This is a genomic window from Streptomyces sp. NPDC107538, from assembly GCF_055657445.1.
Genome location: NZ_JBVKAY010000017.1, coordinates 1 through 113,720 on the forward strand (window position 1 = coordinate 1; position 113,720 = coordinate 113,720).

Consider the following 113,720-nt stretch of genomic DNA (forward strand, 5'->3'; position numbering starts at 1 on the left):
AGTTCCCCGCGCCCCTTAAGGGCCTACGGCCCTTTCGGGCCGAAAAAGCACGGGGCGCAGCCCCTGCTTTTTCAGGGGCGCGGGGAACTGCGCGAGCAACCACACACCACCCGCACCCGCCGACGAGACCCGCACCCCCGAGCTATAAGGCGCCCCGGTCAACCCTTGACCGCACCGGTCAGCATCCCCTTCTTGAAGTGTTTCTGGACGAAGGGGGAGAGGACGGCGACCGGCAGCAGGGCCATGACCATGACCGCCATCTGAACGGCCAGCGGCGAGAGCTGACCCGTGTTGATCTGGGCGGAGAGACCGACCGGACGTTCCTGTTTCTGGACGAGCTGGATCATGACGTTCTGCAGCGGCATCATGTCCTGGTCGGTGAGATAGATGGACGCGTTGAACCACGCGCTCCAGTAACCCACCGCGTAGAAGAGGGCGATGACCGCGAGGACCGCCCTCGACAGCGGCATCACGATCTGCCACAGGATGCGCCAGTCACCGGCCCCGTCGATCCGCGCGCTGTCGACGAGCTCCGGTGAGATGCCCATGAAGAACGAGCGCAGGACCAGGATGTTGAAGACGCTCACCGCGCTCGGCAGGATCAGCGCGAGATAGGTGTCGGTGAGACCGAGGGCCTGCACCAGCAGATAGGTGGGGATGAGGCCCGCGCCGAAGAACATCGTGGCGAGCAGGGTCATCAGGATCCAGCGGTGCCCGAGCGAGCCGATGCGGGAGAGGCCGTAGGCGCACAGCACCGACACGGTCATGCTGAACAGGGTGCCCACCACCGTCACCCCGACGCTGACCAGCGCGGCCGTCTGGACCTGGCCGCCGCTGAGGAGCTCCTTGTAGGCGATGAAGGTGATGCCCTTGGGGATGACGACCAGGCCACCCGCCGCGTCGATGGTCTTCTTCGTCTGGAGGCTGGTGACGATGACGATCCACAGGGGGAAGAGGATCGCGAAGCAGGCGAAGCCGAGGGCGATGCCCTTGCCCGCGAGGCCCGCCTTGGCCGGTTCCTCCTCCCAGACCGGGCGGGGCGGCGCGGCCCAGCGGCTCGGCTTTGCCGCCGCCGGCTCGTCGACCGGCTTGGCCGTGTTGTCGAGGAGTGCGCTCATTTCTTGTACACCCCCTGCTCGCCCATGAGATGGGCGACCTTGTTGGCGGTCAGGACCAGGGCGAGGCCGACCACGCCCTTGACGAGTCCCGCGGCGGCGGCGTAGCTGAAGTCCTGGTTGCGGATGCCGTTCCACCAGACGTAGGTGTCGAGGACGTCGGAGGCGTCGACGCCCACCGCCTGCCGTTGGAGCAGCAGTTGTTCGAAGCCGACGGTCAGGGCGTCGCCGACGCGCAGCACCAGCAGCAGGGCGATCACCGGGCGCAGGGCGGGCAGGGTGATGTGCCACATGCGCCGCCAGCGTCCGGCGCCGTCCATCGCGGCGGCCTCGTACAGGTCGTGGGAGACGGAGGAGAGCGCGGCGAGGAAGACGATGATGCCCCAGCCGGCGTCCTTCCAGATCATCTCGATCGTGACCAGGTACTTGAAGATCTCCGGGTTGGTCATCAGGTCGAAGCCGTCGTAGCCGTGCTGGCGGAGGGTCTGCGCGATGACGCCCGCCCCGCCGAAGATCTGCATGAACACGGTGACGACGAGCACCCAGGAGAAGAAGTGCGGGAGGTACATGATCGCCTGGGCGACCGCCCGGATCCGGGGCCGGACGATGCTGTTGATCAGCAGCGCCAGCAGGATCGGGATGGGGAAGAACAGGACGAGCTGGAGGAAGAACAGCACGAAGGTGTTCTGCACCGCGTGCCAGAAGGCCGAGTCCGCGAAGATCCGCTCGAACTGTTCGACGCCGACCCAGGGGCTCTGGAAGATGGCGACGAAGCCGTTCTCGCTGAGGTAGGGGTCGTAGTCCTGGAAGGCGACCACATTGCCGAGGATCGGTATGTAGTTGAAGACCAGGATCAGCAGGACCGCCGGCAGCGTCATCAGGATCAGCGTGCGGTCGCGCCGGAATCTGAGGCGGAGGCTCAGCCTGCCCGCGCGTTCCGCCGCGCGCTTCTCCGCGCGCCCGCCCTTGGATCCGCCGCCCCCGCGCCCGGTCCCGGTGGCGTCGTCGGACGCTCCCGGGGTCCCTTCGGGGGTCTTCGCCTCGGCCCTGGACCGGGGCACCGTGCTGTGGGACACGGCCTTCTCCTCGCCTCGGCCCCGGGTCAGTTCGCCGAGCCGGTGTCGTCGAGCAGCTTCTTGTACCAGTCGCGCAGACCGTCGCCGCCCTTGCTCTTCCAGTCGGACACCGCCTGCTGGACATCGCTGATCTTCTTGCGGCCCCGCACGACGTCGTCCTCCAACTGCTCGAAGTTGTCGGCGAGGTTGGCCCAGCGGTTCGGCTCGGTGACGGTCAGCCCGAAGAAGGAGGACTTCTTGGTGAAGGCGCCCATCCGCTGCTGCCACTCGACCATGCCCTTGGTGACCTCGGGGAAGTCGGGGTAGGCGACGTACGCGGCGGGGTTGCCGGTGTAGTCGTAGGCGCCGTTGACCTCGTTGACGCCCTGCGTGGTCTTGACCGGCAGACCCTTCTTGATGTCGTAGTCCGTGCCCTCGACGCCGTAGGCGGTGAGCATGAACTCCTTGGTGCCGTAGGGCGCGGCGCAGTAGTTGCAGAGGGCGAGGAAGTCCTTGATCTGCTGGGCGGACGCCTTCTTGCTGACGAAGGTGAAGATGTTGGCGGGCTGGACCGCCCACAAGGTGGGGTCGCCGCCGTCGGCGCCGAAGATGTCGAACGCGGCCATGTCGAAGTCGGAGTTCTGGGTGGCCTGTTCGGAGACCGAGCCCCACCATGCGGAGATGTTCCCGTTGAAGACCAGGGACTGACCGGCCGTGAACCGGTTCCGCGCGTCGCCGCCCGCCTTCCCGGAGACGGCGTCCGGGTGGACCACGTCGGCGGCGTAGAGCTTGCGCGTCCACTCCAGCGCTTCGAGGTACTCGTCGGTCTCGACGCGGTTGATCAGCTTGCCGTCGACGAGGTTCCACCAGAGCGCCTTGTCGCTGGCCCCGAGGACGCCGAAGAAGTTCCACGCCGACCACTTCATGTCGTCGCAGGCCCAGACCTTCGACTTGGCGTCGGTGGCCTCCTTCGCCCAGGACAGGAACTCGTCGGGGCTCGTCGGGACGCTGTAGCCCTTCTTCTCGAAGATGTCCCGGCGGTACATGGGCGCGATGTCCGTGACGTACGAGGCGGGCATCGGGATCGCGCGCAGCTGGCCGCCGAAGATGCCGCGCTGCCAGGCCTCGCTGGGGACGGCCGCGAGGTTCGGGTACTCCTTGACCTTGTCGCCGGAGAGGTACGGGCCGAGGTCGGCGAACTTGGCGTTGATGGCGCTCGGTATCTTGCCCATCAGGTTCCAGCCGGGGACGACCACCACGTCCGGGATGTCGCTGGAGGCGAGGACCGCGCCGAGCTTCTGGTCGTAGGTGACGCCGTCCTGGTTCTGCCAGGTCACCTTGACGCCGCTGGCCTCGTTCATCGCCGTGTAATAGGGGTTGTCGCCCTTCGGCGGGGTGCCCCAGAACGGTGCCATGACCTTGAGCGCGCCGCCGCTGCCGAGCTTCTTCGGGACCGACGTCTTCAGATCGGCCGTGGCGATGGCCTTGCTGAAGCCGGCCGCCGAGCCGTTCTTCGACGGGAGGTCGGGCGCCACGACGGTCGACGCGACGAACGTCGGAAGGATCTTCTGCGCGTCCTTGCCCGACGTCGCACCCTCCTTGCGGCCTTCCTGCGAGCCGCCGCAGGCGGACAGCAGCGGCACACCCCCCGCCACTACGGCGGCGGCGACCGCCGTGGAGGCGAGGAAGCTTCTCCGGCTGGGCGCGGCGGAGGTGGCGGAGTTCGGCGTCATTGCGTCAACCCTTCATGGCGCACACCAGGACACCCGGCGGTGGCCGTCGGCTGCGGTGTCTTGAGTGGAACTGGCTGTGCTGAAGCGAGGGAACTGCCGACCGGCGGAGGGAGGTGAGCACGCGAAGCGTTTCCCTCCACAGTCGAAGCGCTTCGATGTTGCTGCGAGGTTAAGTGAACGACCGGGGGTGCACAAGGGTCGATTCGCAGATTCCTCGGAGGTGTGAGCGACGCGTGGATGACCGGAACGCCCCCTTCCCACCTTCGATATCCCGGCCTGTATGACGGTGAGGAAACGGATCTGTTGCGCCTTGGTCTCTTGACACCCACCCCACGGTCGAATGAGCATCGAAGCGCTTCGAAAGCGCCTCGCCGCTCCACCGCAAAGGGATGCCCAACGTGACCGCACAGACGACGCCCACGCCGCCTTTCCGCGATCCGCAGCTGCCGCTCGCGAAGCGCATCGACGATCTGCTCCAGCGGCTCACCGCGGACGAGAGGATCGCGTTCCTGCACCAGTTCGCGCCCGCCGTGGACCGTCTCGGGGTGGCCGCCTTCCGCACCGGCCAGGAGGCCCTGCACGGGGTGGCCTGGATGGGCCCGGCGACGGTGTTCCCGCAGGCCGTCGGCCTCGGCGCCACCTGGAACGAGGACCTCGTCCGCCGCGTCGGCGAGGCCGTCTCCGCCGAGACCCGCGTGATGCGCGCCCGCGACGACCGCGTGGGCCTCAACGTCTGGTCCCCCACCGTCAATCTGCTGCGCCACCCCCTGTGGGGCCGCAACGAGGAGGGCTACTCGGAGGATCCGAGGCTGACCTCGGCGATCGCGACCGCGTACACCCGCGGCCTGCGCGGCGACCATCCGACGTACTGGCGCACCGCCCCCGTCCTCAAGCACTGGCTGGCGCACAACAACGAGACCGACCGCTCCACCACCTCCTCCTCGGTCCGCCCGCGCGTGCTGCACGAGTACGACCTGCGCGCCTTCCGCGCGACCGTCGAGGCGGGCGCGGTCGCCGGGGTGATGCCCGCGTACAACCTGGTCAACGGCCGCCCCAACCACGTCTCGCCCTACCTGGCCGACCAGCTGCGCACCTGGACCGACGAACCGCTGCTGGTCTGCTCGGACGCGGGCGCGCCGTCGAACCTGGTCGACTCCGAGCACTACTTCGACACCCACGAGGAGGCCACCGCCGCCTCGCTGCGCGCCGGCGTCGACAGCTTCACCGACCACGGCACGGAGAGTTCGACGATGATCGGACGAATCCGCGGCGCCCTGGAGCGGGGCCTGCTGACCGCCGACGACATCGACACCGCCGTCCGCCGCCAGCTCTCCGTCCGCTTCCGCCTCGGCGAGTTCGACCCCGCCACCGACCCGTACGCCGACCTGAAGGACTTCGACACCCCGGCCCACCGCACCCTCGCCCGGGAGGCCGCCGAACAGGCGATCGTCCTGCTGAAGAACGAGAACGATGTGCTGCCGCTCGCCGCGGACACCCGGATCGCCGTCGTCGGGCTGCTCGCCGACGAGTGCAAGCTCGACTGGTACAGCGGCACCCTGCTCCACCGCTCGACCCCGCTCGAAGGCCTGTACGACCGCTTCGGCGCCGAGCGCGTGACGTTCGCGGAGGGCGTGGACCGCGTACGCCTGCGGGCGCGGTCCACCGGCGCGCATCTGTCCGTACCGGAGGCGCCCGAGGCCGCCGACGAGACGCGCGGCGCGGAGGGCGCGCTCGACCCGGCGCTCCTGGCGGGCCGCACCGACCTGCCGCCGCTCACCACGGACGCGACCGGCACCGAACTGGCCCTCGTCGACTGGGGCGAGGGCGTGCTCACGCTCCGCGCGCCGGACGGCCGCTATCTCTCGGTCGCCGACGACGGACGCCTGCGCGCGTCGGCCGACCAGCCGGGCGGCTGGGTCGTCCAGGAGACGTTCCGCCTGGAGCCCTCCGGATCGCACGGGAACGGTCACCTCCTCAAGCACACAGGGACAGGCCGGTACGTCACTGTCGGCGCCGACGGAGTAAAGGTTGCCGACGGCAATCCGGAAATCTTCGACCTGGTCGTGACCGAACGAGGCGAGACCTCCGTCACCCGGGCCGCCGCCGAGGCCGACGTGGTCCTCGTGGTCGCGGGCAACGACCCGCACATCAACGGCCGCGAGACCGAGGACCGCGCCTCACTCGCGCTCCCCGCCCATCAGGAACGCCTGCTGCGCGCGGCCCGCGCCGCCAACCCGAACACCGTCCTCGTCCTGGTCTCGGCCTACCCGTACGCGGTCGACCTCGCCGACCTGCCCACCGCCCTGTGGACCGCGCACGGCGGCCAGGCCGCGGGCACCGCCCTGGCCCGGGTCCTCGCCGGCGACGTCTCCCCCGCCGGGCGCCTCCCGCAGACCTGGTACGCCGCCGACGCGGACCTCCCCGACCTCCTCGACTACGACGTGATCGGCGCCCGTCAGACCTACCTCTACTTCGAGGGCGCCCCGCTCTTCCCGTTCGGCCACGGCCTGTCGTACACGGAGTTCGCGTACGAAAACCTGGTCGCTCTTGTGGGTGACGACGGGCTGACCGTCTCCTTCACCCTCACCAACACGGGCGCGGTGACCGCCGACGAGGTCGCCCAGCTCTACGTCCGCGCCGAAAACCCCTCGGTCCCGCGCCCGCGCCGCGAGCTGCTCGGCCACCGCCGCGTCACCCTCGCCCCCGGCGCCTCGACGGAACTGTCGTTCGAACTCCCCCTCTCCGACCTGGAGTTCTGGGACGTGGCCCACGGCACCTGGCACCTGGAGCCCGGCGCGTACGAACTCCTCGTCGGCGCGTCGAGCGAGGACATCCGCCTCCGTACGACCGTCACGGTCGAGGGCGCCCCGGTCGCCCCGCGCCCGGTGGTCACCCACGGCCTGGCCGCGGCGGACTTCGACGAGCAGCGCGGCACGGAGATCGTCGACCGTACGAGGGTGACGGGCGACGCGGTGACCCCGGCGGGCGACGGCCCCGGTGAACTGCTCTTCCAGAACTGCGACTTCGGCGCGGGCGTCACCGAGGTCGAGGTGGCGGTGTCCGGGCAGGGCTCTGTCGAATTCTCCCTGGTCGGCGGCCCGGTGCTGGCGATCCTGACGCTCGACACCCCCACCGCGGACCCGTACACCTACACGACCCTGCGCACCGCCGTCCCGGCCGCCGGCGTCCACGACGTCCACCTCGGACTGCGCGGCCCGCTGCGGCTGGCGCACGTCGGCTTCTCCGGTTGAGGGTCCGGAGACAGGCCGGCACACACAGAAGGGGCCCGGCACCGGAAGGCATCGGTGCCGGGCCCCTTCATCCCGGGATCTGCCCCGAGACTACATGAAAATGATTGTCACAAGCTAGGGGTGGAGCGAGACTGTTTCGCTCGCGCGTGCGGGGGTGCCTCAGAGCTGCAGCCCGGTCAGCACCATCACCCGCTCATAGGTGTAGTCGTCCATCGCGAAGCGCACGCCCTCACGGCCGACCCCGGACTGCTTGGCGCCGCCGTACGGCATCTGGTCGGCGCGGTAGGACGGGACGTCGCCGATGATCACGCCGCCGACCTCCAGGGCGCGGTGGGCGCGGAAGGCGGTCTGCAGGTCGTGAGTGAAGACGCCCGCCTGGAGGCCGTACTTGGAGTCGTTGACGGCGGCGAAGGCCTCGGCCTCCCCCTCCACCTTCCGCACGGTGAGGACGGGCCCGAAGACCTCCTCGCAGGAGAGGGTCACCTCGGCGGGTACGTCGGCGAGGACGGTCGGCGCGTACGAGGCGCCGTCGCGCTTGCCGCCGGCGAGGAGGGCGGCCCCGGCGTCGACCGCCTCCTGGACCCACGTCTCGACACGCTTGGCGGCGTCCTCGCTGACCAGCGGCCCCACATCGGTGGCCCCGTCGGACGGGTCGCCGGTCACCTGGGCCTCGACCGCGGCGACGATGCGCGGCAGCAGCCGGTCGTACACGGAGGCGTCCGCGATCACCCGCTGGACGGAGATGCAGGACTGGCCACCCTGGTAGTTGGAGAAGGTCGCGATCCGGGTCGCGGCCCAGTCGAGGTCCTCGTCGCTCGCGTAGTCGGCGAGCACGACCGCCGCGCCGTTGCCGCCCAGCTCCAGCGTGCAGTGCTTGCGCGGCGCCGAGTCCATGATCGCGTAGCCGACCTTCTCGGAGCCGGTGAACGAGATCACGGGCAGCCGCTCGTCCTGGACGAGGGCGGGCATGCGGTCGTTGGCGACGGGGAGGATGCTCCAGGACCCGGCGGGGAGTGCGGCGGCCGCGTCCGCGAGCAGCTCTCCGATGATCAGACCGGAGAGGGGCGTGGCCGGGGCGGGCTTCAGGATGATCGGCACACCGGCCGCGATCGCCGGGGCGATCTTGTGGGCGCAGAGGTTGAGCGGGAAGTTGAAGGGCGCGATCCCGAGGACGACGCCCTTGGGGAAGCGTCGGGTGAGGGCGAGCCGCCCCTGTCCGCCCAGGTCGGTGTCGAGCCGCTGTGCCTCGCCGCCGTTGAACCGCCGGGCCTCCTCGGCCGCGAACCGGAACACGGAGACCGCGCGGCCGACCTCGCCGCGGGCCCACTTGATCGGCTTGCCGTTCTCGGCGGAGATCAGCTGGGCGATCTCCTCGGTCCGCTCGACGAGACTCCGGCTGACGTGGTCCAGGGCGGCGGCCCGCACATGCGCCGACGTCGCCGCGAACTCGTCCCGCACGGCGTACGCGGCGGCCACGGCCTCCTCGACCTGCTCGTCCGTCGGCACGCTCACCCTGCCGACCAGGCGGCCGTCCCAGGGCGAGTTCACATCGAACGTGGTCTCACCGGTGGCCTGGCGGCCGGCGAGCCAGAAGGCGTGGGTGGCGGTCATAGTCGATCCCGGCCCTTCGGTGGGTGGCACATGTGGTCTTCCGGCTCCACGGTAGGGCCGGGGCGGCGGGGGGTCGTTTGTCCGGCGCGTATGAGTGGGGGTGGGGGTTGCGCCGGAATGGTGGGGTGGGGGTCGCGTCAGCGGGGTGCGGGTGCGTCGTGGTTGCTCGCGCAGTTCCCCGCGCCCCTGAAGGGCCGCAGGCCCTTACGGGCCTGTGGCCCTTTCGGGCCGAAAAGCAGGGGCGCAGCCCCGCCTTTTCAGGGGCGCGGGGAACTGCGCGAGGAGCCCCACCGAACCCGCACTCACCCACCCACCCCAACCACCCCGCCCCTGACCCCACCCACCTCAACCACGCGGCGGGGGCGAGACCCCCGCCCTACTCCCCCGCCGCAGCCGTGGCCTTCAACGCCAGCCACAACTCCATCCGCACATCGGGATCATCCAGCGACCGCCCGAGAATCTCCTCCACCCGCCGCATCCGGTACCGCAACGTATGCCGGTGAACCCCCAGATCCGCCGCCGCCGCATCCCACTGCCCATGCCGCGACAACCACGCCCGCAGCGACGCCACAAGGTCCCCCCGCCCCGTCGCGTCATGCTCACGAAGCGGCCTCAGCAGACTGTCCGCGAACGCCCGCACCGCGTCGTCCCCGAGCAACGGCAGCACCGACCCGGCCGCCAGCTCCTCGTGCTCCACCAGACACCGCCCCCGCCGCCGGGCCACGGACAACGCCTGCTCGGCCTGCTTGTACGCCGCGGCCGCCGCGATCGGCCCGGCGGGCGCGGACAGCCCGACGACGAGTTCCTCCTCCTCGACGGCGACGGAATCCGAGGCCATGGCCACCGCGTCCCGCCCGACCGCCCGGGTCGTCTCCAGCCCCAGCGCGAACTCCCCGCACGCGGCCACCACCGCACCCCCGTCCACGGCGAGCACGACCAGCCGCTCCCCGTCGGGCACGACGAGCACCGCCTCCCCGGCCCGCGCGGCAGCCGCCTCCACCACCTCGACGAGCTGCCCGAGCAGATCCCCGTCCGCGTCGACACCGACCGCCGCCCGCCCGGCCTCCACCGCCGCCCCCTGCACAGCACGCGAGCCACTCGCACCCCCGGCGGCCACCCCCTCCACAGCCCCTACGGCCCCCACGGCCCCCTCCACCCGGGCCCGCGCCGCCGACGCCGAGGCCGACTCCGCGAGGATCACCCGGAACGGGGCGTCCAGCAGCTCCCCGTACAGATCCTGGGCGACGGCCCGCGCGTGGTCGCACTCCCCGGCCAGCAGCATCCGCAGCACCGCCGCACCGATCCGCTGCTCGGCGGCGTGCAACGAGCGCGACCGTTCCGTCGTGAGGGTCAGCAGGGCGATCGCGGAGTGGACGGCGTACCGCTCGGCCGTGCCCAGGGCCGCCGCCGTGCCGACGGCGAGCGCGGCGCGCGCCCGGCGCCCGGTGCCGAGGGAGTGCAGTTCGACGCGGTCCTCGCCGCCGACGACCGCGCTGGCCGGCGCGGGCCGGTCCCGCAGCCGTTCGACGTCGCCGGTGAGCCGCCCGGCCCGCCGCTCCGCCCACTCGGGCGCCACCGCGACGACCGCGCCGGAGGCGTCGTACAGGGCGGCCCATCCGTCGACCTGCCCGGCGAGCGCGCCGAGCAGCCCCTCGGGGCCGTCGGTCAACGCCTGCTTGGTGAGTTCCCGCTGCGCCGCGAAACCCGCCGTCACGGCCCGGTACTGCTCCGCGGCGATGGCGGCCGACACCGCCTTGCTGATGGCGAGGAAGGGCGTACGCCGGGGCACCTCCAGCAGCGGCAGCCCCTCCCCCTCGGCCGCCGCGACGAGCGCCTCGGGGATGTCCTCGTAGTGCACCCCGACGGCGAAGCCGAGCCCGACCACCCCGGCCCCCGCCAGCCGCCGCACATAGCGCCGCATCGCCTCCGGGTCCTCCGCGTCCAGCTTCAGCGCGGTGATCAGCAGCAGCTCCCCGCCCTCCATGTACGGCACCGGGTCGGCCAGCTCACTGGCGTGCGCCCAGCGCACCGGCACATCCAGGCGGTCCCCGCCCGCCCGCACGGTCAGCTTGAGCGCGGAGTGATGGACGAGCGAGGCGAGCGTCGGGGGCATGGGACCTTCAGGTCGACGGGGGCGTGGGCTTTTGGCCGCCGCGTATGAACAGCCTGTCCCGATTCTGCCTCACCGTACGATCACAAGCCCCACACGCCATCACCCGAATGGCTCAAACCGACCGGTGCCCCCGCTCAACCCCGCAGGTCCACCAGCAGCGGCGGCGCGTGCTCGCCCCGTACGTTCGTCAGCGACAGGACCGCGTGCCCCGGCGGCACACCGTGCGCCAGTTCGGAGGCGGACCACCGCTCCCGTTCCACCTGCCGTACGGTCACGGCCCGCGCGGTGGGCGCGTGGCCGGTGATCATCCGGCGCAGCGCGTGCCACGCCTTGCCGGCCGGGGAGTCGGCGATGATCTGCCGGTCGGTGACGTCCCGCGCCTCGGTCCACTCCTTGCCCCACACCTCGGCGAAGTCCTGCCCGTCCCACGGCGTGAGCCCGGACAGCGCCATCCGGCAGCCGGTGGCCCCGAGCAGCGGGCCGCGCAACGGCCGGGGCACGTCGTCGAGGGTGCGCAGGGTGAGGACCGTGCCCGCGTTGGCGGACCGCAGCCGCTGGATGCCGCGGACGGCCTCCGGGGTGACGACCCCGGTCGCGTCGTCCAGCACGAGACAGGCGAACAGCGACCGGTCCTCCCGTACGGCGACGCTCGCGGTGAACTGCGCCAGCACCAGCCGCGCCAGGATGCGCGAGGCGTCGGCGTGGCCGCGTTCGGGGAGGTCGATCCGGACCCGTACGGGGTGGTCGAGGGCCTTGAGGGAGAAGGGCCGGGACTGGCCGGATGTGTCGAAGAACCCGGCGAACGCGGGCCGGTCGAGCAGGGCGATCCGGTCGGCCAGCACGGAGCCGACGTCCCCGGGGTGCCCGAGCTGGCGTTCCCGCGCGTCCAGCTCCCGCAGAAGCGACTCCTGTCCGGCGTCCTGGAGAGTCTTGCGCAGCTCGCCCAGCGGGCCGGGGGAGCCGTCCAGCAGCTGCCGCAGCTGCGGCACCGACGGGAACCGCCCGTGCACCGCCCGGAACGGTCCCAGCAGCTGGGCCAGCACCGTGGTGGAACGCCGGCTGTCGCCGCCGGGGTGCGGGTCGGCGAGATCACCGACGAGCGCCTCCGCGAGCACGGCCGCGGCCTCGTCGGGGTCCGTGGTGCCGCCGTACAGATCGAGGTCGTACACGGACTCGGGGTTCCCGATGCGTACGACGACGTCGTACGCATCGGCCGGTCCGAGGCCCGCGCCCGCCGCGCCCACGACCACCACCGCGGCCCGTCCGGCGAGCGCGTGCAGACACAACGACTCGGCGACCGGCCACACCACGCTCCCGGTCTTGCCGGATCCGGCGGGGCCGACGGCCAGCAGGGACGTGCCGAGCAGTTCGGGGCCCAGCGCGAGGCCCGCGCCCCGGTAGGCGTACGGGTTGCGCGGGTCGTCGACGGTGCCGCCCAGGCGGACCTGCCCGGTGACCATGTCGTGCCTGGCGAGCCGGGTCGGCAGGTCCCGCTCCCCGGAGGGATGCAGACACGCGGCCGCCCCGTCCTTCAGCACCGCCCCGGTGAACGTCGCCAGACTGTGCCGCCCGCTCCGCACGCCCTGCCACGCCCGCATGATCCGCGCATGGTCCACATCCCGCATCAGCCCGGCCCCGGCCTCGGCCACCAGCCGCTCCGCGGCCTCCCGCGCCCCGGCCTCCCGGAGCTGGTTCCACTGGGCGGGGTCGTCCTGGGGAGCGGGAGCCTGCTCCAACGGTTTGGCGCGGAAGCGCGGAGCCACGAAACGACGCCACACCTCGCTCCAGCGGCCGAGCCGGGCCACCGCGGCAAGGATGATCAGGGCGACGAGCAGTTCGTAACCCCGGTACAGGATGAAAGTGCCGACCTGGCCTCCCTCCCCGGAACCTCCCTGCCAGGAGTCGGGAGCGATCAGATCGAGCGGGATCCACCACCAGTAGCCGAGATAGCCGTTCTGGAGCAGGGACCAGACGAGCCAGCCCACCAGGAACGCGATGAGGGCCCCGCCCAGCAACTGCCGTTTCGGGATCTCGTCGGGTTCCTCGTCGGGACGGGGTGTGTGCCCGAAACGCCACACGCCGGGTGCGGCGTCCGGCCGCGGTGCCCGCAGCCAGGCGAGGAAGGAAGACCCGTCAGGCATCGGGGGAACGCCTGGTGCGCGCGGGGGCCGAGGGGGCGCCGAAGGCATCTCCGGCGACCCCGTCGGGCGCGGCACAGGATTCGCATGCGTGCCCCGCGCGTCCCGCGTCCCGTCGCTGTTCATCGCGCCTGCCCCCTGACCAGCCGTTCCGTCCACCATCAGCGAGCCAATCTAACGCCCCCGCAAGGGGAGTTCACCGCTTACGCGGCCGGGCGGCCCGGGAACCGGCCCGCCCGTGACCCACCGGACACCCACGAGCCACCGATTCACCTCCGGCAACGCGCCATGTCCACCAAGGACAACACGCGCCGTCAACACCGCCCACATGGAGCATGCCCACCCACCGGTCGCCGCCCTAGCCTGCGAGAAAAGAAGACAAGCGTCCGCCAGACCCGTCCGAACCAGACCCGTCCGAACCAGACCCGTCCGTACGTGACCCGTCCGCAGGACCCCGTCCGCAAGACCCCAGGAGCCCCACATGAGCGCACTTCCTCAGGAGCGCCGCGTCGTCACCGCCATCCCCGGACCGAAGTCCCAGGAGCTGCAGGCTCGTCGTGTCGCCGCGGTCGCGGCGGGCGTGGGGTCGGTGCTGCCGGTGTTCACCGCGCGCGCGGGCGGCGGCATCGTCGAGGACGTCGACGGCAACCGGCTGATCGACTTCGGCTCGGGCATCGCCGTCACCAGCGTCGGCGCCAGCGCCGAGGCCGTCGTCCGCCGGGCCACCGCCCAGCTCCAGGACTTCACGCACACCTGTTTCATGGTCACGCCGTACGAGGGTTATGTCGCGGTCGCCGAGGCCCTCGCCGAGCTGACCCCCGGCGACCACGCCAAGAAGTCCGCGCTGTTCAACTCCGGCGCCGAGGCCGTCGAGAACGCTGTGAAGATCGCCCGCTCCTACACCAAGCGGCAGGCCGTCGTCGTGTTCGACCACGGCTACCACGGGCGCACCAACCTCACGATGGCGCTGACGGCCAAGAACATGCCGTACAAGCACGGCTTCGGGCCGTTCGCGCCCGAGGTGTACCGCGTCCCGGTGGCGTACGGCTACCGCTGGCCGACCGGCCCGGAGAACGCCGGCCCCGAGGCCGCCGCGCAGGCGATCGACCAGATCGCCAAGCAGGTCGGCGCGGAGAACGTGGCCGCGATCGTCATCGAGCCGGTGCTCGGCGAGGGCGGTTTCATCGAGCCCGCCAAGGGCTTCCTGCCCGCGATCGCGAAGTTCGCCGCCGACAACGGCATCGTCTTCGTCGCCGACGAGATCCAGTCCGGCTTCTGCCGCACCGGCCAGTGGTTCGCGTGCGAGGACGAGGGCATCGTCCCGGACCTGATCACCACCGCCAAGGGCATCGCCGGCGGTCTGCCGCTCGCCGCCGTCACGGGGCGCGCGGAGATCATGGACGCCGCGCACGCGGGCGGCCTCGGCGGCACCTACGGCGGCAACCCCGTCGCCTGCGCGGGCGCCCTCGGCTCGATCGAGACGATGAAGGAGCTGGACCTCAACGCCAGGGCGAAGAGCATCGAGGCCGTCATGAAGGCCCGCCTCACCGCCATGGCCGAGAAGTTCGACGTCATCGGCGACATCCGCGGCCGCGGCGCCATGATCGCCATCGAGCTGGTCAAGGACCGTACGACGAAGGAGCCGAACCCGGAGGCGACCGCCGCGCTGGCGAAGGCCTGCCACCAGGAGGGGCTGCTGGTCCTGACCTGTGGCACCTACGGCAACGTGCTGCGCTTCCTGCCGCCGCTGGTGATCGGCGAGGACCTCCTGACCGAGGGCCTCGACATCATCGAGCAGGCGTTCGCCGGCATCTGACGCGCTTCCGAACGCCTCCGACACGCGTGCGAGTGCCCTGTTCCGCAGGGATTCCGCAGGGATTCCGCGGCGGCACCGCAGGGCCCTCGCATACGGAATCCCTCATCCGCCTCCGACGTCCCACGCTTCCCGGAACCGGAACCCGAACCGGCGTCCGGCCCGGATTCCGGTCCCTGTGGACAACCGTCGGAGGCCGTGAAGAAGGTGTGCAAGGTGCATGACGGGTCCCGATTCCGCCTGTCGTCACCGCGTTCCCTGCCGTAGGTTCTCTTGCAGATGAGAGATACACCCCGCCCACAGGGGACTGTGGGTGACACCGGGTCGGGGCCTCCCCAGCTTCGCCCTGGTCGTGCCCTCGCGCACACACCCGGAGCTTCCGGCTCCGGATCTCCTCACCGATCGGATGGCCGCGCGTCCCAAACCCCCCGGGGCGTGCGGCACACCGATCCGGACGGCCACCCCCGAACCACCCCCCCTGTTCGGGGGTGGCCGACCACCCCCTCCGGCCGCCGCGCCGCTCTCCTCCTTCTCGGCCTCCCGGCCTTCCTCTTCGCGCTGATCACCTGGCAGGTCCTCGCGCGCGGCCCGCTGGCCCGCGCGGACGAACGCCTCAGCGACTCCCTGGTCCACCGGGGCGCCCCCACCCAGTTCCTCGCCGACCTCGGCAATGTCACGGTCGCCGTCCCGGTCCTCGCCGCCGTACTCCTGTACGTCGCACGGCGCGCGCGTGCCACCGGTCGGGACCACTGGTGGCGGCCGTCCGCCGCGGCGGCGCTGCTGATGGCGGTCGTCCCCGTCTGGGTGGTCCCGCTGAAGGAGCTCATCGCCCGCTCGGGCCCGCCGATCATGGGCCCCGGCACGGGTTTCTACCCCTCCGGCCACACCGCCACCGCATCGATCGCCTACGGCTGTGCCGTGCTGCTCCTGCTGCCCTGGCTGCGCGGCGCCCCCGCACGCCGCGCGGTCGTCGCCCTCGCGGTGATCCTGAACATCGCCGTCGGCTTCGGTCTGGTACGCCAGGGCTACCACTGGCTGCTCGACGTACTGGCGAGCTGGTGCTTGTGCGCGGCGCTGCTCGCCGCGCTGTGGTTCCGGGTGCGCCGATCCGCCGGATGAGGACATGGCGCCCGCCGGATGAGGACATGGCGCCCGTCGGGCGAAGGCGTCGGCACCCGCGGGCGGGTGTCCGCGTCGGCCGCACGGGCGGCCGACGAGAGCGCGGTGCGGCCGGGGGACGGCCGCCTCACGACATGTGGCGGTCAGCCCCCGGCTACCGCTCCTCGTCCCCGGCCAGGCTCGCCGCCGCCTCGTGCATCGCCAGTTCGAGCAGGGCCGGGTCGGTGAGGGTGCCGCTGCCGTCCGGTGGGATCAGCCAGCGGACGCCGCCGGTCTGCCGGCCCGGGTAGGGCACCACGATCCAGGTGCCGTGCCCCGCGCTGCGCACCCCCGTGCCGAGCCACCGGGACGCCGTGCCCGGCGGGACGAAGAACCCCATGCGGTCGTCGCCGAAGTCGACGAGCACCGGCCCGGGCTGGTCGATGATGCGGGTCAGAACGTCCAGCGTCGGATAGCCGAGGGCGCCCGGCAGGATCAGCACGTCCCAGGCCCTGCCCGCCGGAAGCAGGGCGACCCCCAGGGGGTTGCGCTCCCACTCCCAGCGGCAGGCCTCGGGATCCGGTGATACGGATGCCAGCCACTCGGCCGCCGTCTTGGCCCCAGTCATGACAGGGACCTTCCTCTCTCTAGAGCTCCGTCGGACGCGGTTTCGCGTCAGGAGCACAGACAGAGGTTGAGGGCGCGCATTACGCGGGTTCCGACCACTTCTTGGTGGTGAATGGGGTAACACGGTCCGGCAGGGCGTACGCCTGTTGATCACCCGTGCGCCTTCACGCCCCACCGGCCGGCGTTTCAGGGGGGTCCGGAGGCCGCCTCGTCAGCTGTCGAAGCCCAGCCCGAGCCGGTCCATCGCCTTGAGCCACAGATTGCGACGGCCCGCGTGGGAGTCGGCGCGGGCCAGGGACCACTTGGTGAGGGCGATCCCGGTCCAGGCGAACGGCTCCGGCGGGAACGGCAGCGGTTTGCGGCGGACCATCTCCAGCTCGGTGCGTTCCGTACGCTCCCCCGCGAGCAGGTCGAGCATGACGTCCGCGCCGAACCGGGTGGCGCCCACCCCGAGCCCCGTGTAACCGGCCGCGTAGGCGACTCTGCCCTGGTGGGCGGTGCCGTAGAACGCGGAGAAGCGGGAGCAGGTGTCGATGGCGCCGCCCCAGGCGTGGGTGAAGCGGACGCCCTCCAGCTGCGGGAAGCAGGTGAAGAAGTGGTCGGCGAGCTTGGCGTAGGTCTCCGGCCGGTCGTCGTACTCGGCGCGCACCCGGCCGCCGTACTGGTAGACCGCGTCGTAGCCGCCCCACAGGATCCGGTTGTCGGCGCTGAGCCGGAAGTAGTGGAACTGGTTGGCCGAGTCCCCGAGCCCCTGCCGGTTCTTCCAGCCGATGGACGCGAGTTGCTCGGCGGTGAGCGGCTCGGTCATCAGGGCGTAGTCGTAGACGGGGACTGTGTACGCGCGGACGCGCTTGACCAGGCTGGGGAAGATGTTGGTGCCGAGCGCCACCTGCCTGCTACGGACCTGGCCGTAGGGGGTGCGGACGGCCATGCCGGTGCCGTACGCCTTCAGGTTCAGCGCGGGCGTGTGTTCGTACACGCGGACGCCGAGGCGCAGGCAGGCCCGCTTCAGGCCCCACGCCAGCTTCGCGGGGTGCAGCATGGCGACGCCCCGGCGGTCATACAGACCCGCCTCGAAGGTGGGGGAGGCGACCTGGTCGCGGACGGCGTCGGCGTCGAGGAACTCGATGCCGTCGGCGAGGCCCTTGCGGGCGATCTCGTCGTACCAGTCGCGCAGTTCCCAGGCCTGGTAGGTCTCGGTGGCGACGTCGATCTCGCCGGTGCGTTCGAAGTCGCAGTCGAGTCCGTGGCGGGCGACGGCGGCCTCGATCTCGTCGAGGTTGCGGGCGCCCAGCTCCTCCAGTGCGTGGATCTCGTCGGGCCAGCGGGCGAGGCCGTTGGCCAGGCCGTGGGTGAGCGAGGCGGCGCAGAAGCCGCCGTTGCGGCCGGAGGCGGCCCAGCCCACCTCGCGGCCTTCCAGCAGGACGACATCCCGCTGCGGGTCGCGCTCCTTGGCGTTGAGCGCGGTCCACAGTCCGCTGTAGCCGCCGCCGACGACCAGCAGATCGCAGGTCTCGGCGCCGGTGAGCGCGGGCTCGGGGTGGGGCTTGCCGGGGTCTTCGAGCCAGTACGGGACCGGCTGTGCGTCGGAGAGGGACTTTGTCCAACGGTTCATGGCGCTTGGGGCCATGATTTCAACTCCCTACGGCGTCGACAGGGCCTCAGACCTCGGGTCTCAGGCTTTTTGCTTCTTTCTGCGATTCCCGATGGCCATTCCGGCCACCACGAACAGTACGGCGATCAGGAACATGGCCGTACCGATGACATTGATCTGCACGGGTGTGCCGCGCTGTGCCGAGCCCCAGACGAACATGGGGAAGGTGACGGTCGACCCCGCGTTGAAATTGGTGATGATGAAATCGTCGAAGGAGAGCGCGAAGGCGAGCAGCGCGCCCGCCGCGATACCCGGGGCGGCGATGGGCAGGGTGACGCGGACGAAGGTCTGGACGGGCCCGGCGTACAGATCCCGCGCGGCCTCCTCCAGCCTCGGGTCCATCGACATCACGCGCGCCTTGACGGCGACCACGACGAAGCTGAGGCAGAACATGATGTGGGCGATGAGGATCGTCCAGAATCCCAACTGTGCACCCAGATTGAGGAACAGGGTGAGCAGGGAGGCGGCCATCACGACCTCGGGCATCGCCATCGGCAGGAAGATCAGCGAGTTGACGGCGCCCCGCGCGCGGAAGCGGTACCGCACCAGCGCGAAGGCGATCATCGTGCCGAGGACGGTCGCGCCGAGGGTCGCCCAGGCGGCCAGCTGGAGGCTCAGCGAGAGCGAGCCGCAGAGGTCGGCGACGCCGCACGGGTCGGTCCAGGCGGCCGTGGAGAATTCCTGCCACTCGTAGTTGAAACGGCCCTTCGGCTGGTTGAAGGAGAAGACCGTGACGACGACGTTCGGCAGCAGCAGATATCCGAGCGTCAGCAGTCCCGCGATGACGACGAGACGGCGCTTGAGCCAGTTCTTGAGCCGGTTTCCGAAGGCCATTTAAACCAGATCCTCCGTCCCGGACCTACGAATGTAGACCGTCACCATGAGAAGGATCGCGGCCATGAGAATGAACGAGAGCGCCGCCGCCGTCGGATAGTCGAGGATCCGCAGGAATTGGCTCTGGATGACGTTGCCGATCATCTGGGTGTTGGTGGAGCCGAGGAGTTCGGCGTTCACGTAGTCGCCGCTCGCCGGGATGAAGGTGAGCAGCGTCCCGGAGACGACGCCCGGCATGGAGAGCGGGAAGGTGACCTTGCGGAACGTCGTGAACGGCTTGGCGTACAGATCGCCGGCCGCCTCGTGCAGCCGTCCGTCGATGCGTTCGAGGGAGGTGTAGAGCGGAAGGATCATGAACGGCAGGAAGTTGTACGTGAGGCCGCAGACCACCGCGAGGGGTGTGGCGAGCACGCGGTCCCCTGCGGTGAGGCCGAGCCAGCTGGTGACGTCGAGGACGTGCAGGGTGTTGAGGGCGCCGACGACCGGGCCGCCGTCCGACAGGATCGTCTTCCAGGCGAGGGTGCGGATCAGGAAGCTGGTGAAGAACGGGGCGATCACCAGGATCAGGATCAGATTGCGCCAGCGGCCCGCACGGAAGGCGATGAGATACGCCAGCGGATAGCCCAGCAGCAGGCACAGGACCGTCGCCGAGCCCGCGTAGAGCACCGAGCGCAGGAACTGCGGGTAGTACTCGCTCAGCGCGTCCCAGTAGGTCGCGACATGCCAGGTGACCTGGTAACCGTCCTCCAGGGAGCCCGTCTGCACGGACGTGGAGGCCTGGTAGACCATCGGCATCGCGAAGAAGACCAGCAGCCAGATCAGGCCGGGCGCGAGCAGCAGATACGGCGTCCAGCGGCCCCGTCTGCGGGGCGGTTTCCCGGTGGCCGGGACGGGTGCGAGGGGTGGTGGCGCCTCGGCTTCGGCGAGGGTTCCGGTCGACATCAGACGGCCGCCCCCTCGTCCACGCCCGCGTCGATGTCCTGGGCGGCGTCGAGCCCGAACGTGTGCGCGGGGTTCCAGTGCAGGACGACCTCGGCGCCGGGCACGAGCCGGGTGTCGCGGTCGATGTTCTGGACGTACACCTCGAACTCGGGACAGACCGAGCTGTCGATCACGTACTGCGTGGAGACACCGATGAAGCTGGTGGCGGCGATCTTCCCGGTGATCCGGTTGCGGCCGGTCGGTATCTCCCCGGCGTCGTCCGCGTGGGTGAGGGTGATCTTCTCGGGGCGGACGCCGACGAGGATCTTGCCGCCGGTCGTGGCGGGCGCGGGACATCGCGCCTCGGGGAGCACGAGCTTGCCGTCGCCCGCCTTCAGCACGAGGTCGCCGCCGCTCTTCGAGTCGACCTCGGCCTCGATGAGGTTGGAGGTGCCGAGGAAGTTGGCGACGAAGGTGGTCCGCGGGTTCTCGTACAGATCGGTGGGCGAGCCGAGTTGTTCGACCCTGCCGCCGTTCATCACCGCGACGGTGTCGGCCATGGTCATGGCCTCCTCCTGGTCGTGGGTGACATGGATGAACGTGATGCCGACCTCGGTCTGGATGCGCTTCAGCTCCAGCTGCATCTGGCGGCGCAGCTTGAGGTCGAGGGCGCCGAGGGGCTCATCGAGGAGCAGGACCTTCGGGTGGTTGATGAGGGCGCGGGCCACGGCGACGCGCTGCTGCTGGCCGCCGGAGAGCTGGTGCGGCTTCTTGCGGGCCTGCTCGCCGAGCTGGACCAGTTCCAGCATCTCCTCGACCTGCTTCTTCACGCTCCTGATGCCGCGCCGGCGCAGTCCGAAGGCGACGTTCTCGAAGATGTCGAGGTGCGGGAAGAGGGCGTACGACTGGAAGACCGTGTTCACCGGCCGCTTGTACGGGGGCAGGTTCGTCACGTCCTGGTCGCCGAGCCAGACGCTTCCGCAGGAAGGTTCCTCCAGGCCGGCGATCATGCGCAGGGTGGTGGTCTTGCCGCAGCCGGAGGCGCCGAGCAGGGCGAAGAAGGAACCTTCCGGCACGGTCAGGTCGAGCGGGTGCACGGCGGTGAAGGAGCCGTAGGTCTTGCCGATGCCGGAGAGACGGACGTCGCCGCCGCCCTCGGCCGTGCGCTTCTTTCCGGCCTTGCCGGTCTTGTCGCTGGTCATCGTCCTCGTCACGCCCCTGTCAGCTTCGCGAACTTCTCTTCGTACGCCGTCTCTTCCTTCTGGCTCAGGGAGCGGAAGGCGCGCGACTTGGCCGCCATGGCCGCGTCGGGAATGATCAGCGGGTTGTTCGCCGCGTCCGGGTCGATCTTGGCCAGCTCCGCCTTCACCCCGTCGACCGGGCACACGTAGTTGATGTACGCGGCGAGTTCGGCAGCCGGCTTCGGCTCGTAGTAGTAGTCGATGAGCCGTTCGGCGTTGGTCTTGTGCCGGGCCCTGTTCGGTATCAGCAGGTTGTCGGTCGAGGTCATGTAGCCGCTGTCGGGGATGACGAAGTCGACGTCCGGGGTGTCGGCCTTGAGCTGGACGACGTCACCGGCCCAGGCGATGCAGGCCGCGAGGTCGCCCTTGGTGAGGTCCGAGGTGTAGTCGTTGCCGGTGAAACGGCGGATCTGGCCCCGGTCGACGGCCTTCTGGAGGCGGGCGATCGCCGCGTCGTAGTCGTCGTCGCCGAACGTCGCCGGGTCCTTGCCCATGTCGAGCAGGGTCATCCCGATGCTGTCGCGCATCTCGGAGAGGAAGCCGATGCGCCCCTTCAGCTTCGGATTGTCGAGCATGTCGGAGACCGACTTCACCTCCTCGCCGTCGAGGGCCTTCTTGTTGAAGGCGATGACGGTCGAGATGCCCTGCCAGGGGTACGAGTAGGCCCGCCCCGGGTCCCAGTCCGGGCTGCGGAACTGCTGGGACAGGTTCATGAAGGCGTGCGGCAGGTTGGACGCGTCCAGCTTCTGGACCCATCCGAAGCGGATCAGCCGGGCGGCGAGCCAGTCGGTGACGCAGATGAGGTCGCGTCCGGTGTCCTGGCCCGCGGCCAGCTGCGGCTTGATCTTGCCGAAGAACTCGACGTTGTCGTTGATGTCCTCGGTGTACTTGACCTTGATGCCGGTGCGCCGGGTGAACTGGTCCAGGCTCGGGTGACGTTTGCCGCTGTCGTCGACGTCCATGTACTCGGTCCAGTTGGAGAAGTCCACCTCCTTCTCCTTGGCCGAGTGGTCCTCGGACGAGCCGCCCGAGGTGTTCTTCGCGGCGGGGATGCCGCAGGCGCTCAGCGCGCCGAGCCCGCCGATCGCGAGTGCGCCGCCGGTTCCGGCGCGCAGCAGCGAACGGCGGGTGAGGGCGGCCCTGCCGTTCCCGATGCTGCGCCGCATGGCGGCCACCTGGGCCGGGGACAGGCGGTCGGGCTCGTACTGCTCCATGCGCGTGGTGCCCTTTCGGAGGTGCCCTTTCGGGAGGGTGGGCGGGGACCGGCCGGGGGTCGGGCGGCCGGTCCCCCGGGCTGACTAGCGGTCCCCGAAGATCGTGCGGTGCCAGTCCTTCCTGGCGACCGCCGTGTTGTCGAACATCACGTGCTTGATCTGGGTGTACTCCTCGAACGAGTACGCGGACATGTCCTTGCCGAAGCCGGACGCCTTGTACCCGCCGTGCGGCATCTCGCTGATGATCGGGATGTGGTCGTTGACCCACACACAGCCCGCCTTGATCTCGCGGGTGGCACGGTTCGTCCGGTACACGTCCCGGCTCCAGGCGGAGGCGGCGAGGCCGTACGGGGTGTCGTTGGCGAGGCGGATGCCCTCGTCGTCGCTGTCGAAGGGCAGGACCACGAGCACCGGGCCGAAGATCTCCGACTGGACGATCTCGCTGTCCTGGGCGGCGTCCGCGACGAGCGTGGGCCGGTAGTAGGCGCCGTTCGCGAGGCCCCCCTGTGGCGCCTCTCCCCCGGTCACCACGCGCGCGTACGCGCGTGCGCGCTCGACGAAGGCGGCGACCCGGTCGCGCTGGACGTGCGAGATCAGCGGGCCGAGGTCGGTGCCCGGGGCGAAGGGGTCGCCGAGCCGGACGGTCTCCATCAGGGCGGCCGTCCGCGCGACGAACTCCTCGTAGAGGGGCCGCTGTACGTACGCGCGCGTGGCGGCCGTGCAGTCCTGGCCGGTGTTGATGAGGGCGCCCGCGACCGCGCCGTGGACGGCGGCCTCCAGGTCGGCGTCGTCGAAGACCACGAACGGGGCCTTGCCACCCAGTTCCAGGTGGAGACGCTTGACGGTGGCCGTGGCGATCTCGGCGACGCGCTTGCCGACGGCCGTGGACCCGGTGAAGGAGGTCATGACCACATCGGGATGGCCGACGAGATGCTCACCGGCCTCCTTCCCGGTCCCGGTGACAATGTTGATCACACCGTCGGGGATTCCGGCGTCGGTGGCGGCCTGCGCGAAGAGCAGCGAGGTCAGCGGGGTCAGCTCGGCGGGCTTGAGGACGATCGTGTTGCCCGCGGCGATCGCCGGGAGGATCTTCCAGGCGGCCATCTGCAGCGGGTAGTTCCAGGGCGCGATGGAACCGACGACACCGATGGGCTCCCGGCGTACGTAGGAGGTGTGGTCGCCGGAGTACTCGCCCGCCGACTGACCCTGGAGATGCCGGGCGGCGCCCGCGAAGAACGCGGTGTTGTCGACGGTGCCGGGCACGTCGAACTCACGGGTCAGCTTGAGCGGCTTCCCGCACTGCAGGGACTCGGCCCGCGCGAACTCCTCCGTCCGGTCGGCCAGGACCGCGGCGAAGCGGTGCAGCGCGTCCGACCGCTCGCCGGGGGTGGTCGCGGCCCAGCCGGGGAAGGCCGCGCGGGCGGCGGCGACGGCCGCGTCCACGTCGTCGGTCCCGGCCAGCTCGTAGGTGAGGACCTCGTCGCCGGTCGCCGGATCGACGACCGTGTGGGTACGGCCCGATGTGCCCTTCGTCAGGCGGCCGGCGATGTACTGCGCGCCGACCGCGAAGCGGTCCTGTGCGGGGAATCGGTCCGGGGTCGCGGTGCCCGGGTTCTGCATGTCGCTCTCCTCCGCCGGCGCCCCCTCTGTCCCCGGGGGCGGGTGGCGTAGCTCCAGCTCGATTTGAGTGCCGATCCTGGCAGAGGCATGCGGCACCAACAAGTGATTCCGTTGTTGCCTTTTGGTTACGCGACGGAATCTGTCGACCAGGTGTCCAGTCGGGACAGGAAATCGAGGACGGAATGTCAGTGGTGGCTGCCAGACTCTTCGACATGACGAAGATCGATTCTTGGGACACGCTGACGGAGGCGGTCCGCTCGGGGGCGAGGGTCAAGTACCTGCACTTCTGGGGGCACCGTCCGCTGCCCGACGGCCGGATCGGCGCGAGCTGTCTGAGCCAGTGGTGGCCGTCGCCGTTCACGGTGGACGGCGTGGAGTACGCGACGGCCGAGCACTGGATGATGGCGTCGAAGGCCCGGCTCTTCGGGGACACCGAGGCGGAGCGCAAGGCGGTCGCCGCGGCAGGTCCCGCGCAGGCCAAGAAGATCGGGCGGCTGGTGCGCGGCTTCGACGACGCCGTGTGGGAGCGGGAGCGCTTCGCGATCGTGGCGGAGGGCAGCTTCCACAAGTTCGCCGCCCACGCGGATCTGCGGGCGTTTCTGCTGGGCACGGGTCACCGCGTCCTCGTCGAGGCCAGTCCCCTCGACCGGGTCTGGGGGATCGGTCTGGCGGCGGACGACGAGCGCGCGATGGACCCCGCGCGGTGGCGGGGGCCGAATCTGCTGGGTTTCGCGTTGATGGCCGCGCGGGAGCGCTTCGCTGGAGTGCCTGTGCGCCAACCGTGAGTGGGGCAAGGGGGAGGGTGGGCGGGTGCGGGTGCGTCGTGGCCGCTCGCGCAGTTCCCCGCGCCCCTTCGGGGGCGCGCTACGCGCCGCCTTCTCCCCTCGGCAGCACCAAGGACAGTGACGTGGAGTAGCTGTCGTCGAAGGGGTCGGTGTCCGAGTCGTAGCCGTCGCTGTCGGACGCCATCACGATGAGGACGATGAAGCCGATGCCGAGGAGGATGCCGACGACTCCGCAGATGATGCCGGCCAGGGCGTGCCCCGGGTTGGTCGCCTCGCCCCGGCGGGCCTTGGCCCGGCCGATGAAGCCGAAGATCATGGCCATGATCCCGAGCAGGATCGCCAGCGGCCACAGACAGAACAGCGCGGCGGCGCAGATACCGAGCACCATCGCCGCGATCCCCATCCCATTGCTGGGCGGGGGCGCCATCGCGGCCCACGCGTAGCCCCCGCCGGGGGCGGGGTAGCCGGCACCGGGATGGCCGGGGGCGCCCGGGTACGCCGGGTACTGCGGGTAGCCGTACGGGACCTGCCCCGGCCCCTCGGGACCGATGGGTGGGGGCGGTACGGCGGCGCCGGGGGCGGGCGTGGCGTAGGCGGCGCCGGGCGCGGGCGGCGGGTAGGACGCGCGGGGTGCGTTGGGCGTGTAGGGAGTGTTGGGCGCGGGCGGGGCGAAGGGGTTGGGGGCGGGAGAGCCTGCGGGCTGCGCGCCGCCCGGCGGGGCGAACGCGCCGGGACGGGCCGGGGCCACGCCCGGCATGGCCATGACCGTTCGCTGGTCGTGCACCGAGGAGGAGGGTGTGGGCGTGGGGCTGCTCGGCGCCGGGGTGTCGGCCGGCGGGGCCCAGGGGTCGTGGGCGGCCGGAGTGGTGCCCTGCGCGGTTGCCGGGGTGGGCGCGGTCGGTGCGGTCGGCGCGATCGGCTTGTCCAAGGCGACCGTCGGGGCCGGTATCGCGTCCTCGGGCGACGCAGCGGCGCCCTGTGCGGTCGGCGCGGTTGCCGGGGTCGCTATAGGAACACCGTCCGCCACCGTCGGCAGGTCGGCGCCGCCCGCCGCCCGGGGCGGTACGGCCTCCTCGGTCACCGTCGGGAGGGTGGCGCCGTCGACGACCGTGGACGGGACGGCGTCGTCGACCACGGTCGGCAGGTCGGCGCCGTCGACCACCGTCAGCGGGACCGCGTCATCGGTCACCGTCGGGAGCGTCGCGCCGTCGACCACCGTCGGCGGCAGCGCGGTGTCTCCCTGGGGCGGTGCCCATGGGTCCGGCTGCGGGTCGGCCGGTGTTCTGGGAATCGGTGCCTCGTCGGACGGCATGAGTGGGTCCCCCTGTATGTTCCGCAGCGTTCCGTACCGTTCTGCGTCGTCGTTCCGTCTTACACGATCAGCTGTACGTTCGGTCATGCTAAGGCCCGGGGTTCAGCGTGGGGATCGCCGCCTACGATGATCCCCGAGTCATCGATCAGCCGATCACCCGCGTCCCCCGACGTAGACCATGGTCCGGGGCGGACGCCGTTCCCGGGGAGGAACCTTGACCGACCACCGCACCACGCAGGGCGTGCCCGTGCCCCCCGCCGTCTCCGCCGCGTCCACCGTGCCCGGCGCCTTCGGCACCCGCGACCCGCACGCCTTCATCGCCGGTCTGCCCAAGGCCGAGCTGCATGTGCACCACGTCGGCTCCGCCTCCCCCCGTATCGTCGCGGAACTCGCCGCCCGTCACCCCGACTCCCAGGTGCCCACGGACCCCGAGGCGCTCGCGGACTACTTCACGTTCACGGACTTCGCCCACTTCATCCAGGTGTATCTGTCCGTCGTGGACCTGATCCGCACCCCGGAGGACGTCCGGCTGCTGACGTTCGAGGTGGCGCGGGACCTGGCCCGGCAGCAGGTGCGGTACGCCGAGCTGACCGTCACGCCGTACTCCTCCACCCGCCGCGGGATCGACGAGCGGGCCTTCATGGACGCGATCGAGGACGCGCGGAAGGCGGCGGAGGCCGAGTTCGGGACCGTACTGCGCTGGTGCTTCGACATCCCCGGCGAGGCGGGGCTCCAGGCGGCCGAGGAGACCGTCCGGCTCGCCACCGACGACCGGCTGCGGCCGGAAGGGCTGGTGTCGTTCGGGCTCGGCGGGCCCGAGGTCGGCGTACCGAGGCCGCAGTTCAAGCCGTACTTCGACCGGGCGATCGCGGCCGGGCTGCGCTCCGTGCCGCACGCCGGGGAGACCACCGGGCCCGAGACGATCTGGGACGCGCTGACCGAGCTGCGCGCGGAGCGCATCGGCCACGGGACGAGCGCGGCCGGCGACCCGAAGCTGCTGGCGCACCTCGCCGAGCACCGGATCGCGCTGGAGGTCTGCCCGACCTCGAACATAGCCACGCGCGCGGTCCGCACCCTCGACGAGCACCCGATCAAGGAGTTCGTGCGGGCCGGGGTGCTGGTCACCGTCAACTCGGACGACCCGCCGATGTTCGGCACCGACCTCAACACCGAGTACGCGGTCGCCGCCCGTCTCCTCGAACTCGACGAGCAGGGACTTGCCGCGCTCGCGAGGAACGCCGTGGAGGCGTCCTTCCTCGACGAGCCCGGCAAGGCCCGGCTGTCCGACGAGATCGACACGTACACCTCGGCCTGGCTGACCCCCTGACCCGATCGGCACCGGAAAACCACCATCATGCGCACCGTGACCGCCGTCGCCCATCGCGGCGCCCCCTACCGCCACCGTGAGAACACGCTCGACTCCCTGCGGGCCGGGCTCGAACTGGGCGCGGACGCCGTCGAGTTCGATGTGCGGACGACCCGTGACGGCGTGCCCGTCCTGCTGCACGACTCGACACTGGAGCGGCTCTGGGAGGTGGAACGGCCGCTGGCCGCGCTCTCCGCCGCGGAGCTGCGCGGGCTGACGGCCGACGGGGTGCCGACGCTGGCCGACGCGCTGGTCGCCACCAAGGACAGCCGGGTGATGGTGGACCTGCCGGGCGCGGTGAACCCGCGGGCCGTACGGCAGATCCTCGCCGTCGTACGGGAGTACGACGCCGAGGACCGTGTCTACTACAGCGCCGACCCGCCCACCATGCTGGCCGTCCGCGCCGCCGCGCCCACCGCCGAGATCGCCCTCACCTGGAAGACCCTCGCCCCACCGCGCCCCGCCCTCCTCGACGCGATCCGCCCCCGCTGGCTCAACTACCGCTTCGGCCTCCTCACCCGCCCCCTGGCCGACCGCGTCCACCGCGACGGCTACCTCCTCTCCGCCTGGACCCCCGACACCCGGCGCTCCATGCGCCGGCTGATGGCCCTGGGCGCCGACTCGATCACGACGAACCGCGTCGACACCCTGTGCGCCCTGAGGCGCCACCCCTAGCCAGAGGGTCGGGCAGCGTGCAGCTCTCCGCTCTCTACACCTCCGACAGCTGCGCCACCGTCGCGGTGTCCGCCGGCTTCTGCCGGGTGACGTACTGCGGGACCGGTGTCGAGTCCTTGCCGTTGTCGCGGACGAGGCCGTAGCGGAGGGCGCCGCGGTCGGGGCCGTAGGTGATGTCCTCGGTGACGGCGTCCCAGGTGGAGGGGGCGACGGTGATGCCGTAGTCGGCGCCGCGTTCGTTCTGGGTGAGGGTGACCGTGCCGTCGAGGTAGAAGTACTCGTTCTGCCACATCTGCTGGGCGCCCTCGGGCAGGACGGTGTAGCCGGTTTCGGGGCCGCCCATGCCGGAGGTCTTGCCGTCGGCGGAGGTCGGGTCGTCCATGCGGCGGCCGCCGCCCGAGGCGACGTGGAAGAGCTTGCCCTTCAGGCCCGTCCAGGCCGGCATGACCAGGCCGCCCGGCCGGTACTGGGGCGAGATCTGCCAGCGGACCAGGACGTATCCCTCGCCCGTGAAGGTCACGTTGTCGCCGCGGTGGTTCATCACGGTCCGCGCGCCGCCGCTGCTGGTGACGCCGGACTCGGGGCGGCGCGGGAGGGCGCCGGGCGGGGTGCCCCGGTCCGGTGCCTCGTCCACCGCGTCGACGACGCTGCCGTACAGGCCCTTCGGGTCCTTCTCCTTCGTCGGCGACGGGGAGGGGGACGGGGAGACGGAAGGGGGCGCGGAGGGGGTGCGCGACGGGTCGCGGGGCGCAGCAGGCGCGGGCTCGCGGGCCGTGCTCAGCGCGGTGGGCGCGGCCTGCGCGGGCCGGTCCGCCGGGGGCTGGGTGACGACGTACGCGCCCCCGGCGACGATGGTCGCCCCCGCCGTCACCGCGACGGCGGGCTTGGTGAGGACACCGAGCATCTTGGCGGACCAGCCCACCGAGGCGGTCGCGGCCGTCGCGGCGGCGGCGGTCTTGCCGCCGAACGCCAGGGACAGCGTGAAGCCCACGGGGACGGGGACCAGGGCGAGGCCGACGAGGAGGCGTTCGGCGGGGACGACGACCTCGCCGGGGCGGCCGTGGCCGTCACAGCGCGCACAGCCCCGGATGTGCCGGGCGATGCGCTTGCGCCACACCGAGTCGGGCCGTCCGCTCCAGCGGGCGGTGACCCGGCCCAGGTCGGAGCAGGAGGAGTCGAGGGCGCGGACGATGCCGCGCGCGGTCTCCAGACGGGCCTTCATCCGCTGCACCCGTACGGCGGCGTGCTGCCGGCTGATGCCCACGGCGGCGGCGAGTTCCCGCCGGGTGAGTTCACCCGCGACCTCCAGCCACCACAGCGACAGCAGTTGGCGGTCCTCGTCGTCGAGCCAGCGGACCGCTTCCGCGACCTCCTTGCGCTGGCCCTCCAACTGCAGCCGCAGCACGGTCAGTTCGGCGAAGTCGGCGGCGCCGTGCGCGTCGGCGTCGTCGAGCTGGTCGGCGGTGCGACGGCGTGCCCGGTCCCGGATCTGCCGCATGGCGATCGCGACCAGCCAGGAGCGGAAGCTGTCCGGATCACGCAGCGTGTCGAGGTTGTCGACGGCGCGCAGCATGGTCTCCTGCACGACGTCGTCGACATCGGCGTGGCCGTTGAGGGCCCGGCCGACGATGTTGTAGACGAGCGGCAGCCAGCCCTCGACCAGCTCGTCGAGGGCGCGCCGGTCCCCCGCCTGCGCGGCCGCGATGGTGGAGCGCCACTGCCGCCCGTCCACGTACGTTCCCTCCGGTCCCGCCGGCCTCACCCTGTTCACTCGGCCGTGTTCCGTACCTTCTCAGCCATCTCCACGACGTGGGGAACCTCCGAGGCGGAGATCACACCGTTCACACTGCTCACACCGCTCACACTGCCCATACGGCTCGCTCCTGTACGTGGGGAAACAGGGGGTGCCTACGGAGACGGGGTGGAGGCGGCCGGGATAACAGTTTTCTGCTCCCACCCGCCGGTGAGCGCCTCCAGCCGCTTGATCCGCTGCCGCACGACGTACAGCGGGATCACCCCGAAGACCCCGAACGACATGTCGATCACGGTCCACCAGAAGGGGATGCCCCGGATCGGCCCGCAGATGAGTGCCAGCGGGATGATGCCGACGCAGGCGATCATGCCGAACTCGATGATCCAGATGTTGCGGACCGGGTCGCGGTAGGGGCCGCAGAAGGCCACGGCGATCACCAGGTGCGCGAAGGCCAGCCAGTCCGTGCCGTAGAGGAGGAAGGGGTACTCGGCGTCGGCCTCGTCGAGTCCCGCGCGTACGCGTTCGATCCACTCCATGAGCGCCGGAAGGTGCTCCCCGACGGAGAGCGCCCGCAGCAACTCCTCGGTCCAGCGCAACTCGTGGACCAGCGGGAACGCCGTGGCGCCGCTCAGTACCAGACAGACGACGAAGAAGATCAGCCACGCACGGATGCCCTTCAACAGGGCGGCTCTGTCGCTCATGCGGTGAGCGTACGCCCCACCTTGAACGCGTTCAAAAGTGGGGGCCCGGCCTGCGCACGGGCAGCTGCCGGACCCCCACGAGCGAGCGGAACGGGCCGTCAGCCGCCGGGAATCGAGCGGATCGCGGCGAGGTCGAACTGCAGGCGCACCTTCTCGCTCACCATGGCACCGCCCTCCGCGAGCCTCTGGTTGTAGGTGAGTCCCCATTCGGAACGGTTGATGGTGGTCGTCCCGTCGAAGCCGACCCGTTCGTATCCGAAGGGGTCCATGACGTGCCCTATATAGGTGAGTTCCAGATCGACGGGCCGGGTGATGCCCTTGATGGTGAGTTCACCGGCCATGCGGTAGACGTCGTCGCCCACGAGACGCACCGCCGTACTGACGAAGCGCATTCGCGGATAGGTCGCGGCGTCCAGGAAGTCACGGCCCATCAGATGGGCGTCGCGCTGTTCCACTCCGGTATCGACAGAAGCCGTGGAGAGAACTATTTCGGCCCGTGAACGAGCGGGATCACGACCGTCGAAGTAGAGCCGGCTCTGATACTCGGTGAACGCTCCGCGCACCGTCGTGACCAGGGCATGGCGGACGGAGAAACCGATACGGCTGTGCGCCGCGTCGATCATCCATTCGCCGGTCAGGATCGCCAGGGCGGGGTCGGCCGGGCCGTGGGACGCGAAAGCCGGTGACTCGTGGGGGAGTTGTGAGGCTGTGGGGGCTGCCGGGCGGCGCAGCGACGCAGCACGGGTGAACAGGTTCATGATTCACGTAACTACGGCACGGCGGGAAGTGCCGCAACCCTTCCCCCCTCGATCCGTGCGGTCCGAATCGACCCCGAAAGGCGGATAAAGCGCCACCGCGCGGCAGACAATTGCACGATCTCCACAGCGTCGCCACGAATTTCCCGCCGCAATTCACCTCGGGAGGACCGGAATACACCCCCGGATTCACGGCCTGCCCTTCAGCGCCCCCGGGATGCGGTCCAGCACCGGGAACGGCACGAGCCCGTAGTGGTAGAAGTCCACGGCGTCGGCCCCGCCGGCCGGGCCCGGTGGCCGCCGCGGTCTTCGCCGCCGGCGCCTCGGCGGAGTCCGTGTCCGGAACTCCCGGGCGCAGCACGGCCCGCAGGGAGCAGCCGTCCCGCAACGCGGCCCGGTACGCGGCGACGTCGGCCGCGATCCGCTCCGGGTCCCGGGCGTACGCGAGCACGGCGTAGCCGGGGACGACTGCGCCGACGGCCGCCGCGTCGACCCCGATCCGCCAGGCCTCGTCGACGGCGAGCACGCCCGCCGGCCGTCCGTCCGCGTACCCCTTCACCGCACCGGTCCCGGTCGCCGAAGCAGTTCTGCTGGGTGACGTCCGGGTGCGCGAGGCCCAGCGTGGTGACATCGACACCTTCGACCCGCAGGTCCTCGACGAAGACATAGGTGGAGGCGGCGGAGTTCGGTGAGAGGGTCAGACGTTCCATGGGGCTCTTGTCTAATCAAAGGTTGCGACCAACGCGCCCCTTCAGAGGCGCGGGGAACTGCGCGACCAGCCACGACGGCGGATCAGCCAACCGACGCCCCTTCCAGCCGACCCATCAGCGACAGCCGTCCCGCACCCGCGCCGGAGTCATCCGCGTAGTGAGCCCGGAGACACTCACCGCACCCACGGCCGCGTCCGTGTGGTCGAACACGGGCGCGGCCACACCGCACCTCGGGCTCGTTCTCCTGGTCGTCGATGGCGTAGCCCTGCCGCCGCACCCGGTCCAGCTCGATCCGCAGCCGATGCGGATCGGTGGTCGTGTGCGGGGTGACCGGCGGCATCCCGGCGGCGACCACGACCCGGAACTCCTCCTCGCCCAGCCAGGCGAGGACGGCCTTGCCCACGGCGGTGCGGTAGGCGGGGACCCGGCTGCCGACCCGGGAGGACATCCGGACGTCGGTCTCGTTCTCGACTTTGTCGATGTAGACGATGTCCGGCGCCTCGTACACCACCAGATGGCAGGTCTCCCCCACCGCGTGCTGGAGCAGCCGCAGCGGCTCGGTGGCCACGGTCCGCAGGTCGAGCGAGGACAGATAGGCCTGGCCGAGCCGCAGGGTGCCGTGCCCGAGCCGGAACCACCCCGTCTCCCGGTCGCGGACCAGCAGATCGGCCTCCAGCAGCGGCGCGGCGAGCCGCAGCACCGTGCTCTTGTTGATGCCGAGTTCCTCGGCGAGCCGGGTCAGCGAGACTCATGTCGTACTCCTCGGCAGCAGTCCACGGGCGACGGTGTCGCGGGCGCCCTCCAGATGCCGCGCGGCCCGGGCGAGCGAGATCTCGTGATGGCCGGGGAACAGCGCGTCGACGTCGAGCGCGGCCAGCAGGGTCAGGCTCGCCGCGTACTCGGGGACACGGCAGTCATGCAGGTTCTGCAGGGAGACGCGGCCCCCGGTGAAGACGCAGTCCCCGGAGAAGAGCGCCCGGTGATCCGGGGTGCGCAGGTGGTAGCAGAGGTGGCCGTCGGCGTGGCCAGGGGTCGCGACGGCCCGCAGGACCACACCGCCGCCGAGGTCGATCTCCTCGCCGTCGGCCATGGGTTCGACCTGGGGGCAGGGGGCGAGGGTGTAGTCGTCCGGGTAGTACCCGGCGGCCTTTCCCCGGTCCAGGCTGACGCCCGCCTCGTCGCCCGCCGCGATCCAGGCCACGGCCTCGGCGCCGGCCCGCACCCGCAGACCGGGCAGCCGCTCGGCGAGCGCGGCCGCTCCGCCCGCGTGATCGGCGTGACCGTGGGTGAGGAGGAGATGGCCGGGGTCGGCGCCGGCGGCGCGAACGGCTCGCACGATGGCGTCGGCGGACCGGCCGGCGCCCGCGTCCACGAGCGCGCTGTGCCGTGCGCCCCGCACCAGATAGACATGGCAGTCCAGCGGGTCGGTGAGATCGAATCCGTACGCACCACTGGCGACGAGCGTGACATGGCTGGTCAGCCGCATGACGACCCTCCTGCTTTCGTTGCTGAAGAGGACGAGGACAGGGACGATGACGGAGGCCGGGGCCGAGGCCGCCGAGGCCGCCGAGGCCGCTGAGGCCGCTGAGGCCGAGACGACCCTTCGACCGCGCGCCACCCTTCCCCCGCCCTCCCCAACGCCGCCACCGGGCACAAGGTGACCCTTCACCCGCGCGGCCAGCTCCACCTCCGCGAGCGCCACCGACTCCGCCGCCGCGTGGGCGTCCGCGACCGAGCCCGGGCCGAAGACCACGGACGGGAAGCCGGCGCGGGCGAGTTTGCTGGCGTCCGTCCCGAACGGCATGCCCCGGGCCTCGGCAGGCCGGTCGTGGTCGGCGAGGGCACCGCACAGGGCGGTGACGATCTCGGCGTCCGGCCGGGTGTCGAGCGCCGGGTCGACGGTGAACGGCGGGTCGACCTCCGCCCCCAGCGCGGCGAGTTCGGCACGGTCGTCGCGCCAGACGATGTCCGGGTCCTCGCCGGGCAGCGTCCGGCGGTCGACGTCCGCCTCACAACTGCCGGCGATGATGTTGGGGCCGATGCCGCCCCGGATCCGGGTGACCGAGCGGGTGGCGGGCCCGAGCAGCGGATGCGGCGGGACACCCGGCGGGTGCTCCGCGAGGTGGGCGAGCACCGGCCCCATCAGCGTGATCGCGTTGACGGCCTCCTCGGGCCGCGAACTGTGCCCGGCCCGCCCGGTGGTGCGCACGGTGTACCGCACCACCCCCTTGTGCGCGACCGCCGGCACGAGCGCCGTGGGCTCCCCGACGACGGCGCCCACCACCGCACGCCCCCGGAGCGCGTCCACCAGCCCCAACACCCCCGGTAGGCGTGCTCCTCGTCGCACACGCCCGCCAGGACGACCGTGCACGGCGGCGGTTCCCCGGCCGCGAGCGCGGCGACGGCCAGCAGAAACGCGGCCAGCGGCCCCTTCGCGTCACAGGCACCGCGCCCGTACAACCGCCCGTCCCGAACCTCACCGTCGTACGGCCCGACGGTCATCCCGTCCGCCTCGACGGTGTCGAGGTGCGACTCCAGCAGGACCGCCTCCTCGGACCGCCCCGGTACGACGGCGACGACATTGCACCGCCCCGGCAGCACCTCGTGCAGCTCGGCCGGCACCCCCCCGCTCCGCCAGCCAGTCCCGCACGTACGCGGCGACCGCCGTCTCGCCCCGTCGCCCTCCCCGCCCTCCCCGTCACGGGGGTTGACGCTCGGGATACGGACGAGATCCCGCAGAAGGCGCTCCACGCGGTTCTCCCCGGCCGTCATGCCCGCCGCTCCCTCACGTAGACCAGCAGCAGCCCGATGATCAGCACGCCGAGCACGACCTGCCGTACGCCCTCCGACAGGTTCCAGGAGGTCAGCAGCGCGGTGAGGAGGGTCAGCAGGAGCGCGCCACCGACCGTGCCGAGCAGATGCCCCCGGCCGCGGAGGATGGAGGTGCCCCGCCGAGGACGACGGAGGCGATGGACAGCAGCTGGTACGGGTTTCCCATGGTCAGCGAGCTGGTGCCGGTGAAGCCGAGCAGCACCAGGCCAGCGACCCCGGCGAGGAGGGCGCAGGAGACGTACGCGACGAAGGCCGTGGACACGACCGGTACGCCGGAGGCGCGGGCCGCGTCCTCGCCGGCGCCGAGGGCGAACGCGTACCGGCCGGTGCGGGAGAGGTGGAGCAGCCAGAAGGCGACGGCCGTGACGACGAGCCACAGAACGAAGGGCCAGGGGACGCCCAGGAGGCGGCCGTTGGCGAGGGTGTCCAGCAGCGGGACCTGTGCGGAGCTGGGCGATCCGTCGGTGTAGACGAGCAGGGCGTCGGCCAGGATCGTGCCGGTGGCCAGGGTCATCACCATCGGCGGCACCCGCAGCCACACCACTCCGGCCGCGTTCACGGCGCCCACGAGCGCGCTCAGCAGCAGCGCCACCAGGACGGCCGTCGTACCGCCGCTACCGCGCCGGAGGCGACCTTGGCGCACACGACGGCCGACAGGGCCACCACACCGGAGACGGACAGGTCGATGCCGCTCATCATGACGACGAGGGTCTGACCGACCGCGACGATGCCGAGGAACGACGCGGTCTGCACCAGATAGCGGAAGTTGGAGACGCTGTCGAAGCCGTCCGCGAAGAGGATCGCGGCGATCCAGGTGACGGCCAGGACGCCGAACGCCCAGCTCGCTCGGGAAGTGGGAGGTTGGTGAGCAGCCCGATGACGAGGGCGCCGAGGACCGTGCCGCGCATCCGGCCGACCCCGCCGAAGAAGCTGATGCCGCCGAGCACACACGCGGCGATCGAGTTGCGCGTGTACGGCGCCCCGATGGTGGGGTCCGCCGACCCGGTCTGCACGGCGAGCCCGATCCCGGCGAGCCCGGTGAACGCGCCCGCCAGCGCGTACCCGGCGATTTTCACGCCCCGGGTGTGCAACCCGCTCGCGTAGGCTCCGTGTTCGTTGCCGCCGACGGCGTACAGGGCGAGCCCGTGCCGGGTGGTGCGCAGCAGCTTCCACAGGCCGAGGACGACGGCGACGGTGACGGTGACGGTGGGGAGGGCGATGCCGTACCAGCCGTTGTTGTACGCGTCCACCAGCTCGGCGGGCACCTGTCCCCCGGGCTGCGGCAGGACCACCAGGGTGACCCCGCCCCACAGGAACGACGCGGCGAGGGTCACCACGATGGGCGGGAGCCCGGCGTACGCCACGAGCGCGCCGTTGACCGCGCCCGCCGCGACCGCCACGCACAGGGCGAGCCCGGCCGCCGCGAGCACACCGCCCGCGCCCTGGGCGTCGTACGTCGCGAACACGGCCATGGCGAGCGCGAGCACCGCCCCGAGCGAGAGGTCGATGCCGCCGAGCAGCATCACCGTCGTCTGCCCCGCCGCCGCCAGGATCAGCGGCAGGAACTGGGCGGACAGGATGGTGATCGAGGCGGGGGTGAGCAGGCTGGAGTCGTAGTGCTGGTAGGCGACCACCACCAGCAGCAGCGCCGCGAGGGCGAGCAGATCGGTGTTGCCGCGACACCTTCTCCACGCTCAACAGCGGCACGGTGGTCACCCGCTCACTTGCCGATGAGCTTGTCGATGTCGGCCTGCGGCAGGTCGTTGATCGGGTAGGAGTCGTCGGCCTGGTCGGGCTTGGCGTAGTCGCCGAGGTTGTCGTCGGTGATCTCGGGCAGCGGCACGTCGGTGTCCTGGGGGACGTCCACGCCCTCCCGCTCGGCCACGGCCGCCTCCAGGGCGGTCACGGAGAGGTAGTTGGGCTGGGCCGTGGCCAGGGAGGAGAACCCTTCCTTCTGCTTGCTCTGCCAGAGCTTCAGGAAGCCGTTGGGGTTCTCGCCGGTGATCGGGACGAGCTTCTTGTCCTGCTTGGCCAGGGTCTGCAGCGCGGCGGCCGAGAGCGCGCCGTCCTGCGAGAAGACACCGTCGATGTCCGGGTGCGCGGAGTAGGCGGAGGCGAAGGCCTGGGCGGCCGGGGCGAGGTTGTACTCGCTGTGGACGTTGCTGACGATCTTGATGTCCGGGTACTTCTTGAAGACCGCCTCGGCCCCCGACCAGCGGTCCTCGCTCACCGCGACCGGCCGGTCCGTTCATGGCGATGATGCTGCCCTTGCCGTCCAGCTTCTTCGCCAGCCACTCGGCCATCATCGAGCCCCAGGCCTTCTGGTCCGTCCCGACCCGGATGACCTTCGTACTGGTCGGCAGCGAGTCGAAGGCGACGACGGTGATTCCGGCGGCGACGGCCTGCTCCAGCGCCGGGTTGAGCGCGGTGGAGGAACCCGCGTCGACGAGGATCACGTCGCACTTCTGCTGGATCATCGCTCTGATCTGCGCGATCTGCGCGATCTGCGCGATCTGCTGCGAGGCGTCGCCGTTGGCGTTGAACGTCTTGAACGACGACACTTTGCCCGCCGACTTCAGCTTGTCGACGTCCGCCTGAAGCATTTTCAGCGTCTGCTGCATCCACGACGGCGTCAGATAGATCGTCGACCAGCCGACCTTGAGGCCTCGGCCTGCGGCGCGGACGAGGCGCTCGTGTCGGCTTTGTCGGCGCCGGCGCTCGTGCTGCCGGACTCGACGTTGCAGGCGGTGACCCCGGCCAGTGCGCAGAGAGAGGCGGCCACGGCCAGCGCACCACGTACGGAACGTGCGCTCATCGAAGTTCCTCAAATCCCTCGAAAGGTGCCCGGACCGCCGAAACAGCCCGGGCGACAGGTGAGTTGGGGAAGGGACGGCCGTGGGGGGACGGTTCGCCCGGTGAGGACCGGTCTGTTGAGACGGGAAGGTAGGAGGTGCGCGAGTCCGCGCACCACGTCCGCAACACAAAATTTCGCATTGCACAACGCACCCGCTCCGGGGCCTGCCGGACACTGTCACCGGTCGCCACGGTCTGATCCGGAGCGCAGGAGACGAACACAGGGGGAATCCACCATGCCGCCCTACCGGCTCGACAACCGACTGGTCGTCGGCATCGCGTCGAGCGCCCTTTTCGACCTCGAGGAATCCGACGGTGTGTTCCGGGAGAAAGGCGAGGAGGGTTATCGCGTCTACCAGCGGGCGAACCTCGACAACACCCTGGAACCCGGTGTCGCCTTCTCCTTCATTCGCCGGCTTCTGTCACTGAACGACCTGAATCCGGAAGACGATCCGCTGGTCGAAGTGATCATCCTTTCCCGCAACGATCCCGACACGGGACTGCGGGTCATGCGGTCCATAAAGACGCACGGCCTGCCCATAACCCGCGCTGTCTTCATGCAGGGCCGGGCCCCGTACAAGTTCATGCGCGCCCTGCACATGTCCCTGTTCCTGTCCGCGGACGAGAACGACGTCCGGGAGGCCGTGGCCGCAGGTCTGCCCGCCGGCCGGGTCCTCGGTTCCGCCGTCGCCGACGATCCCGGGGACAGGGAACTGCGGATCGCCTTCGACTTCGACGGCGTTCTCGCCGGCGACGAATCGGAGCGTGTGTTCCAGCGGAACGGGCTCGCCGAATTCCGTGCCCACGAGGCCATGAACGTGGCGACTCCGCACGACGCGGGTCCGCTCCGGGATTTCCTGCGCGAGATCAACACACTGCAGCGACGGGAGGAGGAACACCGCCGGGAGAACGAGGACTACACGATCCGCGTCCACGTCTCCATCGTGACGGCACGCAACGCGCCGACACACGAACGCGCGATGACGAGTCTGAACAACTGGGGTGTGACCGTCAACGACGCCTTTTTCCTGGGCGGCATCGACAAGAGTTCGATCATGGATGTACTACGGCCGCACATCTTCTTCGACGACCAGGAAGCCCATCTGAAGGGAACCTCCCGGACGACCCCGAGCGTCCACATCCCCTTCGGGGTCGTCAACCAGGGCGAGAGCGCGAGGCCATCGCCCGAGTAGACACGGGGCGGCGGACGGTCGGGGGGCCGCACCCGGCCGTCCGCCGCCCCCGACCGTCCGCCGCGCCCGCGAACCCTCAATCCAGCGACGTCATCACGTGCTTGATCCGCGTGTAGTCGTCGAACCCGTAACCCGAGAGGTCCTTGCCGTACCCGGACTTCTTGAAGCCCCCGTGCGGCATCTCCGCGACCAGCGGAATGTGCGTGTTGATCCACACACACCCGAAGTCCAGCGCCTTCGACATCCGCATCGCCCGCGCGTGGTCCTTCGTCCACACCGACGACGCGAGCGCGTACTCGACCCCGTTCGCCCAGCCGACGGCCTGCGCCTCGTCCGCGAACGACTGGACCGTGATGACCGGCCCGAAGACCTCGTTCTGGATGATCTCGTCGTCCTGCTTCAGCCCGGAGACGACGGTCGGCGCGTAGAAGTACCCCTTCTCGCCGACCTGGTGCCCCCCGGCCTCGACCTTCGCGTGGGCCGGCAGCCGCTCGATGAACCCGGCGACCTGCTTGAGCTGGTTGGGGTTGTTGAGCGGACCGAAGAGCACGTCCTCGTCGTCCGGCTGCCCGGTCTTCGTCTCGGCCGCCGCCTTCGCGAGCGCGGCCACGAACTCGTCGTGGATGCCCTCCTGGACGAGGACACGGGTCGCGGCCGTACAGTCCTGCCCGGCGTTGAAGAAGCCCGCCACCGAGATGTCCTCGACGGCCTTGGCGATGTCGGTGTCGGCGAACACGACGACCGGCGCCTTGCCGCCCAGCTCCAGGTGGACCCGCTTGACGTCCTTGGCCGCGGACTCGGCGACGGACATGCCGGCGCGCACCGAGCCGGTGATGGACGCCATCGCCGGGGTCGGGTGCTCGACCATCAGGCGCCCGGTGTCACGGTCGCCCGTGATCACGTTGAAGACGCCCTTCGGCACGATCGCCCCGATGATCTCGGCGATGAGGACGGTCGACGCGGGCGTGGTGTCCGACGGCTTCAGCACGACCGTGTTGCCGGCGGCGATCGCGGGCGCGAACTTCCACACGGCCATCATCATCGGGTAGTTCCACGGCGCGACCTGGGCGCAGACGCCGACCGGCTCACGGCGGACGATCGAGGTCAGCCCCTCCATGTACTCGCCGGCGCTGCGCCCCTCCAGCATCCGTGCGGCGCCCGCGAAGAAGCGGATCTGGTCCACCATCGGCGGGATCTCCTCGGAGCGGGTCAGCCCGATCGGCTTGCCCGTGTTCTCCACCTCCGCCGCGATCAGCTCCTCGGCCCGCTCCTCGAACGCGTCGGCGATCTTCAGCAGGGCCTTCTGGCGCTCGGCCGGGGTGGTGTCGCGCCAGGCCGGGAACGCGGCCGCGGCCGCGGCCATGGCCGCGTCGACATCGGCCTGGCCGGACAGGGGCGCGGTCGCGTAGGCCTCGCCCGTCGCGGGGTTGACCACCTCGGTGGTCCGTCCGTCGACGGCGTCACGGAATTCCCCGTCGATGTAGTTGCGCAGACGACGCAGCTCGGTGCTCACTGCCGGCCCTCCAGATGGGTCCAGGTTGGGGTGTCCATTCCTTGAGACACCACCCTAATCCGCCGCCCCACGTTTTCAACACCCCTGACACCCCACCGACTGCGAAATCCGCAAGCTACGGGCCCGTAAACAACGAATTTCATCGATCCAGCCTTGCGGAACTGTCGAGACGTCGTGCACAGTGAGCCCGTGGCCAGTCGAAGCGCAGAGCAGAAGGACTCCCGGGACCCCAGGGAACCCAGGAGGGAGTCCAGGGAGCCCAGGAACGGCACTCCGCAGTTGGACGCCGTCTCTCTCGCCATCGTCGAGCAGCTTCAGGAGGACGGCCGCCGGCCGTACGCCGCGATCGGCAAGGCCGTCGGCCTCTCCGAGGCGGCCGTGCGCCAGCGCGTCCAGAAACTGCTCGACCAGGGCGTGATGCAGATCGTCGCCGTCACCGACCCGCTCACCGTGGGCTTCAGGCGGCAGGCGATGCTCGGCATCAACGTCGACGGCGATCTGGATCCGGTGGCGGACGCGCTGACGGCCATGGCGGAGGTCGAGTACATCGTGATCACCGCCGGCTCCTTCGACCTGATGGCGGAGGTCGTCTGCGAGGACGACGACCACCTTCTGGAGGTCATCAACAAGCGCATCCGGACCCTGCCCGGCGTGCGGTCGACGGAGAGCTTCGTCTACCTCAAGCTCAAGAAGCAGACCTACATGTGGGGAACCCGATAACCGTGAGGACGCGATAACCGTGAGCCCCAAGGACCTCAGCCAGACCGCGTACGACCACCTGTGGATGCACTTCACCCGCATGTCCTCGTACGAGAACTCCCCCGTCCCCACCATCGTCCGGGGCGAGGGCACGTACATCTACGACGACAAGGGCAAGCGGTACCTCGACGGTCTCGCCGGTCTCTTCGTGGTCCAGGCCGGCCACGGCCGCGTCGAGCTGGCGGAGACCGCGTTCAAGCAGGCGCAGGAGCTGGCCTTCTTCCCCGTGTGGTCGTACGCCCACCCGAAGGCCGTCGAGCTGGCGGAACGTATCGCCTCCCATGCGCCCGGCGACCTGAACAAGGTCTTCTTCACCACCGGTGGCGGCGAGGCGGTCGAGACCGCCTGGAAGCTCGCCAAGCAGTACTTCAAGCTCCAGGGCAAGCCGACCAAGTACAAGGTCATCTCCCGCGCGGTCGCCTACCACGGCACCCCGCAGGGCGCCCTGTCGATCACCGGACTGCCGGCTCTGAAGGCCCCCTTCGAGCCGCTCGTCCCGGGCGCGCACAAGGTCCCCAACACCAACATCTACCGCGCCCCGATCCACGGCGACGACCCGGAGGCCTTCGGCCGCTGGGCCGCCGACCAGATCGAGCAGCAGATCCTCTTCGAGGGCCCGGAGACGGTCGCGGCGGTCTTCCTGGAGCCGGTGCAGAACGCGGGCGGCTGCTTCCCTCCCCCGCCCGGCTACTTCCAGCGGGTGCGCGAGATCTGCGACCAGTACGACGTGCTGCTGGTGTCGGACGAGGTCATCTGCGCCTTCGGCCGGCTCGGCACGATGTTCGCCTGCGACAAGTTCGGCTACGTCCCGGACATGATCACCTGCGCCAAGGGCATGACCTCGGGCTACTCCCCGATAGGCGCCTGTGTGGTCTCGGACCGTGTCGCCGAGCCCTTCTACAAGGGCGACAACACCTTCCTGCACGGCTACACCTTCGGCGGCCACCCGGTCTCCGCGGCGGTCGGCCTCGCCAACCTCGACCTGTTCGAGCGCGAGAAGCTCAACCAGCACGTCCTCGACAACGAGACGGCGTTCCGCTCCACGCTGGAGAAGCTCCACGACCTGCCGATCGTCGGCGACGTCCGCGGCAACGGCTTCTTCTACGGAATCGAGCTGGTCAAGGACAAGGCGACGAAGGAGAGCTTCGACGACGACGAGACCGAGCGGATCCTCTACGGCTTCCTGTCGAAGAAGCTGTTCGAGAACGGCCTCTACTGCCGTGCCGACGACCGCGGCGACCCGGTCGTCCAGCTCGCGCCGCCGCTGATCTCCGACCAGTCGACCTTCGACGAGATCGAGCAGATCCTGCGCGCGACGCTGTCGGAGGCGTGGACCCTGCTGTAACCCGCGCCCCGCGCGTGATCCGGTGCTCGAAACCGCCCGGGAGGCCCCCATCCGAGTGAGATGGGGGCCTCCCGGGCCGTGTGCTGTCCGGCCCCCACCACCCTGACTCCCTAGCGTGCCCCTGTAACCGATCGGCCCTGCCTTCGTTCCCCCGGACGGGGACTCCCCCGGCAAATCCTGATCCGAACCGAGGTGTACGCCCATGGTGGCCCCGCCGGACAACGACGTGCTCTGGGCACGTGGTCTGACCTACGCGCACGACGGCTCGCCCGCTCTGCAAGGCGTGTCGATGGGGGTCCGGGAGGGCGAGATCCTCGCCGTCACCGGCCCGCGCGGCAGCGGCAAGACCACGCTCCTGCGGTGCCTGTCCGGACAGCTGCGGGTGCGGCAGGGCGAGGTCTGGTTCAACAGCGTCCCCGTGCACACGATGGGTCCGCTCGCCCGGGAGCGGCTGCGCCTCGACCGCTTCGGCTGGATCGACCCCGAGCCGGTCCTCGTCCCCGAGCTGAACGCCTGGGAGAACACGGCCCTGCCGCTGATGCTGCGCGGCACCGGCCGCCGGGCCGCCAAGGCCGCGGCCCTGGAGTGGCTGGAGCGCCTCGACATCCGCGACGCGGCCCGCAAGCGCCCGCACGCCCTGCTCCAGTCCGAGCGCCAGCGCGTGGTGGTGGCGCGCGCCCTGGTGTCCGCCCCCACCGTGCTGTTCGCGGACGAGCCGACCGCCCCCCTCCACCGCGCCGAACACACCCACGTCCTGCGCACCCTCACCACGGCGGCCCGCTCCCACGCCATCACCGTCGTCCTCGCCACCCACGACCCCGAGACCGCCGCTCTGGCCGACCGTACGGTGCCCCTCCTCGACGGCCGCCACGTGAGAACCGTCCACCTCCCCGCGCCGGATCCGGCCCGCGGCGCCGCGGCAGCCCCGGACCGCCGGGCCACGGCGAAACCGAACCACCGCCCAGTCGCCGAGCGGACAGGTCGGCCCCCGGCCGAAGGGGGAGGTGCCCCGTCCGCCGACACGGCTGATGGTCCCGCCCACGGAGCCGAGCACCCGGGCGGCCCCGAGCGGCAGCGCGCAACCGGCACCGAGGGGGCGCGTGAGACCGACGCCGAGGCGCCGCGCACGCCCGGCGCCGACGGCCACGGCCGGCCCGGCGCCACCGGGGACGATCGCACCGGTTCCGGTTCCGGCACCGGCGAGGACGAGCGCACCGACGCCGCCGGTGACGATCGCGCCGCAGTCGAAGGGGAAGGCCGGGCCGCGTGCTCGCTCTCCGTCTAGCGCGCCGGGCGCACCCCGTGGTGCAGCTCCGCCGACTCCTGGTCGCCGCGGCCACCGGCGGCACCGGCTTCCTGCTGCTGTGCGCCCTCGGCCACGCCCTGGCCCACCCGCACGCCCCGGCCGGCTCGGTGCTGCGCCTGGCCTGGTGCGTGGTACCCGCCGCCGCCACCGTCCACTTCGCGGTGACGGTGGCCCGGACCGACCCCGGCACGCGCCCCCGTCCCGGCCTGTCCGCGATCGGCCTCGGCCCCGGCCGTCTGATGGCCATCTCGGCGGTCACCACGGCCCTGTCCACCGTCCTCGGCTCCCTCCTCGCCCTGCTCTTCTTCCTCCACCTGCGCGGCGACCTCACCGGCATGCCCTTCGACGGCGCCGCCGCCGACGTCCTCGCCGCCGGCCGCCCCCTGCCCCTCCCGGCGGCGCTCACCCTCCTCGCCCTGGTACCGGCCGCCGCCTCCGTGACGACCGCGCTCGTCCTGCGCCCCAAGGACACCGCCGCCCGGCCCGCCGGACTCCGCACCCGCTTCATGGCCTACGACACCTTCGCCGTCGCCCGCCGCGCCGCGTCCCCGGCGGGCGCCACGAGGTACGAGGAGGAACCGGACGAGGAGGCCGCCACCCCCACGGACCCCCGGGAGCCGCTGGAACCCCCGGCCCCGCGCCCCGCCCCCGGCGGCCTCCCCTGGGGCATCGCCGTACTCGCCGTCGGCCTCGCCGTCGAGACGTACGCCGGACAGTCCGACCACGCCCCCGGCCTCACCCTCCCCGGTGGCTTCGCGGACAGCCCCGCCGGAGTCCTCGGCGGCTGGCTGCTCACCGCGCTGGGCCTGATCCTCACCGGCCCCGGCCTCACCCATCTCACCGGGCGCCTGCTCCAGTCCGTACGCCCCGGCGCGCTGCGCCTGCTCTCCGGGCGCGTGCTCCAGGAAGAGGCCCGGCGCATCGGCCGCCCGCTCGGCGTGGTGTGCGCCGTGGCCTCCGGGGCGTACGCCATGGTGACGCTCTCCTCCGGCGTGCGCCCCGCGGTCGGTCCGCTCACCCTGCTGGGCGCGCTCGTGGTGGCCGGGTGTGCCGTCCTCACGCTCGCGACGGCCGCCGTCGAGGCCCGCAGGGCGCACGCGGACACCACGGCCGCCCTGGTGCGGCTGGGGGCGCCCAGCGCACTGCCCCGGCAGGCGGCCCTGCTCCGCGCGGGCGCCCTGCTCGCCGTCTTCGGCCCCTTGACCTGGGCGGTCGCCCAGCTGGCGGCGCTCCCCCTGGCCGCCTGAAAACTCGTACGAAAAAAATCCGCGCGGGCCGATGAGTTCCGCAGGGGACCCCGGTCTACCCCTTCGAACGGACCGAAACCGATCGGCCATCCACCGGGAGAGACCTCGCCATGTACCAGCAGATGATCTTCGTGAACCTGCCCGTGAACGACCTCGACGCCTCGAAGAAGTTCTTCACGGAGCTGGGGTACACGCTCAACCCCCAGTTCAGCGACGAGAACGCGGCCTCCGTCGTGATCAGCGACACCATCGTGGCGATGCTGCTCACCAAGCCGTTCTACGCGTCCTTCACGAAGAAGGAGATCGCGGACGCCACGAAGACCAGCCAGGTGATCCTCTGTCTGAGCGCCGAGAGCCGCGCGAAGGTGGACGAGTTGGTCGAGAAGGCGGTCGCCGCCGGCGGCACGGCCTCGGACAAGGTCCAGGACATGGACTTCATGTACGGCCGCGCCTTCGACGACCTCGACGGCCACACCTGGGAGGTCGTATGGATGGACCCGGCCGCGATCGAGGGCTGAGAACCGCTCGCCCCGCGCCCTGTAAGGGGCGCGGGGAACTGCGCGAGCAACCACCCTCCACCCGCACCGCCCACCCCCAGTCGCCCCCACCCCCACAGGCGCCCGGCCCAACCAGCGGAGCGCCCTAGCATGGGACGGGTGCAGACGATGCCCGCCCACGCGGCCCACCACGACGACCACGAGATCGAGACGATCGAGGAGTTCGACGCCGTCGTCTCGTCCCGTCGCACCCTCTCCGGATTCCGGGTCCAGGCCGTCGACCTGACGGACCGTACGCGCGAACTGCTCACCACCGGCACCACCGGCGCCGTCTTCCTCGGCTGCCGGATGCGCGACGAGGCCGCCGCGAAGATACGCGCGGACGGCGCCCTCGTCTTCCCGCCCGTCCCCGGTCTGCCCTTCGACCCGTACCGGGGCCTGCTCTACTCCCCCGACGAGCTCTTCGCGTCCCTGTCGGACGGCGGTTACGAGGCGACACCGGACGCCCTCGCGTACGCCTGGTTCCAGCGGACCAAGGCCGACCGGGACGTCTACGCCTCCATGCTGCGGGCCGTCCACGACGACTCCGTCTCCGACGCCCTCGACGAACTCCTGTCCGGCGCCCGGGTGGTGGGCGTGATGGGCGGCCACGCGATGGCACGCGGCACGGAGGCGTACGAGGGTGCCGCCCGCCTCGGCCGCTCCCTGGCCCGCTCGGGTCTCACCGTCGCCACCGGCGGCGGTCCGGGCGCGATGGAGGCGGCGAACCTGGGCGCCCACGCCGCCCCGTACGACGACGCCATGCTCACCGAGGCGCTCCAACTACTGGCGAAGGCACCGAGGTTCACGCCCTCGATCACCGAGTGGGCGGCCGCCGCCTTCGAGGTGCGCACGCGCTGGCCGAAGGGCGGCACCTCCGTCGGCATCCCCACCTGGTTCTACGGCCATGAGCCGCCGAACCCGTTCGCGTCGCACATCGCCAAGTACTTCGCCAACGCCACCCGCGAGGACGGTCTGCTCGCCCGCTGCGACACCGGCGTCGTGTTCCTGCCGGGCGCGGCCGGCACCGTCCAGGAGATCTTCGACAACGCGACCCCCAACTACTACGAGTCGCGGGGCGAACCGACCCCCATGGTCCTCGTCGACCGTGCCCACTGGACGGAGAGGCTGCCGGCCTGGCCGCTGCTCCGGTCACTGGCCCGGGACCGTTCGATGGAGGCGCGGATCGCCATGGTGGACCGGATCGAGGAGGCCCCGGCGGCCTTGGCGCGTCTCAACGACGGCAGCTCAAACACTTCTTCGGATTGACAGTACTTATGGCCCGCTTATAAACCTGTGAGGCACATGGGGAAGCCGCCCCTCCGGCGGCCCTCCGTCACCCCCACTCCCCCTGTGCTTCCCGTGAAGGGCAAAAGTGTCCATATTCCCCCGTACCGCGCGGACTTCGCGCTCTGTCGGTGTTGCCGTCGCGTCCGCCGCACTCGTGTTCGGCGCCGCGGGCAACGCCCTGGCCTGCAGCATCAAGGACTTCTCCGCGGTCGCCGAGTGCGACGGCGGCAAGGGCGTCATCCGTGTGACCGACGTGGACCCCGAGGGCGTCAAGGCCGAGATCACCGTCTATCTGGAGAACAACGGGGCAGACCTGCGCCAGGTCGGCAGCAAGACCATCGAGAACTCCACCGCCGACGGCGTCACCATCACCTTCGAGGAGGACTGGGAGCCGGAGGCCGAGTACCGGATCCACGTCACGGCGGCGGACTACGTCAACGAGGACATCGCGCCCAACCTGATCGCCCCCGCGGAGTCCTGCGCGGAGGACGCGGTGACCCCGCCGGCCGCCTCGAAGAGCCCGGAGAAGCCCGCGGACGACAAGAGCGAAGGCAAGAACGAAGGCAAGGACAAGGACAAGGGCGAGGACAACGGCGAGGACAACGGCAAGGACGAGCCGTCCAAGACCAAGAACTCCCCCACTCCGTCCGCGTCCGAGGGCACCACCCCCGTGGGCTCGAACGGCGACAACGCCCCCTCCCCCGAGGGCGACTCCAACCTCGCCGAGACCGGTGGCGACTCCAACACCGGCACGATCGCCGGTGCCGCGGCGGCCCTGGTCGCCCTCGGCGCCGGTGCCGTGTACTACAGCACGCGGCGGCGCGGGGCCTCCACACGCTGATCACCGCTGGTCAGGGCGGGCGGCCCGTACCCCTTCACCACGGGGTACGGGCCACCCGCCCGTCCACCCCACGGCTCCCCCCGTCGCGTTCAGTCGAACGTCGCCCGCCGCAGCCAGAAGTCCAGCAGTTCCCGGTCGCCCAGCACCTCCAACTCCCCGCCGTCCGGCGGCAACCGGCGATAGAAGGCGAGCAGCACCTCGGTGAGCGGCCCGCGCAGCGCGACGGTCGCCTTCTCATGACCGCGGCGCCAGCGCACGCCGTCCTCGGTCAGCTCCACGATCCACTCGGCGTTCACCTCAGCCGACGCGTCCGTGGCGTGGAGGTGGATACTGCGCCCGGGACCGCGCAGTTCGGCCGCCTCGTCGTGCGGCATCGTCCGCTGGACGAACTCGACGATCTCCAGCCACTCGTCGATGGCGTCGGCGGCGATCTCCGGCGCCACCTGGACCGGCCGCCCGACGGTGAGCGCGGCGTCGGCACCGTGGATCACCTGCTCATGGGCCATCCGGCGGGCCCAGAATCCGGCGCTGTGCTCCCAGCCCCACGACCACACGGGCTCCTCGGGCCCCGCCTCGCGCAGCGTGGCCACGATCATCTCGCCGGTCTCCGCGAGCCACGCGTCCAGCGCGGCCGGGTCGCCCTGCCGCTCCGGGCCCTCGTACAGCGGGACGTCGGCCTCGGTCACCTCTTCCTTCGCCCGGGTCCGTACGTTCAGCTCGACCCAGCGCAGGGCGCCGCCGGTGTGCCGCAGCAGTTGTTCCAGCGACCAGTCGGGGCAGGTCGGCACGGTCGCCGACAGATCGGCGCCCGAGGTCACGATGTCCCTCAACTTCCGTACCTGCGCCTCGATCTCGGCGCAGTAGCGGTCGTGCCGGACCCGGGGTTCTTGCGTACGCATCGCCATGAGGCCGCACTTTATGCGGCCGGGGCCGCTCCCAGCACGACGATTTCGGCCGGGTCGAAGCCCACGCCGACCCGGTCACCGGGCTCCGGCGCGTCCCGCAGCGCGCACGCCGCCTCCAGCCGCGGCGCGCCCTCCGGCTGGAGGTGCACGGCGACATGGGTGCCCCGGAACGTGCGCGCGGCCACGGTGCAGCGCAGCCCGTCGGCCACCTCCACCAGGCGCACGCCGGCGGGCCGTACGAGCAGCGCGCACGCCCCCTGCGGTGAGCCCTCCGGCACCGGCACCTTGCCCCACGCCGTGTCCGCGACCGCCCCGGTCACCGTGGCCTCGACCACGTTGTCGAAGCCGAGGAAGCGGGCCACGAACTCGTCGACCGGCCGCTGCCACACCTCAAGAGGCGTACCGGACTGGGCGATCCGCCCGTCCCGCATCACCACGACCCGGTCGGCCAGCGCGAACGCCTCACCCTGGTCGTGCGTGACCGCCAGCACGGTCGTCCCCAACTCCCCGAACAGCTCCCGGAGTTCGACGACCAACCGCTCCCGCAGCGACCGGTCCAGCTGGCCGAGCGGCTCGTCGAGCATCAGCAGCCGGGGGCGCGGGGCGAGCGCCCGCGCCAGCGCGACCCGCTGCTGCTCACCACCGGACAGCTCCCCGACGCGCCGGCGCGCGGCTCCGGGCAGTCCGACCAGCTCCAGCAACTCCCGTACCCGTACGGCCCGTTCGCCCTTCGCCGCACCGTGCATCCGGGGCCCGAAGGCGACGTTGCCGGCCACGTCCCGCTGCGGGAAGAGCTGATGGTCCTGGAACATCAGGCCCACACCACGCTTGTGCGCGGGCACGCCCGTCTGGTCCTTCCCGTCGAGCGACACGCGCCCCCCATCGAGAGGTTGCAGCCCGGCGACCACCCGCAGCAGCGTCGACTTTCCGCTCCCGCTCGGCCCGAGCACACACACGATCTCGTGCTCGGCGACCTCCAGACCGACGGCGTCGAGCACGGGCCGCCCCTCGAACCGTACGGTCGCGTCCTCAAGCCTGAGCAGCGCCATCAGAACTCCCCCACACGGTCGGAGGCGCGATCGGTACGGAGCCGTTCCAGCACCAGCAGGGCCACCGCGCACACCACCATCAGAATCGTCGAAAGGGCCATCGCCTGGCCGTAGTTGAGATCACCGGGGCGGCCGAGCAGCCGGGCCACGGCGACCGGGAGCGTCGGGTTGTCGGCGCGCGCGATGAATACGGTCGCCCCGAACTCCCCGAGCGACACGGCGAAGGCGAACCCGGCCGCGATCAGCAGCGCCCGCCGCACCAGCGGCAGATCGACCTCGCGCCACACCCGCCACGGCGACGCCCCGAGCACGGCCGCCGCCTCCCGCAGCCGTTCGTCCACCGCGCGCAGCACGGGCAGCATGGTCCGTACGACGAAGGGGACGCCGACCAGGGCCTGGGCGAGCGGCACCAGGAGCCAGGAGGACCGCAGATCGAGGGGCGGCTCGTCCAGCGCGATCAGGAACCCGAAGCCGACGGTCACCGCGGACACCCCGAGCGGCAGCATCAGCAGGGCGTCGAAACCCCGGACGAGCCGCCCGGCCCGCCGGGTGAGCGCGGCGGCGGCGAGCCCACCGATCAGCAGGGCGATGACGGTCGCGACCGCCGCGTACCGGAGCGAGTTCCCGACCGCCTCGATCGGCGCGACCAGGAAGATCCCGCTGTCGTCGCCGGTCAGCGCCTTGTAGTAGCCGAACACCGACCCGGACGACGTGTCGAACGACCGTTCCACCAGCACGCCCAGCGGCAGCAGGATCAGCACCACGACCGTGGCGAGGACCCCGCCCAGCAGCGCCCACTGACCGGCCCCGCGCGGTCGCCGCGCCGTCAGCGACGCGTCCACCAGCCGCAGCGCGGTCTCCCGTCGCCGCACGGTCCACGCGTGCACGGCGAGGATCAGCCCGACCGCGACGAACTGCACGAGCGTCAGCACGGCGGCGGCGCCCAGGTCGAAGATTTCCGAGGTCTGCCGGTAGATCTCCACTTCGAGCGTGGAGAAGGTCGGCCCGCCGAGGATCTGCACCACCCCGAACGAGGTGAAGGTGAAGAGAAAGACCATCAGCGCGGCGGCGGCCACGGCGGGCCCGAGCGCCGGGAGCGTGACCCTCCGCCAGGCGGCGAGCGGAGACGCACCGAGCATGCGCGCGGCCTCCTCCTGCCGCGGGTCGAGCTGCGCCCACAGCCCACCGACCGTCCGTACGACGACCGCGTAGTTGAAGAACACATGCGCGAGCAGGATCGCCCACACGGTCGTGTCCAGCCGTACGCCCCACAGCTCGTCGAAGAGCCCGCCGCGCCCGACGAGCGCCAGGAACGCCGTGCCGACGACCACGGTCGGCAGCACGAACGGCACGGTCACGACCGCCCGCAGCACCTGCTTGCCCCTGAAATCGAAGCGCGCGAACACATATGCGCCGGGGAGTGCGATCAGCAGCGTGAGCGCGGTCGAGACGAGCGCCTGCCAGGTGGTGAACCACAGCACATGCCGGATCCCGGAGTCCCCCAGCACCTCCCCGACCCGCCCGAACCGCCAACTGCCGTCCGCCTTCAGCCCCCGTACGACGATCGCGGCGACGGGATAGGCGAAGAACACCCCGAAGAAGGCGACGGGCAACGCCATGAGCCCGAGCCGAGCCGCGTTCCCGGAGCGGGTGCGTCGCCGAGGTACCTCGGCTACTTCAGTACGAGCGAGGTCCACGACTTGACCCACTGGTCACGGTTCTCGGCGATCTTCGCGGGCGCCATGGTCTCGGGATCCTTCGCCGCGGGCCCGTACTCGGTGAACTCGGCGGGCACGGCAGCCCCCTCGACCACCGGATACACGAACATGTTGAGCGGCATGTCCTCCTGGAACCGCTTCGAGATCAGGAAGTCGATCAGCGCCTTGCCGCCCTCGGCGTTCTTCGCGTTGCTCAGCAGCCCCGCGAACTCGATCTGCCGGAAGCAGGTGCCCTCCGCGACCCCGGTCGGCGCGGTCTTCGGGCGCGGGTCCGCGAAGACGACCTCGGCGGGCGGCGAGGAGGCGTACGACACGACGAGCGGCCGGTCGCCGCCGGCCTTCTTGCCGTCCGTCGACCCGGAGAACTCCTGGTAGTAGGCCTGCTCCCAGCCGTCGACGACCTTCACGCCATTGGCCTTGAGCTTCTCCCAGTACCCCTCCCACCCCTCGTCGCCGTACTTCGCGGCCGTACCGAGGACGAACCCGAGCCCCGGCGAGGAGGTGGAGGCGTTCTCGGTGACGAGGAGATCCTTGTACGCGGGCTTGACAAGATCATCGAACGACCGCGGCGGCTCGATCTTCTTCTTCTCAAAGTACGCCTTGTCGTAGTTGACGCAGATGTCACCGGAGTCGATGGGCGTGACCCGGTGCTCGTCCTTGTCCAACTGGTACTGGGCGCCGACCTTGTCGAGCCCCTTCGCCTCGTACGGCTGGAAGAGGCCGTTGTCGAGGGCGCGGGACAGCAGCGTGTTGTCGACGCCGAAGAAGACGTCGCCCTGCGGGTTGTCCTTGGTCAGGATCGCCTGGTTGACGGCCTGCCCGGCGTCCCCGCTCTTGAGGACCTTGACCTTGTACCCGGACTCCTTCTCGAACGCCTTCAGCACGTCCTTGGAGTAGGCGAAGGAGCCATGGCTGACGAGGGTGACGGTCTTGGACCCACCGCCCGATCCGCCGTCGCCGGAGGACGACGAACCACACGCGGACAGCGTGACGAGCCCGAGACCGGCGACAAGAACCGTCGCTCTTCTGGTGATGCCCACTGGTTTCATTCCTCCTGGAAGTGACCAGGAAGAGACGCGGCCCTGCCCGGAGGGCCGTGAACGGCTCCCGGGCAGGGCGCAACAGCTCGAGTGAAGACCGAACTTCCTACCCAGAATGACCTGGGCGAGGTTCAGAGGGTCTGCGGCCTGGTTGCCGCACTCTCAGCGCTGTGGCGCTCCCCTGTCGGAATATGAATATGTACGTACGGGACTCAGGGTACCTCTCGGTCTATCGCTCGGTCGCCGCGAGCTGACCGCACGCCCCGTCGATCTCCTGCCCCCGGGTGTCCCGGACGGTCACCGGCACCCCGTGGGCGGCAATGGCCTCGACGAACGCCTTCTCGTCCTCGGGCCGTGAGGCGGTCCACTTCGACCCCGGAGTCGGGTTCAGCGGGATCAGGTTCACGTGCACCGGCTTGCCCTTGAGCAGCCGGCCCAGCCGGTCACCGCGCCACGCCTGGTCGTTGATGTCCCGGATCAGCGCGTACTCGATGGACAGCCGCCGCCCGGACTTCGCCGCGTACTCCCACCCGGCGTCGAGGACCTCACGCACCTTCCACCGCGTGTTCACGGGGACGAGGGTGTCGCGCAGTTCGTCGTCCGGCGCGTGCAGGGAGATCGCGAGTCGGCACTTGAAGCCCTCGTCGGAGAACCGGTGGATGGCGGGTACCAGCCCGACCGTGGACACGGTGATCCCGCGCTGCGAGAGTCCGAGCCCGTCCGGCTCCGGATCGGTCAGCCGCCTGATCGCGCCGACGACCCGGTTGTAGTTGGCGAGCGGCTCGCCCATCCCCATGAAGACGATGTTGGACAGCCGAGCGGCCCCACCGGGAATCTCGCCATCCCTCAGTGCCCGCATCCCGTCCACGATCTGATGGACGATCTCGGCGGTGGACAGATTCCGGTCCAGCCCGGCCTGCCCGGTGGCACAGAACGGGCAGTTCATCCCGCACCCGGCCTGCGAACTGATGCACATGGTGACCCGGTCCGGGTACCGCATCAGCACGGACTCGACGAGCGTCCCGTCGAACATCCGCCACAGCGTCTTCCGCGTGGTCTCCTGGTCGGTCGACAGATGCCGTACGACGGTCATCAGCTCCGGAAGCAGCGCCTCCTGAAGCTTCGTACGCGCACCCGCGGGGATGTCGGTCCACTGCTCCGGGTCGTGCGCGTACCGCGCGAAGTAGTGCTGCGAGAGCTGCTTGGCACGAAACGGCTTCTCCCCGATCGCGGCAACAGCCTCCTTCCGCTCCACAGGCGAAAGATCAGCAAGATGCCGCGGCGGCTTCTTGGCTCCGCGGGGGGCGACGAATGTGAGTTCTCCGGGCTTCGGCATAACCCACCCAGTGTCGCAGATCAACTCGGGGAGCCCAGGCCAGAGGGGGGTGGGGGTGGTCACCCGTGGGTGGCGACTGTCGGCGTTGGTCGACCTCGGACGGCCCAGGGACGGCCCAGACGCTGAGAGTGAGGCCACAGATTCGGCATGACTGCGGCACGCAAGTCGTTGCATCGAAGGCACGCGGGCGTGGGCACCGTCTGGAACTGCGAAGTGGCCCAGGTGACGCGTTCTGTGGGCGATTGGTCCCCCACCAGCACTACTTTGCGGCATCCTACGCATAGACGTGGATGCGGGATCGGAAGACCAGAGGGAGTCATGGAGATCATTGATCAATTTATTGCACGCTACGCAAGGGAGTACGACTTTTATAGCAGGGCGGCGCAACTAGTCATGCAAGCCCTGGAAAGGGATCTGAAGGAATCAGGCGTCCGCTGCATCGTCACCTATCGCGCGAAGGACATTGCAAGACTAGAAGAGAAGTGCCGCCAGCGCGCACCAAGGAAGAAGTATAGGATAGTGGAGGATATCTACGAAGATATTGTAGACCTGGCAGGCGTCCGCATTGCGCTTTATTTCCCAGCCGAGCAGGATCAAGTTGAAAAGGCCGTAAATCGCCTCTTCGATCTAGTAGAGAAAAAGACTTTCCCCGAGTCGAACAAGAGGTCTAAAGAAAAGGAGTTCTCCGGATATTCGGCGACTCACTATCGAGTCCGACTCAAGGAACGCGACCTAATCGACCCGGATACACGATACGCAAAAGCTCTCGTCGAGGTGCAGGTTGCGTCGGTGCTCATGCACGCCTGGTCTGAGGTGGAACATGATCTCGCCTACAAACCACTGTCCGGCGACCTGTCCGATGCAGAAAAGCAAATCTTGGATCAGCTCAATGGACTGGTTATCGCTGGCGAGATGTCACTGAGAATGCTGCAAGAGGCGAGCGAAAATCGAGTGACCCGGAGTGGCCGCTTCCTCAATCACTATGAACTCGCTGCATACCTTCTGAACCAGGCAGGAAAGATTCTAGGTGAGCCAGTCGGCGACTCAGGCCTTGGTCGAGTAGACCTACTATTTAACTTCTTGAGGGAACTGAAAAAGGAAGCACCAGCCGACCTGGATCCGTACCTTGATTCCCTTCATGACAATGTCGAGACGCGCCCCCTCTCGGAGCAGGTAATCGATGCTCTTCTTGCCGAGGATCCTTCACGGTATGACCACTTCAATTTCGTTCGGGTCAATGTCGAACATCTCCTTGATCCTGAATCCCTGAGCTCAAGGATGCATCGAGAGATTGGCCGCTTCCTTACACGATGGGTGAAACTGGAGGAGACGGTACGAAATCTGCTCCCGCGTGAAGATAGCAACCGAATCGTGGTACCTCTTTCTCGATCAGTCCTCGAGCGCCTACCAATGTTGGACACCGAGACACGCCATGAGATCGATTCGCTTCGGAGGTTGCGCAACAACGTAGTACACGGACGGAATGTACCGTCCCCCCTCTTCCTAGCCGAGGCAGCTGATCAGGTTGAGGAGCTTACGGAAAAGATCCGCCGGTTCGCCCCTTAAAAAAAGGTGGTCTAGAACTTCCCGTGTGATCACGGCTGGCCAACGAGGTCGGCGGAACGGCTTTGGGCTGGAGCTGCTTTGGGGCGAGTGATCATGGCCCCGTAAGCTCATGGCGAGTCGGGCAGTCAGTGGACCTGCCCGTAAAGCACGACGTTGGGGCCATGATCTTAGAGGCTCGCCCCAAAGTGGCTGCCTAAAGCCGTGGAGCCGACCGCCCCAGCCACAGAGGGTGTCTCCCACTTCATGCCCGCAGTCGCCGAGCGCGCCGCCGGGCGCGGCCAGCCGGGGCGCAGACAGGAGGCAGGCCGCGCCGCAGAGGCGGCGCGCGCCCGCGCCGTGCGCGGGCTCTTGATGAAGTAGGGAAAGTTCTACCGCGCTCTGGTGATCTACGAGGGTCGTGCTACCACCTACGGATTTTCCGATGTGGTCGCTACGCTTGTGCCGGCCGACCTAACACGACGACAGGGAGCGTGCTCACCGGATGGGACCGAAGTCAGAGCGGGTCTACCGAACGATCCGAGAGTGGATCGCGACAGGCACGTACCTGCCAGGCTCCAAGCTCCCGTCTGAGCGGACCCTGTCGGAAGAGCTGGACATCGGTCGTACGGCACTCCGCCAGGTGCTCGCCAAGCTCATCACCGAAGGCGTCATCGAGGTGCATGGCCGAAGCTCGTACCGGGTGCCTGATCAGTCTGTGACGACTGAGGCGCCGACGGATGTCGAGCCGTGGCAGATTCATGGTGAGCGGACCCTGTACGACAACCGTTGGGTGACCCTCAGCCTCGTCGACGTCGAGCCGCCCGGAGTCGAGCGCTTCGAGCACCACGTAGTGAAGCTGCACCATGTGGCCATCGCTGCCATCCTCGATGAACAAGAGCGCGTGCTGATGATGTGGCGGTACCGCTTCGTCCCGAACTCGTTCGGCTGGGAGCTCCCCGGCGGCATCGTCGACGAGGGTGAAGAGCCCTTGCAGACGGCGCTACGTGAGGTCGAGGAAGAGACCGGGTGGCGCCCGGACGCTCTTGAGCACGTGGTCACCTATCAGCCCATGGTTGGCATGGTCGACTCGCCGCATGAGATCTTCGTCGGCCAGGGTGCCAAGCTCGTCGGTGAACCGACAGATCTCGAAGAAGCTGGGCACATCGCTTGGGTGCCCCTCTCCGACATTCCAGGGCTCATGGCGCGTGGCGAACTGATGGGCTCCGGAACGCTCGTCGCCCTGCTTCACGTCCTCGCCTCACGGGGTGTTGGGGCTTCGCCTACAACCGCTGCCTGAGCTGTTCGACTCGACGTCGCTGGCGTACCGATCCCGTGCGGCTGGCGAGCAAGCGGGCCTGGCGTAGATGGTCGTGCGCCTGGTCGTACTCGCCGCGGGCCATGTGCGCCTGTGCGAGGTCGCAGCGCAGTCCTGCAGAGGCTCGTATGAACGTGGGATCGGCTGTGTCGAGGGCTGCGTAAAGGCTGCTCACGGCTTCGTCGTCGCCTATCAGGGCGAGCGCGTTGCCACGCCACCTGGTGAGGTGCCCTTCGTTGAGGAAGATGCTGAGCATGTCCGGATCTCGGGCCTCCTCGCCCGGCGGAAGGGACCGCATCGCGTTCTCCAGCGCCCGCCGGCACTCGTCCGCCATACCCGCTCGGGCACATATCTCGGCTTCGGCCGCGTACAACCACGCCGTGAGGCGCGGGGACATGGCCTTGCCTCCGAGTCGCTGAGCGTCGCGTATCAACTCGACCGCCATGGGGGCGCGGCCCGCGTCGCAAAGTACGTAGGCCTGTTCGGCTGTGGCGTGCGCGAGGTACATCGGCTCGTCGGCTTCCTGGGCGGCTCGCTTACCCAACTCGTAGTGGCGCCAGGCTCGTTCTACCGCTCCGACGTCCAGCGCCTGCCATGCTGCCAGTGTCGCCGCCCCGACAAGAGCCCGAGCGACCGGACGCCGGGTTTCAGGGAGTACAGCGAACGTGAGCGCGTCCTCCAGGGTGGTCAGATGGGCGCCCATCTGGTCGACGAGGCTCGCGGCCCCCATCTGCCGGTCCATGGTCCTGAAAAGCTCCGTCTGGTCCATGAAGGTCTTCACCATGGTCAGACTGACGGTGCGAGCCGCATCGATCCGGCCCATGAGTTCGTCGTATCCATCCGCCGTGGCTGGCGCGGCTGCGGTGTCCGCCCGACCCATCAGTTCGTCGTCGGTGATGCCGAGCAGAGCACGGAGGATCTTCGCGTAGCGGCCGAGATAGGGCGCCGACCGTTTTCCCACTCCGAGACGTACACCCGCAGACTCGCCATTGATGCGACGGTGAGCATGTGCTGTCGCGCATGGCGCTCAATCTCGCGAACCAGCCGCTCTTGCGACCACTCTCGTGCGCTCCTTGCTGCCTTGAGTCCGTTCGTCACGTCGCGCCGCCCTGCTTGGGTTGTTGAGACCTCCTAGCAGGATGCCTCACATCACCCCAGGTCGGCAGGGGTTAACGCGACAGGTGTTAACCCCTGTTGGCTACCGGGTCGTTGGCGGAAACGGTTCTCTTGAACCGTCGCAGTAAGGCGAGTTGAAGCGCCGGATCGGCGACACCGCTTGACATCTGGTGCGCACCAGTTGCAGTCTGTTGGTGCGCACCAGTTGGAAGCGCAAAGGCCTGCGGCTCAGCTGCGGGCGCATCGCCAACGCACGGGAGCGGCGACCCACCGCCAAGCAAGTACGCCGCTCCCACCCCTCTGAAAGGGAGTTCCATCATGCGTCAGATCCCCGTCGACACGTCCGCCGCGACCGTGATGATCGCCAAGGCTCCGCAGCCGAAGGTCAAGGACCGCCGTACCGGTGAGATCGCCCTCGACAAGGACGGCGTGACCCTGATGACCGTGGAGGTCATGTTCTCCACCCCGGACGAGGTCGAGATCCTCAAGCTCACCGTTCCGCAGCCGGGCGTCTCCGAGGACCTGGCCATGGGCACCCCGGTCGCGCTGACCGGCCTGGTCGCCTCGGCGTGGGAGAACGAGTTCAACGGCCAGAAGCGCCACGGCATCGCGTTCCGCGCGGTCGCGGTCACCTCGCTCGCCGCCGCTGCCTCGAAGCCGAAGGCTGCCTGATCATGACCTGGTTCACGGTCGCTCTGGTGCTGGTCGTCGCTGCCGCAGTGATCCTGCGGTGGCGGCGCCCCGCCTGGTACTGGATGACCTTCGGGGTCGCTCTCGCCACGGTGCGGGTCCTGGTCCGCTACGCCTCGGTCATGGACGCCTGCGGGCTGACCGTCCCGCCGTCCCGCTGGCGTCTGGCCCTGGCCCGGGTGACGAACCGGGAGGTGCCGCAGTCCCGCCCGCCGCGCATCCTGCGGATCCGCCCGACCCGCACCGGCCTGGTCCTGCGTCTGGGCCTGCGCCCGGGACAGGATGCCTTCGACGTCGCGGCGTCCGCTGACCGGCTGCGCCACTCCTTCGGCGTGTACGGCGTCACCTCGCGTGAGCTGCGCTCGGGTGTGGTGGAGGTGCGGATGACCGGCTACGACGTGCTCAGGCGGGTGCAGATGCCCGCGAAGACCGACGCCCGCCTGATGCGGGTCCCGGTCGCCTTGCGCGAGGACGGCTCGGTGCACTACCGCGACTACCGGACCGTCCCGCACGGCCTGACCCTCGGCGCCACGGAATCGGGGAAGTCGGTCTACCAGCGCAACCTGGTCGCCGGGCTGGCTCCGCTGGATGTCGCGCTGGTGGGCATCGACTGCAAGCAAGGGGTGGAACTCTTCCCGCTGGCACGCCGGTTCTCCGCGCTCGCCGACAACCCTGACACCGCCCTCGCCCTGCTCGAAGCGCTCGTCACGCACATGGAGGAGGTCTACCAGCTGATCCGGGCCAACCAGCGGATCACGGTGAACGTGCCGGATGCGGAGATCGCCGCCGACATCTGGGACCTGCCCGCCGACCTGCGCCCGGTCCCGGTCGTGGTCCTGGTCGACGAGGTCGCCGAACTCGCCCTCTTCGCCACCAAGGACGACGAGAAACGACGCGACCGCATCATCACCGCCCTGGTCCGCCTCGCCCAGCTCGGCCGCGCCGCCGGCATCTACTTGGAGATCTGTGGGCAGCGCTTCGGCTCCGAACTCGGCAAGGGCATCACCATGCTCCGCGCCCAGCTCACCGGCCGCACCGCCCACCGCGTCAACGACGAATCCTCCGCCAACATGGCCTTCGGCGACATCGCACCGGACGCCGTCCTCGCCGCCATCCAGATCCCCACCGACACCCCCGGCATCGCCGTCACGGGTGACGCCTCCGGCGGCTGGGCCCGCATCCGCGCCCCGCACACCTCGCTGCGTGAGGCCGTGAACATCTGCAACAAGCACGCCGAACGCACCCCGGACCTGCCCGCCCTGGCGGCTTTCCGCCCTGAGGTTGGCCCACTGCCCTCGGCCCGCGTGCGGCTGTCCAAGACAGTCCCCGCCACCGCCTGACCCTCTCCCCACTCCACCGGTCGGCGTGACCGTCTCGCGCCAGGTCCCTACCCCCGCCATGCCTCAACACCGGAAAAGGAGCTGTGATGGCCCGCCCAGCCCTCCGTGTCGACGCCGTGCTCGTCCAGGCCGTCATTGCCGGGGCGCTGTCCTTCGCCCACCTGCACGACCTCGCCGCCGCTGCCGGACAGGACGGCTGGAAAGCCTGGGCCTACCCGGTCTCAGTTGACCTGCTCCTGGTCGCCGCCTGGCGACGCCTACGCATCGACGGCCCATCCCGGCTCGCCTGGTGCTGGTTCGTGATCGCCCTGGTCGCCTCGCTCGGCGCCAACGTCGCCACCGCCGGACTCCTCGACCTCGACAACGTCCCCGCCTGGCTCCGCATCCTCGTCGCCGCCTGGCCCGCACTGGCCTTCATGGGCGGCACCCTCCTCGCCCACTCCGCCGATGACCGGGTGCCGGATCCGCCGGCACCCGCGCTCCACTCCGACCTCGACCCCGAGCCGGTCACCGAAGCAACGGAGCTGGACGCCTCGACCTCGTTGCCACCTGCGGTCGAGGAACCTCCGGCCCTTCCCGCACCCGAGCCTGAGCCCGTCCCGTCTCCGCCCGCGGTTCCGGCCCCGCCGGTTCCGGCCGCGCTCGTCGACCACGCCCGCAAGGTCGCCAACGACCACCACGCCCGGACCGGATCACCGATCGACACCGACACCCTGCGCGCCCGCCTCGGCGTCCCGCCGCAGCTGGCCGATGCCATCGCCGCCCAACTCGCCTGAACCGAAAGGAACCGACTCGATGCCTGCCCGCGATCACTTCCACTCCGTCATGCGGATCGGCCCCGTGCAGATCGGCACCCACCGCGACCGCAACGGCCGCACCAAGCACGCCGCCGTGTGCACCAACGACCGCTGCGGCTGGTCCGCCGACTACTCCAGCCAGACCGCCGCCCAGCTCGCCGCCCGCACCCACCGCTGCACCGCCCGCTAGGAGGCCACCGCCATGGAAGTCCCGCTCTGGTTCGCCCTCGCCGCCATCGGCTACCTCGGCATCAAGCTCATCCGCCCGCCCCTCTGGCTGGTCCTGGTCCTCCTTCTCGGCGGCTACCTCATCGCCGACAGCATCCTCGCCCCCGTCATCGACACCGCCGTCAAGTAACCCGCCCGAGAAGGGAGATTTGCTGATGTTCCGCCCGAAGATCCCGATCATGCCCCAGCCGACGGGCCTGATCACCCCGCCCGCCGCCATCGAGCCGACCGCCGTGATCCAGCACCAGCCGACCACCACCCCGCTCGCCCCGGCCCCGGTCTCGGCTCGGCCCACGGTTCAGCTCACCCCGGGCTCCGTGCTCGCCCTGGTCGGTGGCGGCACCGCCGTAGTCCTGGTCGTCGGCGCCGTTCTGGTCTCGATGCTCCTCGCGGTCGCCATCACCGGCGCCTCGGTCGCCGTCTGCGCCCTGGTCATCCGCTCGCTCATCAACACCGAAGCCAAGCGCCACTGACCGGCCCCCGGGCGGCCTCAACCGCCAAGTCTCCGCCGCCCGGGAGCCCTGCCCCTGCCGAACCCCGAAGAGCCGGAAGGAACCCCCAGCATGACGCACCGCATCTGCCCCAACTGCGACGGACACGCTTCCGTTGCCATCACCCTCGGCGGCCGTGACGCCCACGGTCACCTGCGGACCATCACCGCGGACTGCCCGGCCTGCCACGGCACCGGCACCCGCCCGGTCCGCACCCGGGAGGGCGCCCGTGCCTGACCTGCTCCTCGACCCGACCACCCTCGGCGACCTGCTGAGGGTGGCTTCGGCCGCTGACTACGACCGCTGGCACGAGCAGATCCGCCGCACCGGCGGCTGCGCCGACCCCATCCACCTCACCGGCTGGACCATCGCCAAAGACAAGACCACTGGCGAGACGCTGCACCACTACTCCACCGAGAACGAACCGGGCGGACGCCTCCGCCTCGCCTGCGGAAACCGCCGCGCCTCCCGCTGCCCCTCCTGCGCCTTCACCTACGCGGGCGACACCTACCACCTCATCCGTGCGGGCCTGGCCGGAGACGACCGCCGCGACATACCCGCCACCGTCCGCGATCACCCCCGCGTCTTCGCAACCCTCACCGCCCCCTCCTTCGGCCGCGTCCACAACCGCCCCGACCACGGCGCCTGCCGCTGCGGCACCCACCACACCGCCGACGACCCCGCCCTCGGCACCGCCCTCGACCCGGCCACCTACGACTACGCGGGCGCCGTCCTGTTCAACAACCACGCGGGCCAGCTGTGGCAGCGCTTCACCAACCGGCTCCGCCGCGAGGTCGCCGCCCGCGCGGGCCTGACACAGCGAGAACTCAAAGAAGCGGCCCGCCTGTCGTACGGCAAGGTCGCCGAGTTCCAGAAGCGCGGCGCCCTGCACTTCCACGCCGTGATCCGCATCGACGGCCCGGACGGTCCGGACACGCCACCGCCGTCCTGGGCGACCGTCGACCTCCTCACCGACGCCATCCACGCCACCGCCACGCACTCCTACACCTCCGTCTCCGTCCCCGCCGCCGACGACCAGCCCGCCCGCACCTTCCGCTGGGGCACCCAGCTCGACGTACGCCCCGTCAAGGCCTTCGGCGACGGCTCCGACATCACCGAACAAGCTGTCGCCTCCTACGTCGCCAAGTACGCCACTAAGGCGGCCGAGAACACCGGCACCCCCGACCGCCGCATCGGTGAACTCTCCGAACTCGACCGCCACCAAGTCCCCGACCACACCCGCCGCCTGATCGAAGCGTGCAAGCGGCTCGACCCGCTCTATCCCGACCGCCGCCTGTGGGCCTGGGCTCACATGCTCGGCTTCCGCGGCCACTTCTCCTCCAAGTCCCGCCGCTACTCCACCACCCTCGGCGCCCTCCGCCAGACACGCGCCGACTACCGCGCCGCCCAGGAACGCACCGCCCTCGGCCTCGATGACCGCGAGCCGGACACCGTGCTCGTCCTCGCCGACTGGCAATACGCCGGACACGGCCACACCCCCGGCGAATCCGCCCTCGCCGCCACCATCGCCCGCGACCTCCAACACAACCGCGAAACCACCCGCGAAGCCCTACGCGACCAGCTCGCCGACGAAAGGGAGTGCTGACCATGGCCGCAGAGCTGCCGAACCGGTTCCTGACTCCCGAGGACCTGGTCGAGATGTTCGAACTTCCCAGCGTCGAGACGGTCTATCAGTGGCGTCGCAAGCGCACCGGCCCCCGCGGCTTCCGGGTCGGCCGGCACCTTCGCTTCGACCCGAGCGACATACGGGCCTGGGTGGATTCTCAGCTTTGGGAGGCTGCCTGATGGCTGGGCACATCCAAGACCGCTGGTACAAGACCGAGCCCGGTCCGGACGGCAAGCCGGTAAAGGTCAAGACCGACCGCTACGGCAACGGTCTCCGCTACCGGGCCCGGTACGTCGGCCCGGACGGCACCGAGAAGAGCAAGTCCTTCCCGGACCGGCAGAAGCGCCGTGCCGAAGAGTGGTTGGCCGAGACGGCTGCCGACATGTCCCGTGGTCAGTACGTCGACCCCAAGGCTGCGCGCACGACCTTCCAGCAGTATGCGGAACGCTGGCTTGCCGGTCTGACGACCGACCTCAATACGCGCATCGGAACGGAGTACCGTCTTCGGCTGCACGCCTTCCCGCGACTCGGGGCGCGGCCTCTCGGTTCCTTCCGGCCGGTCCACATCCGCGAGTTCGTGCGCGACCTGGAGAACGACTCCATCGGCGGCACCTACGCCCGCAACATCTACGCCAACGTCCGCGCGGTGCTCTCGGCCGCCGTGGATGACGGCCACCTCGCCCGGAATCCGTGCTCGGCTGCGTCGGTCCGCCCGCCCGCCGCCTCCTCCGCCCGAGTCGTGCCCTGGCTCCCTTCCCAGGTGCGTGCGGTCCGCGATGCTCTGCCCGAGCGCTACCGAGCCATGGTCGACGTGGGCAGCGGCTGCGGTCTTCGACAGGGCGAGATCATCGGTCTGTCCGAAGACACCTTGCAGCTCGACAGCGACACCCTCCGGGTCACCGCTCAGGTCAAGCTGATCCGGGGCGTCGCCGTCTTCGCTCCGCCCAAGGGCAACAAGGAGCGTGACGTACCGCTGCCGTCCTCGGTCGCCTCGGCCCTCCGGCGCCATATGACGAGTCACCCGCCCGTGCCGATCAAGCTGCCGTGGATCCGGCCGGACGGTCCGCTCACCGAACGGCGTCTGATCTTCACCAACACAGCCGACGGGGTCGTCTGGCGCAGCAACTTCAACGCCTACGAGTGGAAGCGCGCCCTGGCCGCCGCCGGCCTTATCTCGACTCCCGAACCCGGCCAGCGGCACGCCTCCGCCCGCCACCTCGGAATGCACGCCCTGCGCCACTTCTACGCCTCGGTCCTCCTGGACGCGGGGGAGAGCATCAAGGCCGTGAGCGAATACCTCGGGCACTCCGACCCGGCGATGACGCTGCGGGTGTACGCCCACCTGATGCCCAGCAGCAGTGAGCGTGCTCGCCGGGCCTTGGACGGTGTCTTCGACACGGCCCAGGAGCCCTGACGGCCCAGGGACGGCCCAGCGGACACAAGACAGCCCCCTACTGGCGAGAACATCGCTGGTGGGGGGCTTCTTCGTGCCCGGCGCACATCAGTTCTCCGGGCTTAGGCATAGCTCAACCAGTGTCGCAGATCGAATCACGTGACCCGTCCCCGTCAGGAGGTCAGAAGATTCCGCCGACCACGCTCACGACCCACGCGCCGTAGTTCTTCCAGCGATGGGACATCCGGCAGTACAGCCGCGGCCTGCGGCGGCCCGCTTGGTCGACGAGCGTCTCGCACCACCGGCAGGGCAAATCGCCGTGATAGCGGCCGTCGTCCCCCACTCGCGCTCTCCCCATGCATCCGGACCCTATCGAATCCGCCGCACCCACCCGGAGGGACCACGGCAGTGGGCCCCGCCCCCGAGATCCAGGACGAGGCCCACGCGTACAACAACCGTGCCCGTCAGCCCGACCCCACGAACAGCACCAGCAGCAGCCACACCACCGGGGCCGTCGGGAGGAGGGAGTCCAGGCGGTCCATGATGCCGCCGTGGCCCGGCAGGAGCGTGCCCATGTCCTTGATGCCGAGGTCCCGCTTGATCATGGACTCGCCGAGGTCGCCCAACGTGGCGCTGGCCGCGACGGCGAGACCGAGCAGCAGGCCCTGCCACCAGGCACCGTCGTCGATGACGAACTCCATGAGCAGCGCGCCCGCGACCATGGCGAAGGCGATCGCGCCGAGCAACCCCTCACGGGTCTTGCCGGGGCTGATGCGCGGTGCGAGCTTGTGCGTGCCGAAGCGCCAGCCCACCGCGTACGCGCCCGTGTCGCTGACGACGGTCAGCACCAGGAACACCAGGACCCGCTGCGGCCCGTCGTCGGCGGTGAGCATGAGCGCCACGAACGTGGCCAGGAACGGTACGTAGAAGGCCGCGAAGACCCCCGCCGTGACGTCCTTGAGGTAGTTCTCCGGCGGTTCCGTCATCCGCCAGACCAGGACGGCGAGCGCGGTGAGCGCCATGGCCACCCAGGCACCCTCCGGCCCGCGGACGTACCCGGCGACGACCATCGCGGCCCCGCCGACCGCGAGCGGCACGAGCGGCGCCTTGATGCCCTTGCGTTCCTGCAGACGCGAGGTGAGCTCCCACAGCCCCACCACCACGGCCACCGCTATCACGCCGACGAAGGCCGCCTTGACGATGAACAGCGACGCGACGATGACCGCACCGAGCGCGACGCCGACCCCTATGGCAGCGCCCAGGTCACGGCCCGCGCTCTTCTTCTGCGGGGCGGGCTGCGGGGCGTCGGGCATGGGCTCCGGCTTCTGCGGCGCCTCCCCGTAGGGGTGCGCCGACGGCGTCTCGTCATGGAACGGGGGACCTGCCTGCCGAGCGGCCCCCCGGTCGTCGTCCTGGTTCCCGCCACGCGCGGGTACGTCGGGCACGATGGGCATGGGGCGAGTCTGCTGGGCCTCAGGCGCATCGTACGTGGGACCCGCCGGGGCATGCCCCTGGACAGGTCCCCGGTCGGTCGGCGCCCAGTACCCGGCTTGTGACGGCGCGCCCCAGGAAGAGTCGTTCATCAGACTTCGAGCAGCTCGGCTTCCTTGTGCTTGAGCAGCTCGTCCACCTGCGCGACGTACTTCGCGGTGGTGTCGTCGAGCTCCTTCTCCGCGCGACGGCCCTCGTCCTCGCCGACCTCGCCGTCCTTGACGAGCTTGTCGATCGCGTCCTTGGCCTTGCGGCGGACCGAGCGGATGGACACCTTGGAGTCCTCCGCCTTGCTCTTCGCGACCTTGATGTAGTCGCGGCGGCGCTCCTCGGTCAGCTCGGGGAACACCACTCGGATGATGTTGCCGTCGTTGCTCGGGTTGACGCCGAGGTCCGAGTCACGGATCGCCTGCTCGATGTTGCGCAGGGCGGTCTTGTCGAACGGGGTCACCACGGCCATGCGCGGCTCCGGCACCGAGAACGAGGCCAGCTGGTTGATCGGCGTCAGCGCGCCGTAGTAGTCGGCCACGATCTTGTTGAACATCGCCGGGTGCGCACGACCGGTGCGGATCGCGGCGAAGTCGTCCTTGGCGACCACGACGGCCTTCTCCATCTTCTCCTCGGCCTCGAGGAGGGTCTCTTCGATCACCACTTGCTCCTGCGTGTCTTGAGTAGGCCCGGCAGCTGTACTTGGTCTGGTCGGCGGCCGGCTGCGTCGCGTCTTGTTCCTGCACGGTTCCCGACCGGCAGGACATTGTCCATCCCCCGGTCAGGCTCCGTCCCCCGGGCAGGGGAAGGACCCGGTCAGGCCCGGCTTCCCTGATCACCCACGAGAGTGCCGATCTTCTCACCCTTGACGGCCCGCGCGATATTGCCCTCCTTGAGAAGCTCGAACACGAGGATCGGGAGCTTGTTGTCACGGCAGAGCGTGATCGCGGTGGCGTCGGCGACCTTCAGCTCGCGGGTGATGACCTCGCCGTAGCCGAGGGAGTCGAACCGGACCGCGTCCGGGTTGGTCTTGGGGTCGGAGTCGTAGACCCCGTCCACGCCGTTCTTGCCCATCAGCAGCGCCTCGGCGTCGATCTCCAGGGCGCGCTGGGCGGCGGTGGTGTCGGTGGAGAAGTACGGCATGCCCATACCGGCGCCGAAGATGACCACACGGCCCTTCTCCAGGTGGCGCACGGCCCGCAGCGGAATGTACGGCTCGGCGACCTGGCCCATGGTGATGGCGGTCTGGACGCGGCTGTCGATGCCCTCCTTCTCCAGGAAGTCCTGGAGGGCGAGGCAGTTCATGACCGTGCCGAGCATGCCCATGTAGTCGGAGCGGGCCCGGTCCATGCCGCGCTGCTGGAGTTCGGCGCCGCGGAAGAAGTTGCCGCCGCCGATGACGACCGCGATCTGTGCTCCGTCGCGTACGACGGCCGCGATCTCCCGGGCGATGGCGTGCACCACGTCCGGGTCGACGCCCAGGCCACCGCCCCCGGAGAACGCCTCTCCGGACAGCTTCAGCATGAACCGGCCGCGTTCCGCTTTGCTTTCGTCGCTCTTCTCGGGCTTGGTGGTCATGGAGATTCGCCTCTTTACGTGTCGCACATACCGCACATACGAAGAAGGCCACTGCCGGTGGGGTGGTGTTCGCATCCCATGCGCGGCAATGGCCTCCTCGTCAGATCTGCTGTCGTCCGTCGCGCGTCACGCGCGCGCGTGGCGGCGTACGCGAACGACTGCACCCGACCCTATCGGGGCCGGGCGCCCGTCGCGTAACGGACTCAGATGCCGACCTTGATACGCGTGAAGCGCTTCAGGGTGACACCGGCCTCGTCCAGGACCTTCTGGACGGACTTCTTGTTGTCCAGCGCGTACGGCTGGCCGAGCAGCGTGGCGTCCTTGAAGAAGCCGTTGAGGCGACCCTCGACGATCTTCGGCAGGGCGGCCTCGGGCTTGCCCTCGGCGCGGGTGGTCTCCTCGGCGACGCGGCGCTCGGACTCGACGACCTCGGCCGGCACGTCCTCCTTGGCCAGGTACTTCGGCGCGAAGGCGGCGATGTGCTGGGCGATGCCCTTGGCCACGTCGGCGTCGGCCTTGTCCAGCTCGACCAGGACACCGATCTGCGGGGGCAGGTCGGGCATGGTGCGGTGCATGTAGGAGAAGACGAAACCGTCGGCGTACTGCGCGAAGCGGTCGAGGACGATCTTCTCGCCGAGGTTGGCGTTGGCCTCGTCCACGTACGCCTGGACGGTCTTGCCGGCCTCGATCTCGGAGGCGAGCAGGGCCTCCAGGTCGGCCGGGGAGGTCGCGGCGACGTGCGCGGCGATCGCGTTGGCCGCGGCCTGGAACTTCTCGCCCTTGGCGACGAAGTCCGTCTCGCACTTCAGCTCGACCAGAACACCGGAGGTGTTGTCGTCGGCGATGAGGGAGACCACGGCGCCGTTCTCGGCGGAGCGGCCCTCGCGCTTGGCGACGCCCTTCTGGCCCTTGATGCGCAGGGCCTCGACGGCCTTGTCCACGCTGCCGTCGGCCTCGTCCAGGGCCTTCTTGCAGTCCATCATGCCGGCGCCGGTGAGCTCACGGAGCTTCTTGACGTCCGCGGCGGTGTAGTTCGCCATGATCTGTGAATCTCTTCTCGGAGTTCGAAGTCTCGAAGTCGGCGTCCGCCGCCGCTCGTAGGGCGGGCGCCCGCCGAAAGATCTACGGGCTGTGGGTGAACGGCGGGTGGCGCGCTCGGCGCCACCCGCCGTCATGTCGACAGCCCTACGACCGTGAAGGTCAGGCCTGCTCGGCGTCCGCGGCCGGAGCCTCGGTGGCGGCCGGAGCCTCGTCGGCGGCGGGGGCCTCGGCAGCGGCCTCGGCGGCGGGGGCCTCGGCCGGAGCCTCAGCGGGCGCCTCGGCGGCAGCCGGAGCCTCAGCGGCGGCCGGAGCCTCGTCCGCCTTCTTCTCGCCCTCGAGCAGGTCGCGCTCCCAGGCGGCCAGCGGCTCGCCGGCGGCCTTGTCGCCCTTGCCCTCGGTCGCGACACGCGAGCGGGAGATGAGGCCCTCGGCGACCGCGTCCGCGATCACACGGGTGAGCAGCGTGACGGAGCGGATCGCGTCGTCGTTGCCGGGGATCTTGTAGTCGACCTCGTCGGGGTCGCAGTTGGTGTCGAGGATGGCGACGACCGGGATGTTGAGCTTCCGGGCCTCGCCGACCGCGATGTGCTCCTTCTTGGTGTCCACGATCCAGACGGCGCTGGGCACCTTCTGCATCTCGCGGATACCGCCGAGGGTCTTCTCCAGCTTGGCCTTCTCACGCGAGAGGACCAGGAGCTCCTTCTTGGTCAGACCCGACGACGCGACGTCCTCGAAGTCGATCTGCTCAAGCTCCTTGAGGCGCTGCAGACGCTTGTAGACGGTCGAGAAGTTGGTGAGCATGCCGCCCAGCCAGCGCTGGTTGACGTAGGGCATGCCGACGCGGGTGGCCTGCTCCGCGATGGCCTCCTGCGCCTGCTTCTTCGTGCCGACGAACATGACCGTGCCGCCGTGGGCGACGGTCTCCTTGACGAACTCGTAGGCGCGGTCGATGTACGACAGCGACTGGAGCAGGTCGATGATGTAGATGCCGTTGCGCTCGGTGAAGATGAAGCGCTTCATCTTCGGGTTCCAGCGACGGGTCTGGTGACCGAAGTGGACGCCGCTTTCCAGCAGCTCCCGCATCGTGACGACGGCCATGGCCGTTCTCCTTGAATTTCTCGGTTGTGCCGCGAGAACCGGACGGCTCTCGCGCCTGACGCCCGCGATGCGCCGTTGCCGCTAAGGACCGAGGGGCGCTGATACGAGCCTGGAAGGGCCTCGTACCGGGGCGTGCGAAGTCGACCCGGTGACCCGGATCGCCACCAGAAGTGTACGGGACCCGGAAGGCCCCGGGTGACGCCGATATCCACAACCGACGAGTACTCCACAGATCCCGGCCATGATCGCGCCACTCACGGGACGCTTTGCCCATGTCCCACGAGATGCCTGACAAGTTGCCGCACGAGCCGCCTCCCGCGATGACCCGCCGGCGCCGGCGAACGACCGCACGACGACGCGCCGCCGCCTGGCTGTCCCTGCTCCTGTGCCTGACGACGGCCCTCCTGGCCACGGCCTGGGCACCGGCACCGCGCGCGGCACCGGGCCCCCGCGCCGCTCCGGCACCACCGGGCCCGGAGGGGCACGTCCCGGCCCTGGCCCGCACCTGGCCCGTGGGCCTCCGCCCCCTGGTCGCCCGCCTCTGGGAACCCCCGCCGACCCCCTACGCCCGGGGCCACCGAGGCGTCGACCTGTCCGCCCCGGCCGGCTCCCCGGTCCGCGCGGTGGCCCCGGGCCACGTCTCCTTCGCGGGCCGCGTGGCAGGCCGGGGAGTCGTCACGGTCACCCTCTCCGACACGGGCGACCCACCCCTGCGCACGACCTACGAGCCGGTCCGGACCTCAGTGAAGAAGGGCGACGAGGTAACCGCGGGCACCGTCCTCGGCACCCTGGAACCAGCCCCGTCCCACTGCCCGACCTCCTGCCTCCACTGGGGCCTACGCAGAGCCGACACCTACCTCGACCCCCTGACCCTCCTGCCACCATGGCTCCTGCGCCGAGGCCCGTCCCGCCTGCTGCCGGTCCCCGAGTAACGGGGTTCGCGCGCCCTCCCTGTCCACGCAGCCGGTCGAGCCACCGGAGCAGCGCCCACCCGCTCGCCCGCCCCACCCTGCGGGCAGTCGTGCCGCTGGGGCGGCACGACTGGGCGCAGACGGCACCCGGCAAGCACCGGTGAGCGAAACCCCGCCCCAAGCTCAGCCTTGGCCGAGGGCGCCGAAGCCACGAGGGCTCAGCATCACAAGGAGGGCGCCCAGCCACGAGGGCGCAGCCCTGGGCGGAGGACACCCGGCCACTAGGGCACGGCCCCGAACCAACACGGTGCACCCGGCGACAAGGGCTCGCCCCCGATACGAGACGCCGCCCCCTCAGCCCCGCACACCCCGCAGAGCCATGGCCACAGCAGCCTCGGTGATCGCGGAGGGATCCTCCGCGGCCCCCAACTCGATCCGCCGCACAGCCGCGTCCACGACCCCCTGCAACAGCATCGCCCCCAACCGCGGCTCCTCCTGCCCGAGCCCCGCGAGCGCCTCCACGATCATCGCGACGAGCCCACCGTGCGCGGCCCGGATCTTCTCCCGCGCCCCGGCGTCCAGCTCACTCGCCGAGATCGCCACCACGGCCCGATGCCGCCGGTCCCCGACCAGCTCCAACTGCTTGCGTACGTACGCCTCGACCTTGCCCTCGGGCCGCTCGGCCGTGGCCATCGCCGCCTCGACCTCCGCCGCCCAAACGGGAAAGTCGACCTGGCACAGCTCCTCGACCACGGCGGCCCGCGACCGGAAGTACTCGTACACGGACGACCGCGCCAACCCCGTCCGCTCGGCGAGCGCGGGGAACGTCAACGCCTCCGTTCCCCCCTCGGACAGCAGGGACCGAGCCGCGTCCAGCAGGGCGGCTCGCTGCATCGACCGGTGCTCGGCCACGGAGGCCGCTCGAATCCTTGGCACGTCCTCCACTTTACGGACGGACCACCACCGACGGGAATGCCTTCCCCCGACGCGGCCCCCGGCGAGCCACCGCCGAGGGGCTGCCGAGGAGCCACCGCCGACCCCTCGACCAGCCCCAGTTCGCCCCAGGTCAGCGACCGAAACTCGCCAGCTTCGCCCGCAGCTGCAGCACCGACTTCGTGTGGATCTGACTCACCCGGCTCTCGGTGACTCCCAGCACGTTCCCGATCTCCGCGAGCGTGAGCCCTTCGTAGTAGTAGAGCGTCACGACGGTCTTCTCCCGCTCGGGCAGCGTGTTGATGGCCCGCGCGAGGAAACGGCGCAGCTCCCGGTCCTCGGCGATCTCGACCGGGTTGTCCGCGGCGGTGTCCTCCAGCGTGTCCATCAGACTCAGCCGGTCGCCGCCCTCACCCCCGACGTGCAGCAGCTCCTCCAGCGCCACCACGTTGGCCAGCGACAACTGGCTGAAGACCGCGTGGAGTTCGTCCACCGCGATACCCATCTCGACGGCCACCTCACCCTCGCTCGGGGTGCGTCTGAGCCGTGACTCCAGCGTGGCGTAGGCCCGCTCCACATTGCGCGCCTTCTGCCGCACCGACCGGGGGATCCAGTCCAGCGCGCGCAGCTCGTCGATCATCGCGCCCCGGATCCGGGTGATCGCGTACGTCTCGAACTTGATCTCCCGGTCGATGTCGAACTTCTCGATCGCGTCGATGAGCCCGAAGACCCCGGAGGAGACGAAGTCGGCCTGTTCGACATTGGCCGGCAGGCCGACGCTCACCCGGCCCGCGACGTACTTCACCAGCGGTGAGTAGTGCAGGATCAACTGCTCGCGCAGCCGTTCGTCGCCCGTCGTCTTGTACGTCCGCCACAGCTCGTCGAGTGTCGAGGGGGCGGGCGGGCGCACGGTGCCGCGCGCGGCGGAGGGTACCGCCGCCCGGTCAGACCCGGAGGTGTGCTGGGGCATTCGTCGCCTTGTGCCGTTCTGCCGTGAACTGGGGGTGCCTGGGTGAGCTGTCGGTCTGATGTCGAGTTGCCTGTCCTGAGGGGGAATCCTCGTGAGCGTAGCGTGACTGGGGAGTCGCAGTGCGCGAAGGGCGGTGGATCGCCGGTGCGCAGATACGTTCCGCTGGACGCCCCACGGGGTCACGGCGATCGCCCTGTGTGAGCGGGCCGGGACGCCAACTGCCGGAAACCGCAAGGCTGTAGGCGTTCCCCCGGACGGCCGAACACGCTCGGTCAACCCGGCCTCCGATCCGGCGAGACGGAGATCATCGCCTGGCGTGTCAACTTCCAGCTGTCGCCGTGTCGTTCGACGTATCCGAGTGCGCGGAGTTCGTACAGTCTCCCGACCGCCTCGTCCGCGGTGGTGCCCGCGCCCCGGGCGATCTCGTCGGCCGCCGCGGCGCCCCGGCCCGGCAGCGCGGCGAGCACCTGCCGCGCTGCCGGTTCCAGCAGATCACGGGGGAGCACGGGCCCTCGCCGGTCCGGCGCGAGCTCTCCCATGTCACCCACCAGCTCGACGACTTCGGCGGCGTCGGAGACGAGCACGGCCTCGCCCCGGAGCAATGCGTGCACGCCGGCCGAGAGGGCCGAGGTCGCGGGCCCCGGCACCCCCATCGTGAAACGGCCCAGCCGCTGCGCCGCCCGCGCCGTGACCAGCGCGCCGCTGCGGTAGGCCGCCTCCACCACCACGGTGCCCCGGGTGAGCGCGGCGATGACCCTGTTGCGCAGAATGAACCGGCTCGCAGTGGGATGCTCCCCCGGCGGCAACTCCCCCACCACCAGCCCCTGTTCGGCGATCCTGCCGATCAGCTGTGCGTGCCCCCGGGGATACGGCCGGTCCACCCCGCAGGCCAGCACGGCGACGGTCGCCCCACCGGCCCCGAGCGCGCCCCGGTGCGCGGCGCCGTCCACCCCGTACGCGCCGCCGGACACCACCACCCACCCCCGCTCCGCGAGCCCCGCGCCCAGCGAGGCCGCCATGTGCGCCCCGTACTCCGTACAGGCCCTCGCCCCCACCACGGCCACGGACCGCAACGCCCACATCCGCACATTCGCCTGCCCCCGCACCCACAACCCCACCGGCCGCGCGTCCCCGAGATCATCGAGCTGCCCGGGCCACTCCCCGTCCCCGGGCACGAGGAACCGAACCCCGGCCGCCCGCGCCTGGCGCAGGTCGTCTTCGGGATCGGCGCGGTCGGCACGGGCGCAGAGGCCCGCCCACCGCTTCTCCGAGGCCTCCGGAAGCGGTCGCCCGCCCCCGGAGAGCCTCCGCACGACGTCCCGGGCGCCGAACTCCCGAAGCCACCGCCCGCCGAGTTCGTCGCCGGGCTCGATGACACGGGCCAGGAAGGCCCGGTCGAGCCGCTCGTCCTCCGGCGCACCGCCGCCGGTCATGGTCCACCCGCCGACGAGCCGCAGGCCGGGGTCCTCATGCCAGCGCTCCGATCGCCATGGGCACCCCTCGCGGAACCCCGGTGCGCAGTTGCAGCGCCAGGTTGACGTCCATCGCGTCCGGACGGTCATGGCCGACGAGGTCGGCGATGGTCCAGGCGACCCGCAGGACCCGGTCCAGGCCGCGCGCGGTCAGCATGCCCCGCTCCAGACACCGCTCGGCCTCGTCCATCGCGCCCGGGGCCGCGTGCCAGCGGCTGCGCAGTTCCCGTCCCGGCACCTCGCTGTTCGTCCGCCACGGTGTGCCGAGCAGACGTGCGGCCGCCCGCTCCCTGGCCGAGCGCACCCGGTCGGCCACCGTCGCGGTGGACTCGCCACGGGCCCCACGCCGGGTGAGTTCGGCGCGGGTGACCCGGTCGACCTCGACCCGCAGGTCCACCCGGTCCAGCAGTGGTCCGGAGAGCCGGGCCTGATAGCGGCGGATCACCGCGGGCGGACACTCGCAGAAGTCGTCCGTCCGCGAGAAGCGCCCACAGGGACAGGGATTCGCGGCGAGCACCATCAGGAATTTCGCCGGGAAGCGCACGACTCCCGCGCTGCGCGCGATCACGACGTGCCCTGCCTCCAGCGGTTGCCGCAGGGCGTCCAGGGCCTGGCTGCTGAACTCGGGGGTCTCGTCGAGGAAGAGCACCCCGCGGTGCGCGAGGGAGACCGCGCCGGGCCGGGCGATGCCCTGCCCACCGCCGACGAGTGCCTGCATCGTGGCCGAGTGGTGCGGCGCGCAGTAGGGTGCCACGTCGACCAGCGGTTTCCCCGCCGGCAGCAGACCGGCGATCGAGTGGACCGCCGTGACCTCCAGCGACTCCTCCCTGGCCAGTTTCGGCAGGATGGCCGGCAGCCGCTCCGCGAGCATCGTCTTGCCCGCGCCCGGCGGGCCTTCCAGGAAGAGATGGTGCCCACCGGCCGCCGCGACCTCCACGGCGGTCCGTGCCGCGAGCTGCCCGACGACATCGGCGAGGTCGTGGCCCAGGTCCTGCTGTGCTGCTCCGGCGGTGTGCATTCCGGTGGCCGCTCCCGTGCCCGGCAGCCGGAGTCCCGCCATAAGGGGGTCAGGGCGGCCCTCGTCGGGTTCCTCGTCCGGCACGGGCTCGTCCGCCAGCACCGCGATCAACTGCCGCAGGGTGCGCACGCCCAGTACCGAGACGCCGGGCACCAGCGAGGCCTCCGCGGCGGCGCACTCCGGCACCACCACCTGTTCGTATCCGGCCTCGGCGGCGGCCAGCACGGCCGGCAGGATGCCCCGTACCGGACGGACCCGCCCGTCGAGTCCCAGCTCCCCGATCATCACGATGTCGGAGAGCACCCGTGGATCGATCCGCTCGGAGGCCCCCAGGATCGCGCTGGCGATGGCCAGGTCGAACCCGCTGCCGGCCTTCGGCACCGAGGCGGGGCTGAGCCCCACGGTGAGCTTCTTCTGCGGCCACTCGGCGCCCGAGTTGACCATCGCCGCCCTGACCCGGTCCTTGCTCTCCGTCAGGCTCTTGTCCGGCAGGCCCACCAGCGTGAAGGCCGCCACGCCGGGTTCCAGGTCGGCCTGGACCTCGACGACGACGCCCTCGACGCCGACGAGGGCCACGGAGCATGTGCGGGCGAATCCCATCACGCCACCCCCCGCACGTGCTCCACGACGGGGGCGCCGCGGTCGGGGAGGACGACGCCGACGACGTCGATGCGGACGCCGCCCGGCGGACTCCCTCCGTGTTCCTGGAGCCAGCGTTCGGCGAGGCCGCGCAGTCGTTCGGCCTTCGTGGGCGTGACGGCCGCCATCGGATGCTCGAAGGGTCCGGCCCTGCGGGTCTTGACCTCACAGACGACCAGCGCGTCCCCGTCACGAGCCACGATGTCGATCTCGCCGACCCTGCCACCGCGCCAGTTCCGAGCCAGGACCGTCATCCCGGCCTCCACCAGCCGCCGCGCGGCCAGCTCCTCGCCGTACTTCCCGAGCGCACCCCGTGCGTTACCGCCTCGCGCCCCTACCGCACCTCGTGCGCTGCCACCTCGTGCCTTGCTCATGTCGGCACCACCTCCGGCGCCAACACTGAAGGCAGCTCAGCCCACTAGTGGATCTTGGTGGACAAACAGCCGATTGTGGATATCTTCGCCACCCACACGAATGACGACCTCAGCTGCCCGGCAACTCCAGATCGCTCTTGTTCAGCTCCTCGATGTTCACGTCCTTGAACGTGAGCACCCGCACCTGCTTCACGAACCGAGCCGGCCGGTACATGTCCCACACCCAGGCATCCGCCATCGACACCTCGAAGAACACCTCACCCTGGACGGAGTGCACCTGCATCTCGTAGTCGTTGGTGAGGTAGAAACGCCGCTCGGTCTCGATCACGTATTTGAACAGACCGACGACATCGCGGTACTCCCGGTAGAGCTTCAGCTCCATCTCGGTCTCGTACTTCTCGAGGTCCTCGGCGCTCATGGCATGTTCCCCTTCAGCCGTGCGATCCCACCATTGTGCGCCAGTCCCGCGAGCCTCTAGACAATTTCGGTGTCGAGGACCACGGGTCTGGCCGGGGGACCCTCGTCGAGCAGCGTGCGCAGCAGTTCGGCGAGTCTGGTCGGGTACACCGTCTCATGCGTCCGGGCCAGTTCCCCGCACGTCCACCAGCGTGCTCCGGCGACACTGCGTCGTTCCAGCTCCGTCAGACCCGCCGCGGCGGGCACCACGTGGTGAGTTTCGGCGGTCCGGGCGAGGTAGTACCACTCGTCCTGGTCCCAGCGGCGCCCGGCGAAGGGGAAGGAGCACATCCGCCGCCAGAGCACGGGGCCCAGCTCGACGTCCGTGATCCCGGTCTCCTCCGTGAGTTCCCGCAGGGCGGCCTCCTCACGGGTCTCCGCGCCCTCCACACCGCCGCCGGGCGTGAACCACCAGTCGTCGGCCGGATCGTCCGGCTCGTGCCCGTGCAGCAGCAGGACGCGCTCCCCCGGATCCAGCAGGATCACACGCGCCACCCGGCGCAGCCCGCCCGCGTAGGTGTCGCCGGAGCCGCCCCCGGACGCGCCCCCGTGAGCCGCGTGCGCGCCACCCTGCGAGCCCTCAGCCGACACCGGCCGGCTCCGGCTGCGTCGTACGGCCACGTCCCCCGAGGCGCTTCGCGACGGGCCCGTAGGCCGCGCCGCCCAGCACGAGCACCATGCCCACGACCAGCGCGGCGGTGATCAGCCGCAGCGGGCCGGGAGAGGAGAGCGCGCCGAGCTTCTCGAAGCCCGTGGGGCGGGCCAGCATGCCGTCCATGGGCCAGACGACGGCGTCCACGCGCGCGTCCACGTTGGCCCGGGGCACCGTGCCCTGGCCGGCCTCCGTGAGGTGGGCGGTGGAGTCCAGGGAGCCGCTGCGCTCGTCACCGAGGAGGAACAGCCGGCCCTTGGGGACGGTGATCTCGGGGATGCCGGTCAGCTCGGCGTCCTCACCGTGCAGATAGGCCTCGTCGATCTGCTTGCCGTTGACGGTCAGTTTGCCGTCGGTGCAGCAGGCGACCGTGTCCCCGCCGACCGCGACGACCCGCTTGACCATGGGCGAGTTGCCCCAGGTCTCCTCCCGGAAGACCACGACGTCACCGCGCTGGATCTCGGCGCCGTCGATCCGCTGGGCGAGTATCCGGTCCCCGGAGACGATGGTGGGGGCCATGGAGTCGGTGGGCACGGTGTAGGGCGCGTAGACGATCGCACCCCAGACGAAGCCGCCGAGGAAGAGCACACAGCCGAGGGCCACGGCCAGTCCCGACAGCGTGCTGCCGAGCCGTCCGAGGCCCTCGTCCGTACGACGTGTCGTCCCGCTCATCCCAGTGCTCCCCCAGGTCGGAGAATCGACCGTCCCGGCCCCGTACGGGCCGCGGAAGATCGGCGATCTGGGACGGCACCCTACCCGGCGGTACCCGTGCCAGAAACCCTCGGGCCCGCGGTGGTCAGAAGGCGGCGCCGGCGCCACAGCACCAGCGGCACCGCGCCCGCGAGGCCGAGCGCGCCGGGGGCGGCGGCGCTCAGGTTCTGGTCGAAGGTGTCGGGAACCGGCAGCGTGGACCAGCGGGTGGGCGGCCAGGCGACCACGATGGCGCGGCCCACGACCTGGTCGACGGGGACCATGCCCTTGTTGCTGTCGTTCTGGTGGTAGCGGGAGTCCAGCGAGTTCTGCCGGTGGTCACCCATGACCCAGATTTTGCCCTTGGGTACCTTCACCTTGAACTGGCCGCCGGTGTCGTCGACGGTGCAGGGGGTGTTGCCCGGGTACACGTACGGCTCGTTCAGCGCCTTGCCGTTGACCTTGAGCGGGCCCGTGCCGTTGCACTCGACGGTGTCGCCGGCGACGCCGATGACGCGCTTGATGAGGTCCTTCTCCTCGGCGGACGGCATCAGGCCGATCCAGCCGAGGACGCGCTGCACGGCGTTGGGCTCCAGGGTGGGTTCGCCCTTCAGCCAGCCGTCCGGGTCGTGGAAGACGACGACCTCGCCGCGCTCGGGCTCGGAGCCGAACCACGGGGTGAGCTTGTCGACCAGGACCCGGTCGCCCTCCTGCAGGGTGTTCTGCATCGAGTCGGACGGGATGGAGAACGCCTGCACCAGGAAGGTTTTGATCAGCAGCGCGAGCACGAGCGCGATACCGATGAGGATCGGCAGTTCCTTCCAGAAGGAACGCTGCTTCTTCCTGGGGCGCTCGTTCCGGTCGCCGTCGTCGGCCGAGGTCGTGGCGCCGTCACCGCCGTCCGCGCCATCCGTGGCGTCCGGGGAGTCACTCCCGGAGTCGGCGGAACCCTCGGAATTCACGGTGCTCTCCACGTTCTCCATGTTCTCCGCGGCCGGGGAAGCCGCCTCGTCGGACCGCTCGGGCCGTTCTTCGGAACCACCGTGTCCGGACCGTGCGCCGACCGCCAAATCCCCCACATCCACTCCTCACTCCGTACCGCCGCCCGCGCCACAGCCGGTGCAGGCCCACCACTCCCATAACGAGCGGGAGTTCCGCAGGGGTCGGGAGGGGGATCAATCCATTTCGATCCGCGGAGGCCACCCTATGCGAAGCGCCGAGGGCCGTGGTCGACCCGCTCGGCACGGCGGAGAATGTGTCCGGCTCCTCCAACTGCCCCCAGTGGCCGACCGGCCAGGCGATGACCACGGCCCGGCCGACGACGGAATCCTCGGGGACCGTCCCGCCGAACTTCGCCGTCGTCGAGTCGTCGGACTGGTGGGCGCGCGAGTCCGCGGAGTTCTCCCGGTGGTCACCCATCACCCACAGGCGACCCTGGGGCACGGTCACCTGGAACTGCTGCGTCGAGGGCTGGTTGCCGGGGTGGATGTACGCCGTCTCGTCCAACGGCATGCCGTTGACCGTGACGCGGCCCTGGGTGTCACAGCACTTGACGGTGTCGCCGCCGACCGCGACGACCCGCTTGATCAGGTCCTGCTCGTCATCGGACGGGAGGAGGCCGATGAACTGCAGGCCTTCCTTTATCTGCTTGATGACGATCGGGTCCTCGGTGGCCGCCGTCGTCTGCTCGTCCTCCAGCCAGCCGCCGGGGTCCTTGAAGACGACGACGTCCCCGCGGGTGGGTTTGGAGCCGAACCAGGGGGTGAGCTTGTCGACCAGGACGCGGTCGCCGATCTGGATCGTCTGCTCCATGGAGCCCGACGGGATCACGAACGCCTGGACGAGGAAGGTCTTCAGGACCAGAGCTATGAGGACGGCGACCCCGACGAGGAGCGGGATCTCCTTGACCGCGGAGCGACGCCTGCGCCGCTTGATCTTCCGGGCGAGCTTGCGCCGCTCGACCCGGCTCGGCCGCGCGGCCCCGCCGGACCGCCGCGAACCGGTGGGCAGCAGGTTGGCGGCCGCGGTGGCGGGAGGCGCACCGCGGGGTTTGCCACGGTTACCCATGCGCACCGCCGGCGGCGGGCACACGCGCGTAGGCGTCCGGACGGTCCAGCCGCGTCCAGTGGTCGGCGGGCCAGGCGATCCAGTCGGCTCTGCCGATCACGGAGTCGAGGGGGACCATGCCACCGCCGGGCGAGCCCAGGTGGTCACGGGAATCACTGGAGTCACCGCGGTGGTCGCCGAGGAGGAACAGCCTGCCCTCGGGGACGACCACGTCGAAGGGGACGTTCGACGGGCTGTCGCCCGGGTACAGAAACGACGACTCGTCGACCCACCGGCCGTTCACCTCAAGCCTCCCCTCCTGGTCGCAGCAGACCACCCGGTCTCCCCCCACGCCGACAACGCGCTTGACGTAGTCGGCGTTCCCGAAGTAGCCGGTGCCGTCGAAGACGACGACGTCACCGCGCTGCGGCTCAGATCCGAAACGGTACGCCAACTTATTTACGAGAACGCGGTCCCCGATCCTCAATGAACCGGCCATGGAGCTGCTGGGAATCTGGAACGGCTGCATCACGAAGTTGCTGAAGAGCGCCAGAAAAAGCAGGCAGATCAGCACGGTCAGGGTGTAATACCCGCCCGGTACCCACTCGGTGGCCCGGTCCACCCATGCGAAACGCGACCGCTCCTCCGGCCCTCCTGTGTCGGAGATCTCCTCGGAGACCTCGTCGCCGGAAGGGCGGGGGGAACGGTCGCGCTCCATGTGCTGCTGTGCTTCGGTGTCCATCGGGGCCAAATCGTATCCGGCCCCGCTGTGACGACCTTTTGTGACGCGGGTCGCGGCGCGAGCCGTGACCCGAGCGCGATCAGTTGTCGCGCTTCTCCTTGATCTTCGCCGCCTTGCCGCGCAGCTCGCGCAGGTAGTACAGCTTCGCGCGACGGACGTCACCGCGGGTGACGAGCTCGATCTTCTCGACGATCGGGGTGTGCACCGGGAAGGTGCGCTCGACGCCGACGGAGAACGAGACCTTGCGGACCGTGAAGGTCTCGCGGACACCGGCGCCCTGGCGACGGATGACTACGCCCTTGAACTGCTGCACACGGGAGCGGTTGCCCTCGATGACGCGGACGTGGACGTTGACGGTGTCACCCGGGCGGAAGGCCGGGATGTCGCTGCGCAGCGACGCGGAGTCGACGGAGTCGAGCAGGTGAGACATTTCGTCTGCTTTCTTCGCCCATGCCACAGGTCATAAGCGGGAGCTAGGTGTTTCGAGAGGTTGCTGTCCGGGTCGGGGCGGGCGTCGTGTCCCCCTGTGGCAGGGGCGCGCGCCGGACGACGCACAACAGCGGCCTATTCTTCCACGCCCTCCGGCCGCCGCCAAAATCGGCCGTGCGCCTCCCCCTCCGGATCCGGGGCCCAGCCCAGGATGGAGAGCATTTCGCGGTCCTTCTTGTCGAAGGCCTTGGGGTCGCAACGCTCGATGAGGTCGGGCCGGTTGGCCGTCGTACGCTTCAGGGCCTCGTCGCGCCGCCAGCGCGCGATCTTCCCGTGGTGGCCGCTGAGCAGCACCTCGGGGATGTCTCGGCCGCGCCACTCGGGGGGCTTGGTGTACACCGGCCCCTCCAGGAGGTTGGCCATGGCGCCGGGTGCGAAGGAGTCGTCGCGGTGGGACTCGGCGTTGCCGAGGACGCCGGGCAGCAGCCGTGCCACGGCCTCGGTGACGACGAGGACGGCCGCCTCGCCGCCGGCGAGCACGTAGTCGCCGATGGAGACCTCGTGGACGGGCATCCGGGTCGCGTACTCGTCGATCACACGCCGGTCGATGCCCTCGTAACGCGCCGGCGTGAAGATCAGCCAGGGGCACGCGGAGAGTTCGACGGCGAGCGCCTGGGTGAAGGGGCGGCCGCTGGGGGTGGGGACGACGAGCGCGGGCCGGGCGGCTCCGGTCTCGTAGCCCCGGGCCAGCACATCGTCGAGCGCCTCGCCCCAGGGGTCGGTCTTCATGACCATGCCGGGGCCGCCGCCGTAGGGGGTGTCGTCGACCGTGTTGTGCCGGTCGTACGTCCATTCCCGCAGGTCGTGGACGTGCACCTGCAGCTGTCCGCGCGCGCGTGCCTTGCCGACGAGGGAGACGTTCAGGGGTTCGAGGTACTCGGGGAAGATCGTGACGACGTCGAGCCGCATCAGGCCTCGTCCCCGGCGTCCTCGGCGTTCCCGGCATCCTCGGCGTCCCGGGAGGAGGCGATCTCCGCCCGGTCGTCGATCAGTCCGGGCGGCGGGTCGATGACCGCCCGCTGCTCCGTCAGATCGATCTCGGTGACGATCGACTCGACGAACGGGATCATCACCTCGCTGCCGTCGGGCCGCTCGACGATGAAGAGGTCCTGGGAGGGCAGATGCGAGATCTCGGTGATCCGGCCGACCTCGGTCCCGTCCTTGGTGACCACGTCCAGGTCCATCAACTGGTGGTCGTAGTACTCGTCCTCTTCCTCCGGCAGCTCCTCCGGGTCCACCTCCGCGATCAGCAGGGTGTTGCGGAGGGCCTCGGCGGCGTTGCGGTCGCGGACGCCCTCGAAGCGCAGGAGCAGTCGGCCGCTGTGGACCCGGCCGGTCTCGATGGTGAGCGGGCCCGTCGAGGCGGGGTCCGTGAGCAGGACGGCGCCGGGGCCGAGCCGGAGTTCCGGCTCGTCGGTGCGGACCTCGACGGTGACCTCGCCCTTGATGCCGTGGGCGCGGCCGATCCGTGCGACTACGAGCTGCACTGTGCTTGATCTCCTGTCATACGACTACGGGCCGGGGACGGCCCAGTGGCCCTCCCCGGCCCGAGCCGGTGCTGCGAATCTTCGTCAGCGGACGTGATCCACGTCGACGAGGTCGACACGGACTCCGCGGCCGCCGATGGCGCCCACGACGGTACGCAGAGCGCGGGCGGTCCGGCCGTTGCGGCCGATCACCTTGCCGAGGTCGTCGGGGTGGACCCGGACCTCGAGCACGCGCCCGCGGCGCAGGTTGCGGGAAGCGACCTGCACATCGTCGGGGTTGTCGACGATGCCCTTGACGAGGTGCTCGAGAGCCTCCTCGAGCATGCTCAGGCCTCGGTCGACTCGGACTCGGCGGCGGCCTCGTCCTTCTTGTCGGCCTTCTTCTTCTGGGTGATCGCCTCACCCTTGCCCTCGTCGTCGCCGCCCAGGGCCTCGAACGACGGGCGCGCGGACTTCGGCTGAGCCACGAGGAGCGGCGCCGGAGCGGGCTCGCCCTTGAACTTCTGCCAGTCGCCGGTCTTCTTCAGGATGGCGAGCACGGGCTCGGTCGGCTGCGCGCCGACACCCAGCCAGTACGCGACGCGCTCCTCGTCGACCTCGATGATCGACGGGTGGTACGTCGGGTGGTACTTGCCGATCTCCTCGATCGCACGACCGTCACGACGGGTACGGGAGTCGGCGACGACGATGCGGTAGTGAGGCGAACGGATCTTGCCCAGACGCTTCAGCTTGATCTTGACTGCCACGGGAGTGGGTTCTCCTGGTTTTGACGTGGGTGGGCACGGCGAGAGAGCCGCGTGGGGTTGCGGTACCCGAGTGCCCGATGGACGCGTCAGCCGGAGGAGAGAGGGGTCCTGTGCGACTGTCGAGTACAGCTAGCCATTGTGCCACACACCGCGCTTCGCCTCTGACCGGGGCCGGGTGCGGCCGTGCCGAAGCGGCACCCCCGCGACAGGGTGCTTCTCCGTCGCCGGCGCACTCACCGGCGCGTGCGGGGTGCCACCGTCGGCGGCACCCCCCACTCCCCGCACGACTCGCTGGTACGGCTGCCACGAGCGGCCGTCTGGTCAGCTCGTCGTGTCACGCCGCGCCCAGGACCTCCGGGATCCGGAAGGGCTTGCCGCAGCCGCCGCAGACGATGGGCGCCTGGGCGAGTACGGACGGGACGACCCGGACGTTGCGGCCGCAGTCGCAGACGGCCTTGACGCGGACACCGCCGCCGGAGGAGCCGTGGCGGGCGGCCGGGCCCCGGAAGCTGCGGGCGGTGTCCGCGGAGGTCGCCGCGGTGTGTGCCTTGAGGGCGCGCTGCAGTCTGTCGATGGTCGGGCGGTAGCGACGCTTGGCCTCGGGGTTCAGCGTGACCAGCGAGAAACCACTGCTGGGGTGCGGTTCCTCGGGGTGGTCGAGGCCGAGTTCCTCGGCGATCGCGAGGAATCTGCGGTTGTGGTAGCGGCCGGCCCGGGAGGTGTCGCGGACCCCACGCGCGGCGGCGATGCCATGGACTGCCTCATGGAGCAGTCGCTCGAAGGAGAGTTCGTGCCCGCAGGCGGACGACGACTCTCCGATCAGGGACTCGGGAGCGGCAAGATCCGGCAGCTCGGGGTGGTGCCGTTGAATGTCGGCCCACGCCTGTGCCAGTTCTGCGGCGAGAACAGGTGGTGTCTGTGTCGTGCTCACGTAATGACAACGAGCCGGAGTGCCCCTGTGTTCCGATTCCGGGCCATCCCAAATAATTTGCACGTACCCGTCAGTTGCCACTAGTGCGTCCTGACGAGGGCGGGTGCGCTGATCTGCGGAGAAGCCTCACAGCTCACCACAAGGCGGTACGTAGTCACACGTACGCCCCGGCGCGTAGACGAGGTCCGCGCGCCGGGGCACCTGTGGTCGGCAGATGCGCAAGGGGCCTTTCGGCCGCTCTCCCGGCGGAACGGAGTGCTCTAGTAAGCGCGCGCCACGACGGCGACGTTACCGGGTGCGTCATAGGAGTCGGGCACCGACCCGTCCTCCGCGACCAGACACCGTACGGTGACGGCGTGCTCCCCCAGCTTGGTCTCGCCCTCCTCGCCCAGCGTCGACCAGGGGATACGCGCCCAGCCGCCGGCCGCGGTGGCCTCGATCGCCTCGTCGAACGTGGACACCTCGGTCGTACGGGACACGCGGCGCCCGCGTGACTGCTTCAGCAGGAGCGCCTGGTCCTCTTCGAGGATCGTGGGCAGCAGAGAGACGAGGGAGTCGAGGGCGACCGGTTCCTTGCCGCCCGGGATGCGGCGGGCCAGCATCGCGGTGCCGTTCTCCAGGTCACGGGGGCCGACCTCGATGCGTACGGGCACGCCCTTGAGCTCCCAGTCGACGGCGCGGCGGCCGAAGGGGACGTCCGTGCGGTCGTCCACCTGGACCCGGATTCCGGCCGCCCGCAGCCGATCGCCGAGCTCGCGGACCTTGGCCAGAACCGCGTCGTCGCCCTTGATCGCGAGAACGACGGCCTGGACCTGGGCCAGCCGGGGCGGCACCCGCAGCCCGTGGTCGTCGCCGTGCATCATCACCAGGGCGCCGATCATGCGGGTGGTGGAGCCCCAGGAGGTCTGCCAGACGAGTTCCTGCGTGCCTTCCTTCGACAGGTACCGGGTGTTGAAGGCCTTCGCGAAGTTCTGGCCCAGCTCGTGGCTGGTGGCCATCTGGAGGGCCTTGCCGTCGCCCATCATGCCTTCGAGCGTGAGGGTGTTGATGGCGCCCGCGAACCGCTCCTTGACGGTCTTGCGGCCGGGGACCACGTCCATCGCGAGGACGTTCACCATGAAGTCCTCGTAGACCTCCCGGTGGATGTGCGCGGCGAAGTCGCGCGCCTCCTCGTACGTCGCATGCGCCGTGTGTCCCTCCTGCCAGAGGAACTCGGTGGTACGCAGGAACAGCCGGGGGCGCAGCTCCCAACGGACCACGTTGGCCCACTGGTTGATCAGCAGCGGCAGATCGCGGTAGCTCTGCACCCACTTCGAGAAGGAGGCGTTGATGATCATCTCGGAGGTGGGGCGGACCACGGCGGGCTCTTCGAGGTCCTTGCCGCCGCCGTGCGTCACCACGGCCAGCTCGGGCGCGAAACCCTCGACGTGCTCGGCCTCACGGGTGAGGTACGACTGCGGGATCAGCAGCGGGAAGTACGCGTTCTGCGTGCCCGTCTCCTTGATCCGGGCGTCCATCTCCTGCTGCATCCGCTCCCACAGCCCGTACCCGTACGGTCGGATCACCATGGTGCCGCGCACCGGGCCGTTGTCGGCCAGTTCGGCCTTGGTGATCAGATCCTGGTACCAGCGCGGGAAGTCGTCCGCCCTGGGCGTGAGTACGGGTGCCTTTGCCATGACGGAATGGTACGGGGGCATATTGCGGCGATGTGAATTCTTTTTCCCGTCCCTGGACAGTCCGCAAACCGGTGTCCGAGACCCCTGGACTACACGCCGGACGCGGAGTTACCTGGCATACGGGGGGTGTGCGAGCGCGCACTGCCACGGGGGCCAGGAAATCCGGCAACGGCAACTCACGGCGGATTGGGGCGCTTTCGATATGACACCTACGCTCGTGCGGCAGCAACTGCCTCGCGCGGGGACCGCATCCCGCGTGGACCGGTGTGCACGCGCGCGTGACTGGGCCGAGATCCAGGAACGGATGCTGGTACCGCTGTACGAGGCCGTCCACCGGCGGCTCGACGTCGGCACCGGCACCCGACTGCTCGGCCTCGGCTGCGGCTCGGGGCTCGCGCTGCTGATGGCGGCGTCGCGGGGCGCGGCGGTCACCGGCGTCGACGCGGAGTCGCCCGACAGAACGGCGCTCACGGCGCTCGCGCGGGAGCGGCTGCAGCCGGAGGCGTGGAGCACCCGCACGCGAGCCGGTGCACGGGTCGTGGAAGGCGCCCCCGAGGACGCGGCCCGCGCCCCCGGCGAGGGTCTGTACAACCTGGTGACCGCGTTCGAGCCGATCGGCTGTCTGGCCGGGGACTCCGAGGGCCTCGGCGACCTGCTCGCCTCGGCGACCCCGCTCGCGGAACGCGGCACCCCCGTGGTCCTCGCCGGCTGGGGCCCACCGGAGCGCTGCACCACCTCGGCCGTGCTCCGCGTGGCCACGAAACTCGCCGATCCCCTGCGCAGCGCGGGCAGTTGGCGTCCGGCGCTGCGGGACGACCTGGAGGAGGTCGCCCAGCGGGCCGGCCTGAAACCGGACGGCTCGGGACGCGTGGCCTGCCCCTTCGGGTACGCCAATGTGGACAACGCGGTACGGGGACTGTTGTCGACCGGACTGTTCGACGCGGCGATCCGGGCCACCGACCAGGACCAGGTGGACAAGGAACTGACCGAGGCCCTGCACCCGCACCGCCGCCCGGACGGCACGGTGTGGATGTCGAACGTGTTCCGCTACCTGATCGCGCGGACACCCTGAGACGGCTTTCCCGAGAAGGCCTCGGCTGAACAGGTCTTCGTGACGTCTTCCCTCGCGGGTGTGAACGGTGTTGTGAATGGTGTGAAGAAAGCGGGCCGGTAGCGCTTTCTCTTGGCCAAGGCCCGCGCCACGCGCCTAACCTGACGCATCATCCAGGGGAACAACACAGCCGCGTACGGGAGTTGTCAGCAGGAGCATCACGAGCGACACCACACCATGCCGTCCACGCACACGGCATCCGGCGCCGCGCGCCCGGCCACACCCCCCGGCCGGTCACGCGGCGTCCGCCGTCCCGGGCCTCAGCCCATGAACTTCTTGAACTCGTCCGGCAGCTCGAAGTCCTGAGCGCCCTGCTGCCCCGGCAGTCCGAGGGCGCCGCCCTGAGCGGCGGCCGCGCGGCGGGCGGCCTCCTCCTGCTCCTGCTGCTTGCGCTTCATCGGGTTGCCGGAGCGCTGCTTGCCCTTGGCCTGCTTGGGCTGCTTCTTGCTGCGCCCCGGACCGCCACCCATGCCCGGCATCCCCGGCATCCCCGGCATGCCGCCGCCCTGGGCCATGCGGGACATCATCTTGCGGGCCTCGAAGAACCGCTCGACGAGGTTCTTCACCGCGCTGACCTCGACACCGGAGCCCTTGGCGATACGGGCGCGGCGCGAGCCGTTGATGATCGTCGCGTCCTGGCGCTCGGCCGGGGTCATCGACTTGATGATCGCGGCCGTGCGGTCGACGTCGCGCTCGTCGATGTTGTTGATCTGGTCCTTGATCTGGCCCATGCCGGGCAGCATGCCGAGCAGCTTGCTGATGCTGCCCATCTTCCTGACCTGCTCCATCTGGGCCAGGAAGTCGTCGAGCGTGAAGTCCTGCCCCTTCTTGGACGCCAGCTTGGAGGCCATCTTGGCGGCCTCTTCCTGGCTGAAGGTCTTCTCCGCCTGCTCGATCAGGGTGAGCAGGTCACCCATGTCGAGGATGCGGGAGGCCATCCGGTCCGGGTGGAACGCGTCGAACTCGTCGAGCTTCTCGCCGTTCGACGCGAACATGATCGGCTTGCCGGTGACCGAGGCGATCGACAGGGCGGCACCACCGCGGGCGTCGCCGTCGAGCTTGGAGAGGACCACGCCGTCGAAACCGACGCCGTCCCGGAAGGCCTCGGCCGTGTTGACGGCGTCCTGACCGATCATCGCGTCGACGACGAAGAGGATCTCGTCGGGGCTGACCGCGTCCCGGATGTCGGCGGCCTGCTGCATCATCTCGGCGTCGATACCGAGGCGGCCGGCGGTGTCGACGACCACGATGTCGTGGACCTTCGACTTGGCGAACTCGATGGAGTCCTTGGCGACCTTGACCGGGTCGCCCACGCCGTTGCCCGGCTCCGGCGCGTAGACCGCGACTCCGGCGCGCTCGGCGACGACGCTGAGTTGGTTCACGGCGTTGGGGCGCTGGAGGTCACAGGCGACGAGGAGCGGCGAGTGGCCCTGCTCCTTCAGCCAGCGGCCCAGCTTGCCCGCGAGGGTGGTCTTACCGGCACCCTGCAGACCCGCGAGCATGATCACGGTCGGCGGCTGCTTGGCGAAGCGCAGACGGCGGGTCTCCCCGCCGAGGATCCCGACCAGCTCCTCGTTGACGATCTTGAGGACCTGTTGGGCAGGGTTGAGCGCCTTGGAGACCTCGGCGCCGAGCGCGCGCTCCTTGATGTTCTTGATGAAGCCCCGGACGACCGGCAGGGCCACGTCCGCTTCGAGGAGCGCGATGCGGATCTCGCGCGCCGTGGCGTCGATGTCCGCCTCGGACAGGCGCCCCTTGCCGCGCAGGTTCTTGAAAGTCGCTGAGAGGCGATCGGAGAGCGTATCGAACACGGCGGTGTCGGTCCTCGGAGTCGGGGGCAGGGTGGGCTGCCCTCCAGGGTATCTGTCTGGGTGTGGTCGGGTCTCCACCCCTGTGGATAGTGCCCCGACACGCCCGGTTCACGGGTACGGGGCCGGGCGGCCCCGTACCCGTCCGCGCTCAGCCGCGCAGCGTCTCCTCCAGCTTCCGCGCCACCGAAGCCGCCTCGTCCCCCGGCAAGGGCAGCCCCTTGCCACCGGTCACGTAGAAGGCATCAACCGCATTCGCACCCAGCGTCGACACATGCATGCTCCGCACCCGCACCGCCGAGTCCTCCAGCGCCCGCCCGATCCGGTGCAGCAGCCCGGGGGCGTCCTGGGCGCGGACCTCGATGACCGTGGCGTGCCGGGAGGCCGCCGCGGCGACGGTGACGCGTGGCGGGGGTGCGACGACGCCCCGCCGCCGGGGATAGGCCGCGTCCCGCTCGGCCAGCCGTCCGGCGATGTCGAGGGACCCGTCCAGCGCCCGGACGAGGTCCGCGCGGAGCCGGGCGGCCTGGGGCAGCGAGCCGTACTCGGCGGCCACCCGCCAGTTCAGCAGCAGCACCGAGCCCTCGACGCCGTCCGGGAGGTCGAAGGTCCGGAGTTCGGCCGTGCGCACGGTGAGCCGGTGCATGGCGAGCACACCGGCCACCGCGGGCAGGACGCCCGCCTGGTCGGGCACGGCGATGAGGAGTTCCACGCCGAGCGGCTCGGGGTCGGCCTTCTCGTTCTTCTCGTCCTTCTCCTCGACGGCGACGGCGGTCTCGTCCGGCCGCGCGCGCAGCGACAGCACCGGTCCGCCAGTGCGGAAGGCTTCGATGGCGAGCCGCTCCTGTTCGGCGCTGGTCTCCCCGGGCTCGGGCTCCTCGGGGGCCTCCCCGGCGAAGAGCGCGTCGACCCGCTGGACCAGCTCCGTCACCAGCGAGGCCCGCCAGGAGGACCAGGCGGCGGGCCCGGTGGCCAGCGCGTCCGACTCGGTGAGCGCGTGCAGCAGTTCGAGCGTGCCCGGTGATCCGACGGCGTCGGCCACGGACCGCACGGTCGCCGGATCCTCCAGGTCACGCCGGGTGGCCGTGTCGACGAGGAGCAGATGGTGGCGTACGAGGGTGGAGAGGACCGTCACGTCCTCACGGTCGAAACCGATGCGGGCGGCCACGTCCTTGACGATGATCTCGCCGGCGACGGAGTGGTCGCCGGGCCAGCCCTTGCCGATGTCGTGCAGCAGCGCGGCGACCAGCAGGAGGTCGGGCCGGTGGACCCGGCGGGTCATCTCGGAGGCCTGGACCGCGGTCTCGATGAGGTGCCGGTCGACGGTCCAGATGTGCACGGCGTTGCGCTGCGGCCGACAGCGGACGCGCTCCCAGTCGGGCAGCAGATGGGTGATGAGGCCCTCGGCCTCCAGCGCCTCCCAGACGTCGACGGTCGGCCGCCCGGAGCCCAGCAGGGTGACGAGCTGCTCGCGCGCCTCGGCGGGCCAGGGCGTCGGCAGCGGCCGGGCGGCGGCGGCCATGCGTCGAACGGCGTGCAGGGAGAGCGGCAGCCCGGCCTGGGCGGCGGCTGCCGCCGCGCGCAGGGGCAGCACGGGGTCCCGGTCGGGCTTGGCGGCGCGCGCGAGCACGACCTCGCCGTCCTGCTCGACCACGCCTTCGGCCAGCGGCGACCGCTCGGGGGCGGGCTTGCCCCCGCCGAGCATGGCGCGCAGCCGGGGCCGCACGGCGCGCGACCGCAGTACGCGCCCCACTTCACGCCAGGTGACATCACTGGCGTACGAGATGACCCGCGCCGCCTCGTACACCTGGCGCAGCAGGGTGTCGGCGTCCAGCAGGCCCAGCTCGGCGGCGACCTGGTCCTGTTCCTGGAGCGCGAGCCGGTCGGTCGCGCGCCCGGTGGTGAGATGCAGCGCGTCCCGCACGTCGAGGAGGCGGCGCCGGGCGTCGGCGAGTCCCTCGCGCGGGGCGTCGGCGAGCCAGGAGGCGGCGACGGCGCGCAGGGCGGTGGCGTCGCGCAACCCGCCGCGCGCCTCCTTGAGGTCGGGTTCCAGCAGGTACTGCAGCTCGCCCTGCCGCTCGGCCCGCTCGGCGCACAGCTCCTGGAGTTCGGGGAGGCGTTTGGGGGCCTGGTTGCGCCAGTCGGCGAGGACGGTGGTGCGCAGGGAGGCGGTCAGGCCGAGATCACCGGCGATGTGCCGGGCGTCCAGCAGCCCCAGCTGGACCTTGAGGTCCTCGCCGGCGGTCTTGCGGGCCTCGGCGGGGGTGCGTACGGAGTGGTCGAGGGCCAGCCCGAGGTCCCAGACGGGGTACCAGATGCGGTCGGCCAGCGCGGCCACCGCCCGTTCGTCGGATCCGTCGTGCAGGAGGAGCAGATCCAGGTCGCTGCGGGGCGACAGCTCGCCCCGCCCGTATCCCCCGACGGCGACCAGTGAGGCCCCGCGCGGTTCTGTGGTGCCCGCGCCGAACAGTCCCGCGAGCCAGTCGTCGGTCAGCTCGGCCAGGGCCGAACGGCGCGGCGGCCCGGACTGCGCCCCCTCCTGGAGGAGGCGCAGCCGGGCCGCCGCGTAGCCGCTGGGTCCCGAGTCCTCTGCATCCGTACGTACGTCCGTACTCGTCACCCAGCGACTCCTGTTCTTCTCTTCGGTCAGAGCGCGTCCGGGCCGCGCTCGCCGGTCCGGACCCGTACGGCCGTCTCGACCGGGAGGGACCAGACCTTGCCGTCACCGATCTTGCCGGTGCGGGCGGCCTTGACGATGACGTCGATCAGCTGCTCGGCGTCGTCGTCCTCGGCAAGCACCTCGATACGGATCTTGGGAACCAGATCCACCGTGTACTCGGCGCCGCGGTACACCTCGGTGTGTCCCCGCTGTCGACCGTACCCACTGGCCTCGGTCACCGTAAGGCCGTGCACCCCGAAGGCCTGCAGGGCTTCCTTGATCTCGTCGAGCCGGTGCGGCTTGACGACGGCGGTGATCAGCTTCATGCCTCGACCTTCTTGCTCTCGGTGGCGGCGGCGACGCCGCTCGTGGTGCTGGCGGAGATGTGCGAACCGGCGGCCGAGCTGAAGTCGTACGCGGTCTCGGCGTGCAGGGCCTGGTCGACTCCGGTGACCTCGTCCTCCTCGGACGCCCGGAAGCCGATCGTCTTCTGGATGGCGAAGGCGATGATCCAGGTCACCACGAAGGTGTAGCCCATGACGGAGAAGGCGCCGGTGGCCTGCTTGCCGAACTGCTCCAGGCCGCCGATCCCGTCGGTGGCGAGGAAGCCGACCATCAGGGTGCCGAGCACACCGCCGACCAGGTGGACGCCGACGACGTCGAGGGAGTCGTCGTAGCCGAGCTTGTACTTGAGGCTGACGGCCCAGGAGCAGACCGCGCCGGCGACGACGCCGATCAGGATGGCGCCGAAGGCGTTGACGTGACCACCGGACGGGGTGATCGCGACGAGGCCGGCGACCGCGCCGGAGCAGGCACCGAGGGTGGTGAACGCGCCGTGGCGGATGCGCTCGTAGATCAGCCAGCCGATGATGGCCGCGGCGGTCGCGATCTGCGTGTTGATGGCCATGCGGGCGGTGGTGCCGTCGACACCGAGCCAGGAGCCGGCGTTGAAGCCGAACCAGCCGAACCAGAGCAGGGCGGTGCCGATCAGGACCAGCGGCAGGCTGTGCGGCCGCATCGGGTCCTTCTTGAAGCCGATCCGCTTGCCGACGACGAGGACCGCGGCGAGCGCGCCGATACCGGCGTTGATGTGGACCGCCGTACCACCGGCGAAGTCGATGACGCCCAGTTCGAAGAGCCAGCCGCCCGGCGCCCAGACCCAGTGCGCGACCGGGAAATAGACCAGGGTGACCCAGAACGCGACGAAGATCATCCAGGCGCTGAACTTGACGCGGTCGGCGAGGGCGCCGCTCATCAGGGCCGGGGTGATGACCGCGAACAGCATCTGGAAGAGGATGAAGGCGAACGCGGCGATCTTGTGCGGCTCGCCGTTGGCGCCGGCGACGAAGCTGTCGACCGTGCTGGTGACGTCGATGCCCTTGAGGCCGATCGCGTCCAGGTTGCCGATGAAGCCGCCCTGGTCACCGCTGAAGGCGAGCGAGTAGCCGTACAGCACCCACAGGATGCTGACGATGCCCAGCGAGATGAAGGACATCATCAGCATGTTCAGCACGCTCTTGGCACGGACCATGCCGCCGTAGAAGAGCGCCAGGCCCGGCGTCATCACCATGACGAGCGCCGCACTGATCAATACGAATCCGGTATCTGTGCCGTTCAATGCCGGTATCTCCTCGTGGTCGGAACGGCCCGTGCGGATGCGGAAGCTTGGGAGCTATCGGGGAGGGCCGACTGTGCTGAGGAGACTGACGCAGCACCGTTTCACGGGAAGTTTGGAAATGTTTCCCGGACGTGACGAAGGCGCCCATCACGTTACAGACAGGTGAAACGTGAATCCCTGAGGATTCGTCCCGTGTGGGGCCCAGCCCCTGCGGGACCGCCTGCGGATAACGGTTTCGTATCCGATGGAACTTCCGGGGGAACATCCAGTGCGTTGTCGACGAACGGACCGACCACGGCAGACCATCCGATGACCTGGCATGGGGGAGCCGAGTCGGGCAGTCGGGATGGCCGGCCGCGGCCGGAGTGCGGGGGGCCCGTGGTGTGCCGGGCCGGGGTCAGACCGCCTCGGCGGTCTCGGGGAGGTGGACGGCGAGCTGGTCGGTGAGGTCGACGACCTCGGCCAGCCCGCCGAAGTCGCGGACGGCCGTGTCGACGGTCTTGCGGATACGGGTGTTGACGCGCTCGGAGCGGACCTTGCCGGCGACGTCCATGGCCTGCTTGGCCAGGGCGGCCCCCTGCTCGGGCTCGCGCTGGAGCAGATGCACGGTGGCCATGCCGATGAGGTTCAGCGCGTACGACCGCTGGTGCTCGGTGTCGGTGGCGAACAGCTCGACGGCGCGGCGCATCACGGGCTCGGCGAGGGAGGCGTAGGTGGGGCTGCGGCCCGCGACATAGGCGAGGTCGCGGTAGGAGTGGGAGTTCTCGCCGTGCAGCTCGGCCTCGTTGAAGAAGCGGATCCAGTCGGGGTCCGGGTCGTCCCATTCCTCGGCGTCGGCGAAGACGTCCTCGGCCATCCGTACGGCCCGTTTGCACTTGCCGGGCTGACCCATGTTGGCGTAGGCGCGGGCCTCCATCGCATACAGCATCGACTGGGTGCGCGGGCTGGCGCAGTCCCGGCTGCCGTACTGGGCGAGGTGGATCAGTTCGAGGGCGTCGTCGGGCCGGCCGAGGTGGATCATCTGGCGGCTCATGCTGGACAGGACGTAGGAGCCGAGGGGTTTGTCGCCCGCCTCCTTGGCCGCGTGCAGGGCGAGGACGAAGTACTTCTGCGCGGTGGGCTGGAGGCCGATGTCGTAGCTCATCCAGCCGGCCAGCTCGGCCAGCTCCGCGGCGACCTTGAACAGCCGCCGGGTGGTGGCCTCGGGCTGGGGTTCCTGGAGGAGGTCGGTCACCTCGTGCAGCTGGCCGACGACCGCCTTGCGGCGCAGACCGCCGCCGCACTGGGCGTCCCACTGCCGGAACATCACGGTGGTGGATTCGAGGAGGTCCAGCTCCGGTTTGGAGAGCCGGCCGGCGCGGCGGGCGGCGGCCGGCGGCTCGGGCTCCGCGCGCGGGGCGGGGGGCGAGGGGACGAGCCAGCGCTGCATCGGCTCGATGAGGGCCGGGCCCGCGGAGAGGGCGAGCGAGCTCCCGAGGAAGCCGCGCCGCGCCAGCATCAGGTCGCTGCGCGAGAACTCGCTGATCAGCGCCACGGTCTGCGGGCCCGTCCAGGGCAAGTCGACACCGGAGACGGACGGGGCCTGGTGCGCCGCGCGCAGCCCCAGGTCCTCCACGGCGACGACACAGCCGAACCGCTCGGAGAACAGCTCGGACAGGATCCTCGGGATCGGTTCGCGCGGGTTCTCCCCGTCGAGCCAGCGCCGTACGCGCGAGGTGTCGGTGGAGATGTGGTTGGCGCCGAGCTGACGGGCCCTGCGGTTGACCTGGCGGGCCAGCTCGCCCTTCGACCAGCCGCTGCGGACGAACCACGAGCCCAGCAGTTCGTTCGGGCGCTTCTCAGCGTTCGTGCCGCTTCCGCCGTTGCCGCCCACTGGAACGCCCCCATCCCTGAAACCACCTGTGCGCTGTGTGCGCCAAGCCCTACCAGAATGCCGGTTACCACGCCGTACGTCCGACCCTTGTCACCCATCGAACGGAAAGACGACTTGCCTCCGGCATACCCACGAGCGCATACGTCCCCAGGTCCCGTGCACTCAAAGTAATCCTACGATCACGCGTCCGGCCACGGTGATTCCAGAAACGCCACCATTCGCCACCCCTTCGAATGAACTAACGGTCCCCGGTCCGCGATTCACTTGACACATGACGGCCGGGAGCAGGCGGAGCGATGCATTCAGGGGCGCGCGTCGCCGACCGCGCCACCCGTGATGCCGTAGTGCGCCGCCCATGCGGAAGCAGAGCGTCGCATTTCGACTCCGTCGCGTAACCACCGGCGCGCTGGACCCGTTGGAGGGGGCATGGGCTTCACGATCGGCGGCATCCGGGAGATGCGAACCGGCACACGTCGGCGCGGCCGTTCCTCGGAATGCACGGCCGTGGCCGAGTTCACCGGCCTCTGGGGGTGGGACGTCGTCCCCGGCGCGCGGGCGGCGTCAGGCGCGTGCTCGTGCGGTCGGAGCGCCTGCTCCGCGCCCGGCGCGCATCCCCTCGGCTTCGCGCCTCCCGTGCGCGCCGGAGCGACGCTCGACGAGGTGACCGAGGCCTGGTCCGAGTACCCCGGCGCCTCCGTGATGCTGCCGGTGGGCCGCTCCTTCGACGTGATCGAGGTCGCCGAGTCGGCCGCCCGGCACGCGCTGGTCCGTCTCGAACGCATGGGCCTCCCCGTCGGCCCCGTGATCGCCACCCCCGAGGGCCGCGCCCACTTCCTCGTCGCCCCGGGCTCCGCCGCCGAGCTGTCCACGCTCCTCTACCGCATGGGCTGGGACGACCCGTCCGCCCTGGACCTGCGCGGCCTCGGCCCCGGCAGCCATGTCACCGCCCCGCCCTCCGACCGCGGCGGCCTCGGCCCGGTCCGCTGGCTCCGCTCCCCCGAACTCGACTCGGCGACGAAGCCACCGGCCGCGCGGCTGCTGCTGGGGACGCTGGCGTACGTGGCGCACCGGTCACGAGCGTAGGTACGGCGAAGCGCCCGCCCCCGTCTGGATCTCGGGGTGGGCGCTTCTTGTACCGCCTGTTGTCGCACCTACGGATGTCCGCAGGTGGCGATCAGTCGCCGATCAGCGCATCCACGAACGCCTCCGGCTCGAACGGCGCCAGATCGTCGGCGCCCTCTCCCAGACCGACGAGCTTCACGGGTACGCCCAGCTCGCGCTGGACCGCGATGACGATGCCGCCCTTGGCGGTGCCGTCGAGCTTGGTGAGGACGATGCCGGTGATGTCGACGACCTCGGCGAAGACGCGGGCTTGGACCAGGCCGTTCTGACCGGTGGTGGCGTCGAGGACGAGCAGGATCTCGTCCAGCGGCGCGTGCTTCTCCACGACGCGCTTGACCTTGCCCAGCTCGTCCATGAGACCGGTCTTGGTGTGCAGCCGGCCGGCGGTGTCGATGAGGACGACGTCGGCGCCCTCCTCGATGCCCTCCTTGACGGCGTCGAAGGCGATGGACGCCGGGTCGCCGCCTTCCGGGCCGCGCACGGTTCGGGCACCGACCCGCTCACCCCAGGTCTGTAGCTGGTCGGCGGCGGCGGCACGGAAGGTGTCGGCGGCACCGAGCACGACGTTCTTGCCGTCGGCGACGAGGACCCGGGCGAGCTTGCCGGTGGTGGTGGTCTTCCCGGTGCCGTTGACGCCGACGACCATCACGATGCCCGGGGTGTCCAGCGGCGAGTCGGTGTTGACCTCGCGGTCGAACTCGGGGACGAGGATCGTCAGCAGTTCCTCGCGCAGCAGGGCGCGCAGCTCCGCCGGGGTGCGGGTGCCGAGGACCTTCACGCGCTCGCGCAGCCGTTCGACCAGTTCCTGGGTGGGCTGGACGCCGACGTCGGCGGTGAGGAGGGTGTCCTCGATCTCCTCCCAGGTGTCGTCGTCGAGGTGCTCGCGCGAGAGCAGCGTGAGCAGCCCCTTGCCGAGGGCGTTCTGCGAGCGGGAGAGACGGGCGCGCAGCCGTACCAGACGGCCGGCGGTCGGCTCGGGGATCTCGATCTCGGGGGCGGCGGGCGGTTCCTCGACGGCCACGGGCGCCGACGCCGAGCCGTCCGGGAGGTCCACCTCCTCGATCGTGCGGCGCGGTTCGTCGCGCGGCGTCTCGGCCTCGTCGCCGACATGCGGCTCGGCCGGAGGGGCGGTGATGTCGGGTGTCGTGGGGGGCGCCGGGGGCAGCGGCTTCTTCCTGCGGCTGCCTACGACGAGCCCGCCCAGCACGCCGAGCACGACCACGGCGATGACTACAGCAAGGATGAGTTCCATAACCCGACCAGTATGCGGGACCGCCCCGCGCCGCGTTCGATCGCCGTACGGGGCCACACGGGCCTTCCACACCCCTGGATACCTGATGGCCCGTCAGCTAACGTCCCCCTCCACAGCCGCCCGAAGGGGGTCCCCCATGCCCGTCACGGTCGTCCGTTTCAATCTGGTCGAGCCCGGCGCCACGCCCGCCTCGCTCCGGGCCCGCTACCGGGCCGCCGTCGAGATGGCCGCGTACGCCGATGAGCAGGGCATCAGCACCGTACAGACGGAGGAGCACCACGGGGTCGAGAACAACTGGCTGCCGTCGCCGTTCGTCTTCGCGGGGGCCGTGTTCGGGGCGACCCGGCGGATCGCGGTGACCGTGTCGGCGATGATCGGGCCGCTGCACGATCCGCTGCGGCTGGCCGAGGACATCGCCGTACTTGATCTGGTGAGCGGCGGGCGGCTGGTGACGGTCGCCGGGATCGGGTACCGGCCGGAGGAGTACGCGCAGTTCGACGTGGACTGGAAGGGCCGGGGCAGGCTTCAGGACGAGGTGCTGGAGACGCTGCTGCGGGCGTGGACCGGTGAGCCGTTCGGCCATCGGGGGCGCACGGTCCGGGTCACCCCGCGTCCGGGCACCCAGCCGCATCCGCTGCTGCTGGTCGGCGGCTCCTCGAAGGCGGCGGCCCGCCGGGCGGCACGCCTGGGGCTGCCGTTCTTCCCGAGCGCGCATCTGCCGGAGCTGGAGGCGTACTACAAGGAGCGGCTCGTCGAGTACGGCACCGAGGGCTGGACGATGATGCCCGCCGCCGAGACGCCGTTGCTGCACGTGGCGGAGGATCCGGACCGGGCGTGGGCCGAGTACGGCGGGCACTTCCTGCACGAGGCGCGGACGTACGCCTCCTGGCAGTCGGCGGGCATCCGGTCGGCCGTGCGGTCGGGGGCGGCGACGGTGGCGGAGCTGCGCGCGGAGGGCGTGTACCGGATCGTGACGCCGGACGAGTGCGTGGCGCTGGGCCTGGACAACTACGTCCTGCATCCGCTGGCCGGTGGGATGCCGGTCGAGGAGGGGTGGCGCGGGCTGCGGCTGTTCGCCGAGCAGGTGCTCCCGCGCCTCGACGGCTGACGAACCCCCTGGGGTGCGGGCTAGCCCATCTCCTCCAGCGCCTTGCCCTTGGTCTCCTTCACGAACTTCAGGACGAAGGGGATGGAGAGCGCGGCGAAGACCGTGTAGATCACGTACGTCACGGAGAGGTTCCAGTCGGCGAGGGACGGGAAGCTCGCGGTGATGGCCCAGTTGGCGATCCACTGCGCGGAGGCGGCCACGCCCAGGGCGGCGGCGCGGAGCCGGTTCGGGAACATCTCGCCGAGCATGACCCAGACGACGACACCCCAGGAGAGGGCGAAGAAGAGGACGAAGACGTGGGCGGCGATCAGGGCGACCCAGCCCTGGGTGGCGGGGAGCTTGCCGTCGACGAGGTCGTAGGAGAAGGCCCAGGCCTCCAGGGCGAGCCCGAGGACCATGCCGACGGAGCCGATGAGAGCGAGCGGCTTGCGGCCGATCCGGTCGACGAAGATCATCGCGATGACGGTGCCGACGATGTTGATGATCGAGGTCGTGAAGGAGTAGAAGAACGACTCGGCCGGGTCGACGCCGACGGACTGCCACAGCGTCGCGGAGTAGTAGAAGGCGACGTTGATGCCGACGAACTGCTGGAAGACCGACAGGCCGATACCGATCCAGACGATCGGCTTGAAGAGGAGGCTCCCGCCGAGCAGGTCCTTGAAGGTCGACTTGTGCTCGCGGTGCATGGCCGACTCGATCTCGGCGACCCGGGCGTCCAGGTCGACGTCCTTGCCCTCGACCTCGGCGAGCACCTCACGGGCGCGCTCGTGCCTGCCGACGGAGATCAGGAAGCGCGGCGACTCGGGGATGGCGAAGGAGAGCAGGCCGTAGAGCACGGCCGGGACGACCATGACGCCGAGCATGATCTGCCAGGCCTCCAGGCCGAGCAGCTCACCGCGCTGGTCGCCGTCGGCGGCGTTCAGGATGCCCCAGTTGACCAGCTGAGAGAGGGCGATGCCGACGACGATCGCGGCCTGCTGGAACGAGCCGAGCCGTCCCCGGTAGGCGGGCGGAGCGACCTCGGCGATGTAGGCGGGGCCGATGACGGACGCCATGCCGATGGCGAAGCCGCCGACGATCCGCCAGAAGGCGAGGTCCCAGAGCGCGAAGGGGAGCGCGGAGCCGACGGCGCTGACCGTGAAGAGGGCGGCGGCGATCTGCATGCACCGGATACGGCCGATGCGGTCGGCGATCCGGCCGGCCGTGGCCGCGCCGACGGCACAGCCGATCAGGGCGATGGCGATGACCTGCGCCAGGGCCGTGGAGCCGATGTCGTAGCGGTGCCGGATGGCTTCCACGGCGCCGTTGATCACGGCGCTGTCGTAGCCGAAGAGGAAGCCGCCCATCGCGGCCGCCGCCGCGATGAAGATCACGTGCGAGAGATGGTCGGGGTGAGCGCCCCGGGCTCCCGCCTTGGGCTGCGCTGTGCTGGTCACGTCTGAACTCCTCGGCGGACAGGCCGCCGATGTCGGGGTGCGGGCCAGGAGACCCGCTGGACCAGCCCCGCCTACCCCCGCTCGGAAACGCCTAACGCAGCCGCTGGCTGATCACCTTCGAGACGCCGTCGCCCTGCATCGACACGCCGTACAGCGCGTCGGCGACCTCCATGGTCCGCTTCTGGTGGGTGATCACGATCAGCTGCGAGGCCTCCTGCAGCTCCTGCATGATCCGGATCAGCCGCTGGAGGTTGGTGTCGTCGAGCGCCGCCTCGACCTCGTCCATCACGTAGAACGGGCTGGGCCGCGCCTTGAAGATCGACACCAGCAGGGCGACGGCGGTCAGCGACCGCTCCCCGCCGGAGAGCAGCGACAGCCGCTTGACCTTCTTGCCCGGCGGCCGGGCCTCGACGTCCACCCCGGTGGTGAGCATGTTGTCCGGGTCGGTGAGGATCAGCCGCCCCTCACCGCCGGGGAAGAGTCGCCCGAAGACGCCCTCGAACTCCCGTGCGGTGTCCCAGTAGGCCTCGGTGAAGACCTGCTCGACCCGTTCGTCGACCTCCTTCACCACCTGCAGCAGATCGGCGCGGGTCTTCTTGAGGTCCTCCAGCTGCTCGCTGAGGAACTTGTGCCGCTCCTCCAGCGCCGCGAACTCCTCCAGCGCCAGCGGATTGACCTTGCCGAGCTGCTGGTACGCCCGCTCGGCGGCCCTGAGCCGCTTCTCCTGCTCGGCCCGGTGGAACGTCTTCGGCTGGTTGCGGGGATGCTCCGGGTCCTCCGGCAGTTCCTCCCCCTCCGCCGGGGGCGACGGCGGTACGAGCTGGTCGGGCCCGTACTCCGCGATCAGCCCCTCCGGCTCGACACCCAGCTCCTCCAGCGCCTTCGTCTCCAGCTGCTCGATCCGCATGCGCTTCTCGGCACCGAGCACCTCGCCCCGGTGGACGGAGTCGGTCAGTTTGTCCAGCTCGTCCTTGAGGTCGCGCCCCTCGCCCCGGGCCTGCGCGAGTTCCTGCTCCCGGCGGGCCTTGGCGGCGTCGGCGGCGGTGCGCTCGGCCTCCGCGCGGGCGAGGGAGACCTCGATGTGCAGCAGCAGCTGCCGGGCGCCGGAGCCGACGGCCTCGGCGACGGCCGCCTCGTGCCGCAGCCGTGCCCTGCGCTGTTCGGCGCGCGCCCGCGCCTCGCGCTCGGCGCGCGCGGCCCGGTCGAGCGAGTCGGCACGCCCCGCGAGCCCCTTCACGCGCTCCTCGTGCGTCCGCACCTGGAGCCGCGCCTCCATCTCGGTCTGCCGTGCGTTGGCCCCGTCCGCCGCGAGCCGATCCCGTACGAAGGTGTCCGGCTCCTCCTCGACGGGCATCTCCTCGGCCACCGCGAGCCGTTCGGCCAGCTCCTCGGCTTCCTGTACGGCCCGGTCGAGCGCGTCCTGCGCACGGGCGGCGGCGGCCGTGGACCGCTCGGCCTCCCCGGCGGCGCCCCGCGCCTGCCCGGCCAGCCGCCCGAGTTGCTGGGCGACGGCGGACTTCTCCCGTTCGGCCGCCCGGCGCCGCTCCCCCAGCTCCTCCACGAGCCCGGCCCGTTCCCGGCGCAGCTCGACGGCGCTCTCCTGGGCCTCGGCCAACTCCTCGCACCGTACGGCCAGTTCCTCCAGCTCGGCCGCGGCCTCGTCGACGGAGGCCTGCACCTCCAGCAGGCTCGGCGCGCCGGCGGAGCCGCCGTGGGCGAAGTGGGCCCCGAGCAGGTCGCCCTCGGCGGTGACCGCGGTGAGGTCGGGGCGGGTGTAGACGAGGGCCTCGGCGTCTTCGAGGGTGTCCACGACGACGATGCGGTGGAGGAGGCGGCGGACGGCGGGGGTGAGGTCGGAGGGGGTCCGGACCAGGCGCTCCGCGGGGATCCCCGGGTGCGGTCGTTGTTCGTCCGCGGGTCCGTCGTGGCCGGTCGCGCAGTTCCCCGCGCCTCTTTGGGGCTCGGAGATCAGGTCTTCCGGCGCCCCCGCCGGCAGCAGGGCCGCGCGGCCCGCGTCCTGCTTCCGCAGGAGGCGGATCGCCTCGGCGGCCGCGGCCGGGCTGGTCACCGCGATCGCGTCCGCCGCCGCGCCGAAGGCCGCCGCCAGGGCGACCTCGTAGCCCGGGGTGATCGTCAGCAGTTCGGCGGCCGGGCCCAGTACTCCGCCGAGCCGCTCCTTCGCGGTGAGCAGCGCGCCCGTGCCGTCCTTGCGGCGCAGGCCCAGGGCGAGGGCTTCGTGGCGGGCCTGGGTGGCGGCGCGGCGGCGCTCGGCGGCGGTGGTGGCCTCGCGGGCCGCGGTGAGGGCGGACTCGGCCTCGGTCAGGGCGCGCTTCGCGGTGTCGTGCCGCTCGGCGAGTTCGGAGTCGTCGGCGTCGAGACCGTCGACCTCGGCCTTCAGCGCCTCGTACTCCTCCTGCGCGGTGGCGGCACGTTCCCCTGCCTCGTCGCGGGCGGCGGCGAGACGGTCGATCTCCGCCTGGGCGGAGGCCGCGCGGGAGCGGGCGGCGTTGACCTGGCCGCCCAGCCGGGCGAGGCTCTCGCGGCGGTCGGCGATGGAGCGGGCGACATCCTTCAGCCGGCGTTCCTCGACGGTCAGTTGGCGTTCCAGCTCGGCCCGGTGCTCGACCGTGTCCTCCAACGCCCGCTCGGCGGCTTCGCAGGCCGCCTCCAGCTCGGCCTCCTGTTCGCGGATACGGGCGGCCTCGCGCTCCATGTCCTCCGGGTCGCGGCCCCGCCGCTCCTCGGGGGGCGACGAGGTGGCGCTCTTGACCCGGGCGTCGGCCAGCGAGATCGTGCCGCGCACCCGTTCGGCGAGCTGCGACAGCTCGTACCAGGTCTCCTGGGCCCGCTGGAGGCGCGGGGTCAGCCGACGCACCTCGCCCTCAAGCTCCGCCTCCCGGTGGAGCGCCTTCTTCAGCTCGGTCTCGGCAGTTTCCTTGCGCTGCTTCAGCGCGGCCTCGTCGGCGACCTCGGTGCGCAGCGCCGCCTGGAGCCGTACGAGGTCGTCGGCGAGCAGGCGCAGTCGGGCGTCGCGCAGGTCCGCCTGGATGACGGCGGCCCGGCGGGCGACGGCGGCCTGCCGGCCGAGCGGCTTGAGCTGGCGGCGGAGTTCGTCGGTGAGGTCCTGGACGCGGGCCAGGTTGGCCTGCATGGCGTCCAGTTTCCGCAGCGCCTTCTCCTTGCGCTTGCGGTGCTTGAGTACTCCGGCGGCCTCCTCGATGAAGGCGCGGCGGCCCATGGGGTCGGCGTGCAGGACGGAGTCGAGCTGGCCCTGGCCGACGATGACGTGCATCTCACGGCCGATGCCGGAGTCGGAGAGCAGATCCTGGATGTCGAGGAGACGGCAGGTGTCACCGTTGATCTGGTACTCGCTGCCACCGTTGCGGAACATGATCCGCGTGATCGTGACCTCGGCGTACTCGATGGGGAGGGCCCCGTCGGAGTTGTCGATGGTCAGGGACACCTCGGCGCGGCCGAGCGGGGGGCGCCCGGTGGTGCCGGCGAAGATGACGTCCTCCATCTTGCCGCCGCGGAGCGACTTCGCGCCCTGCTCGCCCATGACCCAGCTGAGCGCGTCCACGACATTGGACTTGCCCGAACCGTTCGGTCCGACGACACACGTGATGCCCGGCTCGAACCGGAGTGTGGTCGCCGAGGCGAACGATTTGAACCCGCGGAGGGTCAGGGCCTTGAGGTGCACGGCGCTGGACTCTACCTTCCGGCCTTGTCCCACTCCATGAACGCGCGGTTTCGCACATGAACGTGCAGGGCACATCAGACGTTGAAGAGGGTGAGGAAAACGCGGGGACTCGGGGGAAGAGAAAGAGCGGGGGCTCGGGGAAAGAAAGAAGGGACGCCTCTAGAGAAGGCGTCCCTTGCAGATCTGACAACTTAGCGGTTGATACGGGCAGCCCAACCACTGCTGTCTGTCGTGGTGCGATGCAGTGATCAGGTGAGCGCAGGCTCCGCCTGGCGTGCGTCGAGCTCCATGAGCGAGTCGTGAGAAGCGGCAGCCGTCAGCGCGTCGTTCTCCGCCTGGATTCGTCCGAGCTCGGATTCCAGGTCCTGGACGCGCTGCTGGAGCCGTCGCATCTCGGCGAGGAGTCGCGGATCGGAGCCGCCGACGTAACCGAGAAGCGCCTTTGCCATGATGGATGGTCCTCCACACTGAGTGACCGACCGAAGCGGTGTGGGTCGTGAGGGAATCGCACCCGCGATGCTTGGCACTGTTGAGTTTTCGCTGCCGTTCTCCATGCCAAACAGCTAAGGTGCGCGGGGTTGCTTTCAGCGTCTCACCAAAAAGTTTGACGGTCAACACGATCACGCGCCGCAGTGGCGGGCGTCCCGGTGCCGCGCGGCCCCGACAGGGCGACGCTGCGGCCGTTCGGCGACCCCTCCTGGTGGGCGGCGCGAGGGGATCATCCTCTCTTCGGAGCCTGCCACGACAAGTCCGTCTTGGCAATCACCTGCACATTTCTGTTCTGTGCATGCTCCTGGCATATGCCGGTGGCGCCACCCTCCGCTCCCGCCGAGCCCCTCTCACCGAACCCCGTCACCGGATGGCGAAGCCCTCGTACCCCCCTCGCGGTGTGTCCCAGATCTCGGTGACACCGTCCACGCGCCCGGGCGTGTCGTCACCCTGGAGCCACTCCAGGAGCCCTTGGCACGCCTCGCGGGGGCCCTCGGCGACCACCTGCACCCGCCCGTCGGCCAAATTGAGAGCAAAACCACTCAGCCCCCCGATCTCCAGCGCTCTGGCCCGGGTGAACCAGCGGAAACCCACCCCTTGCACCCGTCCGCGCACCCAGGCGACCAGCCGTTCATCCTCGCTCATGGCTGCACGCTAACGGGCCAATGTCCCTCGGGTCTCTCCCTCCCCTGGCGCCATGCTGTACCGTCCCGACCCAATGAATCTCATATGAAACTCACTCCTTCGTGTGAGGTTCGTGAAGGCCGCGATCACAACGTTGACAAGATCCCCAATCTCAACGTTGACCGCAGGACACGCAAGGACGAGGAAGGCCACAAGATGGGACGCCACCGACGCTCCGCCGCCGGCCGCGCCGCCAGGGGGGGCCGCGCCGCCGGTGTCACGGACACGGGCTTCGCTGCCGAGGAGCCCCATTACGGCCCGGAGAACCTGTACGGGTTCGCCGCCTTCCTGGAGGCCGACGCCGCGCAGGCCGCGTCGCGCGGTGGTTCGCGTCGCCGCAAGAAGCGGACCGTGACGCCCGTGAAGACGGGTCTCCTCGGTGTCTCCGCCGCCGTCGCCCTCGGCACCGTCGCGGTGGCCACCGGCGTACTGCCCGGCGGCGACAAGTACGCGGTCAGCGGGGGCAGCAGCACCGAGACGGTGGTCCCTGCCGGTTCGCCGACAGGTGCGGCCACCCAGCAGGGCGGTACGGACGGCGCCGCGCAGGAACAGCGCGAGGACGAGTCCACCAGCCGCGACGCCGAGCGCGAGGCCTCCCCGTCGAACACCCCGTCCCCCTCGGAGAAGCCGACCGAGAAGCCGTCCGACAAGGCGGGCAAGGGGGCCGGCGCGCAGAAGACCAAGACGCCGTCCGAGAAGCCCCCCAAGGACAAGGAGAAGGAGAAGACCACTCCCCCGGTGGAGGTCTCCGTGGAGGCCCAGGCCGAGGCGGCGGTCCTCCTGCTGGTCAACGAGGAGCGGGCCAAGGCGGGCTGCAGCCCCGTGGCGGCGAACAGCGACCTGGCGAAGCTGGCCGAGACCTTCAGCGCGGACATGGCCCTGCGCGGTTTCTTCGACCACACCAACCCCGACGGCGACGACCCCTGGGACCGCGCTGCCGCTCTCGGGATCACCGGCCTCGGCGGCGAGAACATCGCCCGCGGCCAGGCCACCGCCGAGGCGGTCATGGAGGCCTGGATGAACAGCCCCGGCCACAAGGCGAACATCCTGAACTGCGACTTCAAGACCCTCGGCGTCGGCGTCCACCTGGGCGACGGCGGACCGTGGTGGACACAGGACTTCGGCTACTAGCCCACACCGGGGCGGCCACCGCCCCGAGTCGCTAACCAGAAGTTAGTGCGACCTTCTGGTTAGCGCTGTGCCAGAGTATTCTGGGCGCATGGAACCAGCCGCGCAGACCGCCGTGACGCCGACGCCGGCCGCCGAGCGCGCGGCCCTCGTGAACCTCGACGAACTGGCCTTCGACGTCTTCGCCAGGAACTGTCCGTCGCGGGGCACCCTGGAGCACGTCACGGGCCGCTGGGGTGTGCTCACCATGGGCGCGCTGCACGACAGCTCGCTCCGCTTCAACGAGCTGCGGCGCCGCGTGGACGGCGTCAGCGAGAAGATGCTCTCCCAGACCCTGCACGCCCTGGAGCGCGACGGGCTGGTCCACCGCGAGGCCCAGCCGACCAACCCGCCCCGTGTCGACTACACGCTCACCCCGCTCGGCCGCGAGGTCTCCGAGCGCCTGCTGTCCCTCATCATTTGCGTGGAGGACCGCATGGAGGACGTGCTCCGGGCCCGGGAGCGTTACGACGAGACGCGCGGCGCCCGCTGACAGATCGGGCAGAAGTAACTGGACCGGTTCATCCACGGCCGCCGCCGCATCGGTGTGGCACAGCGGCGGCAGGGCAGCCCCTCGCGGCCGTACGCGTCCAGCGACCGGTCGAAGTACCCCGACTCCCCGTTCACGTTGACGTAGAGGCTGTCGAAGCTCGTGCCGCCCACCGCGAGGGCCGCGTTCATCACGTCCCGTACATGGCCCAGGAGTTCGGTGGTGCGCGGGCGGGTGAAACCGGCGGTGGGGCGCTCGTAGTGGATACGGGCGCGCCAAAGCGCCTCGTCCGCGTAGATGTTGCCGACGCCGCTGATCAACGACTGGTCGAGCAGGGCCCGTTTGACGGTCGTACGTTTCCGGCGCAGCGCCTGATGGAAGGCCTCCGCGTCGAACAGCGGGTCGAGGGGATCGCGGGCGATGTGCGCGATGACGTCCGGCAGGCCGTCGGGGGTGGTGTCGTGCAACGACAGTCCGCCGAAGGTGCGTTGGTCGACGAAGCGGAGTTCGGTGCGCAGGTCGTCCGCGAAGCGGACGCGGATCCGGAGGTGCTTCTCGTCCACCGCGTCGTACGGCTGCACGAGCAGCTGGCCGCTCATGCCGAGGTGGGCGAGGACGGCTGTGCCGGTGTCCTCCACCGGCAGCCAGAGGTATTTGCCGCGTCGGCTCGGCTCGCCGATACGGCGGCCCTTCAGCCGGTGCGCGAAGTCCTCCGGACCGGCCAGGTGGCGGCGGATCGCCCGGGGGTGCAGCACCTCGACGTCGGCGACGGTACGGTGCGCCACCCAGCGCTCCAGGCCGCGTCGTACGACCTCGACCTCGGGGAGCTCTGGCACGAAGTCCTCCGGAGAGTGCGGGGGGGGTGGGGGGCGGGTGATGTCGTGGGTCGGGTGCGGGTGGGTGGGGCTTCTCGCGCAGTTCCCCGCGCCCCTTAAGGGCCTACGGCCCTTTCGGGGCGAAAAAGCAAGGGGCGCAGCCCCTGCTTTTTCAGGGGCGCGGGGAACTGCGCGACCAGCCCCCACGCACCCGCACCCGACAACTCACCGCTACCGCACCCGCACTCGGCGGAGCCGTCACGCGTCCGAAGGAGTCTCGGCGGACTCGTCGGGTACGGCGGCCGCGGCCTCGGCCGCCGCCACCTTCGCCCGCTCGTCCGCCGCGGAGCGGATCGCACGCCAGGCGGACTCGGCCGCCTGCTGCTCCGCTTCCTTCTTGCTGCGGCCGGTGCCGGTGCCGTACGAGACGCCTCCGACGCGGGCGGCAGCGGTGAAGGTCTTCTCGTGGTCGGGGCCGGTCTCCGTGACCAGGTACTCGGGCACACCGAGCCCCTCGGTCGCGGTGAGCTCCTGGAGACTGGTCTTCCAGTCCAGGCCGGCACCGAGGTTCGAGGACTTCTCGATCAACGGGTCGAACAGGCGGTGCACCAGCTCCGCCGCCGAGTCCAGCCCCTGGTCGAGATAGACCGCACCGATCACCGCTTCGAGGGTGTCGGCAAGGATGGATGCCTTGTCCCGGCCACCTGTGCCCTCTTCACCACGGCCGAGCCGGATGAAGGAGCCGAGGTCGAGCCCGCGGCCCACCTCCGCCAGCGCACGAGAGTTGACCACCGCGGCCCGCAGCTTGGCCAGTTGGCCTTCGGGCAGGTCGGGGTGGGTGCGGTACAGCGTGTCCGTGACCACCAGGCCCAGCACGGAGTCCCCGAGGAACTCCAGGCGCTCGTTGGTGGGCAGACCGCCGTTCTCGTACGCGTACGAACGGTGGGTCAGCGCACGCACCAGAAGGGCGGACTCGAGCTGATAGCCGAGCCGCCCTTCCAGAAGCGTGTGGGACGAGGCTGTGTTCTCCGCCTTTTTCTTGGCGTTGGTCTCCGCCTTGGCGTCAGACATAGAGCCTCTCACCAGCCGCTCAGACCTCGAGGACCTGGCGCTTGTTGTAGGTGCCGCAAGACGGGCACGCGATGTGCTGCAGCTTGGGCTCGTGGCAGCGCTCGCACGCAACCAGGGTGGGGACCGCAGCCTTCCACTGCGACCGGCGGTGGCGCGTGTTGCTGCGCGACATCTTCCGCTTCGGAACAGCCACGGCTACTTCTCCTGCTTCTCGTCGACGCCCGCTTTCGCATCGGCGCCGCTGATCTCGTCCTTCTCGCCGGGTTCGAGTGAACCGGCGAGTCCCTGCAGTGCCGCCCAACGGATGTCGACGGCGTCGTGGTGGTGGTCCGGGTCGTCCGCCAGCCGGGCTCCGCACTCGGAGCACAGGCCGGGGCAGTCGTCCTGGCACACCGGCTGCATGGGCAGTGCGAGCACCACCGCATCGCGCAGCACGGGTTCGAGGTCGAACAGGCCGTCCTCGATGAAGAGCCTGTCCTCGTCTTCCTCGGCGTCGTCGGCCGGCTCCGCCTTGGGGCGGCCCCGGTCGTCGGCGTCAGGGTACGAGAACATCTCCTGGAAGTCCGCTTGGAGCTCCAGCTCCAGCGGCTCCAGACACCTTACGCACTCCCCCTTGGCCCGTGCACGGGCGGTGCCTGTGACAAGCACACCTTCCATGACCGACTCCAGACGGAGTCCGAGCTCCACCGGGGCGCCTTCCGGCACCCCGATCACTCCCTGGATCCCGAGATCCTTGGGAGCGTCGATCTCGCGGGTCAGGCGCTGCAGCGCGCCAGGACGCCGCCCCAGCTCGTGTGTGTCGAACACGAGAGGGTTGCGGTGGTCGAGGCGGGCGTTCAGGGCCATTCCTGCTTTCGATCTTGAAACTCGAGAACGCCGCCCTTCGATGATTCCCGGGCAGCGTTGATCGCGGACGTACACGCGACCGAAGAGCCAGGATACTGGACCTTTCGCTCTCGGCCCAATCCGCTCCCCATCCGCTGTCAGCGGCCCTGTTCGTAGCGGCGCAACTGCTCCGCCGTGATCATGGTCGTGTCGAAGAGGCTGGTCTCGTCGAGCGTGTTCGCCGGCTGCTGCGCGTACCCCTGGGGCCCCTGCTGTTCCTGGTGGCCCTGGGCGTCCAGGTGCCCCTGGTTCGGGTCGTACGCCGGCTGCTGCGGGTAGCCGGCCGCGTACGGGTCGGCCTGCTGGTAGCCGTAAGGGTCGGCGGCCTGCTGGGGCTGGGCGTACTGCTGCTGGTAGCCGCCGTACGGATCCTGCTGGTACGCCGTGGCCTGGTACGCGTCCTGCTGTTGGCCGTACGACTGCTGCCCCGGCACGGACGGGGACTGCTGGGCGGGGGCGTCGGAGAGTTCGGCGAGTCCGGCCAGGTAGTCGGCGTCGCTGGTGAGCTGAGGGGAGGAGCCGTCGTCGCTCAGGGCGAGGGCGCCGAGGTCGTCGGTGGCGATCCGGCCGTGGAGCTTCTGGCGGCCCCGGCCGACGGCCTCCAGGGTCTTGGCGAGGACCGCCTCGAAGGCGCCGAGCTTGGCGTCCACATAGGCGTCGGCGTCGCGGCGCAGGGTCTCGGGGTCGTGGCTGCGCTCGGGGGCGTCCTCGTCCTCGTAGCCCCGTTCGTCGACGCCCGGTCCGGTGCCGAGGAGCTTCTCGCGGCCCCGGCCTACCGAGCCGAGGGTCTTGGTGAGGACGACCTCGAAGTTGGCGAGCTTGGAGTCGACGTAGTCGTCGGCCTCGGCGCGGACGTCCTCGGCCTCCTGGCGGGCCTCGCCGAGGATGCGGTCGGCCTCGTTCTGGGAGCGGCGGGCGACCTCGGTGTCGGAGATCAGGGAGCCGCGTTCGGCGTGCGCGGTCTCGATGATCCGCTCGGCCTCCTGACGGGCCCGCTCGACCATGTGGTCGCGGTCGCCGATCAGTTCCCGGGCCTGGGCGAGGGAGTCGGGCAGGGCGGCGCGCAGTTCGTCGAGCAGGGAGAGCAGATCGGCGCGGTTGACCACGCACGAGGCCGACATGGGCATGGCCCGGGCACCGGAGACCACCGAGACGATCTCGTCGAGCTTCTTCTGCACGTCCACCGTGTGGTCCACCGTGTGCTCGCCACTCTCTACAGCCGGGTTGGAGACGGTCGGGTCGACTGTACGGCCAGCGGGGGACGTTCGTCCGCCCAGTCCCGTGTCCGTCACGCGTCCGTGCCGTGTCGGTGCCGCGTCAGTCCTGCTTCAGGCGTTCGTTCAGGGCTTCGAGGACGAGCGGGGGCACCAGGTGGGAGACGTCGCCGCCCCAGGTCGCGACCTCCTTGACGAGGGAGGAGGACAGGAAGCTGTAAGTCGGGTTGGTGGGGACGAAGAGGGTCTCCACGCCCGACAGGCCGATGTTCATCTGGGCCATCTGCAGCTCGTAGTCGAAGTCACTGACCGCGCGCAGGCCCTTGACGATGGCCGGGATGTCGCGCTGCTTGCAGAAGTCGACGAGCAGTCCGTGGAAGGCCTCCACGCGTACGTTCGCGTACTCGGAGGTGACCTGGCGGATCAGCTCGATCCGCTCGTCGACCTCGAAGAGGCCCTTCTTGGACTTGTTGATCATCACCGCGACGTAGATCTCGTCGTACAGCTTGGAGGCGCGGCCAATGATGTCGAGGTGTCCGTTGGTGATGGGGTCAAACGACCCGGGACAGACGGCACGGCGCACTTGAGGTCCCTCGCTCTCCGGTCCGGTCATCGTGCGTCTTCGCACGTAGAGGCGGCGCGACCGTACCAAAACGTTCCCTCGCCGTAGCGACGGGCCCTGATGGCTTCGAAACCGGTCGGCCAGGCGAATTCACCGCCTCTGGTGCTGCGCTCCACGGTGACGAGGGCTTCCTCGCCGAGCCAGCCCCCGGTACGGAGTGTGAGCAGGATCTCCCGAAGATCGTCGTCCGGGACGGCGTACGGGGGGTCGAGGAAGACGAGGGTGTACGGCTCGGCCGGCGGCGGGCCCTGGACGATCTGCTCCGCTTTGCCCGATCTCACCTCGGCGCCGGGGAGGCCGAGCGATCGGACGTTGTCCCGGACCGTTTTCGCGGCGCGGGCGTCGGCCTCCACGAGCAGGGTGTGGGCCGCGCCTCGGGAGAGGGCCTCCAGGCCCACGGCACCGGAGCCGGCGTACAGGTCCAGGACCCGTTCGCCGTGCAGGGGGCCGCCGAGAAGGGATTCCCAGGTGGAGAAGAGGCCCTCGCGGGCGCGGTCGGAGGTGGGGCGGGTGCCGGTGCCCGGGGGGACGGCGAGGCGGCGTCCGCCGGCTGCGCCGGCGATCACGCGGGTCATCTTGGGTCCTTGTTCGTGGACGTGGTCACAGGTCCAGTCTGGCAGTCGAAGGTGGGGAGGCCTTCGCGTCGTGGGCGACCGCGGGTTCGTGGGGCTTCTCGCGCAGTTCCCCGCGCCCCTGAAAGCAAAAGCGGCGCGGCTGTTCTCGGCCCGCGGCGGAGCGGCACTCCCTACCCCTTGTCCAGGTACTGCTCCCTCTCCTCGTCCAGGAGGGCGTCCAGGGCTGTGCGCAGGCCCGGGAGGGTGGTGAGGTCGGGGTCGGCGGCGACCACCGCCGCCGCCTCCTCCCTCGCCTCCGCGATGATCTCCTCGTCGTCGATGACGGTGAGCATGCGCAGGCTGGTGCGGGCGCCGGACTGGGCCTGGCCGAGGACGTCGCCCTCTCTGCGTTGTTCGAGGTCGATGCGGGAGAGTTCGAAGCCGTCGAGGGTGGAGGCGACGGCGCCCAGGCGCTGGCGGGCCGCGCTGGCCTCCGGCATCTCGGTGACCAGGAGGCAGAGGCCGGCGGCGGAGCCCCGGCCCACCCGGCCGCGGAGCTGGTGGAGCTGGGAGACGCCGAAGCGGTCGGCGTCCATGATCACCATGGCGGTGGCGTTCGGGACGTTCACGCCGACCTCGATGACCGTGGTGGCGACCAGGACATGGGTCTCGCCCGCGGCGAAGCGGCGCATGACCGCGTCCTTGTCGTCGGGGTGCATCCTGCCGTGCAGGACCTCGACCCTCAGGCCCTGGAGGGGGCCCTTGGCGAGCTGGTCGGCGATGTGGAGGACGGCGAGCGGCGGGCGCTTCTCGGCCTCGTCCTCGGGGGACTTCCGGCCCGCCTTCTTCGGGTCGTCCTCCTCGTCCCCGATGCGGGGGCAGACGACGTACGCCTGGTGGCCGTTCTCCACCTCCTCGCGGACGCGCTCCCAGGCGCGGGCGAGGAAGTGCGGCTTGTCGGCGGCCGGGACGACATGGCTGGCGATGGGTGAGCGGCCGGCGGGGAGCTGGTCGAGGACCGAGGTCTCCAGGTCGCCGAAGACGGTCATGGCGACCGTGCGCGGGATGGGGGTGGCCGTCATGACGAGGAGGTGGGGCGGCTGTTTGCCCTTGCCGCGCAGGGCGTCGCGCTGTTCCACGCCGAAGCGGTGCTGTTCGTCCACCACTACCAGGCCCAGGTCGTGGAACTGGACCTTGTCCTCGATCAGCGCGTGGGTGCCGATGACGATGCCCGCCTCACCGGTGACCAGGTCCAGCAAGGCCTGTCGGCGGCCCGCGGCGCCCATCGAGCCGGTGAGCAGCACCACCTTGGTGGCGTGCTCGGAGCCGCCGAGCATGCCGCCCTCGGCCAGCTCGCCCATCATCTCGGTCACCGACCGGTGGTGCTGCTGCGCGAGCACCTCGGTGGGCGCGAGCATGGCCGCCTGCCCGCCCGCGTCGACGACGGCGAGCATGGCGCGCAGGGCCACCATGGTCTTTCCGCTGCCCACCTCTCCCTGGAGCAGCCGGTGCATCGGGTGCTCGGTGGCCAGGTCGTCGAAGATCTCCTTGGAGACCTTTCGCTGGCCGTCGGTGAGGGTGAAGGGGAGGCGGGCGTCGAAGGCCGTGAGGAGGCCTTCGGGGGCGGGGCGGCGGGCGACGGCGGGGAGTTGGGCGTCGGCATGGCGGCGGCGGGCCAGGGCGACCTGGAGGACGAACGCCTCGTCCCACTTGAGGCGGTCACGGGCGGACTCGATGTCGGCCTTGGTGTGCGGGCGGTGGATCTTCAGGAGGGCTTCGGGGAGGGTCGTCAGGCCCCGGCCCTCGCGCAGGGAGTCCGGCAGGGGGTCCACGGCCTCCTGCGCGCTCGGCAGGACCGTCTGCACCGCCTTGGCGATCTTCCAGGACTCCAGCTTGGCGGTGGCCGGGTAGAGCGGGATGAGGGCGCCGGCCCAGGTGTCGACGGTCTCCGTGACGTCGTCGCCGCGCAGCAGTTCGTAGGCCGGGTGGGCGAGTTGGAGGCGGCGGTTGAAGACGGAGACCTTGCCGGCGAAGAGGGCGCGGGTGCCGGGGAGGAGGTCCTTGTGGGGTTTGTGCACGCCGTTGCCGAAGAAGACGAGCTGGAGGCGGCCGCTGCCGTCGGTGATGGTGACTTCGAGGCGCTGGCCCTTGCCCCGGGGCGCCTTGGCGGAGGCGAAGCTGTGCAGGCGGGCGTCGGCGACCTGGGCGACGACC

The 113,720-nt window shown here is 70.4% G+C and carries 103 protein-coding genes and 4 pseudogenes (1 of these 107 running past the window's edge); 33 read left to right on the forward strand and 74 right to left on the reverse strand.

Annotated features, from left to right (window positions below; genetic code table 11):
- Window positions 1–158: 158 nt before the first annotated feature.
- Genes ACZ7MG_RS37325 through ACZ7MG_RS37335 form a run of 3 tightly spaced genes read right to left on the reverse strand, consistent with a single transcriptional unit; the run spans window position 159 to window position 3,903 of the window.
- Complete coding sequence (locus ACZ7MG_RS37325) at window positions 159–1,118, reverse strand: carbohydrate ABC transporter permease (RefSeq protein WP_471395400.1); 960 nt, start codon at window positions 1,116–1,118, stop codon at window positions 159–161.
- Complete coding sequence (locus tag ACZ7MG_RS37330; RefSeq protein ID WP_471395401.1) at window positions 1,115–2,191, reverse strand: ABC transporter permease; 1,077 nt, start codon at window positions 2,189–2,191, stop codon at window positions 1,115–1,117. Before ACZ7MG_RS37330 ends, ACZ7MG_RS37325 begins: the two co-directional genes overlap by 4 nt.
- A 26-nt stretch (window positions 2,192–2,217) precedes the next feature.
- On the reverse strand, window positions 2,218–3,903 hold the full coding sequence (locus ACZ7MG_RS37335; RefSeq protein ID WP_471395402.1) for an extracellular solute-binding protein: 1,686 nt from the start codon (window positions 3,901–3,903) through the stop codon (window positions 2,218–2,220).
- 398 nt (window positions 3,904–4,301) lie between these two features.
- Here ACZ7MG_RS37335 and ACZ7MG_RS37340 point away from each other — a divergent pair, with 398 nt between their 5' ends.
- Window positions 4,302–7,154, forward strand: a complete 2,853-nt coding sequence (locus ACZ7MG_RS37340) for a glycoside hydrolase family 3 C-terminal domain-containing protein (RefSeq protein ID WP_471395403.1) — start codon at window positions 4,302–4,304, stop codon at window positions 7,152–7,154.
- 159 nt (window positions 7,155–7,313) lie between these two features.
- Here ACZ7MG_RS37340 and ACZ7MG_RS37345 read toward each other — a convergent pair whose 3' ends face one another.
- The 3 genes from ACZ7MG_RS37345 to ACZ7MG_RS37355 form a co-directional block, all read right to left on the reverse strand.
- Window positions 7,314–8,765, reverse strand: coding sequence for an aldehyde dehydrogenase family protein (locus ACZ7MG_RS37345; RefSeq protein WP_471395404.1), 1,452 nt, complete (start codon window positions 8,763–8,765; stop codon window positions 7,314–7,316).
- A 376-nt stretch (window positions 8,766–9,141) separates the two neighbouring features.
- On the reverse strand, window positions 9,142–10,878 hold the full coding sequence (locus tag ACZ7MG_RS37350; protein ID WP_471395405.1) for a PucR family transcriptional regulator ligand-binding domain-containing protein: 1,737 nt from the start codon (window positions 10,876–10,878) through the stop codon (window positions 9,142–9,144).
- A gap of 134 nt (window positions 10,879–11,012) precedes the next feature.
- A complete protein-coding gene (locus tag ACZ7MG_RS37355) occupies window positions 11,013–13,142 on the reverse strand; it encodes an ATP-binding protein (protein WP_471395406.1) in 2,130 nt (709 codons plus the stop codon).
- 355 nt (window positions 13,143–13,497) lie between these two features.
- On the opposite strand from ACZ7MG_RS37355, the gene gabT reads away from it, so the two are divergent.
- Window positions 13,498–14,832: a 4-aminobutyrate--2-oxoglutarate transaminase gene (gene gabT, locus ACZ7MG_RS37360; RefSeq protein WP_471395407.1), complete on the forward strand. Its 1,335-nt coding sequence runs from the start codon at window positions 13,498–13,500 to the stop codon at window positions 14,830–14,832.
- A gap of 432 nt (window positions 14,833–15,264) precedes the next feature.
- Complete coding sequence (locus ACZ7MG_RS37365) at window positions 15,265–15,948, forward strand: phosphatase PAP2 family protein (RefSeq protein ID WP_471395408.1); 684 nt, start codon at window positions 15,265–15,267, stop codon at window positions 15,946–15,948.
- Window positions 15,949–16,102: 154 nt separating this feature from the next.
- Here the strand turns inward: ACZ7MG_RS37365 and ACZ7MG_RS37370 are convergent, their stop codons facing one another.
- The 7 genes from ACZ7MG_RS37370 to ACZ7MG_RS37400 all read right to left on the reverse strand — a co-directional run bounded on the left by ACZ7MG_RS37370 (window position 16,103) and on the right by ACZ7MG_RS37400 (window position 24,038).
- Window positions 16,103–16,555, reverse strand: a complete 453-nt coding sequence (locus tag ACZ7MG_RS37370; RefSeq protein ID WP_471395409.1) for a hypothetical protein — start codon at window positions 16,553–16,555, stop codon at window positions 16,103–16,105.
- A gap of 210 nt (window positions 16,556–16,765) precedes the next feature.
- Entirely contained in the window at window positions 16,766–18,184 is a 1,419-nt protein-coding gene (locus ACZ7MG_RS37375; RefSeq protein ID WP_471395410.1) for an NAD(P)/FAD-dependent oxidoreductase, read from the reverse strand.
- A 45-nt stretch (window positions 18,185–18,229) separates the two neighbouring features.
- A complete protein-coding gene (locus ACZ7MG_RS37380; protein ID WP_471395411.1) occupies window positions 18,230–19,042 on the reverse strand; it encodes an ABC transporter permease in 813 nt (270 codons plus the stop codon).
- A complete protein-coding gene (locus ACZ7MG_RS37385; RefSeq protein WP_471395412.1) occupies window positions 19,043–19,984 on the reverse strand; it encodes an ABC transporter permease in 942 nt (313 codons plus the stop codon).
- Window positions 19,984–21,165, reverse strand: coding sequence for an ABC transporter ATP-binding protein (locus tag ACZ7MG_RS37390; RefSeq protein WP_471395413.1), 1,182 nt, complete (start codon window positions 21,163–21,165; stop codon window positions 19,984–19,986). Before ACZ7MG_RS37390 ends, ACZ7MG_RS37385 begins: the two co-directional genes overlap by 1 nt.
- An 8-nt stretch (window positions 21,166–21,173) precedes the next feature.
- On the reverse strand, window positions 21,174–22,418 hold the full coding sequence (locus ACZ7MG_RS37395; protein ID WP_471395414.1) for a polyamine ABC transporter substrate-binding protein: 1,245 nt from the start codon (window positions 22,416–22,418) through the stop codon (window positions 21,174–21,176).
- 84 nt (window positions 22,419–22,502) lie between these two features.
- Window positions 22,503–24,038, reverse strand: coding sequence for a gamma-aminobutyraldehyde dehydrogenase (locus ACZ7MG_RS37400; protein WP_471395415.1), 1,536 nt, complete (start codon window positions 24,036–24,038; stop codon window positions 22,503–22,505).
- Window positions 24,039–24,220: 182 nt separating this feature from the next.
- Between ACZ7MG_RS37400 and ACZ7MG_RS37405 the strand changes: the two genes are divergently transcribed.
- A complete protein-coding gene (locus ACZ7MG_RS37405; protein ID WP_471395416.1) occupies window positions 24,221–24,823 on the forward strand; it encodes an NADAR family protein in 603 nt (200 codons plus the stop codon).
- A gap of 79 nt (window positions 24,824–24,902) precedes the next feature.
- On the opposite strand, the gene ACZ7MG_RS37410 is transcribed toward ACZ7MG_RS37405, so the two are convergent.
- The gene (locus ACZ7MG_RS37410) at window positions 24,903–26,135 is read right to left on the reverse strand and encodes a DUF4190 domain-containing protein (protein ID WP_471395417.1); all 1,233 of its coding nucleotides are present in this window, start codon (window positions 26,133–26,135) and stop codon (window positions 24,903–24,905) included.
- A gap of 214 nt (window positions 26,136–26,349) precedes the next feature.
- Between ACZ7MG_RS37410 and ACZ7MG_RS37415 the strand changes: the two genes are divergently transcribed.
- A complete protein-coding gene (locus tag ACZ7MG_RS37415) occupies window positions 26,350–27,462 on the forward strand; it encodes an adenosine deaminase (protein ID WP_471395418.1) in 1,113 nt (370 codons plus the stop codon).
- 27 nt (window positions 27,463–27,489) lie between these two features.
- On the forward strand, window positions 27,490–28,176 hold the full coding sequence (locus ACZ7MG_RS37420) for a glycerophosphodiester phosphodiesterase (protein ID WP_471395419.1): 687 nt from the start codon (window positions 27,490–27,492) through the stop codon (window positions 28,174–28,176).
- 34 nt (window positions 28,177–28,210) lie between these two features.
- On the opposite strand, the gene ACZ7MG_RS37425 is transcribed toward ACZ7MG_RS37420, so the two are convergent.
- From ACZ7MG_RS37425 to ACZ7MG_RS37435, 3 genes are all read right to left on the reverse strand, one after another.
- Window positions 28,211–29,908 carry an RNA polymerase sigma factor gene (locus ACZ7MG_RS37425; protein ID WP_471395420.1) on the reverse strand — a complete coding sequence of 566 codons (1,698 nt, stop codon included), beginning with the start codon at window positions 29,906–29,908 and terminating at the stop codon, window positions 28,211–28,213.
- A 176-nt stretch (window positions 29,909–30,084) separates the two neighbouring features.
- A complete protein-coding gene (locus ACZ7MG_RS37430; RefSeq protein WP_471395421.1) occupies window positions 30,085–30,630 on the reverse strand; it encodes a hypothetical protein in 546 nt (181 codons plus the stop codon).
- A gap of 98 nt (window positions 30,631–30,728) precedes the next feature.
- Window positions 30,729–31,388 carry a YceI family protein gene (locus tag ACZ7MG_RS37435; protein WP_471395422.1) on the reverse strand — a complete coding sequence of 220 codons (660 nt, stop codon included), beginning with the start codon at window positions 31,386–31,388 and terminating at the stop codon, window positions 30,729–30,731.
- Between the two features lie 332 nt (window positions 31,389–31,720).
- On the opposite strand from ACZ7MG_RS37435, the gene ACZ7MG_RS37440 reads away from it, so the two are divergent.
- Window positions 31,721–31,843: a hypothetical protein gene (locus tag ACZ7MG_RS37440; RefSeq protein WP_471395423.1), complete on the forward strand. Its 123-nt coding sequence runs from the start codon at window positions 31,721–31,723 to the stop codon at window positions 31,841–31,843.
- Window positions 31,844–32,177: 334 nt separating this feature from the next.
- On the opposite strand, the gene ACZ7MG_RS37445 is transcribed toward ACZ7MG_RS37440, so the two are convergent.
- The 8 genes and pseudogenes from ACZ7MG_RS37445 to ACZ7MG_RS37480 all read right to left on the reverse strand — a co-directional run.
- Complete coding sequence (locus ACZ7MG_RS37445; RefSeq protein WP_471395424.1) at window positions 32,178–32,795, reverse strand: IclR family transcriptional regulator; 618 nt, start codon at window positions 32,793–32,795, stop codon at window positions 32,178–32,180.
- Window positions 32,796–32,843: 48 nt separating this feature from the next.
- Window positions 32,844–34,415, reverse strand: coding sequence for a M20/M25/M40 family metallo-hydrolase (locus ACZ7MG_RS37450; protein ID WP_471395425.1), 1,572 nt, complete (start codon window positions 34,413–34,415; stop codon window positions 32,844–32,846).
- Window positions 34,416–34,429: 14 nt separating this feature from the next.
- Window positions 34,430–34,867 (reverse strand): annotated as a pseudogene (locus ACZ7MG_RS37455) (M20/M25/M40 family metallo-hydrolase); the annotation flags it as partial.
- 112 nt (window positions 34,868–34,979) lie between these two features.
- The gene (locus ACZ7MG_RS37460; RefSeq protein WP_471395426.1) at window positions 34,980–35,519 is read right to left on the reverse strand and encodes an ABC transporter permease; all 540 of its coding nucleotides are present in this window, start codon (window positions 35,517–35,519) and stop codon (window positions 34,980–34,982) included.
- Window positions 35,504–35,626: a hypothetical protein gene (locus ACZ7MG_RS37465; protein WP_471395427.1), complete on the reverse strand. Its 123-nt coding sequence runs from the start codon at window positions 35,624–35,626 to the stop codon at window positions 35,504–35,506. The genes ACZ7MG_RS37460 and ACZ7MG_RS37465 overlap by 16 nt, the downstream gene beginning before the upstream one ends.
- Window positions 35,623–36,564: an ABC transporter permease gene (locus ACZ7MG_RS37470; RefSeq protein ID WP_471395428.1), complete on the reverse strand. Its 942-nt coding sequence runs from the start codon at window positions 36,562–36,564 to the stop codon at window positions 35,623–35,625. The genes ACZ7MG_RS37465 and ACZ7MG_RS37470 overlap by 4 nt, the downstream gene beginning before the upstream one ends.
- A gap of 83 nt (window positions 36,565–36,647) precedes the next feature.
- The gene (locus ACZ7MG_RS37475; RefSeq protein WP_471395429.1) at window positions 36,648–37,157 is read right to left on the reverse strand and encodes a substrate-binding domain-containing protein; all 510 of its coding nucleotides are present in this window, start codon (window positions 37,155–37,157) and stop codon (window positions 36,648–36,650) included.
- A gap of 64 nt (window positions 37,158–37,221) precedes the next feature.
- Window positions 37,222–37,548 (reverse strand): annotated as a pseudogene (locus ACZ7MG_RS37480) (substrate-binding domain-containing protein); the annotation flags it as partial.
- A gap of 468 nt (window positions 37,549–38,016) precedes the next feature.
- Here ACZ7MG_RS37480 and ACZ7MG_RS37485 point away from each other — a divergent pair.
- Window positions 38,017–38,973, forward strand: coding sequence for a 5'-nucleotidase (locus tag ACZ7MG_RS37485; protein ID WP_471395430.1), 957 nt, complete (start codon window positions 38,017–38,019; stop codon window positions 38,971–38,973).
- Window positions 38,974–39,049: 76 nt separating this feature from the next.
- Here the strand turns inward: ACZ7MG_RS37485 and ACZ7MG_RS37490 are convergent, their stop codons facing one another.
- Window positions 39,050–40,486 (reverse strand): gamma-aminobutyraldehyde dehydrogenase, encoded by a 1,437-nt coding sequence (locus ACZ7MG_RS37490; RefSeq protein ID WP_471395431.1) that lies wholly within the window; start codon window positions 40,484–40,486, stop codon window positions 39,050–39,052.
- A 174-nt stretch (window positions 40,487–40,660) separates the two neighbouring features.
- Between ACZ7MG_RS37490 and ACZ7MG_RS37495 the strand changes: the two genes are divergently transcribed.
- The 7 genes and pseudogenes from ACZ7MG_RS37495 to ACZ7MG_RS37525 all read left to right on the forward strand — a co-directional run bounded on the left by ACZ7MG_RS37495 (window position 40,661) and on the right by ACZ7MG_RS37525 (window position 47,810).
- Window positions 40,661–41,206 (forward strand): Lrp/AsnC family transcriptional regulator, encoded by a 546-nt coding sequence (locus ACZ7MG_RS37495; RefSeq protein ID WP_471395432.1) that lies wholly within the window; start codon window positions 40,661–40,663, stop codon window positions 41,204–41,206.
- A 19-nt stretch (window positions 41,207–41,225) separates the two neighbouring features.
- Complete coding sequence (locus ACZ7MG_RS37500) at window positions 41,226–42,590, forward strand: aspartate aminotransferase family protein (protein WP_471395433.1); 1,365 nt, start codon at window positions 41,226–41,228, stop codon at window positions 42,588–42,590.
- Window positions 42,591–42,792: 202 nt separating this feature from the next.
- A pseudogene (locus ACZ7MG_RS37505) lies at window positions 42,793–43,512 on the forward strand (ABC transporter ATP-binding protein); the annotation flags it as partial.
- A gap of 344 nt (window positions 43,513–43,856) precedes the next feature.
- On the forward strand, window positions 43,857–45,143 hold the full coding sequence (locus ACZ7MG_RS37510; RefSeq protein ID WP_471395434.1) for a hypothetical protein: 1,287 nt from the start codon (window positions 43,857–43,859) through the stop codon (window positions 45,141–45,143).
- A gap of 110 nt (window positions 45,144–45,253) precedes the next feature.
- Window positions 45,254–45,661: a VOC family protein gene (locus ACZ7MG_RS37515; protein ID WP_471395435.1), complete on the forward strand. Its 408-nt coding sequence runs from the start codon at window positions 45,254–45,256 to the stop codon at window positions 45,659–45,661.
- Between the two features lie 138 nt (window positions 45,662–45,799).
- Window positions 45,800–46,948 carry an LOG family protein gene (locus tag ACZ7MG_RS37520; protein WP_471395436.1) on the forward strand — a complete coding sequence of 383 codons (1,149 nt, stop codon included), beginning with the start codon at window positions 45,800–45,802 and terminating at the stop codon, window positions 46,946–46,948.
- 106 nt (window positions 46,949–47,054) lie between these two features.
- Entirely contained in the window at window positions 47,055–47,810 is a 756-nt protein-coding gene (locus ACZ7MG_RS37525; RefSeq protein ID WP_471395437.1) for an LAETG motif-containing sortase-dependent surface protein, read from the forward strand.
- Between the two features lie 89 nt (window positions 47,811–47,899).
- On the opposite strand, the gene ACZ7MG_RS37530 is transcribed toward ACZ7MG_RS37525, so the two are convergent.
- From ACZ7MG_RS37530 to rlmN, 5 genes are all read right to left on the reverse strand, one after another.
- The gene (locus tag ACZ7MG_RS37530; protein ID WP_471395438.1) at window positions 47,900–48,715 is read right to left on the reverse strand and encodes a maleylpyruvate isomerase family mycothiol-dependent enzyme; all 816 of its coding nucleotides are present in this window, start codon (window positions 48,713–48,715) and stop codon (window positions 47,900–47,902) included.
- 11 nt (window positions 48,716–48,726) lie between these two features.
- Window positions 48,727–49,764, reverse strand: coding sequence for an ABC transporter ATP-binding protein (locus ACZ7MG_RS37535; protein ID WP_471395439.1), 1,038 nt, complete (start codon window positions 49,762–49,764; stop codon window positions 48,727–48,729).
- The gene (locus ACZ7MG_RS37540) at window positions 49,764–51,383 is read right to left on the reverse strand and encodes an ABC transporter permease (protein WP_471395440.1); all 1,620 of its coding nucleotides are present in this window, start codon (window positions 51,381–51,383) and stop codon (window positions 49,764–49,766) included. The genes ACZ7MG_RS37535 and ACZ7MG_RS37540 overlap by 1 nt, the downstream gene beginning before the upstream one ends.
- A 53-nt stretch (window positions 51,384–51,436) precedes the next feature.
- Window positions 51,437–52,531 carry a thiamine ABC transporter substrate-binding protein gene (locus ACZ7MG_RS37545; protein WP_471395441.1) on the reverse strand — a complete coding sequence of 365 codons (1,095 nt, stop codon included), beginning with the start codon at window positions 52,529–52,531 and terminating at the stop codon, window positions 51,437–51,439.
- Window positions 52,532–52,751: 220 nt separating this feature from the next.
- A complete protein-coding gene (gene rlmN / locus ACZ7MG_RS37550) occupies window positions 52,752–53,858 on the reverse strand; it encodes a dual-specificity RNA methyltransferase RlmN (protein ID WP_471395442.1) in 1,107 nt (368 codons plus the stop codon).
- A 318-nt stretch (window positions 53,859–54,176) separates the two neighbouring features.
- Here rlmN and ACZ7MG_RS37555 point away from each other — a divergent pair, with 318 nt between their 5' ends.
- Together ACZ7MG_RS37555 and ACZ7MG_RS37560 are read left to right on the forward strand one after the other, a co-directional pair.
- On the forward strand, window positions 54,177–55,424 hold the full coding sequence (locus tag ACZ7MG_RS37555) for a GTP pyrophosphokinase (RefSeq protein ID WP_471395443.1): 1,248 nt from the start codon (window positions 54,177–54,179) through the stop codon (window positions 55,422–55,424).
- 481 nt (window positions 55,425–55,905) lie between these two features.
- Entirely contained in the window at window positions 55,906–56,700 is a 795-nt protein-coding gene (locus tag ACZ7MG_RS37560) for an NUDIX domain-containing protein (RefSeq protein ID WP_471388636.1), read from the forward strand.
- Here ACZ7MG_RS37560 and ACZ7MG_RS37565 read toward each other — a convergent pair.
- Window positions 56,684–57,726, reverse strand: a pseudogene (locus tag ACZ7MG_RS37565) (XRE family transcriptional regulator). The gene ACZ7MG_RS37560 and the pseudogene ACZ7MG_RS37565 overlap by 17 nt on opposite strands.
- 426 nt (window positions 57,727–58,152) lie before the next feature.
- Between ACZ7MG_RS37565 and ACZ7MG_RS37570 the strand changes: the two are divergent.
- The 10 genes from ACZ7MG_RS37570 (at window position 58,153) to ACZ7MG_RS37615 (ending at window position 64,421) form a co-directional block, all read left to right on the forward strand.
- Complete coding sequence (locus ACZ7MG_RS37570) at window positions 58,153–58,506, forward strand: SCO3933 family regulatory protein (protein ID WP_257565087.1); 354 nt, start codon at window positions 58,153–58,155, stop codon at window positions 58,504–58,506.
- A gap of 2 nt (window positions 58,507–58,508) precedes the next feature.
- Window positions 58,509–59,864: an FtsK/SpoIIIE domain-containing protein gene (locus tag ACZ7MG_RS37575; protein ID WP_471388632.1), complete on the forward strand. Its 1,356-nt coding sequence runs from the start codon at window positions 58,509–58,511 to the stop codon at window positions 59,862–59,864.
- Between the two features lie 86 nt (window positions 59,865–59,950).
- Entirely contained in the window at window positions 59,951–60,640 is a 690-nt protein-coding gene (locus ACZ7MG_RS37580) for a DUF2637 domain-containing protein (protein WP_471388629.1), read from the forward strand.
- Window positions 60,641–60,659: 19 nt separating this feature from the next.
- Window positions 60,660–60,851 carry a mobile element transfer protein gene (locus tag ACZ7MG_RS37585; protein WP_046704488.1) on the forward strand — a complete coding sequence of 64 codons (192 nt, stop codon included), beginning with the start codon at window positions 60,660–60,662 and terminating at the stop codon, window positions 60,849–60,851.
- Window positions 60,852–60,863: 12 nt separating this feature from the next.
- A complete protein-coding gene (locus ACZ7MG_RS37590; protein ID WP_184899880.1) occupies window positions 60,864–61,019 on the forward strand; it encodes a hypothetical protein in 156 nt (51 codons plus the stop codon).
- Window positions 61,020–61,044: 25 nt separating this feature from the next.
- Window positions 61,045–61,362, forward strand: coding sequence for a SpdD-like protein (locus ACZ7MG_RS37595; RefSeq protein WP_471388626.1), 318 nt, complete (start codon window positions 61,045–61,047; stop codon window positions 61,360–61,362).
- A 90-nt stretch (window positions 61,363–61,452) separates the two neighbouring features.
- Window positions 61,453–61,617, forward strand: a complete 165-nt coding sequence (locus tag ACZ7MG_RS37600) for a hypothetical protein (RefSeq protein ID WP_471388623.1) — start codon at window positions 61,453–61,455, stop codon at window positions 61,615–61,617.
- Window positions 61,610–62,986, forward strand: a complete 1,377-nt coding sequence (repSA, locus tag ACZ7MG_RS37605; protein ID WP_471388620.1) for a replication initiator protein RepSA — start codon at window positions 61,610–61,612, stop codon at window positions 62,984–62,986. The genes ACZ7MG_RS37600 and repSA overlap by 8 nt, the downstream gene beginning before the upstream one ends.
- Window positions 62,987–62,988: 2 nt before the next feature.
- The gene (locus ACZ7MG_RS37610; RefSeq protein ID WP_471388617.1) at window positions 62,989–63,186 is read left to right on the forward strand and encodes a helix-turn-helix transcriptional regulator; all 198 of its coding nucleotides are present in this window, start codon (window positions 62,989–62,991) and stop codon (window positions 63,184–63,186) included.
- Complete coding sequence (locus ACZ7MG_RS37615; RefSeq protein WP_471388615.1) at window positions 63,186–64,421, forward strand: tyrosine-type recombinase/integrase; 1,236 nt, start codon at window positions 63,186–63,188, stop codon at window positions 64,419–64,421. Before ACZ7MG_RS37610 ends, ACZ7MG_RS37615 begins: the two co-directional genes overlap by 1 nt.
- A gap of 160 nt (window positions 64,422–64,581) precedes the next feature.
- On the opposite strand, the gene ACZ7MG_RS37620 is transcribed toward ACZ7MG_RS37615, so the two are convergent.
- The 6 genes from ACZ7MG_RS37620 to rpsB form a co-directional block, all read right to left on the reverse strand.
- Entirely contained in the window at window positions 64,582–64,758 is a 177-nt protein-coding gene (locus tag ACZ7MG_RS37620; protein WP_471388612.1) for a hypothetical protein, read from the reverse strand.
- 106 nt (window positions 64,759–64,864) lie between these two features.
- On the reverse strand, window positions 64,865–65,983 hold the full coding sequence (locus tag ACZ7MG_RS37625; protein WP_471388609.1) for a phosphatidate cytidylyltransferase: 1,119 nt from the start codon (window positions 65,981–65,983) through the stop codon (window positions 64,865–64,867).
- Window positions 65,983–66,540, reverse strand: coding sequence for a ribosome recycling factor (frr, locus tag ACZ7MG_RS37630; protein ID WP_045561444.1), 558 nt, complete (start codon window positions 66,538–66,540; stop codon window positions 65,983–65,985). Before frr ends, ACZ7MG_RS37625 begins: the two co-directional genes overlap by 1 nt.
- Before the next feature lie 155 nt (window positions 66,541–66,695).
- Entirely contained in the window at window positions 66,696–67,457 is a 762-nt protein-coding gene (gene pyrH / locus ACZ7MG_RS37635) for a UMP kinase (protein ID WP_152171938.1), read from the reverse strand.
- 203 nt (window positions 67,458–67,660) lie between these two features.
- Entirely contained in the window at window positions 67,661–68,497 is an 837-nt protein-coding gene (tsf, locus tag ACZ7MG_RS37640; protein WP_471388604.1) for a translation elongation factor Ts, read from the reverse strand.
- A 160-nt stretch (window positions 68,498–68,657) separates the two neighbouring features.
- Window positions 68,658–69,596, reverse strand: coding sequence for a 30S ribosomal protein S2 (rpsB, locus tag ACZ7MG_RS37645; RefSeq protein WP_471388601.1), 939 nt, complete (start codon window positions 69,594–69,596; stop codon window positions 68,658–68,660).
- A 320-nt stretch (window positions 69,597–69,916) separates the two neighbouring features.
- On the opposite strand from rpsB, the gene ACZ7MG_RS37650 reads away from it, so the two are divergent.
- Entirely contained in the window at window positions 69,917–70,528 is a 612-nt protein-coding gene (locus tag ACZ7MG_RS37650) for a M23 family metallopeptidase (RefSeq protein ID WP_471389145.1), read from the forward strand.
- A 333-nt stretch (window positions 70,529–70,861) separates the two neighbouring features.
- Here the strand turns inward: ACZ7MG_RS37650 and ACZ7MG_RS37655 are convergent, their stop codons facing one another.
- The 18 genes from ACZ7MG_RS37655 to proS all read right to left on the reverse strand — a co-directional run bounded on the left by ACZ7MG_RS37655 (window position 70,862) and on the right by proS (window position 85,828).
- A complete protein-coding gene (locus ACZ7MG_RS37655; protein ID WP_471389142.1) occupies window positions 70,862–71,419 on the reverse strand; it encodes a TetR/AcrR family transcriptional regulator in 558 nt (185 codons plus the stop codon).
- 154 nt (window positions 71,420–71,573) lie between these two features.
- The gene (gene whiG / locus ACZ7MG_RS37660; RefSeq protein WP_471388598.1) at window positions 71,574–72,410 is read right to left on the reverse strand and encodes an RNA polymerase sigma factor WhiG; all 837 of its coding nucleotides are present in this window, start codon (window positions 72,408–72,410) and stop codon (window positions 71,574–71,576) included.
- A gap of 272 nt (window positions 72,411–72,682) precedes the next feature.
- A complete protein-coding gene (gene dprA / locus ACZ7MG_RS37665) occupies window positions 72,683–73,843 on the reverse strand; it encodes a DNA-processing protein DprA (protein WP_471388596.1) in 1,161 nt (386 codons plus the stop codon).
- Window positions 73,844–73,877: 34 nt separating this feature from the next.
- A complete protein-coding gene (locus ACZ7MG_RS37670) occupies window positions 73,878–75,500 on the reverse strand; it encodes a YifB family Mg chelatase-like AAA ATPase (RefSeq protein ID WP_471388593.1) in 1,623 nt (540 codons plus the stop codon).
- The gene (locus tag ACZ7MG_RS37675) at window positions 75,500–75,913 is read right to left on the reverse strand and encodes a YraN family protein (RefSeq protein WP_471388591.1); all 414 of its coding nucleotides are present in this window, start codon (window positions 75,911–75,913) and stop codon (window positions 75,500–75,502) included. Before ACZ7MG_RS37675 ends, ACZ7MG_RS37670 begins: the two co-directional genes overlap by 1 nt.
- Window positions 75,914–76,022: 109 nt before the next feature.
- Complete coding sequence (locus tag ACZ7MG_RS37680) at window positions 76,023–76,331, reverse strand: DUF2469 domain-containing protein (protein WP_005311352.1); 309 nt, start codon at window positions 76,329–76,331, stop codon at window positions 76,023–76,025.
- Window positions 76,332–76,387: 56 nt separating this feature from the next.
- Window positions 76,388–76,873, reverse strand: coding sequence for an NUDIX hydrolase (locus tag ACZ7MG_RS37685; RefSeq protein ID WP_471389139.1), 486 nt, complete (start codon window positions 76,871–76,873; stop codon window positions 76,388–76,390).
- Window positions 76,874–76,949: 76 nt separating this feature from the next.
- A complete protein-coding gene (gene lepB / locus ACZ7MG_RS37690) occupies window positions 76,950–77,693 on the reverse strand; it encodes a signal peptidase I (protein WP_471388588.1) in 744 nt (247 codons plus the stop codon).
- A gap of 80 nt (window positions 77,694–77,773) precedes the next feature.
- Window positions 77,774–78,673: a signal peptidase I gene (gene lepB, locus ACZ7MG_RS37695; RefSeq protein ID WP_471388586.1), complete on the reverse strand. Its 900-nt coding sequence runs from the start codon at window positions 78,671–78,673 to the stop codon at window positions 77,774–77,776.
- Window positions 78,639–79,778 carry a signal peptidase I gene (gene lepB / locus ACZ7MG_RS37700; protein WP_471388583.1) on the reverse strand — a complete coding sequence of 380 codons (1,140 nt, stop codon included), beginning with the start codon at window positions 79,776–79,778 and terminating at the stop codon, window positions 78,639–78,641. Before lepB (ACZ7MG_RS37700) ends, lepB (ACZ7MG_RS37695) begins: the two co-directional genes overlap by 35 nt.
- Window positions 79,771–80,499 (reverse strand): signal peptidase I, encoded by a 729-nt coding sequence (lepB, locus tag ACZ7MG_RS37705; RefSeq protein WP_471388580.1) that lies wholly within the window; start codon window positions 80,497–80,499, stop codon window positions 79,771–79,773. The genes lepB (ACZ7MG_RS37700) and lepB (ACZ7MG_RS37705) overlap by 8 nt, the downstream gene beginning before the upstream one ends.
- 79 nt (window positions 80,500–80,578) lie before the next feature.
- Window positions 80,579–80,929, reverse strand: a complete 351-nt coding sequence (gene rplS, locus ACZ7MG_RS37710) for a 50S ribosomal protein L19 (protein WP_013000407.1) — start codon at window positions 80,927–80,929, stop codon at window positions 80,579–80,581.
- A gap of 134 nt (window positions 80,930–81,063) precedes the next feature.
- Window positions 81,064–81,897, reverse strand: a complete 834-nt coding sequence (trmD, locus tag ACZ7MG_RS37715; protein ID WP_471388577.1) for a tRNA (guanosine(37)-N1)-methyltransferase TrmD — start codon at window positions 81,895–81,897, stop codon at window positions 81,064–81,066.
- Window positions 81,897–82,475, reverse strand: coding sequence for a ribosome maturation factor RimM (gene rimM, locus ACZ7MG_RS37720; RefSeq protein ID WP_471388575.1), 579 nt, complete (start codon window positions 82,473–82,475; stop codon window positions 81,897–81,899). The genes trmD and rimM overlap by 1 nt, the downstream gene beginning before the upstream one ends.
- Window positions 82,476–82,559: 84 nt before the next feature.
- Window positions 82,560–82,799, reverse strand: coding sequence for an RNA-binding protein (locus tag ACZ7MG_RS37725; RefSeq protein ID WP_003973401.1), 240 nt, complete (start codon window positions 82,797–82,799; stop codon window positions 82,560–82,562).
- Window positions 82,800–82,801: 2 nt separating this feature from the next.
- The gene (gene rpsP / locus ACZ7MG_RS37730) at window positions 82,802–83,221 is read right to left on the reverse strand and encodes a 30S ribosomal protein S16 (protein ID WP_471388572.1); all 420 of its coding nucleotides are present in this window, start codon (window positions 83,219–83,221) and stop codon (window positions 82,802–82,804) included.
- Window positions 83,222–83,555: 334 nt separating this feature from the next.
- On the reverse strand, window positions 83,556–84,152 hold the full coding sequence (locus ACZ7MG_RS37735; RefSeq protein WP_471388569.1) for a hypothetical protein: 597 nt from the start codon (window positions 84,150–84,152) through the stop codon (window positions 83,556–83,558).
- A gap of 260 nt (window positions 84,153–84,412) precedes the next feature.
- A complete protein-coding gene (gene proS / locus ACZ7MG_RS37740; protein WP_471388566.1) occupies window positions 84,413–85,828 on the reverse strand; it encodes a proline--tRNA ligase in 1,416 nt (471 codons plus the stop codon).
- A 304-nt stretch (window positions 85,829–86,132) separates the two neighbouring features.
- Here proS and ACZ7MG_RS37745 point away from each other — a divergent pair, with 304 nt between their 5' ends.
- Window positions 86,133–86,900, forward strand: coding sequence for an SAM-dependent methyltransferase (locus ACZ7MG_RS37745; RefSeq protein WP_471388564.1), 768 nt, complete (start codon window positions 86,133–86,135; stop codon window positions 86,898–86,900).
- A 299-nt stretch (window positions 86,901–87,199) separates the two neighbouring features.
- Here the strand turns inward: ACZ7MG_RS37745 and ffh are convergent, their stop codons facing one another.
- From ffh to nsdA, 5 genes are all read right to left on the reverse strand, one after another.
- Window positions 87,200–88,750, reverse strand: coding sequence for a signal recognition particle protein (gene ffh, locus ACZ7MG_RS37750; RefSeq protein WP_471388561.1), 1,551 nt, complete (start codon window positions 88,748–88,750; stop codon window positions 87,200–87,202).
- 148 nt (window positions 88,751–88,898) lie between these two features.
- Complete coding sequence (locus ACZ7MG_RS37755; protein ID WP_471388558.1) at window positions 88,899–91,367, reverse strand: [protein-PII] uridylyltransferase; 2,469 nt, start codon at window positions 91,365–91,367, stop codon at window positions 88,899–88,901.
- Window positions 91,368–91,393: 26 nt separating this feature from the next.
- A complete protein-coding gene (locus ACZ7MG_RS37760; protein ID WP_003997576.1) occupies window positions 91,394–91,732 on the reverse strand; it encodes a P-II family nitrogen regulator in 339 nt (112 codons plus the stop codon).
- Window positions 91,729–93,024: an ammonium transporter gene (locus tag ACZ7MG_RS37765; RefSeq protein WP_471388555.1), complete on the reverse strand. Its 1,296-nt coding sequence runs from the start codon at window positions 93,022–93,024 to the stop codon at window positions 91,729–91,731. The genes ACZ7MG_RS37760 and ACZ7MG_RS37765 overlap by 4 nt, the downstream gene beginning before the upstream one ends.
- Before the next feature lie 397 nt (window positions 93,025–93,421).
- A complete protein-coding gene (gene nsdA / locus ACZ7MG_RS37770) occupies window positions 93,422–94,897 on the reverse strand; it encodes a transcriptional repressor NsdA (RefSeq protein ID WP_471388553.1) in 1,476 nt (491 codons plus the stop codon).
- A gap of 426 nt (window positions 94,898–95,323) precedes the next feature.
- Here nsdA and ACZ7MG_RS37775 point away from each other — a divergent pair, with 426 nt between their 5' ends.
- Window positions 95,324–95,980 carry a bifunctional DNA primase/polymerase gene (locus ACZ7MG_RS37775; RefSeq protein WP_471388550.1) on the forward strand — a complete coding sequence of 219 codons (657 nt, stop codon included), beginning with the start codon at window positions 95,324–95,326 and terminating at the stop codon, window positions 95,978–95,980.
- Window positions 95,981–96,071: 91 nt separating this feature from the next.
- On the opposite strand, the gene ftsY is transcribed toward ACZ7MG_RS37775, so the two are convergent.
- Window positions 96,072–97,271, reverse strand: coding sequence for a signal recognition particle-docking protein FtsY (ftsY, locus tag ACZ7MG_RS37780; RefSeq protein WP_471388548.1), 1,200 nt, complete (start codon window positions 97,269–97,271; stop codon window positions 96,072–96,074).
- Between the two features lie 136 nt (window positions 97,272–97,407).
- Here ftsY and ACZ7MG_RS37785 point away from each other — a divergent pair, with 136 nt between their 5' ends.
- Window positions 97,408–98,379, forward strand: coding sequence for an LLM class flavin-dependent oxidoreductase (locus tag ACZ7MG_RS37785; protein WP_471388546.1), 972 nt, complete (start codon window positions 97,408–97,410; stop codon window positions 98,377–98,379).
- A 20-nt stretch (window positions 98,380–98,399) separates the two neighbouring features.
- On the opposite strand, the gene ACZ7MG_RS37790 is transcribed toward ACZ7MG_RS37785, so the two are convergent.
- The 4 genes from ACZ7MG_RS37790 to ACZ7MG_RS37805 form a co-directional block, all read right to left on the reverse strand.
- On the reverse strand, window positions 98,400–99,815 hold the full coding sequence (locus ACZ7MG_RS37790) for a sugar porter family MFS transporter (protein ID WP_471388543.1): 1,416 nt from the start codon (window positions 99,813–99,815) through the stop codon (window positions 98,400–98,402).
- Between the two features lie 91 nt (window positions 99,816–99,906).
- Window positions 99,907–103,515, reverse strand: a complete 3,609-nt coding sequence (smc, locus tag ACZ7MG_RS37795; RefSeq protein ID WP_471388541.1) for a chromosome segregation protein SMC — start codon at window positions 103,513–103,515, stop codon at window positions 99,907–99,909.
- A gap of 248 nt (window positions 103,516–103,763) precedes the next feature.
- Entirely contained in the window at window positions 103,764–103,964 is a 201-nt protein-coding gene (locus ACZ7MG_RS37800; protein ID WP_005479841.1) for a hypothetical protein, read from the reverse strand.
- 403 nt (window positions 103,965–104,367) lie between these two features.
- Window positions 104,368–104,649, reverse strand: coding sequence for an acylphosphatase (locus ACZ7MG_RS37805; RefSeq protein ID WP_471388537.1), 282 nt, complete (start codon window positions 104,647–104,649; stop codon window positions 104,368–104,370).
- A gap of 195 nt (window positions 104,650–104,844) precedes the next feature.
- On the opposite strand from ACZ7MG_RS37805, the gene ACZ7MG_RS37810 reads away from it, so the two are divergent.
- Both ACZ7MG_RS37810 and ACZ7MG_RS37815 read left to right on the forward strand, forming a co-directional pair.
- Window positions 104,845–105,819, forward strand: a complete 975-nt coding sequence (locus ACZ7MG_RS37810) for a CAP domain-containing protein (protein ID WP_471388536.1) — start codon at window positions 104,845–104,847, stop codon at window positions 105,817–105,819.
- 88 nt (window positions 105,820–105,907) lie between these two features.
- Window positions 105,908–106,348, forward strand: a complete 441-nt coding sequence (locus tag ACZ7MG_RS37815; protein ID WP_471388533.1) for a winged helix-turn-helix transcriptional regulator — start codon at window positions 105,908–105,910, stop codon at window positions 106,346–106,348.
- On the opposite strand, the gene mutM is transcribed toward ACZ7MG_RS37815, so the two are convergent.
- From mutM to recG, 8 genes are all read right to left on the reverse strand, one after another.
- A complete protein-coding gene (gene mutM / locus ACZ7MG_RS37820) occupies window positions 106,321–107,181 on the reverse strand; it encodes a bifunctional DNA-formamidopyrimidine glycosylase/DNA-(apurinic or apyrimidinic site) lyase (RefSeq protein WP_471388530.1) in 861 nt (286 codons plus the stop codon). The genes ACZ7MG_RS37815 and mutM overlap by 28 nt on opposite strands.
- 237 nt (window positions 107,182–107,418) lie before the next feature.
- The gene (gene rnc / locus ACZ7MG_RS37825) at window positions 107,419–108,231 is read right to left on the reverse strand and encodes a ribonuclease III (RefSeq protein WP_471388527.1); all 813 of its coding nucleotides are present in this window, start codon (window positions 108,229–108,231) and stop codon (window positions 107,419–107,421) included.
- A gap of 19 nt (window positions 108,232–108,250) precedes the next feature.
- Window positions 108,251–108,424, reverse strand: coding sequence for a 50S ribosomal protein L32 (gene rpmF, locus ACZ7MG_RS37830; RefSeq protein WP_007493396.1), 174 nt, complete (start codon window positions 108,422–108,424; stop codon window positions 108,251–108,253).
- A 2-nt stretch (window positions 108,425–108,426) separates the two neighbouring features.
- Window positions 108,427–109,077: a YceD family protein gene (locus ACZ7MG_RS37835; RefSeq protein ID WP_471388523.1), complete on the reverse strand. Its 651-nt coding sequence runs from the start codon at window positions 109,075–109,077 to the stop codon at window positions 108,427–108,429.
- A gap of 137 nt (window positions 109,078–109,214) precedes the next feature.
- On the reverse strand, window positions 109,215–110,300 hold the full coding sequence (locus ACZ7MG_RS37840) for a cell division initiation protein (protein WP_471389136.1): 1,086 nt from the start codon (window positions 110,298–110,300) through the stop codon (window positions 109,215–109,217).
- Between the two features lie 133 nt (window positions 110,301–110,433).
- The gene (gene coaD, locus ACZ7MG_RS37845; protein WP_471389133.1) at window positions 110,434–110,913 is read right to left on the reverse strand and encodes a pantetheine-phosphate adenylyltransferase; all 480 of its coding nucleotides are present in this window, start codon (window positions 110,911–110,913) and stop codon (window positions 110,434–110,436) included.
- A gap of 26 nt (window positions 110,914–110,939) precedes the next feature.
- Entirely contained in the window at window positions 110,940–111,572 is a 633-nt protein-coding gene (gene rsmD / locus ACZ7MG_RS37850) for a 16S rRNA (guanine(966)-N(2))-methyltransferase RsmD (protein WP_471389130.1), read from the reverse strand.
- A gap of 125 nt (window positions 111,573–111,697) precedes the next feature.
- On the reverse strand, window positions 111,698–113,720 hold the 3' portion of the coding sequence (gene recG / locus ACZ7MG_RS37855; protein WP_471388520.1) for an ATP-dependent DNA helicase RecG. 185 nt of this gene lie beyond the right edge of the window; 2,023 of the gene's 2,208 nt are visible here — the last part of the coding sequence; the start codon falls outside the window, past its right edge — the gene reads right to left on this strand; it ends in the stop codon at window positions 111,698–111,700.

Excerpts from the sequence above, each read along its gene's own strand:
- ACZ7MG_RS37325 (WP_471395400.1), bottom strand. The coding sequence starts at position 1,118 with ATGAGCGCACTCCTCGACAACACGGCCAAGCCGGTCGACGAGCCGGCG.
- ACZ7MG_RS37335 (WP_471395402.1), bottom strand. The coding sequence starts at position 3,903 with ATGACGCCGAACTCCGCCACCTCCGCCGCGCCCAGCCGGAGAAGCTTC.
- ACZ7MG_RS37345 (WP_471395404.1), bottom strand. The coding sequence starts at position 8,765 with ATGACCGCCACCCACGCCTTCTGGCTCGCCGGCCGCCAGGCCACCGGT.
- ACZ7MG_RS37350 (WP_471395405.1), bottom strand. The coding sequence starts at position 10,878 with ATGCCCCCGACGCTCGCCTCGCTCGTCCATCACTCCGCGCTCAAGCTG.
- ACZ7MG_RS37355 (WP_471395406.1), bottom strand. The coding sequence starts at position 13,142 with ATGAACAGCGACGGGACGCGGGACGCGCGGGGCACGCATGCGAATCCT.
- gabT (WP_471395407.1), top strand. The coding sequence starts at position 13,498 with ATGAGCGCACTTCCTCAGGAGCGCCGCGTCGTCACCGCCATCCCCGGA.
- ACZ7MG_RS37370 (WP_471395409.1), bottom strand. The coding sequence starts at position 16,555 with ATGACTGGGGCCAAGACGGCGGCCGAGTGGCTGGCATCCGTATCACCG.
- ACZ7MG_RS37375 (WP_471395410.1), bottom strand. The coding sequence starts at position 18,184 with ATGGCCCCAAGCGCCATGAACCGTTGGACAAAGTCCCTCTCCGACGCA.
- ACZ7MG_RS37380 (WP_471395411.1), bottom strand. The coding sequence starts at position 19,042 with ATGGCCTTCGGAAACCGGCTCAAGAACTGGCTCAAGCGCCGTCTCGTC.
- ACZ7MG_RS37385 (WP_471395412.1), bottom strand. The coding sequence starts at position 19,984 with ATGTCGACCGGAACCCTCGCCGAAGCCGAGGCGCCACCACCCCTCGCA.
- ACZ7MG_RS37390 (WP_471395413.1), bottom strand. The coding sequence starts at position 21,165 with ATGACCAGCGACAAGACCGGCAAGGCCGGAAAGAAGCGCACGGCCGAG.
- ACZ7MG_RS37395 (WP_471395414.1), bottom strand. The coding sequence starts at position 22,418 with ATGGAGCAGTACGAGCCCGACCGCCTGTCCCCGGCCCAGGTGGCCGCC.
- ACZ7MG_RS37400 (WP_471395415.1), bottom strand. The coding sequence starts at position 24,038 with ATGCAGAACCCGGGCACCGCGACCCCGGACCGATTCCCCGCACAGGAC.
- ACZ7MG_RS37405 (WP_471395416.1), top strand. The coding sequence starts at position 24,221 with ATGTCAGTGGTGGCTGCCAGACTCTTCGACATGACGAAGATCGATTCT.
- ACZ7MG_RS37410 (WP_471395417.1), bottom strand. The coding sequence starts at position 26,135 with ATGCCGTCCGACGAGGCACCGATTCCCAGAACACCGGCCGACCCGCAG.
- ACZ7MG_RS37420 (WP_471395419.1), top strand. The coding sequence starts at position 27,490 with ATGCGCACCGTGACCGCCGTCGCCCATCGCGGCGCCCCCTACCGCCAC.
- ACZ7MG_RS37430 (WP_471395421.1), bottom strand. The coding sequence starts at position 30,630 with ATGAGCGACAGAGCCGCCCTGTTGAAGGGCATCCGTGCGTGGCTGATC.
- ACZ7MG_RS37435 (WP_471395422.1), bottom strand. The coding sequence starts at position 31,388 with ATGAACCTGTTCACCCGTGCTGCGTCGCTGCGCCGCCCGGCAGCCCCC.
- ACZ7MG_RS37465 (WP_471395427.1), bottom strand. The coding sequence starts at position 35,626 with ATGATGAGCGGCATCGACCTGTCCGTCTCCGGTGTGGTGGCCCTGTCG.
- ACZ7MG_RS37485 (WP_471395430.1), top strand. The coding sequence starts at position 38,017 with ATGCCGCCCTACCGGCTCGACAACCGACTGGTCGTCGGCATCGCGTCG.
- ACZ7MG_RS37515 (WP_471395435.1), top strand. The coding sequence starts at position 45,254 with ATGTACCAGCAGATGATCTTCGTGAACCTGCCCGTGAACGACCTCGAC.
- ACZ7MG_RS37530 (WP_471395438.1), bottom strand. The coding sequence starts at position 48,715 with ATGGCGATGCGTACGCAAGAACCCCGGGTCCGGCACGACCGCTACTGC.
- ACZ7MG_RS37535 (WP_471395439.1), bottom strand. The coding sequence starts at position 49,764 with ATGGCGCTGCTCAGGCTTGAGGACGCGACCGTACGGTTCGAGGGGCGG.
- ACZ7MG_RS37540 (WP_471395440.1), bottom strand. The coding sequence starts at position 51,383 with ATGGCGTTGCCCGTCGCCTTCTTCGGGGTGTTCTTCGCCTATCCCGTC.
- ACZ7MG_RS37545 (WP_471395441.1), bottom strand. The coding sequence starts at position 52,531 with ATGAAACCAGTGGGCATCACCAGAAGAGCGACGGTTCTTGTCGCCGGT.
- rlmN (WP_471395442.1), bottom strand. The coding sequence starts at position 53,858 with ATGCCGAAGCCCGGAGAACTCACATTCGTCGCCCCCCGCGGAGCCAAG.
- ACZ7MG_RS37555 (WP_471395443.1), top strand. The coding sequence starts at position 54,177 with ATGGAGATCATTGATCAATTTATTGCACGCTACGCAAGGGAGTACGAC.
- ACZ7MG_RS37560 (WP_471388636.1), top strand. The coding sequence starts at position 55,906 with ATGGGACCGAAGTCAGAGCGGGTCTACCGAACGATCCGAGAGTGGATC.
- ACZ7MG_RS37570 (WP_257565087.1), top strand. The coding sequence starts at position 58,153 with ATGCGTCAGATCCCCGTCGACACGTCCGCCGCGACCGTGATGATCGCC.
- ACZ7MG_RS37575 (WP_471388632.1), top strand. The coding sequence starts at position 58,509 with ATGACCTGGTTCACGGTCGCTCTGGTGCTGGTCGTCGCTGCCGCAGTG.
- ACZ7MG_RS37580 (WP_471388629.1), top strand. The coding sequence starts at position 59,951 with ATGGCCCGCCCAGCCCTCCGTGTCGACGCCGTGCTCGTCCAGGCCGTC.
- ACZ7MG_RS37585 (WP_046704488.1), top strand. The coding sequence starts at position 60,660 with ATGCCTGCCCGCGATCACTTCCACTCCGTCATGCGGATCGGCCCCGTG.
- ACZ7MG_RS37590 (WP_184899880.1), top strand. The coding sequence starts at position 60,864 with ATGGAAGTCCCGCTCTGGTTCGCCCTCGCCGCCATCGGCTACCTCGGC.
- ACZ7MG_RS37595 (WP_471388626.1), top strand. The coding sequence starts at position 61,045 with ATGTTCCGCCCGAAGATCCCGATCATGCCCCAGCCGACGGGCCTGATC.
- ACZ7MG_RS37600 (WP_471388623.1), top strand. The coding sequence starts at position 61,453 with ATGACGCACCGCATCTGCCCCAACTGCGACGGACACGCTTCCGTTGCC.
- ACZ7MG_RS37610 (WP_471388617.1), top strand. The coding sequence starts at position 62,989 with ATGGCCGCAGAGCTGCCGAACCGGTTCCTGACTCCCGAGGACCTGGTC.
- ACZ7MG_RS37615 (WP_471388615.1), top strand. The coding sequence starts at position 63,186 with ATGGCTGGGCACATCCAAGACCGCTGGTACAAGACCGAGCCCGGTCCG.
- ACZ7MG_RS37620 (WP_471388612.1), bottom strand. The coding sequence starts at position 64,758 with ATGGGGAGAGCGCGAGTGGGGGACGACGGCCGCTATCACGGCGATTTG.
- ACZ7MG_RS37625 (WP_471388609.1), bottom strand. The coding sequence starts at position 65,983 with ATGAACGACTCTTCCTGGGGCGCGCCGTCACAAGCCGGGTACTGGGCG.
- pyrH (WP_152171938.1), bottom strand. The coding sequence starts at position 67,457 with ATGACCACCAAGCCCGAGAAGAGCGACGAAAGCAAAGCGGAACGCGGC.
- tsf (WP_471388604.1), bottom strand. The coding sequence starts at position 68,497 with ATGGCGAACTACACCGCCGCGGACGTCAAGAAGCTCCGTGAGCTCACC.
- rpsB (WP_471388601.1), bottom strand. The coding sequence starts at position 69,596 with ATGGCCGTCGTCACGATGCGGGAGCTGCTGGAAAGCGGCGTCCACTTC.
- ACZ7MG_RS37650 (WP_471389145.1), top strand. The coding sequence starts at position 69,917 with ATGACCCGCCGGCGCCGGCGAACGACCGCACGACGACGCGCCGCCGCC.
- whiG (WP_471388598.1), bottom strand. The coding sequence starts at position 72,410 with ATGCCCCAGCACACCTCCGGGTCTGACCGGGCGGCGGTACCCTCCGCC.
- dprA (WP_471388596.1), bottom strand. The coding sequence starts at position 73,843 with ATGACCGGCGGCGGTGCGCCGGAGGACGAGCGGCTCGACCGGGCCTTC.
- ACZ7MG_RS37670 (WP_471388593.1), bottom strand. The coding sequence starts at position 75,500 with ATGGGATTCGCCCGCACATGCTCCGTGGCCCTCGTCGGCGTCGAGGGC.
- ACZ7MG_RS37675 (WP_471388591.1), bottom strand. The coding sequence starts at position 75,913 with ATGAGCAAGGCACGAGGTGGCAGCGCACGAGGTGCGGTAGGGGCGCGA.
- ACZ7MG_RS37680 (WP_005311352.1), bottom strand. The coding sequence starts at position 76,331 with ATGAGCGCCGAGGACCTCGAGAAGTACGAGACCGAGATGGAGCTGAAG.
- lepB (WP_471388588.1), bottom strand. The coding sequence starts at position 77,693 with ATGAGCGGGACGACACGTCGTACGGACGAGGGCCTCGGACGGCTCGGC.
- lepB (WP_471388583.1), bottom strand. The coding sequence starts at position 79,778 with ATGGGTAACCGTGGCAAACCCCGCGGTGCGCCTCCCGCCACCGCGGCC.
- lepB (WP_471388580.1), bottom strand. The coding sequence starts at position 80,499 with ATGGACACCGAAGCACAGCAGCACATGGAGCGCGACCGTTCCCCCCGC.
- rplS (WP_013000407.1), bottom strand. The coding sequence starts at position 80,929 with ATGTCTCACCTGCTCGACTCCGTCGACTCCGCGTCGCTGCGCAGCGAC.
- trmD (WP_471388577.1), bottom strand. The coding sequence starts at position 81,897 with ATGCGGCTCGACGTCGTCACGATCTTCCCCGAGTACCTCGAACCCCTG.
- ACZ7MG_RS37725 (WP_003973401.1), bottom strand. The coding sequence starts at position 82,799 with ATGCTCGAGGAGGCTCTCGAGCACCTCGTCAAGGGCATCGTCGACAAC.
- proS (WP_471388566.1), bottom strand. The coding sequence starts at position 85,828 with ATGGCAAAGGCACCCGTACTCACGCCCAGGGCGGACGACTTCCCGCGC.
- ACZ7MG_RS37745 (WP_471388564.1), top strand. The coding sequence starts at position 86,133 with ATGCTGGTACCGCTGTACGAGGCCGTCCACCGGCGGCTCGACGTCGGC.
- ACZ7MG_RS37760 (WP_003997576.1), bottom strand. The coding sequence starts at position 91,732 with ATGAAGCTGATCACCGCCGTCGTCAAGCCGCACCGGCTCGACGAGATC.
- ACZ7MG_RS37775 (WP_471388550.1), top strand. The coding sequence starts at position 95,324 with ATGGGCTTCACGATCGGCGGCATCCGGGAGATGCGAACCGGCACACGT.
- ftsY (WP_471388548.1), bottom strand. The coding sequence starts at position 97,271 with ATGGAACTCATCCTTGCTGTAGTCATCGCCGTGGTCGTGCTCGGCGTG.
- ACZ7MG_RS37785 (WP_471388546.1), top strand. The coding sequence starts at position 97,408 with ATGCCCGTCACGGTCGTCCGTTTCAATCTGGTCGAGCCCGGCGCCACG.
- ACZ7MG_RS37800 (WP_005479841.1), bottom strand. The coding sequence starts at position 103,964 with ATGGCAAAGGCGCTTCTCGGTTACGTCGGCGGCTCCGATCCGCGACTC.
- ACZ7MG_RS37805 (WP_471388537.1), bottom strand. The coding sequence starts at position 104,649 with ATGAGCGAGGATGAACGGCTGGTCGCCTGGGTGCGCGGACGGGTGCAA.
- ACZ7MG_RS37810 (WP_471388536.1), top strand. The coding sequence starts at position 104,845 with ATGGGACGCCACCGACGCTCCGCCGCCGGCCGCGCCGCCAGGGGGGGC.
- ACZ7MG_RS37815 (WP_471388533.1), top strand. The coding sequence starts at position 105,908 with ATGGAACCAGCCGCGCAGACCGCCGTGACGCCGACGCCGGCCGCCGAG.
- rnc (WP_471388527.1), bottom strand. The coding sequence starts at position 108,231 with ATGTCTGACGCCAAGGCGGAGACCAACGCCAAGAAAAAGGCGGAGAAC.
- ACZ7MG_RS37835 (WP_471388523.1), bottom strand. The coding sequence starts at position 109,077 with ATGGCCCTGAACGCCCGCCTCGACCACCGCAACCCTCTCGTGTTCGAC.